At 71.7% G+C, this 115,343-nt stretch carries 92 protein-coding genes, 2 pseudogenes and 1 riboswitch (2 of these 95 running past the window's edge); of the genes and pseudogenes, 46 read left to right on the forward strand and 48 right to left on the reverse strand.

From position 1 onward, the window contains the following. Positions 1-330 carry the end of a DNRLRE domain-containing protein gene (locus tag WMF17_RS05435; RefSeq protein WP_437600872.1) on the forward strand. 903 nt of this gene lie to the left of the window's left edge, so only the last 330 of its 1,233 coding nucleotides appear in the window; its start codon lies off the left edge, out of view; its stop codon occupies positions 328-330. A gap of 173 nt (positions 331-503) precedes the next feature. Then, positions 504-1,397, forward strand: coding sequence for an N-acetylmuramoyl-L-alanine amidase family protein (locus WMF17_RS05440; RefSeq protein WP_437600873.1), 894 nt, complete (start codon positions 504-506; stop codon positions 1,395-1,397). A gap of 345 nt (positions 1,398-1,742) precedes the next feature. Here WMF17_RS05440 and WMF17_RS05445 read toward each other — a convergent pair whose 3' ends face one another. From WMF17_RS05445 to WMF17_RS05460, 4 genes are all read right to left on the reverse strand, one after another. Continuing rightward, entirely contained in the window at positions 1,743-2,306 is a 564-nt protein-coding gene (locus WMF17_RS05445) for a hypothetical protein (RefSeq protein ID WP_437648511.1), read from the reverse strand. Positions 2,307-2,406: 100 nt separating this feature from the next. Continuing rightward, positions 2,407-3,903 (reverse strand): DUF2169 domain-containing protein, encoded by a 1,497-nt coding sequence (locus WMF17_RS05450; protein WP_437648512.1) that lies wholly within the window; start codon positions 3,901-3,903, stop codon positions 2,407-2,409. Positions 3,904-3,990: 87 nt separating this feature from the next. Beyond that, positions 3,991-5,304: a TIGR02270 family protein gene (locus WMF17_RS05455; RefSeq protein ID WP_437648514.1), complete on the reverse strand. Its 1,314-nt coding sequence runs from the start codon at positions 5,302-5,304 to the stop codon at positions 3,991-3,993. A gap of 78 nt (positions 5,305-5,382) precedes the next feature. Continuing rightward, entirely contained in the window at positions 5,383-7,545 is a 2,163-nt protein-coding gene (locus WMF17_RS05460) for a type VI secretion system Vgr family protein (RefSeq protein WP_437648516.1), read from the reverse strand. Positions 7,546-7,684: 139 nt separating this feature from the next. Here WMF17_RS05460 and WMF17_RS05465 point away from each other — a divergent pair, with 139 nt between their 5' ends. The 4 genes from WMF17_RS05465 to WMF17_RS05480 are packed head-to-tail and all read left to right on the forward strand — an operon-like array spanning position 7,685 to position 11,882. Beyond that, the gene (locus WMF17_RS05465; RefSeq protein ID WP_437648518.1) at positions 7,685-8,707 is read left to right on the forward strand and encodes a DUF2169 family type VI secretion system accessory protein; all 1,023 of its coding nucleotides are present in this window, start codon (positions 7,685-7,687) and stop codon (positions 8,705-8,707) included. Next, the gene (locus WMF17_RS05470) at positions 8,704-9,795 is read left to right on the forward strand and encodes a 3-oxoacyl-ACP synthase (protein WP_437648520.1); all 1,092 of its coding nucleotides are present in this window, start codon (positions 8,704-8,706) and stop codon (positions 9,793-9,795) included. The genes WMF17_RS05465 and WMF17_RS05470 overlap by 4 nt, the downstream gene beginning before the upstream one ends. Beyond that, positions 9,792-11,117, forward strand: coding sequence for a PAAR-like domain-containing protein (locus WMF17_RS05475; RefSeq protein WP_437648522.1), 1,326 nt, complete (start codon positions 9,792-9,794; stop codon positions 11,115-11,117). Before WMF17_RS05470 ends, WMF17_RS05475 begins: the two co-directional genes overlap by 4 nt. A 3-nt stretch (positions 11,118-11,120) precedes the next feature. After that, the gene (locus tag WMF17_RS05480; protein ID WP_437600881.1) at positions 11,121-11,882 is read left to right on the forward strand and encodes a hypothetical protein; all 762 of its coding nucleotides are present in this window, start codon (positions 11,121-11,123) and stop codon (positions 11,880-11,882) included. Positions 11,883-11,976: 94 nt separating this feature from the next. Here the strand turns inward: WMF17_RS05480 and lon are convergent, their stop codons facing one another. After that, entirely contained in the window at positions 11,977-14,388 is a 2,412-nt protein-coding gene (lon, locus tag WMF17_RS05485) for an endopeptidase La (RefSeq protein WP_437648524.1), read from the reverse strand. Positions 14,389-14,507: 119 nt separating this feature from the next. Between lon and WMF17_RS05490 the strand changes: the two genes are divergently transcribed. The 4 genes from WMF17_RS05490 to WMF17_RS05505 all read left to right on the forward strand — a co-directional run bounded on the left by WMF17_RS05490 (position 14,508) and on the right by WMF17_RS05505 (position 18,915). Next, positions 14,508-15,491 carry a lysophospholipase gene (locus WMF17_RS05490; protein ID WP_437600883.1) on the forward strand — a complete coding sequence of 328 codons (984 nt, stop codon included), beginning with the start codon at positions 14,508-14,510 and terminating at the stop codon, positions 15,489-15,491. Between the two features lie 15 nt (positions 15,492-15,506). Continuing rightward, a complete protein-coding gene (locus WMF17_RS05495; protein ID WP_437648526.1) occupies positions 15,507-15,893 on the forward strand; it encodes an NFACT RNA binding domain-containing protein in 387 nt (128 codons plus the stop codon). Between the two features lie 207 nt (positions 15,894-16,100). Then, complete coding sequence (locus tag WMF17_RS05500) at positions 16,101-17,432, forward strand: DUF2403 domain-containing lipoprotein (protein ID WP_437648528.1); 1,332 nt, start codon at positions 16,101-16,103, stop codon at positions 17,430-17,432. A gap of 58 nt (positions 17,433-17,490) precedes the next feature. Continuing rightward, positions 17,491-18,915, forward strand: coding sequence for a right-handed parallel beta-helix repeat-containing protein (locus tag WMF17_RS05505; protein WP_437648530.1), 1,425 nt, complete (start codon positions 17,491-17,493; stop codon positions 18,913-18,915). 72 nt (positions 18,916-18,987) lie between these two features. Here WMF17_RS05505 and WMF17_RS05510 read toward each other — a convergent pair whose 3' ends face one another. The 5 genes from WMF17_RS05510 to WMF17_RS05530 all read right to left on the reverse strand — a co-directional run bounded on the left by WMF17_RS05510 (position 18,988) and on the right by WMF17_RS05530 (position 21,406). Further along, the gene (locus tag WMF17_RS05510; RefSeq protein WP_437648532.1) at positions 18,988-19,545 is read right to left on the reverse strand and encodes a nuclear transport factor 2 family protein; all 558 of its coding nucleotides are present in this window, start codon (positions 19,543-19,545) and stop codon (positions 18,988-18,990) included. Positions 19,546-19,602: 57 nt separating this feature from the next. Further along, complete coding sequence (locus WMF17_RS05515) at positions 19,603-20,055, reverse strand: hypothetical protein (protein ID WP_437648534.1); 453 nt, start codon at positions 20,053-20,055, stop codon at positions 19,603-19,605. A gap of 293 nt (positions 20,056-20,348) precedes the next feature. Next, positions 20,349-20,834: an SRPBCC family protein gene (locus WMF17_RS05520; RefSeq protein WP_437600889.1), complete on the reverse strand. Its 486-nt coding sequence runs from the start codon at positions 20,832-20,834 to the stop codon at positions 20,349-20,351. Continuing rightward, a complete protein-coding gene (locus tag WMF17_RS05525) occupies positions 20,831-21,181 on the reverse strand; it encodes an ArsR/SmtB family transcription factor (protein WP_437600890.1) in 351 nt (116 codons plus the stop codon). The genes WMF17_RS05520 and WMF17_RS05525 overlap by 4 nt, the downstream gene beginning before the upstream one ends. 66 nt (positions 21,182-21,247) lie before the next feature. After that, positions 21,248-21,406, reverse strand: a complete 159-nt coding sequence (locus WMF17_RS05530; protein WP_437600891.1) for a hypothetical protein — start codon at positions 21,404-21,406, stop codon at positions 21,248-21,250. A 237-nt stretch (positions 21,407-21,643) separates the two neighbouring features. On the opposite strand from WMF17_RS05530, the gene WMF17_RS05535 reads away from it, so the two are divergent. Then, positions 21,644-23,437 (forward strand): AMP-dependent synthetase/ligase, encoded by a 1,794-nt coding sequence (locus WMF17_RS05535; protein WP_437648536.1) that lies wholly within the window; start codon positions 21,644-21,646, stop codon positions 23,435-23,437. Positions 23,438-23,567: 130 nt separating this feature from the next. On the opposite strand, the gene WMF17_RS05540 is transcribed toward WMF17_RS05535, so the two are convergent. The 3 genes from WMF17_RS05540 to WMF17_RS05550 form a co-directional block, all read right to left on the reverse strand. Beyond that, a complete protein-coding gene (locus WMF17_RS05540; RefSeq protein ID WP_437648537.1) occupies positions 23,568-24,290 on the reverse strand; it encodes a glutathione peroxidase in 723 nt (240 codons plus the stop codon). A gap of 337 nt (positions 24,291-24,627) precedes the next feature. Next, on the reverse strand, positions 24,628-25,812 hold the full coding sequence (locus tag WMF17_RS05545; protein ID WP_437648539.1) for a methylated-DNA--[protein]-cysteine S-methyltransferase: 1,185 nt from the start codon (positions 25,810-25,812) through the stop codon (positions 24,628-24,630). Positions 25,813-25,852: 40 nt separating this feature from the next. After that, positions 25,853-26,698, reverse strand: coding sequence for a helix-turn-helix domain-containing protein (locus WMF17_RS05550; RefSeq protein WP_437648540.1), 846 nt, complete (start codon positions 26,696-26,698; stop codon positions 25,853-25,855). 137 nt (positions 26,699-26,835) lie between these two features. Between WMF17_RS05550 and WMF17_RS05555 the strand changes: the two genes are divergently transcribed. Further along, complete coding sequence (locus tag WMF17_RS05555) at positions 26,836-27,024, forward strand: hypothetical protein (protein WP_437648542.1); 189 nt, start codon at positions 26,836-26,838, stop codon at positions 27,022-27,024. Positions 27,025-27,114: 90 nt separating this feature from the next. Here the strand turns inward: WMF17_RS05555 and WMF17_RS05560 are convergent, their stop codons facing one another. The 3 genes from WMF17_RS05560 to WMF17_RS05570 are packed head-to-tail and all read right to left on the reverse strand — an operon-like array spanning position 27,115 to position 28,836. Further along, positions 27,115-27,951, reverse strand: coding sequence for a nucleotide-binding enzyme (locus tag WMF17_RS05560; protein ID WP_437648544.1), 837 nt, complete (start codon positions 27,949-27,951; stop codon positions 27,115-27,117). Further along, a complete protein-coding gene (locus tag WMF17_RS05565; RefSeq protein ID WP_437648546.1) occupies positions 27,948-28,367 on the reverse strand; it encodes an RNA polymerase sigma factor in 420 nt (139 codons plus the stop codon). Before WMF17_RS05565 ends, WMF17_RS05560 begins: the two co-directional genes overlap by 4 nt. Continuing rightward, positions 28,339-28,836: an HD domain-containing protein gene (locus WMF17_RS05570; RefSeq protein WP_437648548.1), complete on the reverse strand. Its 498-nt coding sequence runs from the start codon at positions 28,834-28,836 to the stop codon at positions 28,339-28,341. The genes WMF17_RS05565 and WMF17_RS05570 overlap by 29 nt, the downstream gene beginning before the upstream one ends. Before the next feature lie 1,043 nt (positions 28,837-29,879). Between WMF17_RS05570 and WMF17_RS05575 the strand changes: the two genes are divergently transcribed. The 4 genes from WMF17_RS05575 to WMF17_RS05590 all read left to right on the forward strand — a co-directional run bounded on the left by WMF17_RS05575 (position 29,880) and on the right by WMF17_RS05590 (position 35,062). Then, positions 29,880-31,424, forward strand: a complete 1,545-nt coding sequence (locus tag WMF17_RS05575) for a serine/threonine-protein kinase (RefSeq protein WP_437648550.1) — start codon at positions 29,880-29,882, stop codon at positions 31,422-31,424. Positions 31,425-31,455: 31 nt separating this feature from the next. Next, positions 31,456-32,595, forward strand: a complete 1,140-nt coding sequence (locus tag WMF17_RS05580; protein ID WP_437648552.1) for a tetratricopeptide repeat protein — start codon at positions 31,456-31,458, stop codon at positions 32,593-32,595. A 26-nt stretch (positions 32,596-32,621) separates the two neighbouring features. Beyond that, complete coding sequence (locus WMF17_RS05585) at positions 32,622-33,614, forward strand: LamG-like jellyroll fold domain-containing protein (RefSeq protein WP_437648554.1); 993 nt, start codon at positions 32,622-32,624, stop codon at positions 33,612-33,614. 227 nt (positions 33,615-33,841) lie between these two features. After that, positions 33,842-35,062 carry an IS4 family transposase gene (locus WMF17_RS05590; RefSeq protein WP_437648258.1) on the forward strand — a complete coding sequence of 407 codons (1,221 nt, stop codon included), beginning with the start codon at positions 33,842-33,844 and terminating at the stop codon, positions 35,060-35,062. 121 nt (positions 35,063-35,183) lie between these two features. On the opposite strand, the pseudogene WMF17_RS05595 reads toward WMF17_RS05590, so the two are convergent. Continuing rightward, positions 35,184-35,330: pseudogene (locus WMF17_RS05595) on the reverse strand (NAD(P)-dependent oxidoreductase); the annotation flags it as partial. A 3-nt stretch (positions 35,331-35,333) separates the two neighbouring features. Here WMF17_RS05595 and WMF17_RS05600 point away from each other — a divergent pair. Then, positions 35,334-36,410 (forward strand): ABC transporter substrate-binding protein, encoded by a 1,077-nt coding sequence (locus WMF17_RS05600; protein ID WP_437604215.1) that lies wholly within the window; start codon positions 35,334-35,336, stop codon positions 36,408-36,410. A gap of 111 nt (positions 36,411-36,521) precedes the next feature. Here WMF17_RS05600 and WMF17_RS05605 read toward each other — a convergent pair whose 3' ends face one another. Further along, a complete protein-coding gene (locus tag WMF17_RS05605) occupies positions 36,522-37,334 on the reverse strand; it encodes a haloacid dehalogenase type II (protein WP_437648556.1) in 813 nt (270 codons plus the stop codon). A gap of 227 nt (positions 37,335-37,561) precedes the next feature. On the opposite strand from WMF17_RS05605, the gene WMF17_RS05610 reads away from it, so the two are divergent. Continuing rightward, a complete protein-coding gene (locus WMF17_RS05610; protein WP_437648558.1) occupies positions 37,562-38,476 on the forward strand; it encodes a LysR family transcriptional regulator in 915 nt (304 codons plus the stop codon). A gap of 13 nt (positions 38,477-38,489) precedes the next feature. On the opposite strand, the gene WMF17_RS05615 is transcribed toward WMF17_RS05610, so the two are convergent. Next, a complete protein-coding gene (locus tag WMF17_RS05615) occupies positions 38,490-39,017 on the reverse strand; it encodes a hypothetical protein (RefSeq protein WP_437648560.1) in 528 nt (175 codons plus the stop codon). Positions 39,018-39,080: 63 nt separating this feature from the next. After that, positions 39,081-40,919 (reverse strand): translational GTPase TypA, encoded by a 1,839-nt coding sequence (typA, locus tag WMF17_RS05620; protein WP_437648562.1) that lies wholly within the window; start codon positions 40,917-40,919, stop codon positions 39,081-39,083. A gap of 199 nt (positions 40,920-41,118) precedes the next feature. Next, positions 41,119-41,326: riboswitch (cobalamin riboswitch) on the forward strand. A gap of 233 nt (positions 41,327-41,559) precedes the next feature. Between typA and WMF17_RS05625 the strand changes: the two genes are divergently transcribed. The 8 genes from WMF17_RS05625 to WMF17_RS05660 all read left to right on the forward strand — a co-directional run bounded on the left by WMF17_RS05625 (position 41,560) and on the right by WMF17_RS05660 (position 57,362). Beyond that, a complete protein-coding gene (locus tag WMF17_RS05625; protein WP_437648564.1) occupies positions 41,560-43,695 on the forward strand; it encodes a TonB-dependent receptor in 2,136 nt (711 codons plus the stop codon). A gap of 22 nt (positions 43,696-43,717) precedes the next feature. Further along, positions 43,718-46,405 (forward strand): ATP-binding protein, encoded by a 2,688-nt coding sequence (locus WMF17_RS05630; protein WP_437648566.1) that lies wholly within the window; start codon positions 43,718-43,720, stop codon positions 46,403-46,405. A 58-nt stretch (positions 46,406-46,463) separates the two neighbouring features. Beyond that, entirely contained in the window at positions 46,464-48,215 is a 1,752-nt protein-coding gene (locus WMF17_RS05635; RefSeq protein ID WP_437600909.1) for a protein kinase domain-containing protein, read from the forward strand. Between the two features lie 421 nt (positions 48,216-48,636). Further along, the gene (locus WMF17_RS05640) at positions 48,637-51,087 is read left to right on the forward strand and encodes a sodium-translocating pyrophosphatase (RefSeq protein WP_437600910.1); all 2,451 of its coding nucleotides are present in this window, start codon (positions 48,637-48,639) and stop codon (positions 51,085-51,087) included. Positions 51,088-51,215: 128 nt separating this feature from the next. Continuing rightward, on the forward strand, positions 51,216-51,422 hold the full coding sequence (locus WMF17_RS05645) for a hypothetical protein (protein WP_437600911.1): 207 nt from the start codon (positions 51,216-51,218) through the stop codon (positions 51,420-51,422). A gap of 219 nt (positions 51,423-51,641) precedes the next feature. Next, the gene (locus WMF17_RS05650; RefSeq protein WP_437600912.1) at positions 51,642-53,966 is read left to right on the forward strand and encodes an alkaline phosphatase PhoX; all 2,325 of its coding nucleotides are present in this window, start codon (positions 51,642-51,644) and stop codon (positions 53,964-53,966) included. A gap of 5 nt (positions 53,967-53,971) precedes the next feature. Continuing rightward, positions 53,972-55,624, forward strand: coding sequence for a hypothetical protein (locus WMF17_RS05655; protein WP_437648568.1), 1,653 nt, complete (start codon positions 53,972-53,974; stop codon positions 55,622-55,624). A gap of 343 nt (positions 55,625-55,967) precedes the next feature. Continuing rightward, positions 55,968-57,362: an MATE family efflux transporter gene (locus tag WMF17_RS05660; protein WP_437600915.1), complete on the forward strand. Its 1,395-nt coding sequence runs from the start codon at positions 55,968-55,970 to the stop codon at positions 57,360-57,362. 9 nt (positions 57,363-57,371) lie between these two features. On the opposite strand, the gene panD is transcribed toward WMF17_RS05660, so the two are convergent. From panD to WMF17_RS05720, 12 genes are all read right to left on the reverse strand, one after another. After that, positions 57,372-57,761 carry an aspartate 1-decarboxylase gene (gene panD / locus WMF17_RS05665; RefSeq protein ID WP_437578539.1) on the reverse strand — a complete coding sequence of 130 codons (390 nt, stop codon included), beginning with the start codon at positions 57,759-57,761 and terminating at the stop codon, positions 57,372-57,374. 116 nt (positions 57,762-57,877) lie between these two features. Then, entirely contained in the window at positions 57,878-59,017 is a 1,140-nt protein-coding gene (locus tag WMF17_RS05670; protein WP_437600918.1) for a hypothetical protein, read from the reverse strand. Then, positions 59,017-59,193: a hypothetical protein gene (locus tag WMF17_RS05675; RefSeq protein WP_437600919.1), complete on the reverse strand. Its 177-nt coding sequence runs from the start codon at positions 59,191-59,193 to the stop codon at positions 59,017-59,019. The genes WMF17_RS05670 and WMF17_RS05675 overlap by 1 nt, the downstream gene beginning before the upstream one ends. 245 nt (positions 59,194-59,438) lie before the next feature. After that, the gene (locus tag WMF17_RS05680; protein ID WP_437600920.1) at positions 59,439-60,479 is read right to left on the reverse strand and encodes a metallophosphoesterase; all 1,041 of its coding nucleotides are present in this window, start codon (positions 60,477-60,479) and stop codon (positions 59,439-59,441) included. Between the two features lie 97 nt (positions 60,480-60,576). Next, the gene (locus WMF17_RS05685; RefSeq protein ID WP_437600921.1) at positions 60,577-61,122 is read right to left on the reverse strand and encodes a DUF1232 domain-containing protein; all 546 of its coding nucleotides are present in this window, start codon (positions 61,120-61,122) and stop codon (positions 60,577-60,579) included. A gap of 229 nt (positions 61,123-61,351) precedes the next feature. Continuing rightward, on the reverse strand, positions 61,352-62,452 hold the full coding sequence (locus WMF17_RS05690) for a hypothetical protein (protein WP_437600922.1): 1,101 nt from the start codon (positions 62,450-62,452) through the stop codon (positions 61,352-61,354). Positions 62,453-62,521: 69 nt separating this feature from the next. Next, complete coding sequence (locus tag WMF17_RS05695) at positions 62,522-63,601, reverse strand: dipeptidase (protein ID WP_437600924.1); 1,080 nt, start codon at positions 63,599-63,601, stop codon at positions 62,522-62,524. After that, positions 63,598-64,965, reverse strand: coding sequence for a protein kinase domain-containing protein (locus tag WMF17_RS05700; RefSeq protein WP_437600926.1), 1,368 nt, complete (start codon positions 64,963-64,965; stop codon positions 63,598-63,600). Before WMF17_RS05700 ends, WMF17_RS05695 begins: the two co-directional genes overlap by 4 nt. A gap of 98 nt (positions 64,966-65,063) precedes the next feature. After that, positions 65,064-67,667 carry a transglycosylase SLT domain-containing protein gene (locus tag WMF17_RS05705; RefSeq protein ID WP_437600927.1) on the reverse strand — a complete coding sequence of 868 codons (2,604 nt, stop codon included), beginning with the start codon at positions 67,665-67,667 and terminating at the stop codon, positions 65,064-65,066. A gap of 330 nt (positions 67,668-67,997) precedes the next feature. Next, positions 67,998-68,396, reverse strand: a complete 399-nt coding sequence (locus WMF17_RS05710; RefSeq protein WP_437600928.1) for a c-type cytochrome — start codon at positions 68,394-68,396, stop codon at positions 67,998-68,000. 331 nt (positions 68,397-68,727) lie between these two features. Further along, positions 68,728-69,192, reverse strand: coding sequence for an SRPBCC family protein (locus tag WMF17_RS05715; protein ID WP_437600929.1), 465 nt, complete (start codon positions 69,190-69,192; stop codon positions 68,728-68,730). Positions 69,193-69,380: 188 nt separating this feature from the next. After that, positions 69,381-70,670, reverse strand: coding sequence for a SprT-like domain-containing protein (locus WMF17_RS05720; protein ID WP_437648570.1), 1,290 nt, complete (start codon positions 70,668-70,670; stop codon positions 69,381-69,383). Positions 70,671-70,840: 170 nt separating this feature from the next. On the opposite strand from WMF17_RS05720, the gene WMF17_RS05725 reads away from it, so the two are divergent. From WMF17_RS05725 to WMF17_RS05735, 3 genes are read left to right on the forward strand one after another with little or no spacing between them, the layout of a single operon-like run. Then, the gene (locus WMF17_RS05725; protein WP_437648572.1) at positions 70,841-72,904 is read left to right on the forward strand and encodes a sulfatase-like hydrolase/transferase; all 2,064 of its coding nucleotides are present in this window, start codon (positions 70,841-70,843) and stop codon (positions 72,902-72,904) included. 5 nt (positions 72,905-72,909) lie between these two features. After that, positions 72,910-74,883, forward strand: coding sequence for a sulfatase-like hydrolase/transferase (locus tag WMF17_RS05730; RefSeq protein ID WP_437600932.1), 1,974 nt, complete (start codon positions 72,910-72,912; stop codon positions 74,881-74,883). A 43-nt stretch (positions 74,884-74,926) separates the two neighbouring features. After that, entirely contained in the window at positions 74,927-75,724 is a 798-nt protein-coding gene (locus tag WMF17_RS05735; RefSeq protein ID WP_437600933.1) for a hypothetical protein, read from the forward strand. A gap of 133 nt (positions 75,725-75,857) precedes the next feature. On the opposite strand, the gene WMF17_RS05740 is transcribed toward WMF17_RS05735, so the two are convergent. Continuing rightward, entirely contained in the window at positions 75,858-76,370 is a 513-nt protein-coding gene (locus WMF17_RS05740) for a DUF1993 domain-containing protein (RefSeq protein WP_437600934.1), read from the reverse strand. Positions 76,371-76,563: 193 nt separating this feature from the next. Between WMF17_RS05740 and WMF17_RS05745 the strand changes: the two genes are divergently transcribed. After that, positions 76,564-77,160, forward strand: coding sequence for a Uma2 family endonuclease (locus WMF17_RS05745; RefSeq protein ID WP_437600936.1), 597 nt, complete (start codon positions 76,564-76,566; stop codon positions 77,158-77,160). 66 nt (positions 77,161-77,226) lie between these two features. On the opposite strand, the gene WMF17_RS05750 is transcribed toward WMF17_RS05745, so the two are convergent. Continuing rightward, on the reverse strand, positions 77,227-80,334 hold the full coding sequence (locus WMF17_RS05750; RefSeq protein WP_437600937.1) for a PEP/pyruvate-binding domain-containing protein: 3,108 nt from the start codon (positions 80,332-80,334) through the stop codon (positions 77,227-77,229). 245 nt (positions 80,335-80,579) lie between these two features. On the opposite strand from WMF17_RS05750, the gene WMF17_RS05755 reads away from it, so the two are divergent. Next, positions 80,580-81,560, forward strand: coding sequence for a YegS/Rv2252/BmrU family lipid kinase (locus WMF17_RS05755; protein WP_437600938.1), 981 nt, complete (start codon positions 80,580-80,582; stop codon positions 81,558-81,560). 125 nt (positions 81,561-81,685) lie between these two features. Further along, positions 81,686-82,819 carry a formimidoylglutamate deiminase gene (locus tag WMF17_RS05760; RefSeq protein WP_437600939.1) on the forward strand — a complete coding sequence of 378 codons (1,134 nt, stop codon included), beginning with the start codon at positions 81,686-81,688 and terminating at the stop codon, positions 82,817-82,819. Between the two features lie 160 nt (positions 82,820-82,979). Here the strand turns inward: WMF17_RS05760 and WMF17_RS05765 are convergent, their stop codons facing one another. From WMF17_RS05765 to WMF17_RS05780, 4 genes are all read right to left on the reverse strand, one after another. Next, complete coding sequence (locus tag WMF17_RS05765; protein ID WP_437600940.1) at positions 82,980-83,807, reverse strand: hypothetical protein; 828 nt, start codon at positions 83,805-83,807, stop codon at positions 82,980-82,982. Next, entirely contained in the window at positions 83,804-85,288 is a 1,485-nt protein-coding gene (locus tag WMF17_RS05770) for a DUF5924 family protein (protein WP_437600941.1), read from the reverse strand. The genes WMF17_RS05765 and WMF17_RS05770 overlap by 4 nt, the downstream gene beginning before the upstream one ends. Positions 85,289-85,507: 219 nt before the next feature. Beyond that, complete coding sequence (locus WMF17_RS05775; RefSeq protein ID WP_437600942.1) at positions 85,508-86,842, reverse strand: SMP-30/gluconolactonase/LRE family protein; 1,335 nt, start codon at positions 86,840-86,842, stop codon at positions 85,508-85,510. A gap of 188 nt (positions 86,843-87,030) precedes the next feature. Then, complete coding sequence (locus WMF17_RS05780; RefSeq protein ID WP_437648574.1) at positions 87,031-89,766, reverse strand: RCC1 domain-containing protein; 2,736 nt, start codon at positions 89,764-89,766, stop codon at positions 87,031-87,033. Between the two features lie 429 nt (positions 89,767-90,195). On the opposite strand from WMF17_RS05780, the gene WMF17_RS05785 reads away from it, so the two are divergent. Both WMF17_RS05785 and WMF17_RS05790 read left to right on the forward strand, forming a co-directional pair. After that, positions 90,196-90,732, forward strand: coding sequence for a hypothetical protein (locus tag WMF17_RS05785; protein WP_437648576.1), 537 nt, complete (start codon positions 90,196-90,198; stop codon positions 90,730-90,732). A gap of 173 nt (positions 90,733-90,905) precedes the next feature. Continuing rightward, a complete protein-coding gene (locus tag WMF17_RS05790; RefSeq protein WP_437600945.1) occupies positions 90,906-91,523 on the forward strand; it encodes a class I SAM-dependent methyltransferase in 618 nt (205 codons plus the stop codon). 269 nt (positions 91,524-91,792) lie between these two features. On the opposite strand, the gene WMF17_RS05795 is transcribed toward WMF17_RS05790, so the two are convergent. From WMF17_RS05795 to WMF17_RS05810, 4 genes are all read right to left on the reverse strand, one after another. Then, positions 91,793-94,837, reverse strand: coding sequence for an OTU domain-containing protein (locus tag WMF17_RS05795; protein ID WP_437648578.1), 3,045 nt, complete (start codon positions 94,835-94,837; stop codon positions 91,793-91,795). Positions 94,838-94,855: 18 nt separating this feature from the next. Then, entirely contained in the window at positions 94,856-95,494 is a 639-nt protein-coding gene (locus tag WMF17_RS05800; protein ID WP_437648580.1) for a peptidoglycan-binding domain-containing protein, read from the reverse strand. Between the two features lie 404 nt (positions 95,495-95,898). Beyond that, the gene (locus WMF17_RS05805; RefSeq protein ID WP_437648581.1) at positions 95,899-96,813 is read right to left on the reverse strand and encodes a hypothetical protein; all 915 of its coding nucleotides are present in this window, start codon (positions 96,811-96,813) and stop codon (positions 95,899-95,901) included. Further along, entirely contained in the window at positions 96,786-97,646 is an 861-nt protein-coding gene (locus tag WMF17_RS05810) for a ferritin-like domain-containing protein (protein ID WP_437648583.1), read from the reverse strand. The genes WMF17_RS05805 and WMF17_RS05810 overlap by 28 nt, the downstream gene beginning before the upstream one ends. A gap of 359 nt (positions 97,647-98,005) precedes the next feature. Between WMF17_RS05810 and WMF17_RS05815 the strand changes: the two genes are divergently transcribed. Then, positions 98,006-98,335 carry a DUF2325 domain-containing protein gene (locus WMF17_RS05815; protein WP_437600951.1) on the forward strand — a complete coding sequence of 110 codons (330 nt, stop codon included), beginning with the start codon at positions 98,006-98,008 and terminating at the stop codon, positions 98,333-98,335. Positions 98,336-98,375: 40 nt separating this feature from the next. Here WMF17_RS05815 and WMF17_RS05820 read toward each other — a convergent pair whose 3' ends face one another. Then, the gene (locus WMF17_RS05820) at positions 98,376-98,594 is read right to left on the reverse strand and encodes a hypothetical protein (protein WP_437600952.1); all 219 of its coding nucleotides are present in this window, start codon (positions 98,592-98,594) and stop codon (positions 98,376-98,378) included. A 105-nt stretch (positions 98,595-98,699) separates the two neighbouring features. After that, entirely contained in the window at positions 98,700-99,287 is a 588-nt protein-coding gene (locus WMF17_RS05825) for a PH domain-containing protein (RefSeq protein WP_437600953.1), read from the reverse strand. A gap of 171 nt (positions 99,288-99,458) precedes the next feature. On the opposite strand from WMF17_RS05825, the gene WMF17_RS05830 reads away from it, so the two are divergent. Further along, positions 99,459-100,031, forward strand: a complete 573-nt coding sequence (locus tag WMF17_RS05830) for a hypothetical protein (protein ID WP_437648585.1) — start codon at positions 99,459-99,461, stop codon at positions 100,029-100,031. 40 nt (positions 100,032-100,071) lie between these two features. Here the strand turns inward: WMF17_RS05830 and WMF17_RS05835 are convergent, their stop codons facing one another. Beyond that, the gene (locus WMF17_RS05835; RefSeq protein ID WP_437648587.1) at positions 100,072-101,577 is read right to left on the reverse strand and encodes a phytoene desaturase family protein; all 1,506 of its coding nucleotides are present in this window, start codon (positions 101,575-101,577) and stop codon (positions 100,072-100,074) included. A gap of 715 nt (positions 101,578-102,292) precedes the next feature. On the opposite strand from WMF17_RS05835, the gene WMF17_RS05840 reads away from it, so the two are divergent. The 10 genes and pseudogenes from WMF17_RS05840 to WMF17_RS05885 all read left to right on the forward strand — a co-directional run bounded on the left by WMF17_RS05840 (position 102,293) and on the right by WMF17_RS05885 (position 111,238). Further along, positions 102,293-102,463 carry a hypothetical protein gene (locus tag WMF17_RS05840; protein ID WP_437648589.1) on the forward strand — a complete coding sequence of 57 codons (171 nt, stop codon included), beginning with the start codon at positions 102,293-102,295 and terminating at the stop codon, positions 102,461-102,463. Beyond that, positions 102,450-102,638, forward strand: a pseudogene (locus WMF17_RS05845) (DUF1566 domain-containing protein); the annotation flags it as partial. The gene WMF17_RS05840 and the pseudogene WMF17_RS05845, both read left to right, overlap by 14 nt. A 105-nt stretch (positions 102,639-102,743) precedes the next feature. Next, positions 102,744-103,163: a DUF1566 domain-containing protein gene (locus WMF17_RS05850; protein ID WP_437648591.1), complete on the forward strand. Its 420-nt coding sequence runs from the start codon at positions 102,744-102,746 to the stop codon at positions 103,161-103,163. 196 nt (positions 103,164-103,359) lie between these two features. Then, positions 103,360-104,853: a serine/threonine-protein kinase gene (locus tag WMF17_RS05855; protein ID WP_437600959.1), complete on the forward strand. Its 1,494-nt coding sequence runs from the start codon at positions 103,360-103,362 to the stop codon at positions 104,851-104,853. Between the two features lie 102 nt (positions 104,854-104,955). After that, complete coding sequence (locus WMF17_RS05860) at positions 104,956-105,918, forward strand: hypothetical protein (protein ID WP_437600960.1); 963 nt, start codon at positions 104,956-104,958, stop codon at positions 105,916-105,918. A gap of 25 nt (positions 105,919-105,943) precedes the next feature. Further along, positions 105,944-106,156 (forward strand): DUF2169 domain-containing protein, encoded by a 213-nt coding sequence (locus WMF17_RS05865; RefSeq protein ID WP_437600961.1) that lies wholly within the window; start codon positions 105,944-105,946, stop codon positions 106,154-106,156. 335 nt (positions 106,157-106,491) lie between these two features. Further along, a complete protein-coding gene (locus WMF17_RS05870) occupies positions 106,492-106,977 on the forward strand; it encodes a hypothetical protein (protein WP_437600962.1) in 486 nt (161 codons plus the stop codon). A gap of 489 nt (positions 106,978-107,466) precedes the next feature. Then, positions 107,467-107,955: a hypothetical protein gene (locus WMF17_RS05875; RefSeq protein ID WP_437648593.1), complete on the forward strand. Its 489-nt coding sequence runs from the start codon at positions 107,467-107,469 to the stop codon at positions 107,953-107,955. 227 nt (positions 107,956-108,182) lie between these two features. Beyond that, positions 108,183-109,403: an IS4 family transposase gene (locus WMF17_RS05880; RefSeq protein WP_437648258.1), complete on the forward strand. Its 1,221-nt coding sequence runs from the start codon at positions 108,183-108,185 to the stop codon at positions 109,401-109,403. 20 nt (positions 109,404-109,423) lie between these two features. Next, complete coding sequence (locus WMF17_RS05885) at positions 109,424-111,238, forward strand: LamG-like jellyroll fold domain-containing protein (RefSeq protein WP_437648595.1); 1,815 nt, start codon at positions 109,424-109,426, stop codon at positions 111,236-111,238. Between the two features lie 42 nt (positions 111,239-111,280). On the opposite strand, the gene WMF17_RS05890 is transcribed toward WMF17_RS05885, so the two are convergent. From WMF17_RS05890 to WMF17_RS05900, 3 genes are all read right to left on the reverse strand, one after another. Continuing rightward, positions 111,281-113,131 (reverse strand): sigma 54-interacting transcriptional regulator, encoded by a 1,851-nt coding sequence (locus WMF17_RS05890; protein WP_437600965.1) that lies wholly within the window; start codon positions 113,129-113,131, stop codon positions 111,281-111,283. Between the two features lie 213 nt (positions 113,132-113,344). Then, positions 113,345-113,659, reverse strand: a complete 315-nt coding sequence (locus WMF17_RS05895; RefSeq protein WP_437600966.1) for a GIY-YIG nuclease family protein — start codon at positions 113,657-113,659, stop codon at positions 113,345-113,347. Then, positions 113,656-115,343, reverse strand: partial view of a tetratricopeptide repeat protein gene (locus tag WMF17_RS05900; RefSeq protein ID WP_437600967.1) — the 3' portion only. Its footprint extends 643 nt past the window's final position; only the last 1,688 of its 2,331 coding nucleotides appear in the window; its start codon lies beyond the right edge, outside the window; the stop codon is at positions 113,656-113,658. The genes WMF17_RS05895 and WMF17_RS05900 overlap by 4 nt, the downstream gene beginning before the upstream one ends.

Raw genomic sequence — 115,343 nt, forward strand, 5'->3', positions numbered from 1 at the left:
GCGATCCTCTCGCTCTCGCACACGTGGAAGGCGAGCGCCGGCGTCATCGAGGTGCACCGCGTGAACGGCCCCTGGCAGGAGTCGACCCTCCACGCCGGCAACTTCTCCGGGTACAACGCGGCCGTCGAGGCCACGATCACCACCGTCGCCGCGGACGCCGTCGCGACCGCCAACGTGGCGGCCCTCGTCCAGACCTGGGTCGATGGATCCCAGCCGAACTACGGCGTCGCGCTCCAGGATGTGAGCGGCCGGACCGACATCCGGTCGAGCGAGCAAGTGAACGTCGCCAACCGGCCGAAGCTCGAGGTCTGCTACACGTCGGGCCAGTAGCGGGGATTCCAGCCGAGGCGCGGAGGGGCGCGCCGGGGCACGATCGTGCGGGCGTCCGGGGCGATCTCGGGATGTCGATCGGCATTGCGCACGGCGATCCCGGCCACCTCCTCCAGGTGGGTTTGCCGAGAACCTGACGCCGCACCCCGCTTTTGATAGCAAGCGGAGCCGCGGTGATCTCGCGCAGGAAGCTCGTCCTCGGTCTCGCCGGCGCCGCCGGCGCCGCCGCCCTTTCACGGGCGCTCGCCCCCGGCGCTCCGCGCGACACCGCGGCGCGGCGCGCCCTCAAGCTGCCGATCGCGCCGAGCGGGTGGCCCTTCCCGGGAGCCCGCATCGTCGCCCCCTCCGCCGTGTTCCCGCCGGAGTTCGGGGTCCGCCGCATCTACCTCGACGCGGGCCACGGCGCCCCGGGCAACACAGGCAACGTCTCCTGCTTCTGCGTCGAGGAGCAGGACTTCACGCTCTCCGCGGCGCACGCGCTCGCCGAGCGGCTCAACGCCACGGGGCGCTTCGAGGCGCGCGTGGGCAGGACCGTCGACCGGCCGTTGCCCTACCCGGTGCGCGTCGAGGACGCCGCCCGGTGGGGCGCCGAGGCCTTCGTCAGCCTGCACTCGGACGTGCGCGGCAAGATCGACACGTGGTCGCCCGTGAAAGGCCGCACGTGCCCGCTGAGCCTCGCCGCGCCGGGGTTCGCGGTGCTCTGGTCCGACGAGGGGGACCCGGCCCTCGGCGCCCGCCGGCTCGCCCTCGCCCGCGCCTTCGCCCGGCGCATGGAGGAAGCGGGCCTCCTGCCCTACAGCGGCGCCGGCTACAGCGGCCTGTACTCCCCGGACGCCGCCCAGCCAGGCGTCTTCGTCGACCGGCGGCCCCAGGAACAGCGGATCTTCGTCCTGCGCCGCCCCTCGATGCCCTCCATCCTCGTCGAGACCCACCACGCGCTCGACGCCCGCGAGGCCACGCGCTGGAGCGAGCCCGCCACGCTCGACGCCTTCGCCGCCGCCGCCGCCGCCGCGCTGGCCGACGCGCTCGGCGGCGAAGGCGCGCAGGCCTCCCAGCCGCCCACCTGAGGCGCGCGCCGTGGCCAGCGCGCCCCCCGTCCCGGCTGCCGAGCGGGCCGGGCGCTTGACTTCCCGGGGGGACATTGGGGCTTTTGATCCGAATGGGCCGTCTCCGGAGCGACCCGTTCACGCGGGTCTCCGGCGTCGACAAGGTGGTCGTCCCGGATCCGCGGCTCGAGGAGGAGAGCTGCCAGACCGCGAAGCTGCACACCTGATGGGGCAGTTCCCCCAGCTGCTCGGCCTGCCCGGCGTCGCGCAGCGGCCTGTGCTCGGCGAGCCCGACGAGGGCGGATAAATGAGGACGTCACCGGCGGAGGAGATCGGCTTCGGTGGCCGCCGCGCGAGTCTGCGCGGTCATCCCACGCGCTCCCAGGCCTCCTGGTCGAGCGCCGGGAAGGTGACGAGGCACGCGCCCGCCTCGATGCCGTCGAGCCGGGCGCGGCCCTCGGCGTCGAGCGACCCTTCCCGGACCGAGCCGTCGGGCAGCTCCACCCGGTAGCGCTCGCGCGGGATGGGCTTGTCGTCCTCGCCGATGAGGCGGATCTCGATCCAGGTGAGCTCGGTCCTCGGCGCGCGCGGGGTGGCGCCTTCGGGCGCCTGGTCCTCGACGCTGGTCGCGTCGCCGCCGTAGGACGGCAGCCAGGGGAGGGGCGCCTCGCGGAGCCGCACCCGGCCGCTCAGCAGCAGCCGGCTCAGCGTGTCGAGCACGTCGGCGTCGGCCAGGCGGTGGACGGCGCCGGCCGGCGCGGCGTCGTCGAGCAGCCGCCGGAGCGCCGGGCGGTTCTGCGGCTCGGCGAAGAGCTGGCGCAGCGAGGCGGCCGCCCTCGCGCGATCGTCGAGCCGGTCAGCGCCGCCCTCGCGGCGGTCGGAGAGCTCGATCGCGAAGCGCCGCGGACCCAGCGATAGCAGCCGCTTCAAACCACCATGCTCCTTCCCGGGCTCGCGCGAGCGTATCAGCCTGCCCTCGCGCAAGGAAGGCCCCGACGTGAGGGGCGATCCGAGGCGGGACGCGCGATCGTCAGGGCAGGGCGCCCGCTTCGGCCATGGCGGAGAGGAACGCGTCGCCGAGGCCCGGGGGCTCGGCGGCGAGCTCCGGGGGCAGCATCGGCGGGGCTGCCGCCGTGGGCATCGAGGGCGCAGCGGGCGCGGGCGCCGGGAGCGGCGCGGGCGCCGGGAGCGGCGCGGGCGCAACCGGAGGGCGCTCGGGCGGGGCCTCGAACGGCGTCGCCGGCCCGCGCGCGGGCGGGCTCAGCGCCTCCACCGTCCCCTTGAGCGGATGGTCCTCGATCACGGGCGCCCGCGGCAGCGCCGGGCTGGCCTGCAGCGTGGCCGGAGGGCGCTCGGGCGGGGACTCGAACGGCGTCGCTGGCCTGCGCGCGGGCGGGTCCAGCGCCTCCACCGTCGCTCTGAGCGGATCGTCCTCGATCACGGGCGCCCGCGGCAGCGCCGGGCTGGCGGGCAGCGCGGCCGGAGGGCGCCTGGGCAGGGACTCGAAGGGCGTCGCCGGCCTGCGCGCGCGCGCGCTCAGCGGCTCCACCGTCCCCTCGAGCGGATGGTCCTCGACCTGCCCCACCACCGGCGCCGCCCCGGCGGGCAGCCGCAGCGTCGCGCGCAAGGACGCCGCCGAGAGCGGCGACGCCGTTCGCCCCGCCTCCTGCACGAAGGGGTCGACCCACCGCAGCGCCTCGCCTGGCAGCTCCACGCCGGCCACGACCCGGAGCGCCGCGAGATCCTCGTCACCCACGGCCGCGTGCCCTCGCCACACCACCGAGCAGCACCGCCGATCGGCGTCGATCTGCAGGGTATCGGCCCGCAGGGACAGCGCCGCTCCCTCGCGCGGCGCCCGCTCCTCGCGCCGGTACAGCCGCGCGACGCCCCGCGCGCCCGCGAGCTGCGTCCGCAGCCGCGGGCGCTGCGCGAACATGCCGCCCAGCACCACCCACTCGTCCCCTCGCAGCCTCTCCATCCGCTGCTCGGCCGGCGCCGCCTGGAAGTACCCCCAGTCGAGCCCCTCGGGCACCTCCAGCGCCACGCCCTCGAGCCGACCGGGATCCGCCGTCCCGAGCAGCGCCTCGCGCCGTGGCCAGCGGCGCGACAGCGGCCCCATCCCGTCCACCCGCACGCGCCTCGGCCCCTCGCCCCCCGGCGCGGGCCCGTCGAGCGTCACGCAACGGTCGAGCCGCAGCGCCCCCTCCTGCACCACGACCAGCCGGACCAGGATCTCGCCCGCGACCGTCGGAGGCACCCCGGCGTGTCCGGTCAGCAGCACGTCCACCTCGCGCAGGTACGGCGCCAGATCCCCCGCCGCGCGCAGCCCCACGCCCGAGGGATCCGGCACCTCGCCCGGCACGATCGGGTCCGGCTCGCCGAGCGTCACCGTGCCCTCGGCGACGAGCCCGAACGTCGCCTTGACGACCGCGGTCACGAACCGCTGCCCCCGCAGCCGCCAGACAAGCGTCGCCGCCGAGGCGCGGCCGAGCGACGTTATCGCGACAGGCCATCGAGCGGAGTGCACGGTCCACTGGAGTACCACGCCGCGTTCTCCCGGCGCGAGGACGATGCGCAGCCTGGAGAGGTGGTCGTGAGATAGGCGCGCCGCGCGCTATCCGCGTTGCCCGAGCGCCTCTTGCTGCGCGAAGCCCGGCCCCCGCACCTCGAACACCGCCCGCCCCCGCTCCCGCAAGCTCAGCTCCACCGCCGCGGCCCCGCGCGCGATCTGGTTGCCCTCCCGCAGCGCCTGCTCCAGCCCCTCTCGCGTCATCGCCCGGCCGAGCAGGTACCGTGTCCCCGGCCTGTACTCCGCCGCGCGACGGCGCCACCAGGCCGCCACGCCGGCGACGTCGGGAAAGGCCAGGTCCTCGTCCGGATCCATCGCCACGACCCCGTCTTCCGGATCGTCCGTCGGCCCGGCGCGGAGGCCGCTCGGCGCCCTCCTCGCGAGCTGCTCCGCCGCCAGATCGAGCCCGGTGATCAGCGCGATGGCGTGACCTGCCAGGCGCGAGAGGGCCGGATCTCCTGCGACCTCCAGGAGCCACGGCACGCCCGCCGGGTCGCCCAGCGCCCACGCCGCCGCCACAGGCGCCCGCGGATCCCGCGCGGACCTCGTCAGCGCGCGCAGCCAGGTGGACGCGACGGCCGGGTCCATCCGCCGCATCGCCATGCTCGCGGACTCGGCCGCGAACGGCCCGCCTCCGTTCGCGAGCTCCCAGAGCACCGGCGCGGACGCGCTCTCGCCGAGCAGCGCCGCCGCCCACGCCGCCCAGAAGCGGCACGCCTCGTCGCCTGCGCGGAGCGACGCGCGCACGTCGGGGAGCAGGTCGACCCGCCCGAGCTGCCCCGCGGCCCGCAGCGCCCGCGCGCGCAGCCGCTCGTCACGCGCGAGCAGCGCGTAGCCGAGCGGCGCGCCGGGGTCCTCCCCGTGCGCCGCGCACGCCGCGATCCCGAGCCATTGCAGCGCCGGCGGGCACCGGCCGGAGACGAGCCCGGGAAGGAGGCGCCGCACGCGCTCGAGCGACGTCCACCCGAGCGCCGACGCGATGCCCCGCGACACGTCCGGCGCTCCGCCGCCCACGTCGAGGACCCGCGCGAGCCCCCGCAGGTCCCAGCGATGCACCGCCACGACCGCCGCGCCGAACACCTCGCCCCCCTCGGCCCGCTCGAGCAGCGCGCGGCACGCCTCCCAGCCCGCGTCTCCCGCCAGCCTGAGCCCATCGAGGTGCGCCTCCAGCCGGTCGTCGAGCCCGGCCAGATCATCGAGATCGTAGGCCGCGCTCCGGGCGGCGCGATCGCGGAGGAGCCACAGGAACGCCGCCTGGTCCGCGTGCTCCTCGCACAGCGAGGCTTCGAGGGTCGAGCTCATCCGCTGACGCCCGCGCGGTCCGTCGATCTGCACCGAGCCGCCCAGGATCCGGCGCACGCCGCCGCTCCGCTCCCGCTCGCCCGCCTCGCCATGCGCTCTCCTCTGCTCGACCCGCGGCCTCGATCGGACACGCCGTCAGTTCATCCCGATCTTGCCGCCCTTGACGCTCACGTTGCCCGAGGCCTGCACGCTCACGTCGCCGCCGGACTTCACCGCGAGCTTCTGCCCCTCCACCTGGATCGGGCCGTCGGCCTTCACGACGAGCTGCTTTCCCTGCACCACGATGTCGCCGCTCTGCTTGATCACGATCTGCGCGTCGCCGACCTGGATGGTGAGCGCTTTGCCCACGATGACGGCCTTGTTCTCGCCGATCTCGTCCCGCGCGCTCTTGCTGACCGTGACGGTCATGTCCTTGCCGACCGTGATGGCGTAGGCCTCGTCCACGCTCACCGACTTGCTCTTGCCGACCGTCTCGTCGCTCGCCTCGCCGACGGATTCGCTCTTGCTCTTGCCGACCGAGATCGACGCCGACTTGCCGATCGAGACGCTCTGGCCGCCGCCCACGTCGATCGACTGGTCCTCGCCGATCGACTCGGCGTGGCTGCCCGACACCGAGACGCTCCGGTCGCCGCCGACGTCGAGGCGCTCGTCCTGTCCGATGCTCTCGGTGTGCGTCTTCGTGACGTCGATGGTCTTGTGGCCGCCGACGATCTCGCGCTGATCGTTGTCCACGCGCTTCGTCCTGTCGCGGGCGACGTGGAGCGCCTCGTCGCGGCCGATGTCCTGGGTCTTGTCGTTGCGAACGACGATGTTCCAGTCCTTCTGGCCGTGGAGGAAGATCTCCTCGGAGCCCTTCCGGTCCTCGAAGCGGAGCTCGTTGAAGCCGTCGCCGCCGGGCGAGCTGTTCGATTTGAGGGTGCTCTTCGTCTTCTCGGCGGGCAGCGGGTACGGCGGCACGTTGGCGCCATGGTAGACGCTGCCGACGACGAGCGGGCGATCCGGGTCGCCCTCGATGAAATCGACCACGACCTCGTGGCCGATGCGCGGCAGGACGACCGCGCCCCACGCGCCGCCGGCCCACGTCTGGCTCACCCGGATCCAGCACGAGCTGCGCTCGTCCCGCTTGCCCTGCCGGTCCCAGTGGAACTGCACCTTGATGCGCCCGTGCTCGTCCGTGTAGATCTCCTCGCCCGCGGGGCCGGTGACGATCGCGGTCTGGATGCCCTTGATCGCGGGCTTCTGGGTGACGAGCGGCGGGCGGAACGGGACGTCGGCGGGGATGGCCTGGAACCGGGTCTCACAGGGCGGCCTGTCCTCGCTCGCCACGGCTTCCATGGCGGGCTCGTGGCCGCTGTGCTCGACGCGGACGAGGAGGTAAGCCTGGTTCACGTCGTCGCGCGGGTGCTCGGCGAGCGTGAACGTGCGGCCGGCGAGCAGGCGGGGGCAAGCAGCCTCGCCCTCGGCGATGCGGCGCTTCGCCGCGAGCTCCTCCAGGCGGACGCGCGCGCGCTCCCGCCCCGCGCCCGGCGCGTCGTAATCGCCGGGGTGATCGTAGATCTCGAGGTCGTCGTCGCGCTCGCCCTGCTCGGAGCTCTCCAGCGAGAGCGCCGGCTTCTTGAAGTTGTAGTCGCGCAGCGTGATCTTGCCGGGCTGGACCTGCTCGGCGTAGCGGAAGCGGGAGACGTGCTCGCCGCTGACGAGCGCGCCGAGCGGGGGGCGGAACACGATCGTCGCCTCGCCGTCGATCGGGGGGTGGGCCGAGGGGGCGTCGCAGAGCACGAGCGCGTGTGCGCTCGCGTCGTGATCGAACCAGTAGGCGATGCCCTCTTCCTCCATCAGCCGGCAGGCAAACGCCCAGTCGGTCTCGCGGTACTGCACGCAATACTCGCGGGGCGCGTAGCTCTTCTGGAGCGAGAAGCGGCGTTCGCCCGGGGCGACGCCGGCGGCGTCGAAGACCTTCTTCAGGATGTCGGGGACCGAGAGCTCCTGGAAGATGCGGCTGTCGCGCCGGTGGAGCAGGCGAAAGACGTCGGGCACCAGCACGGCCCTGTAGGTGGTGAGCTTCTTCCCCTCTTCTCCCAGCTCGAAATGGGCGACGATCCCGTGGACGTGGCGGACGTCCTCGCTGACGCTGAAGGTGAGCGACGCGCGCTTGCCGACCGCGCTGTCGAGGGCGAGCTCGCCCGCGCGGCTCACGAGCGTGATATCGAACCGGAAGAGCTCGGAGACGGCCTCCTGCCCCTCGAAGCGGACGACCCGGAGATCTTCGTCGACCCCTTCGATCTGGAATGTGTGCACGGGTCCCGCTCCTCCCGAGAGGCGAGCGCACGGGAGCGCGCGCACGCGAGCGGCCCGATGATACATGGTTCGTGCGGGGCGGTGTCGAGCGGCTTGTCGTGGGCCGGCGAGTCTGAAATCATCCTCGGTCACTGGCTGGATGCCCGCCCTCGACAACCTCACCCCGTTCGCGGCCGCCGATTTCCCCTCGCTCACCCGGGATGGCGCGGAATGTCTCGTCGTCGTCGTCGCCGGCAGCTTCGTCCTGCCCGCGCCGGGGCGGCCCGCCGCCGGGCCGCTGCGCCTCTGCGACGAGCAGCCCGCGCCGCGCGCGGTCGACGCGTACTGGGGCGAGCCCGGGGCGTCGAGCCTTCGCTATGAATCGGAGGCCGCGTACACGCGCCCGATGACGGACGTGCTGCTCCATGGCCATGCATGGACCGCCGGGGGGAGGCGGGCGGCCACGGCGCAGGTCGCGGTCCGGGTGGGCCGGCTCGAGAAGCGGGCGCTGGTCTTCGGCGCGCGCGTCTGGCAGCGAGGCAGGGCGGGGCTCTCCCCCTCGAGCCCGGAGCCCTTCAGGTCGATGCCGCTCCGTTACGAGCAGAGCTTCGGCGGGGCGGCGGCCGGCGCGTACGACGCGCGCAACCCGGTGGGCATGGGCCTCCATGCGAGCGAGCGCGACGCGCAGGGCCGCCCGCTGCCGTTCATCGAGGACCCCGACGCGCTCATCGAGGGCTGGTCGGACCGGCCTGCGCCGTGCGGCTTCGGCCCGGTGGCCCGGAGCTGGCAGCCGCGCCTCGGGCTCGCGGGCACGTACGATGCGGCGTGGGTCGAGCGGCGCGCCCCGCTCTGGCCTGCCGATTTCGATGAGCGCTTCTTCCAGGCGGCGCCGCGCGGCCTCTCTGCCTCGCCGCGGCTCCGCGGCGGCGAGCCGGTCCTCCTCGACGGCGTCTCGCCGGACGGCCCGATCGCGTTCTCGCTGCCCGTGTGCCGGGTGGTCGCGAAGTGCGCCTTCGCGCGGCGCATGGAGCGGCGGCTGATGACGCTCGACGCTGTCTACCTGGAGCCGGACGAGCGGCGCGTCTCGCTCGTCTACCGCGCGACGTTCGCGGCCCACCGCGAGCTCGCCGGGCACGAGGGCACCACCGTCCGCCTGCTGGAGCCGTGGGAGCACGCGCCGTGAGCGGCGAGCGCGTCGTGGGCCTCGGGCTGTGCACGCCGGTCGGGACGACCGAGGCGATGACGCTCGCGTCGATGCGGGCGGGGCTCGCCCGCTTCGCCGAGACCGCGGAGCGGGGCGCCCACGGCGAGCCGGTGCGCGCGTCGCGGCTCTCGACGCTCGATCCGTCGTCCACCCGCACGGAGCGGATGATCGCGCTCGGCCGCGCTGCGCTGGACGGGGTGCGGGAGCGGCTCAAGGCCTCCCCGACGGGGCGGGTGCCGCTCTACCTCGGGTTGCCGGAGCCGGGGCTGGGCGCGCCGGTGGCGCGCGAGTCGCTCCTGGCCGCGCTCCAGGCCGCGCCGCCGGGGCAGGCGGGGGGCGCGCTCGTGCTGACCGGGGCGTTCGACGGCGGGCGCGCGGCTTTCTTCGAGGCGCTCTCCGCGGCGCTCGGGGACCTGCGCGCGGGTCGGGTCGGTTCCATGGCGGTGGTGGGCGCCGTCGACTCGCTCTGCGACGCGGATTCGCTCTCGGCGCTCTCGGCGGCGCGGCTGCACCTCTCCGCGCAGAACCGCGACGGGCGCATCCCGGGGGAGGCGGCGGGTTTTGTCGTCGTGGCGCGCCCCGGGGCCGCGGCGATGGGCCTCGAGGCGCTGGGCGTGGTGCTGGGCGTCGCGCTCGGGGCCGAGCCTGCGCCGTTCGCGTCGCGGGTGCCGAGCGCGGCCGACGGGCTCACGGGCGTGCTCCGCGCGCTCCGGGGGGACGAGGCGGCGGGGGCGCGGCGCGTGGACGAGGTGATGAGCTGCCAGCCGGGCGAGTCGTTCTGGGCGACGGAGCTCTCGCGCGCGTACCTGCGCAACGCCGCGCTGATGCCGGAGCCGCTCGCGCTGCGCGCGGCGGGCGAGTGGCTGGGCGACGCGGGCGCGGGCGCCGCGCCGGTGATGCTGGCCGCGGCGCTCCACCGGCGGCGGAGGCGGGCGCAGGCGGCGGGGCGGGCGCCGCGCACGCTCGTGTACGGCAGCGCGGACGGCGGGCGGGGCCGCGGGGGGCGCGTGGGGGCCTGCGTTGTGGAAGCGGTCTTCGGGGGCGCCGACGGAGGAGAGGGGCGATGAGCAACGTCTTTGCGAATGGCCGGCTGGTCCTGCATCAGGGCGACGGCCTCACGCACATCGCGGCGCCGCCGGACGTCTGCAAGGTGCCCACGCCGGCCGGCCCGGTGCCCACGCCGTTCGTGAACACGGCGCAGGACGCGATGCTCGCCAAGGGCAGCAAGCAGACGAGCATCGCGGGCAACCCCGTGGCCCTGGAGAGCTCGGAGCTCAGCACGAGCACGGGCGACGAGCCGGGGGCGGCCGGGGGCGTCATCTCGTCGAAGATCAAGGGCAAGCTGACCTGGAGCGGGTCGAGCATGGACGTGAAGGTGGAGGGCAAGGGCGTCGCGCGCTTCCTCGACCCGGCCCTGCACAACGGCAACACCTTCAACACGGCGTTCATCTCGAACGGAAGCACGGGGCTGGCCTATGGCGACGACGCGCCGTGCGCTGTGTGCGGGGAGTCGATCGACAACCACCGGGTTCACGAGACGAGCGCTGTCGTGGAGACGCTGCTCGCCCTCTTCAAGGAGCTCCGGGACAGGTTCCGCGCGCAAGAGGCGCTCCTGCGCAAGTACCTCGGCCTCCTGGAGGAACGGCGGGAGAAGCGGGCCGTGTTCGAGCTGAAGGCCGACAACGAGAGCGAGACGTTGAAGAAGCTGAAGGACACCGCCGCATCCGCGTTGGTGGCCCTCCAGAAGGCGCCCGCGGAGGACAAGGCCAAGCTCGGCAAGGCCTACAACGACGCCAACAAAGAGGTCCTGAAGAAGGAGGGCGAGATCAAGGCCATCAGGAAAGAGGCCGAGATCGCGACCGAGGCCTTCTCGAAGGAGCTCCGCGAGATCAACAAAAAACTCGCGGAGATGTCCCCTGTCCTCGGTGAGGACGAGAAATCCGGCACGTACACGAAATCCTATATGATCGGGGCGTGTATCTGCAAGTGCGACAAGAGCCCCAAGATGCTCGCGGCCGCCTCCGGCGAGGTCACACCCGGCTTCAAGGACGCCGTGAAGGCCACCAGGACGTTCGAGCTCGTCGACGGCTTCACGCAGAGCGAACGACAGAAGAGCGCCCTCGAGAAGATGGACCGCAATGTCTGGGACTGCGCCGCTCCCAAGCTCCTCCAGGCGGGAGGCGCGGGGGGACACAAGGTCAAGACCATGTCGGAGAAGTGGTATTCGCCCCTCGGCAAGCTCGTCAAGGTCACGTACACGAAGACGAAAGACGGAGAGAGCAAGCGGGGCCTGCAGGAGTTCCAGCACGAAGAGTCGGTGCCCTCGTGCGAGACCTGCCAGGCGCTCGTCCCGGAGATGCTCTGCAATAACCACGCGGAGTGTGCCTGAGCGATGGAAGAGCTCCTCTCGCTCCTCGACCGCTACGCGCCGGGGTACCGCGGCCGGGTCCAGGGCGTCTACGACTGGCGGCTCGACGAGCTCGAGGACCGCTTCGGCCGCCCTTGCCCGGGCTTCTACCGATCCTTTGCGGTGGCGATGGGCGCCGAGGGCGGTCCGATGCTCGAGGGCCTTCACGAGTACCATCCTTCCAGGATCGCGGAGCTCTATGACCTGGCCCCATGGATGCCGCCGCGCCGCTTTCTCTATGTCTTCGGCGACGCTTCCCCGGATGGGCAGCACTATTTCCTCGATCTCGACGCCCCGTCCGGGGCCGAGGACTGCCAGGTGGTCCGCTTTCCCTTCGGCGAGCAGACGTGGAAGACGCGCCTCACCCGGCGGTTCGTGAGCCTCCGGGAGATGCTCTTCGTGCTGGCCATGAGGAACGTCCACCTCCCGACCTTCCCTCACCGCGCCGAGCATCTCTCCGCGAACGGGCCGGCGGGCGCGCCTCCGAGCGCCGAGGACGCGGCCGTGATCTTCGAGCGGCTGGGGTTCACGCGGCTGCCGTATGCGCGGCGCTGCCTCCTGTTCGAGCGGGAAGACGCGGCCATCCTGCTCTACCGGCGCCCCGACGATCCGGGCTTCTCCATCCGTGTCGGGATGCGTGACGCCGGGAAGCTGCGGAGCTTCCAGGCCATCGTCGAGGATTCCGCCGGGCTGACCGAGTGGCGAGGGGCCGCTGCAGCCAGCGCCGGCGGCGCCGACCGCCGCTGAGCCGGTTCCAGAACGCGCGCCTCGAGAGAGGGCTCTTCATCGGCCGGAGGCCGGCGCGCCATCGCCTCGCCCGCGCGCCGCCCGCGCCCCGGCCTCAGGACGCCCGCGCGTGCGGCATTTCGTCGGGCGGCTCCAGGCGGATCGTGCGGAGCCGCAAGCAGAGCGCGATCGCCTCGTCGAGCGTGCTCACCAGGTAGAACTCCAGCGAGCTCCGCACCTCGGCGGGCAGATCGTCGAGATCCGCCTCGTTGTCCGCCGGGATCAGGATCTCGAAGATCCCCGCCCGGTGGGCTCCCAGCACCTTCTCCTTGATCCCCCCGATCGGCAGCACCGTCCCGCGCAGCGTGATCTCCCCGGTCATCGCGATGTCGCTCCGCACCGGCCTGCCCGACAGGGCGCTCACGAGCGCCACCGCCATCGTCACGCCCGCGCTCGGACCGTCCTTGGGCACCGCCCCCGCCGGAACGTGGATGTGAACGTCGCGCCGCAGCAGCCGATCGAGCGGCACGCCGAGCTCCGCCGCGTGCGCGCGCGCGTAGCTCAGCGCCGCGCGGCCGCTCTCCTTCATGACGTCGCCGAGCTGCCCCGTCAGGACGAAATCGCCCTTGCCAGGCATCACGCTCGCCTCGACGTGCATGATGTCACCACCCATCTGCGTGTAATACATGCCGGTCGCGACACCCGGCTGATCGTGCTGCAATCTCCGCTCTAGGCGCATCTTCGCGCGACCGAGCAATTCCTTCACGTCAGCTTCGGCGCCGACCACAGCCCGCTCGCTCTCGCCGTCCGCGATCCGGCGCGCGGCCTTTCTCGCCAGGGCGCCGAGCGTCCGTTCGAGCTGCCGTACGCCCGCCTCGCGCGTGTATCCGCTGATGATCTCGCCGAGCGCGGCGCTCGTCACGCGCAGCTGATCCTCGCGCAGCCCGCACTCCTTTCGCTGGCGGGGGAGCAGGTACTTCCGGGCGATCTCGTGCTTCTCCTGCTCCGTGTATCCGGCGAACAGCGCGGTCTCCATCCGGTCGAACAGCGGGGCCGGGATCGTCTCGCGGAAGTTCGCCGTGCAGATGAACAGCACCTCGGACAGGTCGAACGGCAGGCCGAGGTAGTGATCGACGAAGCCGTCGTTCTGCGCCGGATCGAGCACCTCGAGCAGCGCGGCGCCGGGATCGCCCTGGAAAGAGGCGCCGAGCTTGTCGACCTCGTCGAGGACGATCACCGGGTTCTTCGAGCCCACGCGCTTGATCCCCTGGAGGATGCGGCCCGGCATCGCGCCCACGTAGGTGCGACGGTGGCCTCGGATGTCCGCCTCGTCGCGCGCCCCGCCCAGCGAGACGCGGACGTACTTGCGCCCGAGCGCACGCGCGATCGACTCCGCGATGGACGTCTTGCCGGTCCCGGGCGGACCGAGGAAGAGCAGGATCGGGCCGCGGGACACCGCGCGGCTCCGCTCGCCCTCGCCCCGCGCCTGCTCGACGCGCAGCTTGCGGACGGCCAGGAACTCGAGCACCCGGTCCTTCACGTCGCCCAGGCCGTGATGATCCTCGTCGAGGATCGCCCGCGCCCGATCGAGATCGACGTGGTCGTCGGTCCGCTGGTTCCAGGGCAGATCCGCCACCCACTCGAGCCAGGTCATCAGCACCTGCGCCTCGGGCGATGTCTCCCGTCCCATGCGCCGCAGCCGCGCCAGATCGCGCCGGGCCTCCTGCAGGATCTCCGCCGGGAGATTCGCCCGCTGCAGCTTGTGCTCCAGACGTGCCGCGGCGTTCTCGTCGTCCTCCTCGCCGAGCTCCTTCTGGATCGCGCGCAGCTGCTCGCGCAGGTAGATCTCCCGCTGCCGCTCGCCGAGCTCCTCCTCGACGGTCGTCCGGATCTTCTCCTGGGTCTCCACGATCCCGATCTGTCGGTAGAGGTGCAGCGCGAGGCTGCGCATCCGCTCTTCCGTCGAGAGGATCTCGAGCAGCGCCTGCTTCTCGGGGGTCGAGAGGTCCAGATAGAAGGCGATGTGGTTCACGAGCTCGGCCGGGCCGTACATGCTGCCGGCGAACTGCTTGAGCACGTCCTCCGGCGCGCCGCGGTGGCGGCCGTACTCGACGGCGCGCTCGCGCACCTCGCGGGAGAGCGCCTCCAGGGCGCTTTCCTCCTCTGGACGGAGGGGGAGATCGGCGAGCTCGATGACCGGGGCGCGGATCACGCCGTCGGCCTCGGTGTAGCGGGGCGCGGCCGCTCGCCGCTCGCAGTAGAGCACGAGCTGGAGGCCCGAGCCGAAGCGCTGCACCTGGGTGATGCGGGCGATCACGCCGATCGAGAAGAGGCCGCCCGCGGTGGGCTCCTCGGCGGCGTCGCGCTGGGCGACTGCGAAGATGCGCTTGTCTTCTCCCTCCATCCGGAGGGCGGCCTCCACCGCGCGGAGCGTCTTGAGCCGTCCGACCGTGATGGGCGTCGCTATCCCAGGGAAGAGCACGGTGTCGCGCAACGAGAGCACGGGCAACGATCGGCGCTCGGACATGGTCCCGAGCGTCGTGCGAACCTCATGCCACGGAGGACCGTACCGAAAACTCCTTTCGGCGCGGAAGCATCGAGAATCGTGGTCAGTCGCGCGCGGAGCGGTGGTAGGGTCCGCTCCCGATGCCCGCGGACACCTTCACGTTTCAGGCGGACGACGGTCGAGAGCTCTTCGTGTACCGCTGGCTCCCGGACGAGGGCGCGCGCGGCATCTTCCACATCGCCCACGGCATGTCCGAGCACGCGGGCCGCTACGCGCGCCTCGCGCAGGCGCTCTGCGCCGCCGGGTGGGCCGTCTACGCGAACGACCACCGCGGCCACGGCAGGACGGCGCGCGGGAGCGGCGAGCTCGGCTTCTTCGCGAGCGAGGGCGGGTTCCAGCGGGTCGTCCGCGATCTCGCGCAGCTCATCGCCCGGGAGCAGGAGGCGCACCCGGGCCGGCCGGTCGTGCTCTTCGGCCACAGCATGGGCTCCTCGCTCGCGCAGGAGTACCTGATCGAGCACGGGGGCGCGATCCAGGGCGCGGTGCTCTCGGGCGCCTCGGGCAAGCCGAGCGCGCTCGTGGACGCGGGCCGGCTCCTCGCGCGGGCGGAGCGGCGGCGCCTGGGCGAGCGCGGCAAGAGCCGGGTCCTCCAGTCGATGAGCTTCGACGGCTTCAACAAGCTGTTCGCGCCGACGCGCACGTCCTTCGACTGGCTCTCTCGCGATCGCGCCGAGGTCGACGGGTACATGGCCGATCCCCACTGCGGCTTCCCCGCGACGACGTCGCTGTGGGTCGACCTGCTCGACGCGATGGTGGAGATCGCGCGGCCCGAGCGGCAGGCGCGGATCCCGAAGGATCTGCCCCTCTACGTCTTCTCCGGCTCCCGCGATCCGGTCGGCGGTCCGCTCAGGGGCGTCAGCCAGATGATCGAGGCGTACCGCGCCGCCGGCCTCCGCCGGGTGACGCCGCGGTTCTACGCCGGCGGGCGCCACGAGATGCTGAACGAGATCAACCGCGAGGAGGTCGTGCGGGACCTGCTCGCGTGGCTCGCCGCCGAGGTGAAGACCGAGGCGGCCGCCCCTGCGCGGCCCGCGCGGCCGGGCGCCGGCGCCGCGACCAACTGACGGCGGAGGGCCGGGATGGGCAGCAAGGGGCGGCCGTACCGCACGCTCACGATCGATGGCTTCGAGGTGCTCATCGGCCGCGGCGACGAGGACAACGACGCGCTCACCTTCGAGGTGGCCGAGCCGCACGACCTCTGGCTGCACGTGGCCGGCGGCACGCCGGGCAGCCACGTGATCGTGCGCAATCCGGAGCGCGTGGAGGTCCCGCGCGAGGTGGTCGAGCGCGCCGCCGCGGCCGCCGCGTGGTACTCGAAGGCGCGGGGCGCCGCCAAGGTCGAGGTCCACGTTTGCCGCGTCGCCGACGTGAGCAAGCCGCGCGGCGCCCCTGCCGGGCTCGTGCAACTCGCGCGGTGGAAGAGCGTGCGCGTGCGGCCGGAGATCCCGGGGCGCGAGCCGGGGTGAGCTGAGCGACGGCGGCTCGACCTGCTTTGCACGACCGGGCCAGGTAACTCTTACCTGATGCCGGCAACTCCTGCTCCCGGCGGGCGCCCTCTCGGCGCGCGCGGCGGCGAGCCTCTCGGAGCCAATGTGGGCTTTGCGATGACCTACCGGCGCTGACCCCGCCGTTTTTCATCACGGAACCAGCGCGCTCCAGGAACACTCATGGACATGAAGCGCTCCTCGTTTTTCGCGCAGGCTGCTCTCGTCCTCCTCGCGTGCGCCTGCGGTGACGGAGGCGACCTCGGAGGAGAGGGCGGCGGCGGAGGCAAGGCGAGCGGAGGGCCCTCCACGAGCGCGACGGGCGCCGGCGGAGGCCCGTCGTCCAGCAGCGCGACGGGCGCCGGCGGAGGCCCGTCCAGCAGCGCGACGGGCGCCGGCGGAGGTCTCGGCCCCCACGTCCCCGAGCCGAGCACGCCGACGCGCGGCGGGACGATGACGTTCACGAACATCGGCGCGCCCGGCGGGTGGCCTCGCCGCATCGACCGCGATCCCGGGGATCCGGCGTGCGACTACAAGGACGGCGACGACACCTGGGGCGGGCACTGCTGCATGACGGAGCATCACACGACGAGCGACAAGCTCGCTCCGTTCGACGAGGAGATGACCCTCATCATGAAGGCCATCCGCGTGAAGCAGCTCGCCGTCTACCAGCCCGGCGGCGACCCGGCCGCCTGGCAGATGGTCTCGTCGTGGGACGCGAGGCGCGGCGTGGGCTCGAACCTGCTCGTCACGGAGGGGCAGAACACGTCCGCCGACTTCACGGGCGACCTCACGAAGACGGACTGCGTCACGTATTTCGCGCAGGACAAGCCTTTCCAGTGCGGAGACGGCGAGGACTACTACTGCCCCGATGACCCGGGCATCATGCACCTCGGCTGGGCGGGCTCGAAGCTCGTCGTCTTCCTCGCTTCGATGACGTTCGACGACGCGGACGTCGAGAAATGCGATGGCGGCGGGCAGGGCCACCCCGGCCCGTGGGTCGCGTTCGTCGCGTCCGAGCTGATCCGCGACGGCGGCCGCAAGTGGAACGGGCTCTGCAACTGCTACTCGAAGACGGGCACGGTCGGCGACGGCTGCGGCGAGATCAACGTCTTCGAGGTCGTGATGGACAACAACGAGTACAGCAATCGCGAGTTCATGAGCACCGGCGTCCGCTCGTACCAGGAAGGGCACGTCGGCGGCAGCGTCTGCGGGGCCGGCTGTGATCGCGACGCGCTCGCCGAGGACGTGGAGGTCGTGGACGCGTGCGCGCAGGAGGCCTACGACAAGGGGCCTGTCATCGAGGCCGGCGGGCGCTCGGACGGCTGTCCGACGTGGCGACGGCCCATCGGCGATCGCTACTTCATGATCCTGCTCGACGAGGCGCGGCGCGCGATCCAGGTCGCGGTCATCCACCCCGAGCGGATCCCCTCGGCCGCCGCCGAGATGCTCCCGGATCTGCCGGGCGGGCTCTCGCGCGACGCGATCGACGCCATGCTGTCGATGCGCCTGCCGGAGTGAGCCCATGAAACCGAGCAACGCCAGCGACATGAAGTGAACGTTCGGCAAGGAGCTCTCGATGGGTACGCGTCTGATTCGTGGTTCCCTGGGTTCGGGTGCGGCGCTTCTGTTCATCGTCGCGGCGAGCCCGGCGGCCTCGGCGGCGACGCTCCCGGTCGGGCCCGGCGAGACGTACGCGACGCCCTGCCAGGCCGTGTCGGCGGCGGCGGACAACGACGTCATCGAGATCGACGCGGCCGGCAGCTACGACGGCGACGTCTGCGCGATCCCCGGGAACGGCCTCACCCTGCGCGGCGTGGGGGGACGCGCGAAGATCGACGCGGCCGGGAAGAGCTCCGGCGGCAAGGCGATCTGGGTCATCCAGGGCGATGACACCGTAATCGAGAACATCGAGTTCAGCGGCGCCACGGTGCCCGATCAGAACGGCGCCGGGATCCGCCAGGAGGGCGTGAACCTCACGGTGCGCGGGTGCTACTTCCACGACAACGACGACGGCATCCTCGCGGGCGACAAGCAGGGGAGCACCATCCTCATCGAAACCACCGAGTTCGCGAACAATGGCTTCGGGGACGGGCAGTCGCACAACGTGTACATCAACCACGTCGACAAGCTCGTCTTCCGGTACAACTACTCGCACCACGCGAAGATCGGCCATCTGCTCAAGACGCGCGCGCTCGAGAACCACATCCTCTACAACCGGATCACGGGCGAGGATGGGAACAACAGCTACGAGATCGACGTGCCCAACGGCGGCAAGACGATCCTCCTCGGCAACCTCATCCAGCAGGGCCCGAGCACCGACAACGGCGGGATCATCACCTACGCCGTCGAGGGCGCCTCCAACCCGAGCCAGTCGCTCTTCGTCGTGAACAATACGTTCGTGAACGATCGCCAGAGCGGCGGCACGTTCATGAACATCGCCACCGGTGTCGCGCCGGCGATCGTGCGCAACAACCTCTTCGTCGGGCCCGGGACGATCGTCACGCAGGCGGATGCGGTGCAGGAGGGCAACGTTCAGGGGGACGCGATGTTCGTCGACCCGGCGGGCTTCGACTACCGCCTGCGGGCGGGCTCGCCGGCCGTGGACAAGGGCGTCGCGCCGGGGCAGGCCGAGGGGTTCGAGCTGACCCCCAGGCACCACTACGTGCACCCCGCGGGCGCCATCGGCCGCAGGACGGTGGGCACCATCGACGTCGGCGCTTACGAGCTCAACGGTGATGTCGAGGGCGGCGGCGTGGGCGGCGGCGGCGTGGGCGGCGGTGGCGGTGGCGTGGGCGGCGGTGGGCCGGGCGGGGGCACGCCGGGCAGCGGTGGCGCAGGGGGCGAGACCTCGAGCGGCGGCAACGACGCCGATGCGGGCGAGGACGGTGGCTGCGGTTGTCGCGCGGCCGGGTCTGAGCGCGGTGCGGGGGCAGGCTGGCTCGCGTCGGCTGCGCTCACGTCGATCGCCGCTCTCCGCTCGGCGCGCAGGCGCCGCCGCTGATCCGATCCCTTTCCCCTTTCCAGAAATCATGCCGCCGGAGGCGGTCTTCGCCTCGAGCGCGAAGCGTCGAGTCTATTTTCTGACCGTTGAATGTGCAAAGTGCAGCTTCCACTCATTCCCAACTTTTTTGAAGATCGCGCTCTCCAGCCAGTCGCGCGTAAGTTGGCTTGAGTCATTCGTTACAAATTCACCGTGATTGAAATAGACTGCGGTCCCTGAGTTGTTGTCGACGTTGATCTTGAAATTGTCGAATGAGTAGTCGGCTTTGACTATCGGGGACTTCTTGATGATATCGATCAGGCCATCGTGGTCTATGACTTTTCCGTTCTCGAATAGGATAAAGTCAGGCGTTGTCAGCGCTCTCATTCGTGCAAAGTCCTTTCGGCTGATGCAGTCGAAATATGCTTCGATCACCGCTTTCAGCTCTTCGGGACTATCAGGTCTATTTGGCTGACAAGCGGATAGCGTTCCGGCAAGAGCCAGGAAAATGCATGCTTTTTTCATGGAGAGCGTCGACCTCTTTGCTGTCACTGACCTGAGGAATCCCCTCAAATTTTCGGTAAATTCACGTGAAGACAGGGAGACGGGAAGCGAAATCTCTGGAAAACATTCTTGCTTTCCCGCCTTCATGTTCGGTTTCTCGCTGGAAACGAACACAGAATGAGGGGATTTGTCAGCCAAGGCCCCTCAGGGGATCTGCACCTCGGTGGAGCCGACTTTCTCCGGATCGTTCGGCTCGTTGAGGTTGTCCCAGCGGCGATACAGCGCGACGTTGACGGTCCCCTCGCTCAGGCCCTCGATCGCCATGCCGACGTCATAGCGGCAGTCGCACCCGGCCACGGCGCCCGGATCCATGTCCGCCGGCTGCACGAGCACGTCCACCCTGCCGCCGGCCCTCCGGACGAACCCCTCCACCTCCTGCTCGCAGCGAAAGTGCGCAGCGCGGTACTCGAGGCGAACGGCGCCGCGCTCCGCCGTCGCCAGGAGCGCCTCCTTCACCGTCTCGTCGTACGCGCTCGCCGTGCACTCGCTCTGGGTGAGGCCCTCGATGGCCTCCGCGTCCTCCCAGCCCTCGGGCAGGTCGGCCCCGCCGCAGCCGACCAGCAGGAGCGCTGCGACCATCCATCTCGTGTTTGGCATCTCGTTCCTCCGGCCAGCGCTTGTTGCAATGCATGTACCCGTCGCGTTCCTGCAAGGGCGCAGGCCGCGGCGGCTGACGTGGCGTGACATCGGCGTCCCGGGTGTGCCAAGGCCGCGTGCGCGCGCTGGCGCGGAGGACGACCTCCTCCGCTCCTGCCGACCCGACGGCACCCAGCGTGGAGCAGTCCTTCTGCGGATCGTCGCCACCCCCGCCCGGCCCCGCCGCCGGCGCGACCCGCTGGACGCGCGAGCGAGGCGCCGCCGGAGCCGGGGAGCGTCCCGCGAGGGGACCCTCACTTCGTGTAGCGCTTGTCGAGCTTCCTGAGCTGGCTGGTGAAGCCGGCTTTCTGCATCTCCGTGAAGTGCGGATCGTGCATCGCGTGGAGCGTCACGGCCATGTGGGCGCCGTGCGCCAGCGGGGTGAAGAGGACGTCGATATGGCTCTCGTAAGCCTCGACGCCCGGGAGAAAGTCGATGACGCTCGTGATGGTGAGGGTCTCCTGCGGCGAGAAGGCGCTGAAGCGGGCGCGCACCTCGTGGGACGTCGGCTGCCCGCCGCGCTTCATGGCCTCGATCATCTCCGGAGCGTCGGCGATCATCGAGTAATGGAGGAGCCCGTTTTCCTTCGGTTCGAGCGCGTGGACCTCGACCCGAAATCCCTCCGGGCCCCACCAGGATTCGAAGCCGTCCTTGGTCGCCCAGAGCTCCCAGAGCTCGGAGACCGAGGCCGGGTAGGTGCGTTCTACGAGGATGCTGGCTCTTTCGACTGTCGCGTTCATTCACTTCGTCCTTTCTTGAGGCTGGTATTGCGCGCCGTTCGTCTCGCTTCGAGCGCCTCGCCGAACCGATCCAGGCGCTTCTCCCAGAGCGACCGATAGCGCCCCACCCAGTCGTCGAGCTGTCGGAAAGGCTCCGGGCGCAGCGAATAGAGCCGCTTTGTGCCCTCCGCCCGCACCGCCACGAAGCCGGCCTCCCCGAGGATGCGCAGGTGGCGCGAGACGCCGGACTGCTGAATCGAGACGCGCTCGACGAGCTCACCGACCGCGCGTTCGCCGTCGAGCAGCGCCTCCACGAGGAGACGCCGCGTCGGGTCGGCCAGCACTTCGAACAGCTCCGAGCTGGGCATGCGTTTAATATGCACGTTGGTGTATATATGCGCAAGTAAATATTTTCCGCGCGGTGGGGGGCCTCGTCACCTCGGCGAGGGTCGCGCCGCGGATCGTCGCGCCGGGGTCCAGGTGAGGTCGAGCTCGGCGGCGCGCACCGCGGCCCTCGCCGGGGAGGCCCGGAGCGTCGAGGGCGTCTTCAGGGCGAGGTGCTCGCCGCGCTCGCGGTCGAGCGCCTCGTACACGATCCCGAAGCCGCCTGCCCCGAGCCGCCGGACGATCCGACGGCGCTCGGGGACGTGCGGCAGGGAGGGCTACGCGAGGTGAGGCCCCGTATCGGCGCCGTATCAGGTCGTGGCGCACGGCGGCCACCGTGAAGCGTGGCCTCCCCGGGCTCTTGACGCGGATTGACAATGCCCCGGCGGGTCCCGCATCCTGGGCTCCGATCACCCCCGAGAGGCCCTGGGCCGCAGGAAGATGCCATGAGCACCGTTCTCCATCGTCTGGATCAGTGGGCCAACGAATCTCCTGACGCGCCGGCCCAGCGCTACAAATCCCAGGGCGAATGGAAGGCGCTGACCGCGCGTGACTTCCGTGACCGGGTTCACCATCTGGCGCTGTTCCTCGAGTCGAAGGGCTTCGACGCGAGCCAGATCGGCGCGATTCTCTCGTACAACTGCCCCCAGTGGGTGCACGCCGACCTGGCGGCGCTGCTCGTCGGGGGCAAGTCGGCGGGGCTCTATCCGAACTCCACGGCGAAAGACATCCAGTACATCCTGACGCACACCGAGGCGACGCTGCTCTCGGTGCAAAACAAGGAGTATTTTCAGAAGATCTCCGGCGAGAAGGGCGAGAGCGCCGTCCCTGACAGCGTGCGGTGGATCCTCGTCTTCGACGGCGACACGTCGATCTCTCCGAAGGCGATCTCGTACGACCAGGCGCTGGCCGAGGGCCGCGCGCTCGCGCAGCAGCCGGGCGCGAAGACCTACGCCGACTACCTGGCGAAGATCGAGCCCGGGGCCGGCGCGTTCCTGATCTACACGTCGGGCACGACGGGCAACCCCAAGGGGGCGATGCTCTCGCACGACAACCTGGCCTACACGTCCGACGTCGCGGCGAAGTACTGGGGCCTGCCGTTCGCGCGTGGCTCGATGTTCTCGTTCCTCCCGCTCTGCCATATCGCCGAGAAGCTGCAGAACGTCGGGGTCGGCATCACCCAGCGCTCGACCGTCAATTTCTGCTCGAAGTTCGAGAACGTCTCGGTCGAGCTCCCCGAGGTGCAGCCGACGCTCTTGCTCTGCGTGCCGCGGCTCTGGGAGAAGATGATGGAAGGCGTGATGGCGAAGGTGCGCGGCGGCAAGGGCGCCAAGAAGAAGCTCGCGGAGTGGGCGCTCGCCGTCGGCGCCCGCGTGGCCGAGGCGAAGTACGCGAAGCGGGCGCCGAGCCCGCTCGATGCCCTGCAGCTCAAGCTCGCCGACAAGCTGGTGCTGAGCAAGGTGCGCGCCGCGCTCGGCCTGGGCAAGGCCGAGATCCTGGCCTCGGGCGCGGCGGCGCTCGCGCCGCACATCTCGACGTGGTTCCGCGCGCTGGGCCTCGAGATCCTCGAGGATTTCGGCCAGACCGAGTCGACGGGCGTCATCTGCATGACCGAGCCGGGCGTCGAGAGCGCGGGCACGGTGGGCAAGCCCGTGCCTGGCATGGAGTTCAAGCTGGCCGAGGATGGCGAGATCCTGACGCGCGGCCGGCACGTGTTCGTCGGCTATCACAAGGACGAGGCGGCGACCGCGACGGCGCTCGAGGACGGCTGGCTGCGCACGGGCGATCTCGGCGAGTGGAACGAGCGCGGGCAGCTCAAGATCCGGGGTCGCAAGAAGGAGATCCTCAAGACCTCCGGCGGCAAGATGATCGCGCCGCTGCCGATCGAGGAGAAGCTCAAGGCGGCGGAGATCATCAGTCAGGTGTGCATGGTGGGTGACGGCCGCAAGTACCTCTCGGCGCTGATCACCCTGACCGAGGTGAAGCTCGCCGAGCTGAAGGGCGGCGGCGCCCTGAGCGGCGACGCCGCGATCACGAGCCCCGAGGTGGTCGGCCAGGTGAAGGCGCACATCGACGCGCTGAACGCCGAGCTCGCCAGCTTCGAGCAGATCAAGAAGTTCACGGTCCTCATCCGCGAGTTCTCGGTGCAGGACGGCGAGATGACGCCGACGCTCAAGATGAAGCGCAACGTGATCGAGCAGCGCTTCCGCGCTCTGATCGACCAGATGTACTCTGACTGAAGCGGGTGAGCCCCGCGGGAGCCGTTCAGATCGGAAGTGGAGGAAGGAGAGGGGGCCGCCAAGATGGCTGGAGGAGAAGGGGGCTTGGCGGCCTCTTTGTGCGAGCGGGCCTCAGGGGCGATGTCGAGAATCAGCCCTTCGCGAGGTACGCCTCGAGATCGTCGGCCCCGCCGATGTACTTCCCGTCGACGAAGACCTGCGGCGTCGACGACTTGCCGCTCACCGCACGCAGCCGGCGCGGCGAGGCCGCCACCTCCTCGTAGGGCACGTTCCGCTCGTCCAGGAGCCGCTTCGCCTTGGCGCAGTAGCTACACCCGGGCTTCGTGAACAGCAGCACGTCGTGCGGCGCCTTCGACGACGGATCCAGGTACTTCAGCATCGTGTCGGCGTCCGACACGTCGAAGGGATCGCCCTCCACCTCGGGCTCGATGAACATCTTCTTGATCACGCCGTCGTCGACGAGCATCGAGTAGCGCCACGAGCGCTTGCCGAACCCGAGGTTCGCCTTGTCGACGAGCATGCCCATCTTCTCGGTGAACTCCCCGTTCCCGTCGGGCAGGAACTGGACCTTGTCCGCGTGCTGGTTCTTGCACCACTCATCCATCACGAACGCATCGTTCACGGACACGCACGCGACCGTGTCCACCCCGCGCCGCTTGAACTCGTCCGCGAGCTCGTTGTAGCGCGGCACATGGCTGCTCGAGCAGGTCGGCGTGAAGGCGCCCGGCAGCGCGAACACCACCACCTTCTTGCCCGCGAACACGTCCTTGGTGGTCACGTCCTTCCACTGACTGTCGATCCGTGTGCGAAACGTGACATCCGGAACGCGCTGCCCTTCGAGATTCTTCAACATGACTGTCCTGCTCCTCCAGTGAGCTCCTCGTTGCTATCGGAACGGCAACCGCTTGTTCAACGTCGTGCGGCGCTCCACGTGGCGCTCTGCGGCCGGCGAGAACTTAATCCCGACCTTCGACGCCGGCCAGCCGTCGCGCGTCATCTCGGGCGCCCGCGCGCCATGCTGCACAGCCCGCTGTGGCGTTTCTGCAGCCGCCCGGCGCCGGAGCGCGCCCGACAGACGACCGCGACGCAGGGCCGCTCTCCCGGGACAGGGCGAGCCGCCCGGCCGCGCCGCGCCGGCTCGGGACGCCGCCCAGGGAGGCCCCGCAGCGGCGCGCGAGCAGGCTCGCCGGTCAATCGCCCCGCGCCAGATCCACCGCGCGCCAGAGATACCAGCTCGCCGCCGTGCGGTACGGCTTCCAGCGCTCGCCGCGCCGCTCGAGGTCCTTGCGCGCCGGCAGGTCGGGCAGCTTGAACGCGATCGCGAAACCTTTGCGGATGCCGTAGTCGTCCACGGGCAGCACGTCGGGGCGGCCCAGGCGGAACATGAGGAGCATCTCCACCGTCCAGCGGCCGATGCCGCGCACCTGGGTGAGGCGCTCGATGATCGCCTCGTCCTCCATGCCGTGGACCTCGGCGAGCGTGGGGAGCTCGCCGTCCTGCGCCCTCCGCGCGAGGTCGCGCAGCGAGAGGAGCTTCGCGCGCGAGAGGCCGGCGGCGCGGAGCTTCTCGTCCGAGGCGCGCAGGATCTGCTCGGGCGTGGGGCCCTCGTGCGCGCGGGCGAAGAGCGCGCGCACGCGCGCGAAGATGGTCGCCGCGGCCTTGCCGGTGAGCTGCTGGTAGACGATCGACTCCGCGAGCGCGACGAAGAGGCTCGACGTCCTGTCGAGCCGCATCCCGAAGGGCCCGACCGCATCGATGAGGCGTGCGAGGGCGGCGTCGGACGCGCGCAGGCGCTCGACGGCGACGGCCGGATCGAAGCCGAGGGCGCCGCCGTCGTCGGCCTGGAGCGCGCCGGCCGCCCGGGCGCTCTCGATCGAGAGGAGGCGGAGCTTCGTCGTGACGCCGCCGTTCGCGGAGAAGCCGCCGACCTTGCCGCCGGCGGCGAGCACGCGGTGGCACGGCACGAGGATCGCGAACGGGTTGCGCCCGAGCGCTTGCCCCACGGCGCGCGCCGCGCCGAGCGACCCGAGCCGCGCCGCGATGTCGCCGTAGGTCAGCGTGGCGCCCGGCGGGATGGTGCGCGCGACCTCGTAGACGCGGCGGTGGAACGGGGGCACGCGCTCCATGTCGAGCGCGACGCCGGACAGGTCGCTCGCCTCGCCGCGGAGGAGCGCGACGATCGCGTCGACCGCGCGCTGCACGTCGGGCGGGGGCGGCGCCTCGCGCGCGGCGTCGGGGACGCGCTCCAGCAGGCGTGCGCGCGTGTTCTGCTCGCGCCCCTCCGGGAGCTGCAGGAGGGTGATGCCGCGCGTGCCCCACGCGATGCCGCACCGGCCGATCGCCGTGTCGAAGAGGAGGAAGCCGTGTGCCGTCATGGGGGTCGGCGCGGCGGAGCGCCCGCGTCCGGCGGCCATCCTAGGAGCGCGCGGCGAGCCGGTCTTGGAAGATCTTGCGATCCCCCCGCGCCGCCCGGCGGAAGCCGCGGGGCGAGACGCCGGCGGCGCGGTGGAAGGTGCGGACGAAGTTGGAGAGGTCGCCGAACCCGACGTCGAGCGCGATGTCGGTGATGGACCGGGCGCCGTCGGCCAGGAGGCGCGCCGCGCGGCGCAGCCGGGCGCGGACCAGGTACTGGTGCGGGGTCACGCCGAGCACCCTCGCGAACAGCCGCAGGAAGTGGAACGGGCTGAGCCCGACCTCCCGCGCGGCGCCCTCGAGATCGATCGGCTCGTGCGCGTGCTCGTCCATCCAGACCGCCGCCTCCACCGCGCGGCGGCGGTCGCGCGAGAGGGCCTCCTGCGGCCTCCGCACCCGCCCGGAGGCGACCTCGACGAAGCGGGCGGCGAAGAGCATCCCCGCCTCGTCGAGGCCGATGTCGCTCTTGCCCTCGGCGGCCGCCTGCGCGAGCTCGCCGAGCACCATCAGCTCGGGCAGCGGCGGCACGCCGCCGGTCCGAAAGGTCCCGGCCGGGGCGCCGAGCGCCTCGACAAGCGCCGGCGCGAGGTGGATGGACAGGCACTCGTCGCCGCCGCGGACGTGGTCGTGCGTGCACATGTACTCGTCGCCGGGGTGGCCGATCAGGAGCGAGCCGGCCACGAGCTCGAACGACCCCCCTCGCACGCGGTAACCGAAGCTGCCCTTGCGCACGTAGGAGACCGAGAAGCCGCGGTGCAGCTCGGCGAACGGCGCGTCGGCAGGTCCGGCGCTGCACCGGTAGTCGAGCACCGAGAGGGCCTCGCGCTCAAGCACCGTCGTGACCCTCATGGGTCACCGACTGTACCCGCGGCGGAGAGGCCGAGCAACGGCGCCGCCGCGGCCGCCTGGCGCGCCCGCGGCGGCCGCGGCGTCCCGGAGCTCCGGGAGCAGCGCGGCGGCCCCTGGCTCCACGTGCGCCGCTCCTCGTGACGGGGGCGCCCGGCGATCTCCGCGTCGAGTTCGGGCCCCTCTCGTCTCCGGGCGGCGAAGGCGGCGAGCCGTTCCCGGACACCGTCTGCGGCGGCTCCCAGGTCCCGAACGCCGTTCAGACCGTGATCGCGACCGCCGTCAGCGCCTTCGGCCTGGGTTGCGCGACGGTCTCGCTCACGTACTGAGCCGCCCATCTCGCCCGGGGAGCGCTCGTCTGCGGACGCGTGCTGAGCCGCCTCTCTCGCCCGGGGAGCGCTCGTCTGCGGGCGGGGGCTTCAGGCGACGTCCTCGAAGCCCGGCAGCGGATCGTAGTCCTGATCGGGATCGTCCTCCTCGCCGGGCTCGGCGCAGTCCGACTCGTCGCCGTCTCCTCCGGTGTCGCGGAGCAGCCCGTCGAACGGCCCGGGGAGCGGCTCGTCCTCATCCGCCTCGAGCAGCGCGTCGATCCCCTCCACCTCGCCGGTCTCCAGGTACCGCTCCCACGCAACGGGGTGATCCCGGGCGCAGAGCGACGAGAGCGCGGCGATGCCCAGGCGCACGATCGGCTTCCCGTCGGTGCTGCTGCGGGGCCGCATCCTCAGCTCGCGCGGGGCGTATACCGTGAGCTCGAGGGGCGCCACGTCCGCCACGTGGTAGTGGACGTATTCTCGGAGCTCTCCGCCCTTCTGGAGGGTCACGCGCTCCCGGTCGAAGGTCCAGCCGAGCGTCCGCACGTGCCGTTCCAGCGCCTCCTCGTCGACCGGGAACACGTGCAGATCGATGTCGCTGCCGCGGCGGATATGGCCGGTGGAGACCGAGCCGATCAGCCGCGGCGAGAACGGCGCGAGCGCGCGCATGGCCTCCAGCGCCACGACGCGCAGCGCGAACAGGCGGCGCGTCCGCTGGCTCCCTTCGGCGCGCTCGGCAAAGAGCAGCAGCGCCTCGCGGATCTCCCCGTTGGAGGGCAGATCCGCGGGCCGGTAGCGCGCTCGCCGTCCTTCCACCAGGCCGAGGATCCGCTTCGCGGCCATCCGCTTGGCGGTGAAGTACTGGTCCACGCCCTCCTCGTACATGAGGCGCGCGGCCTCGGCGGCGATGCGGGCCCGCAGCCCACCGAAGCGCTCGGCGCTCATCGTGCCACCCGCGCCGCGCGCGGCGGCGGCGCCGCCGCCGCGCCGCGCGTTGCCGGCGCCGCGGCGACCGCCGGCTCGAGGGCCTGCCGCAGCCGGAGCATGGCGCCCCCGACCACCCGGCCGCCCCGCGGCGCCCCGAACAGGCGCTTCTGCACCACCTGCTGCGCCACCCCGAGGCGGCGGGCGATCTCGCCCTGCGACATCCCGTCGAAGAAATAGGCCTCGACGACCTCGCGCTGCTTCGCCGTCAGCGCGGTCTCGACCGCGTCCCGCACCGCGGCGCAGAGCCGCTCTCGCCCCGGCGGCTCGGCCTCGCCACCCCAGAGCCGGCGATCGTCGCTCCAGCGGTCGACGTCGTCGCAGAGGACCTCCCGGCGGGCCTTGCGCTCAGGCGAGCGACTCCTTTCGCAGATCATGGGAGGGGGCGGGCTCGCCGCCGATCGAGAGCAGGGGGATGTCCGCGCCATCGAGCAGGATCTCCACGGCGGCCTCGGGGCTCAGCACGGTCGCCGCCGGCGAGCGGCCGCCGAGATCCCACCGGCGGAGCCGCGCGAGGTCCGCGAGGGTCTTCGTGCGCCGGAGGCGCCGCCTCGTCGCGCCGGGCGCGCGCAGCAGGTGCAGGTGGTGCCGCACGAGCCAGACCACCCGCGGGCAGACGAGCTCCGCGAGCGCGTCGGCCCCTTCCTCGGCGTGGTCGGCGGACGCGAACGCCTTGCCGACATCGTGGAGCAGGGCCGCGGCCCAGAGCGAGCGATCCGCGGTCTCGCGGCGGGCCAGGTCGAAGACCTGCAAGGAATGGAAGAGCGCGTCGCCCTCGGGGTGCCAGCGCGGATCCTGTGGCACGCGGTCGAGGGCGAGGAGGAGATCGAGGAAGTCCTGGTGCATCGAGGGGAGGGCGGTTGGGCCGCCCGCGGGGTGCGGGCGAGCGGTGCCTCTTCACCCTGGGGCGCGGTCACACCCACCGGAAGGCCGCGCGCGCCGGGGGAGCGGAAGGATAGCGCGGTCGCGGGGGCGAGGGGACGCGTCGGGCTGATCCCATGACCAGCTCGCCCTGTTCTGTCCGCTCCAGGCCGCGATCCCCTCGGCGCGGCCGCTTGCGCCCTCACGGGCTGTTAGCGCCGCGTCGCCCAGGTTCGTTCCTGATTCCGTGATGGGAAGAATTTGAACCACAGATACAAGGTGCAGAGGGCACAGAGGAGAGAGAAGATAGAAAAATTGCTCTCTCTCTCTCTCTCTCTCTCTCTCTTCGCCGTCCTCTGTGCCTCGGTGACTCCTTCTCTCGTGAAACCAGGGAAGTCCTTGGCCCCCTCCCCCGGTGCCGGGGAGCGGGCGATGGTCAACAATGACGGGAGCTTCTCTCCCATAGGGGGCGACCGTGTATGTTCCCGTCGACATGTGCAACTCGCAGAAAGGACACCTGTCGTTCCACCCGAGCGGCGAGGTTCACGTCGTGGCGCCCGCGCGAGACAGGTCGGCGGAGCAGTGCTTCATCATCGCTCGATGGAGCATGGCTCGGCCTGTGATCTGAACGAGCTCGTCAGGGCGGGCGCGCCGCCGAGAGGTCCGGGAGGCCGCTCCGGCACGGCCTGGGTGAACCTGCTCTCCTCACATTCTCGCACCACTGCGCCGCTGCGGCGGCTGTGGCGTCGCGGCGCGTCAGCGTCAGTACCCCTGGCTGCTCCCTGAACGTCCTGCGCGTCGCCCCGCCTTCCCAGGGTACGGACCGGCGCAGGCACGCCCGCGGGCGCAGCGCGCGTCGTCCTGGCCCCGTTGCCCCGCCCTGGCGCGGTGTCGCCCGTTTGCATACCGCCCCCTTCTGACGGTCCTGTGGAGGACCGCTCCCCGCGCCGGATCGACCACACGAAGCTTCGCGTCCTGCCCGGGATCCGGTATCCTCTCGGTTCCCCCCTCGGGAGGTGCGCTGGCGTATGAAGTTCGAGAAAGACGTCATTCTGGCCGGCAAATTCCGCCTGGAGAGAGAGCTGTCGCACGGCGGGATGGGCTCGATCTGGGTAGCGCAGCACGTCCAGCTCGACACGCTCGTCGCGGTCAAGTTCATGCGCGACGTGTATTCGGAGCTGCCGGTGCTTCGCGCGCGCTTCGAGCGGGAGGCGCGCGCCGCCGCGCAGCTCAAGAGTCCTCATATCGTGCAGGTCCACGACTTCGGCTTCGAGGATGAGGTGCCCTACCTCGTCATGGAGCTCCTGCAAGGCGAGGATCTCAACAAGCGCCTCCAGCGGTGCGGCCGCCTCTCGCTCCCGGAGACGCTGCACATCATCGTCCAGGCCGGGAAGGCGCTCCGCAGCGTCCATGAAGCGGGGTTCGTCCACCGCGACCTCAAGCCCGCCAACTTCTTCCTGGCACGCATCGACGGCGAGGATGGCGAGATCGTCAAGCTGCTCGACTTCGGGATCGCGAAGGACGTCTCGGCGGCGCTCGCGTCCGACATCTCGGCCACCGGCGAGGTGATGGGCTCGCCCAACTACATGAGCCCGGAGCAGTTCTATGGCGAACGGGACGTGGACGCGCGCAGCGATCTCTGGTCGCTCGGGGTCATCCTGTTCAAGATGCTCACGGGGCAGCTGCCGTTCCCGGGCGACGCGATCGGCCGCGTGGTCACGAAGGTCATCCTCGGCGCGGTGCCGTCGGCGAGGAAGATCGCCCCCGATCTGCCCAGCGGCATCGACGCGTTCTTCCTGCGGGCGCTGGCGCGCGATCGGGACAAGCGGTTCCAGAACGTGCGCGAGATGGTCAACGAGCTCGCGCGCGTCGCGGGCGCGCCGCCGTTCTTTTCGCTCGCGGGCGACACCTCGCTGAGCGCCGGGTGGTCAGGGCGCGGCTCCGGCGGGGCGCCGGGGTTCGCCGACCCCGGCTCCCCGCCGGTGGGGCAGCTGACGACGATGCCCATCCAGCGGCGCTCGGACCCGAACGATGTCCGCGCGTCGATGCCGGGCACCTTGACCGGCGCGATCAACCTGTCGGCGCCGCACACGGCGCGCGCTGCCATCGCGCGGGCCGCGGGGCGCGTCGCCATCGGGGCGACGGTCGCCGTCGTGGGCGTCGGCCTGGGCGTCGCCGCGCTCAGCGGATCGTCGGCCGACGGCGACGGGACCGCGACCCGAGCGTCCGCGGCCGACTCGGCGCCCGCGCTCGCCGCGCCGTCGAGCGGCGCGCCGGCCGGGCTCGCCACGGTCCCCGCCAGCGCGAGCGCTCCCGAGGCGCGCACCGCGGCCGCCCCTGCGGTGGTGCCGGCCCCGTTGCCGCTCGACCCGGACGCGGGCGCGCCGAGCGCCGCTTCCCTTTCGCCGGCGCAGGCATCGCCCGTCCCCTCCGGGGCGGCGGCGCAAAGCGCCGCGCCCGCGCGCCCCTCGTCCCTGGCCACCGCTCGGGCCGCGCCGAAACAGGCGCCGCGCAAGACACTACCGGGTGCTCGCAAGAAGTCCGGCGGGCGCGAGCCGGATTGGGGACTCTAGCCGGGTGGCTCGGCGTCCCCAGAGAGCAGGAATGCGTTTTCGAGCGGCGGTGATGGGTACGCTCCTCCTGGTCACGCTCGCCGGCGCGGAGGCGTCAGCGCAGGCGCCGCCCCCGTCGCCGAGGACGCGACAGGCGGCCGTCGCGTACGCCAACCAGGGGTGGACGGCCTACCGAGCCCGCCGGTACCGGGAGGCGCTCCAGGCCTTCCGGCGAGCCGAGGCCACGGTGCATGCGCCGACCTTCCTGATCATGGTCGCGCGCTCCTGCCACAAGCTTGGCCGCCTGACCGAGGCGCGCTCGGTCTACCAGCTCATCGTCGACGAGCAGCTCTCGGCCGACGCTTCGCAGGCGTTCCGGCAGGCCCAGGCCGAGGCGAGGACGGAGCTCGAGGCCGTGGCGTCGCGCATCCCCACCGTGGAGATCACCGTGACGGGCGCGGGCTCGGGGGGCGCGCAGGTGGCGCTCGACGGGCTGGACGTGCCGGCGTCGACGCCCGTCGCGCGCGATCCGGGCAGCCACACGCTGGCCGTCGGGGCGCCTGGACGACGCGGGCTGACGAAGCAGATCGTCCTCAAGGAGGGGACGAGGACCAGGGTCGAGGTCGATCTGGCGGCCGGAAAGGTGCGGATCGGGAGCGACGAGACCGAGCAGGGCGCGGGCGGCGCGCCGCAGCCAGCCGGCCCTGGGCGGGTCGCGGCCGACGGCGGCGCCCAGGAGGACGGCGAGCCGCAGCCAGTCGGCCCTGGGCAGATCGCGGCCGACGGCAGCGCCCAGGAGGGCGGCGACGCGGCGGATGGACGCCCGAGCTCGCGCAGCACCGCGGTCGTGATCACGGGGCTCGCCGCGACCGCCGTGGGGGCGGGGCTCGGCGCCGCGTTCGTGCTCCTGTCGAACGAGAAGGCGAGCTCGCAGCAGCTCCTCCTGGGGCCGGCCTGCACGGACCCAGCGCGCTGCCCTGGGCTCGATCTGCGCCGGTACAACGACCTGGGACACGCCAAGGCAGACCTCGCGAACGCGGCGGTCTGGAGCTTCCTGGCCGCGGGCGCGGCGGGGCTCGGCACGGCGGCGTACGTCGTCCTGACAGGACAGCCCGACGCGCGGGACGCGACGGCGACCAGTCTGTCGGTGATCCCCATGCCGGGCGGGCTCGTCCTCAGCAAGCGCTGGTGAGGCTTCCGAAGAGAGGGATCTTCCCGATGGTGCGCATCGTATCTTGGAGGTGGATGGGCTGGGCGCTCTCGGCGATCGTCCCGCTGGTCGCGCTCACCGGAGGTAGCTGCGTCTTTTTCAGCTACGAGGATGTCGTCCCCGGCACGGGCGGAACGAGCGGCAGCGCCGGTGGCAGCGTGGAGCCTTGCGGGCAGGGGGGAGGCGGCTGCGGCGAGGCGCCCCCGGAGGGCTGCGCCGGGCCGGGGAGCCATAGCTCGACTTGCCTCATCGATGATGGCTTGATCGCGCGGTACTTCCTCGACGCGTACACCTCGGATGGCCAGCTCGTCGACTCGGGACCGGAGCCGGGGCTCTCGCTCGACGTGGTGCGGGACGGAGAAACGCTCACGCTGGAGGGCGAGGCGGGGCGCGTGGGCATCCGCTGGTCGACCCTCGGCGGCAACGCGCGCGTGGAGGCCGCGTTTTCGTCCACCGCCACGCCCCCGGGCAAGCTCCTCGTCTCGAAGGCGGAGCTCACGCTCGAGGCCGTGGTGAGCGTGACGGCCGCGGCGGTCGACGGCGTGCCGTCTCGCATTCTGTACGTCGGGACCGGTACCGGAGAGCTCGGGAAGTACTCTCTGAGCGCGGGCGACTCCGACGCGATGGGCAACCGAGAGCTGCAGTTCCACGTCTTCGTCGGCTCGCAGGCGCAGTTCGTGGGGCAGTGGTTCATTCCCTCCGGGGAGATAGAGCGGTCATGCGTCCTGCACCTCGTGCTGAACGCCGCCGAGGGCGTCGTCGATCTCTACGTGAACGGCGACGTGCGGACGAACGTGATGCAGGCGCGGCCGCCCGCCGACTACGTCTTCACGTGGGCGGAGCCGACGTGGTATCTCGTGCTCGGAAACAGGCGGAGCGGCGGGCGCGCTTTCCGCGGCTCGATCCAGTATGCCGCGGTCTACGGCAAGCCGTTGACTCCCGAGCAGGTGAAGGCCAACGCCGCGACGCTGGCGAAGAGCGACGACGGCCCCGGGATCTGAGGGATCCCCTCATTTTCGTGGCGGAAATTAGTGGTCGCAGAGAACTGCTCCACGGTCGGCATGCGTAGGTCCATTGGTGACATGAGCCATCGAAATCTTGAGCTTCATGGACCTCGAAACGAATAATTGTGCCGTGCGAGTGAGAAATCGTCGTCGCTGACCGGAATATATATTGGTAGGAGGCGACCAGCGAGCCTAGCGCATGCGCCGTTGGTCCGAGCGACATCATGACGACTTTCGCGAAGAACGCGCATCAGCCTGCCACACATGACTCCGCACCTGCGCCATCTACGCAGACCAGTCGCCCGAAAGTCGACCCGAAGTACATCCAGACCTTCGTCGAGAATTTGTTCGGCGATGACCTGCACGCGATGCGCGTCCTGTCGCTCGCGAACGGCGTCGTTGGCGTCCTGCACGCGGCGGTGCTGGCCATCCATGCCATCGGCCAAGCGTATGCGAAGGTCGCAAACGTCAAGCCGAAGAGTGGGGTCAAGCAGGTCGACCGGCTGCTGAGCAATACCGGCATCGACGTGTTCCATTCCCTGAAGTCGTGGGTAGAGTTCGTGATCGGGGTCCGCAAAGAGATCGTTATCGCGTTGGACTGGACGGACTTCGAGAAGGACGATCACACGACGCTCTGCGCCTACCTTGTGACGCGGCATGGTCGTGCCACGCCGCTGGCATGGAAGACGGTGAAGAAGTCCGCGTTGAAAGGCACTCAGAAGGACCACGAATACGAGCTCATCGAGTGGCTCCACGGGGCCATCGACGAGACGGTCGAGGTCATTCTGCTCGCCGACCGGGGCTTCGGCGATCGCAAGCTCTACGACTTTTTGGAGTTCATGGGCTGGGACTTCGTAATCCGCTTCCGCGGGGGTATCGTCGTCGAGAACGCGGCCGGGGAAGCGAGGTCCGCCAGCGCGTGGGTGCCGACGAGCCGCCGCGCCACGATGCTGCGCGAGGTGCGCGTCACCGCCGACCGCGCGAAGGTCCCGGCCGTCGTCCTTGTCCACGCGCCGAAGATGAAGGAGCCGTGGTGTTTGGCCACAACGCTTTCGGGCCGCAAGGCGGGCGATATCGTCAAGCTCTACGGCAAGAGGTTCACGATCGAGGAGACGTTTCGAGACATCAAGGACAACCACTTCGGGATGGGCCTCTCCGCCACGCACATCCACAACGCCGACCGGCGCGATCGCCTGCTGCTGCTCGCGGCCATCGCCCATGCACTCTTGACGCTGCTCGGCGCTGCGAGCGAGGAGGCCGGCCTCGATCGGTATCTGAAGGTCAACACCGTCAAGCGCCGCACACATTCGCTCTACCGCCAGGGGCTCTACTGGTACGACTGCATTCCCACCCTGCGCGAGGACTGGCTTCGGCCTCTCATGACGGCCTTCGATCGCATCGTCCGGGAGCACGCCGTCTTCCGCGAGATTTTCGGCATTATTTGAGGGGATTCCCCAGCCCCGGGATGTGACGAGGACGCCGCCCGGCGCGCGCCGTCGGCATGCCGACGAGGTGACCCTCCTGCGATAGCGTCCGCCGCTCGCCGCCGAGGCGCGGAGCCAGGGGCGCCCCGCCGGCGAGCCGGCCGCTCGTGAGCGCCTCGATCTGCGCGCGCTCGTCGACGATCGGGCCGCGTGAGGTGTTCACGAGCAGACTGGAGGGCATGCGTGCCTGGTAAGCTTGCATTTTAGCGGATACGAGTCCACTATAACGGACATGCCTTCTCCGCGTCCCGTCCGGCCTGGCCCTCTGCGCGTCGCATCGCCTGCGGTCTTCCTGCTCGCCCTGCTGGCGTTGTGCGGCGTGGCGGGCTGCTCGCGCGCCGACGCTTCGCGCGCCTCCACCGCCGGACCGGAGAGCGAGTTCGAGACGCTCGAGCTCCGTTATCAGGGCAACAACGGCACGGTGTCGCCGATCGAGCTTGCGGAAGATCTCGGCTATCTCGCGCCGATCCGCCTGCATTTCGTCGGCAGCACGGTGAGCGGCCCGCAGAGCGTGCAGGCCGTGGTCACCGGGGACACGGACTTCGGCGGCGCCTTCAACGGCGCCATCATCAAGCTGATCGCGGCCAAGGCGCCCATCATCGCCGTCGCGGGCTACTACGGTGTCGACGAGCAACGCCAGAGCGCCTTCTACGTGCTGAACGACAGCCCGCTGCGCACCGCGCGCGATCTGCTGGACAAGACGATCTCCATGAACACGCTCGGCGCTCACAGCGAGTTCATGGTCAAGGAGTTTCTGTCGCGAGGCCAGATCACGCCCGAGGAAGCCCGGCGCGTCACGCTGCTCGTCATTCCTCCGGTGAACGGCGAGCAGCTGCTCCGCCAGAAGCAGGTCGACGCGGCGACGCTCGGCGACATCTACCGCGATCGCGCGCTCGAGCGCGGCGGCATTCGTCCGCTGACCTCGGACTACGAGCTCTATGGCAAGTTCACCGCGGGCAGCTACGTGATGAAGACCAGCTTCATCAAGGAGAACCCCAAGACCGCGCGGCGCTTCGTCGAGGCCGCCGCCAGGGCCGTCGAGTGGGCCCGGAGCACCCCGCGCGACACGGTGGTGGAGCGCTGCATCGCGCTGATGAAGAAGCGCGGTCGGACCGAGGAGGACTCGGTCATCAGGTTCTGGCGCAGCTACGGCGTCGCCGGCAAGGGCGGCTTGATCGCGGAGCGCGAGTTTCAGATCTGGATCGATTGGATGGTCAAGAGCGGCGAGCTCAAGCCGGGCGAGATCGCCCTGAACCGCCTCTACACGAACGAGCTCAACCCCTACGCGAACGAGCAAGGCGCGAGATAGTCGACGAAGGCGTCGATCGAGCGGCGCGCGACGCTGACCCTGGGGAGGAGATCGGGCAGACAGCCGAGCGAGAGGCGAGAAGCCATTCCTCCGCCATCGCCCTCATGCCGTTCACGCCCCCGCCGTCACGAAGTCCACCAGATCGGTCAGGGTCGCTCCCGTGGCGTCAGCGCTCACGCCCAGCTCCTCGGCCGGCAGGCCGAGACGGTTGACCCAGAACGTGGGATAGCCGAACCATCGGGCGCCCGCGGCGTCCCAGCCGGCGAACGGGACGAAGAGGATCTCCTCGCGATCGAGGCCGAACGCGTCGAGCGCCATCCGGTACGCGCGAGGATCCGGCTTGTACGTCCGCGCCCGGTCGGTGCTGAGCACGTGATCGAACAGGCCCCCCAGGCCGGAGCGCTCGATCGCGGCGCCGAGCATCCCCGGCGTGAAGTTGGACAGGAACGAGAGCCGGACGCCCGCGCGCCGCAGCGACTCGAGCGCCGGCGGCACGTCCGGCCACGCGTCGAGATCGAGATACGCCCCGAGGAGCCGCGCCCGCCTGTCCTCGCCGAGATCGAGCCGCAGCGCCCGCTCGGCGAACGCCAGCGCGTCCGCCGTCACCTGCCAGAAATCGACGTACTCGCGGGCCGCGACCCGGAGCCACGTGTACTCGAATTGCCGGGTGTGCCAGGCCTCGCTCAGCAGGGCTCCCTTGCCCGGACAGAGCTCCTCGGCGAGCGCGGCGATCGGCCGCGGGTCGAGGATAGGAAAGGCGTCGAAGGCGATGGCCCTGATCTTCGGGCCCGCCGCCGGCCGCGGCGGCGCCGGCCCGCGCTCGGCGACGCACGAGGCGGTCATGGCCGGCGGGGCCGAGCCCAGGATGCCTGTCGCGGCGGTCCCGGCCATGCGGTTGAGGAATTCACGACGACTCGAATGCATGCTGTCCTCGATCGGATCATCCGATGTGAAGCGCGCGGAATCACGCGGAGAGGAGGCGACGACGCGCCAGGGCACGCGGAGACGCGCCGGAGACGAGCGCGCGAATGCGTGGAGGAGAGCATGCGTGCTCCGCCGTTGCCCGGCGATCCGCCATCGCCGTATACTCGCCATGCATCTTTGCATGGCGCGGCGCGCTCCCGGGCAGCCGCGCCCCGCGCGCGAGAGCCATGCTCGACTGGGACGATCTGCGCTACTTCCTCGCCGTCGCGCGGCACGGCAACCTCTCGGCCGCCGCGCGCGCGCTCAAGGTCACCCAGCCGACCGTGGGGCGGCGCATCGACGCGTTCGAGCGGCGCCTCGGGGCGAAGCTCTTTCAGCGCTCGCCGTCGGGGTTCGCGCTCTCGGCCGCGGGCGAGAGCGTGCTCGGCCACGCCGAGCGCATGGAGCAGGGCGCGCTCGCCGCCGAGCGCGCCGCCTCCGGCCGCGACGCCGGCCTGAGAGGCCACCTCCGCATCACCGCGTCCGAGTGGCTCGCCGTCCGCGTCCTCGGGCCGCTGCTCGTCCCCTTCCTCGCGCGCCACCCCGCCATCTCCGTCGACCTCATCGCGGATGCGCGCTGGCTCAGCCTCCCGCGGCGGGAGGCGGACATCGCCCTTCGCCCCGCCGCGTTCGAGCACCACGAGGTCTTCCAGCGCGAGGTCGCGCGGATCGGGTTCGGCCTCTACGCCTCGGAGGCCTACCTCGCCGAGCGCGGCCTGCCCGACTGGGACCGGCAGTGCGAGGGCCACGCCCTCGTCACGATGAACGACGAGCCGCCGGCGATCGCCGATCTGTCGTGGCTGCGCGCCGTCGCCGCGAAGGCCCGCGTCGCCGCCCGCACCAACGGCCGCGAGACCCAGGCGACCATGGGGGCCGCCGGCGTCGGGCTCGTCTGCCTGCCGCGCCCCCTGGGCGACGCGACGGCGGGGCTGCGCCTGCTCTCGCCGCCGTCGCCGCCGCCCGAGCGCGCGCTGTGGCTCGGGGTGCACCGCGACACGCGCGGGGTGCCGCGCGTCAAGGCGCTCGTCGCGTTCGTCATCGACGCCCTCGGGCCGCTGCGCGGCGCCCTGCGGCCCGGCGCGCGGCCGCGCGAGACCCGGTGACGCGCGCCCCCGGCTACCGGTCCTGGCCGAGCTGACACTCCCTGTGCGCCTTGAAGGCAGGCGCGCAGTCCACGTACACGAATTCGGCGTCGCACGCCGACTCGCGGGAGCCCAGGCACTCGAAGAGCGGATCGAGCCACGCCGAGATCTGCTCGCAGGTCGTGAACGACCCGATGTGGACGATCCCGCCCATGCAGTCGAAGTACGGCGCGGCCAGGGCGTTGCAGGGGCGCGGCTCCGAGAGCAGATCGGCGCAGGCCTCGCGACAGCCGGGCTCCCGGCACGCCGTGTCCTCGAAGAGGTCGCAGAAGAAATTGCACGAGGCCCTCACGGACTCGGCCGATCCCGCCCCGCTGGAGCTCGCCGTCTGCGGGCCCGCGCTCGCGCTCGACGTCGCGTTCGAGGTCGCGCTCGCGCCGGCGCCCCCGGAGCCGTCGTCGCCGCCCGCGGAGCCGTCGAGCACCACGTTTCCGCCGCAGGCGCTCGCCCCCGCGAGCGCGACGAGCGAAGCCAACCGCGCTGAAAGCAGCGTCGTTCTCATCCCCGGAAGCCTACACCCGGGCGGGCAGGGGAGGGGCGCTCGCCGCCGGGCGCCCCCGGCCGATCACTCCACCGCCTGCGACTGCTCGATCGCGTCCTCGCGGCGCTCCCGGCGGTTGCACGCGAGCACCTTCTTGCGGACGCGCACCGCGTCGGGCGTGACCTCGACGAGCTCGTCGCCGTCGATCCACTCCATCGCCGTCTCGATCGTGAGCAGCCGCGGGCTGGCCAGGAGGACGTTCTCGTCCTTGCCGTGGTTGCGCACGTTCGACAGCTTCTTCTCCTTGATCACGTTGACGTCGGTGTCGTTCGGCCGGTTGTGCTCGCCGATGATCATCCCCTCGTAGACCTCGACGCCGGGGACGATGAAGAACATCCCGCGCGGCTGGAGGTGGTGCAGCGCGTACGGGGTCGCCACGCCGACGCGATCGGCGACGATGGCGCCTGTCGGGCGGCGCATCATCGGGCCGCCCCAGGGCGCCCAGCCGTCGAACATCGTGTTGAGCAGGCCCGTCCCGCGCGTCGCCGTCAGGAACTCGCCACGGAAGCCGATGAGCCCGCGCGACGGCACCCGGAACTCGAGGCGCGCGCGCCCGAAGCCGGGGTTCGTCATCTTCACCATCCGGCCGCGTCGGCCGCTGAGGCGCTCGGTCACGATGCCGACGTAGGTGTCCGGCGCGTCCACGACCACGAGCTCGACCGGCTCCATCACCTCGCCGTTGATCTCGCGCGTCACGACCTCGGGGTTCGAGAGCTGCATCTCGTACCCCTCGCGCCGCATCGTCTCCACCAGGATCGCGAGCTGGAGCTCGCCGCGGCCGAGCACCACGAACGTGTCGGGCACCTCGGTCGGCTCCACCCGGATCGCGAGGTTCTTCATCGCCTCGCGCTCGAGCCGCTCCTTCAGGTGACGGCTCGTCAGGTACTTCGACTGCTTGCTCTTGCCGGCGAACGTCGACGTGTTCACGCCGATCTTCATCTTGATCGTCGGCTCCTCGACCACGATCCGCGGCAGCGCCTCGGGGCGCGCCAGATCCGCGATCGTGTCGCCGATCGTGACCGCATCGATCCCCGCGATGGCGATCACCTCGCCCGCGACGGCGCTCTCGACAGCGACCCGCTTCAGCCCCTCGTAGGCGTAGAGCATCTTCACGTAGCCGCGCGACTGCCCGTCCTCGCCGAGGAGCGCGACGTCGACGCCGGACCGGGCGGTGCCCCGGACCACGCGGCCGACCGCGAGCCGGCCCACGTAGTCGTCGTGGGTCGTGTTGCTGACGATGACCTGGAGCGGCCCGTCGGGGTCGCCGGAGGGGCCGGGGACCCGCTCGAGGATGGTCTCGAAGAGCGGCACGAGGTCCGTGGCCTCGTCCTCGAGCTCGCGCTTGGCCTGGCCGAACTTCGCGACCGCGTAGAGCGTCGCGAAGTCCATCTGCCCGTCGCTCGCCTCGAGATCGCAGAAGAGGTCGAACACCTCGGAGAGCACCTCGTGGGCGCGCGCGTCGCTCCGGTCGATCTTGTTGATGACGACGATGATCGGGAAGCCGCGCTGGAGGCACTTCGAGAGCACGAACCGCGTCTGCGGCAGCGGGCCCTCGGCGGCGTCGACGAGGAGCAGCGCCCCGTCGGCCATCATCAGCGTGCGCTCGACCTCGCCGCCGAAGTCGGAGTGGCCGGGCGTGTCGACGATGTTGATCTTGACCCCGCGGTACCGGATGCTCGTGTTCTTCGCGAGGATCGTGATGCCGCGCTCCCGCTCGAGGTCGTTCGAGTCCATGACCCGCTCGGCCACGACCTCGTTTTCCCGGAAGGCGCCCGACTGGCGGAGCATGTGATCGACGAGGGTCGTCTTCCCGTGGTCGACGTGGGCGACGATGGCGATGTTGCGGAGGTCGTTACGCGGCATATATGTACAGCGGCGGCCGTGTAGCACGCGCTCCACGAAGGAGCGAGCCCATCCTCGCTAGAGCTCGAACGTTCGGCCCGCACGCCGGACGTCGCGCAGGGGTCGAGCAGGCCTCACGCGAGCGGCGCGAGCGGCGCGAGCGCTGCGAGCGGAGCGGGCGAGGTGAGCGGGAACGATTGACAGCCGGAGGGGCGCCACCTTAGGGTGCGACCGCGCTGGTGCCTGGGCGCCTGTCCAGGCTGAATAGGGAACCCGGTGAAATTCCGGGGCTGCCCCGCAGCGGTAAGCGAGAACGACCTCCCACGACAAGCACTGGCCCGCGAGGGCTGGGAAGCGGTGGACAGTAGGAAGCCGGCCCGGCCGGAGCGCTCGCGAGCCCGAAGACCTGCCAGCGCCCGGCGACGGGGAGACATCCGATGCCGGTTCGACCTGGGAGCCTCGAGGGAGGCGGTTAGGTCCGAGCCGGTGCATCTCTGCGCACGTCCCGGATCCCGAACCGCCCCCCGCGATGCCTTTCGGTCGCCCGTGGGGGCGAGAGGTCGGTCCAGCGCATCGCGCCGGATTCGCCTTTTCCTCCCCGCGGAGCTCGACACGAGCGGCCCGCCGCCGCTCCGCGCGATTGCAGCGAAGGAGGACATGAATGCTCCGCGAGACGGTCACGATCGGCCACGCACACCGCCATCCGCTCGGTCGGATGGCCGCACTGGCCCTCTTGCTGGCCGCCGCGCGGCCGGCGCGCGCCGAGGCGCCCGCGGACGGGGGCGCGCTCGAGGTCACGGTGCAGGCGGAGAAGCCGGGAAGCGAGGCCGCATCGCGCGTCTCGGTCGGGTACCGCGAGCTCGAGCTCAGGCCGAGGCTCCGGCCGGGCGACATCCTCGAGGCGGTCCCCGGGCTCTTCGCCGTGCAGCACGCCGGCGGCGGCAAGGCGAACCAGTACTTCCTGCGCGGCTTCGACGCGGACCACGGGACCGACGTCGCCTTCTTCGTCGACGGGGTGCCCGTCAACCTGGTCAGCCACGGCCACGGGCACGGCTTCACCGACCTCTATTTCATGATCCCGGAGCTCGTGACAGGGCTCGACGGCTACAAGGGGCCTTATTACGCGAGCATCGGCGATTTCGGCACGGCGGGCGCCGTCAACCTCCGCTTCGCCGAGAAGCTCGACGAGAGCACCGCGCAGCTCAGCGTGGGGCAGTACGGCATCCTGCGCGGCCTCGTGATCGCCTCGCCGGATCTCGGCGACGGCTGGCGCGCGGTGACCGCGGCGGAGGTCTACCGGAACGACGGGCCGTTCCTCAATCCGGAGCAGCTCGAGCGCTTCAACGTGTTCCTGAGGGCGACGCACGACCTCGGCGGCACCGGGAAGGTCCAGATGACCTGGATGTCCTACGGGTCGACCTGGTCCGGCTCCGGCCAGATCCCGGCGCGCGCCGTGTGCGGCGAGGGCGAGCAGGGCGGCCTGAACCCGCCGCCCTCCGCCTTCGGACAGCCGTGCATCGATCATTTCGGCGCGGTCGATCCGACCGAGGGCGGGTCGACCGCGCGGCACATGGGGTCCGTCTCCCTCTCGACCGCGTGGCGGGACGCCGACCTGAGCGCGATGGCCTACCTCCTCAGCTATCGCTTCACGCTGTACTCGAACTTCACGTTCTTCAGCGAGGACCCCGACCACGGCGACCAGATCGAGCAGAACGACGACCGCACCGTCGCAGGCGCCGATCTCCGGTTCCGCAAGCAGTTCGAGCTCGGGGGGGCGAGGTTCACGACCTCGCTCGGCGCGCAGCTCCGCGCGGACGGGATCGACAAGTCGCTCCACCACGACCAGGCGCGCGAGCGGCTCGAGGAGAGGGACCGGACCCACATCGACGAGGGCCAGATCGGCGTCTACGTCGAGCAGGACGCCCGGCTCCGGCGCTGGCTCCGCCTCGTGCTCGGCGCGCGCGGGCAGTGGATCGACGTCAACGTGGACGATCTGCGCGAGGACCTCCAGGCGACCGGGAACAGGTCGAGCGGCGTCCAGGGGCAGATGCAGCTCCTCCCGAAGCTCACGGCGATCGTCTCGCCGATCGACGGGGTCGATCTCTTCGCCCACTACGGGCGCGGCTTCCACTCGAACGACGCCCGGGGCGTGGTGCTGGCCCAGGGGGCGGCGACGCTGATCACCCCCGCGATGGGCTACGAGGTCGGCGCGCGGGTCGCGCCCGTGCGCGGCCTCTCGCTGAGCGCGGCCGGGTTCCTGCTCGATCTCGACTCCGAGCTGGTCTGGAGCGGCGACGCCGGCGTGACCGAGGCGTCGGGGCAGACGCGGCGCTACGGGGTCGAGATCGGCGCGCGTTACCGGCTCGGGAGCTGGCTCTTCGCCGACGTGGACGCGACCTTCACCCGCGCGCGCTTCCGCGTGAACGCCGGCAACGCGAGCGCGGTCGCCCTCGCGCCGACCCGGACGCTGACCGCGGGGGTCGGCGTCCGCCCGACGTTCGGCGCGTTCACGCCGTTCGCCGCGCTGCGGGTCAAGGCGATCGGCGCGCGGCCCGCGACCGAGGACGAGTCGCTCACCGCCGAGGGGTTCACGGTCGTCGACGCGAACGCGGGGCTCCGGTGGAGGAACGTCGAGGCGGCCGTGGACATCCAGAACCTCCTCGACACGACGTGGCGCGAGGTCCAGTTCGCGAGCGACTCGCGGCTGCCGTACGAGCCGGCTGCGGTCACCGGGATCCACTACTCGCCGGGGTGGCCCTTCACGGCGATCGGGCGGGCGACGCTTCATTGGCAGTAGCCCCAAGGCGCGCGCCGTTGCGATGGCGCGCGCCCTGCGCTTCCATGCCGCCCTCCCCGTGAGCCCCCCGCCGCCCTCCCAGCTCCGCGCCCCGCGCGCGCCGCGCGCCCGCGCGGAGCTCGTCGCGACCGGCTGGGAGCTGTTCTCGGCCCTGCTGTTCCTCTCCGCCGTCGTCCCCGCGGCCCTCACCACGCCGTGGCCGGCGATCCTCCTGCTCGCCTCGATGGCCCTCTCGGCCGCGCTCTCGGGCGTGCTCGTCCGCCGCGGCGACCGCGGCTTCGCCATCGCCGCGGCGATCCGCACCCTCTCGTGGCCGCTCGCGGTCTCGCCGCTCGCCTTCCGGGGCGCCCCCACCGCGCCCTCCTCCTGGCCGGGTCCGCTCGGGATCGGCCACGCGACGCCCCCCTCGTGGCTCGGCCTCCTGGTCACGGCCGTCGCCTTCGGCGTCATGGCCGGCGGCATGCGCCGCGCCATCTACCGCAGCCTGCTCCGCGCCGACGCGGCCGACGGCGGCGCCTCCGAGGCCGACTCGGCGCGCGCCCTCGCCGCGGCGCTCCGGCCGAGGCTCGCCGAGTCGGCGACGGCCGCCGGCATCGTCGGCGGGCATGTCATGCTGCTCTTCTGCGTCGCGTTCCTCCGCACCCAGAGCCAGGTCGTGTTCCAGGCGTGGTTCGAGGTCGTCCCCCTCCTCGCGCTCTCCGGCACCCTCGGCTTCACCCTCGCCGTCCGCCCGGCCACGCGCCCGATCGTCGCCGCCCTCCGGGCCGGCCCGTCCGGCGACCGCGCCCTGCTCGGCCGCGGCCTCACCCGCGCCGAGCGGCTCCCCGACGTCCTCGCTTCCCTGAACTTCGCGCTGTGGCTCGGGTGCACCGCGATCGGCATCGCCTACGTGCGCCCCGGCGCCACCTTCAGCCCCGGCGCCACCTTCAGCGTCGCCGACGCGCTCATGCAGCTCGGCTTCGGCGCGCTCTTCGCCTTCGGCGTCTCGTTCTACCAGCGCGCGTGGCACAAGGACTCGGTCGCGCGGGCGGTCGACCTCCTGCGCGCGTGGACGGGCGCGCCCGAGCGCGGCGGCGCGGCCCCGATGCCCCTCCGGCGGCGCATGCTCCGCGACTTCGGGCTGCCGCTCCTGTTCACGGGGCTCCTCTCGCTCTTCTCCTCGATCGGCCTCTACCGCGCGCTGGCGACCGGCTCGTCCTTCGACGAGGACTTCAACGCCATCACCGCGCTCTTCGCCTCGTTCTCCCTCCTCGTGCTCGCCGCCCTCGGCGTCGTCGCGCGGGCGGCGCGCGAGCTGTCGCGGCCGATGGCGCAGCTCGCCCGCGCCGCCGACGAGGTCGCGCGCGGCGAGCTCGACGCCGCGGTGCCGCGCCTGTCCGGGCCGAAGGAGGTCGTGGGCCTCGGCGAGAGCGTCGAGCGCATGCGGCAGGCGCTGTCGCGGACGATCGCCGAGCTCGAGGGCGAGCGCGCCGGCCTCGAGGAGAACGTCGCCGCGCGCACCGCGGAGCTCACGCGCGCCCTGTCCGAGCTGAAGCGGGCGCAGGCCGCGCTCATCCATGGCGAGCGGCTCGCCTCCATCGGCGAGCTCGTCGCCGGCGTCGCGCACGAGATCTACAACCCCCTGAACGCCATCGCCGGCGCCGCTCAGCCGATCGAGGAGCTCGCCGCCGAGCTCCGCGCCGTCCTCGACGCCTACCGCGCCGCCGAGCGCGAGCTCCCGGACGACCGCCGCCGCGCGCTCGAGGCGCTCCGCGCGCAGCTCCAGACCGAGGCGGCGCTCGACGATCTCGTCGGCATCTCCACGCTCGTCCACCGCGCGGTCGAGCGCAGCGTCCGCATCGTGACGAACCTGAAGAGCTTCTCGCGCGCCTCCGGCGAGCCGCTGCCCGTCGATCTGCACGCCGGGCTCGAGGAGACGCTGCTCCTGCTCGGCCCGCGCCTCCGACAGGCGCGCATCGAGGTGATCAAGCGCTACGGCGAGCTGCCGCTCGTCACCTGCCAGAGCGGAGAGATCAACCAGGTGTTCATGAACCTCCTCGTCAACGCCATCCAGGCGCTGGAGGAGGCGAGCGCCGCGCCGCCTGCGCGGGCCTCCGCCCCGCCGGCCGGGGCGGAGGGGGCGGGCGAAGGCGAAGCGGCGCCGGGCCCGCCCGGCGCGCATGCGATCTGCATCGAGACCTGGCTCGACGAGGACGAGGACATGGCGGCCGTCGCGATCTCCGACAGCGGCCCGGGCGTACCGCCCGACCTCGCGCAGCGCATCTTCGATCCGTTCTTCACCACGAAGCCGCGAGGGCAGGGGACGGGCCTCGGGCTCTCGATCTCGACGGACATCGTCCGGCGGCACGGCGGCACGCTCGCCCTCGTCGCCGCGGATGGCCGCGCTGGAGATCTGCGCCATGGCGAGCGCGCCGGGGCGCGCTTCGTCTGTCGCTTGCCCCTCGATCCTCGCCCGGGGAGCGCGCGTCTGCAAGGCGATGCGCCCCCGCCTGCGCGGCCGTCTGCAGCCGGCTGCCCGCCTGCGGAGGCTTGCCCGCCTCCACCGTTATCCGTGGACGCTCGAATGCGCGCAATCGGCGCCGGTCTCCCACCCCACCTCCACGCGGAGCGCGCTCCAGATTCCTCCCCAACCGGACCGCGGGCCCATAGACCGGCTGTTTCAAACCGGATACCTTCAGCGAGCGATCCGACTCACCGCACAGCGCAATAAGCCCCCTGAGAGACGCGAACCGCCCTTCTGGGGAGCGCTGAGGAGAAACGAAGGCACCATGGAGCGCGCGATTCAGCGACCGGCAGGTCCCAAGGCTTCGAGCACCGATCCGTTGATCGGCAAGGTCGTGGCCGGCAGGTACCGGCTCGAGGCACGGCTTGGCGAAGGCGGCATGGGCGTCGTTTACCGCGCCCGTCACGTGCTGATCGACCGGGTCGTCGCCCTGAAGCTCATCCGGCCCGATCTCCGCGGAGAGACCCATCTCCGCGCGTGGATGCTGCGCGAGGCGCGCGCCGCAAACCGCGTTGACCACGCCCACATCATCGATATCCACGACATCGGCGAGACCGAGGAGGGCGAGCTCTACCTCGTCATGGAGTACCTCGTCGGCACGCCGCTCTCGGCGGAGCTCGCGCGCGGCCCGATGCCGATCGCGCGATCGGTGGACATCCTCGAGCAGATGTGCGCCGCGCTCGCTCGCGCCCACGACCTCGGCGTCGTGCACCGCGATCTGAAGAGCGACAATATCCTGCTCACCCACCGCGGCGGCCGGAAGGACTTCGTCAAGATTCTCGACTTCGGCCTCGCCGCCATCGCGCGCGACCCGCGCCTCGCCCCGAAGGGCGCGGTCTTCGGGACGCCCGAGTACATGTCGCCCGAGCAGGCCCGCGGCGAGGAGGCGACGGCGCAGTCGGACCTCTACGCGCTCGGCGTGCTCTTCTTCGAGATGCTCACCGGGCAGCTCCCCTTCCGCGCGAACGACCGCGACACCCTCCTCGAGATGCAGCGGACCCACGCGCCGCCGCGCCCCCGCTCGATCCGCCCCGACGCGCACTCGCAGGGCGAGGCGATCGTCCTGCGCCTGCTCGAGAAGGACATCCGCAAGCGCTACCGCGACGCCCATCACCTCCAGGAGGAGCTGAAGGCGCTCCAGCGCGGGCTGCCGGCCCACGCGTGGGAGGTCGAGGGCGGCGACGGCGTGCCGCTGCCGCCGCCGCCGCCGCCGCCGCAGACCGCCGGCGTCATCGAGTGGGCGAGCCGCGCGGCCCTCTTCTCACGCATGGTCTCCCGCGCCTATCCGTCCGGGCAGGTGCCGCAGGAGGTCCAGAACGGCCTCGCGCAGGCCTGGGACCTGGCCGCGCGCGCCAACAAGCTCGAGGGCGAGGTCGCGAGCCTCACCCGCAAGCTCGAGGCGCTCGAGCGCCGCGGCCGCGCGCTGCGCGCCGAGATCGGCCGCAAGGTCGAGGAGCTCGCGCACGAGGAGTCGCGCGTGATGCGCGAGGCGATGGCCGACGGCGAGGACGTCGAGAAGGTCCGCGTGGAGCTCGCCGCCGCCGAGAAGCTCGCGCTGTCCGGGCGCCAGCTCGCGGACGTGGCGGTCCGCCAGGGCAACCACGATCCGCTCGTCTACGAGCGCGCGGGCGCGGCCGGCGCGACGGCGCAGGCGAAGCGCGAGCAGCTCGGGCGCTACGAGCACAAGAAGAACACGCGCGAGGCGAACGCGCGCGACCTGCGCCGCCAGATCGACGAGCTCCGCGCCCAGCTCGCCCGCTACGCCGAGGCCCTCGAGGAGGATCTCGCGCAGGGGCGCGAGCGCGTCGCCGCGCGCACGCGCGAGGGGCTCGCCTACGAGAAATCGTTCAGCGAGGCCTCGAACCTGCTCCTGAGCCACCTCCGCAACAAACCGGAATGCCGGGATCTCGTGGCGGAGCTCCTCACGTCGCACGCCAGCCCCAACGCGGACTCGGGCTCGGATCAACGGCTCTCCGGCTCGGACCGGCGCCTGAACACCGCGACCGAGCGCAACTGAACGCGCGCTGAACGCCGCCTGAACACGACAATCCGCGGAGGAGCGCGACCCCGCGCGCTCCGTTTCATTTTCCTGCGCGATCTCCCTACGCGATCGCCCGACGCCGCGGCGGTGACAAGGGCTCTTGTCCTGCGCATGCATCGCACCCTCTCGACGGCGTCTGCGACGCATGGTAGCTAGCGCGCGCCTCGGCGGTCCTGGTCACGGTGGAGGCTTGCCCGGCAGCACTGGGTACCCCGACACCACCGGTCGCTGAGGGGCGAGGCTGTGCTGAAGCGTCGGCGTTAGAGCAAGAACCCCTCCGGCAGCGCGCCGGTTCCCTTCCCCTTTACGCAGGCGGCCAACCCCTCGGAACCACGAAGCTGCGGGTGGCGATGGCGCTGCCCCCGGCCTCGGATTTTGCGATGGAGGCACACCGTCCATGAACGTCATCCGGTCTCGAAAGGCCTGGCTTGCACCGCTGCTGGCCGGGCTCGCCGCGCTCGCCCTGCTGCTCAGCGGCGGGCTGGCCAGCGCCAGTGAATCCGATCTCATCCTCCCCGACCTGAGCTCCCAGTCGTTCGGCGGCATCGACGGCCGCACGCTCCTCCTGGGCGGCATCGGCGTCTGCGTACTCGGGTTCGTGTTCGGGCTCGTCACGTTCTCGCAGCTGAACAAGCTCCCGGTCCACCGCGCGATGCGGGAGATCTCGGAGCTCATCTACGAGACCTGCAAGACGTACCTCGTCACGCAGTTCAAGTTCATCCTGCTCCTCGAGGTCCTGATCGGCGGGGTCATGGTCCTCTACTTCGGCGTGCTGCGCCACATGGAGGCCACGAAGGTCGTGGTCATCCTGCTGAGCAGCATGGTCGGCATCGCCGGCAGCTGCGGCGTCGCGTGGTTCGGCATGCGCATCAACACGTTCGCGAACTCGCGCGCCGCGTTCGCGAGCCTCAAGGGCAAGCCGTTCCCGACGTACGCCATCCCGCTCAAGGCGGGCATGAGCATCGGCGCGGTCCTCATCAGCACCGAGCTCATGCTCATGCTGATGATCCTGCTCTTCATCCCGGCCGACTACGCCGGCCCGTGCTTCATCGGCTTCGCGATCGGCGAGTCGCTCGGCGCCTCCGCGCTCCGCATCGCGGGCGGCATCTTCACGAAGATCGCCGACATCGGCTCCGATCTCATGAAGATCGTCTTCAACATCAAGGAAGATGACGCGCGCAACCCGGGCGTCATCGCCGACTGCACCGGCGACAACGCCGGCGACTCGGTCGGCCCGAGCGCCGACGGCTTCGAGACGTACGGCGTCACCGGCGTCGCGCTCATCTCGTTCATCCTCCTCGCCGTCCCCGACACGGGCGTCCAGGTCCAGCTCCTCGTCTGGATCTTCGTGATGCGCATCGTGATGGTCCTCGCGAGCATCGGCTCGTACCTGCTCAACGAGGCGATCGCCAAGGCGTCCTACGGCGACGCCGACAAGATGAACTTCGAGGCCCCGCTGACGCGCCTCGTCTGGCTGACCTCGATCGTGTCGGTCGTGCTCACGTACGCCGTCTCGGCGTTCATGATCCCGAACCTCGGCGGCGACCCGACGCTCTGGTGGAAGCTCTCGTCGATCATCACCTGCGGCACCCTGGCGGGCGCCATCATCCCGGAGATGATCAAGATCTTCACCTCGACCGAGTCGCGCCACGTCCGCGAGGTCGTGACGGCGTCGCGCGAGGGCGGCGCCTCGCTGAACGTGCTGGCGGGCCTGACCGCCGGCAACTTCAGCGCGTACTGGATGGGCATCGTCCTCGTCGTGCTGATGGGCATCTCGTACTTCTTCGCCATGATGGGCCTCGGGGCGCTCATGATCGCCGAGAGCGTCTTCGCCTTCGGCCTCGTGGCGTTCGGCTTCCTCGGCATGGGCCCGGTGACGATCGCCGTCGACTCCTACGGCCCGGTGACCGACAACGCGCAGTCGGTGTACGAGCTCTCGCTCATCGAGAGCGTCCCGAACATCGAGGCCGAGCTGAAGAAGGACTTCGGCTTCACCCCGAACTTCGAGAAGGCCAAGCACTTCCTCGAGGAGAACGACGGCGCGGGCAACACGTTCAAGGCGACGGCGAAGCCGGTGCTCATCGGGACGGCGGTCGTCGGCGCGACGACGCTGATCTTCTCGATCATCGTCGTGCTCACGAGCAAGCTGACGATCAACGTGGACAAGCTCTCGCTGCTCCACCCGCCGTTCCTGCTCGGCCTCGTGACGGGCGGCGCGGTCATCTACTGGTTCACCGGCGCGTCGACCCAGGCGGTCTCGACCGGCGCTTACCGCGCGGTCGAGTTCATCAAGGCGAACATCCGCCTCGAGGGCGTGGAGAAGGCCTCGATCGCCGACAGCAAGAAGGTGGTCGAGATCTGCACGCAGTACGCGCAGCGGGGGATGTTCAACATCTTCCTCGGCGTCTTCTTCTCGACGCTCGCCTTCGCCTGCCTCGAGCCGTTCTTCTTCATCGGCTACCTCATCAGCATCGCGCTCTTCGGGCTCTACCAGGCGATCTTCATGGCGAACGCCGGCGGCGCCTGGGACAACGCGAAGAAGCTCGTCGAGGTGGAGCTGAAGGAGAAGGGCACGCCGCTCCACGCGGCGACGGTCGTCGGCGACACCGTGGGCGACCCCTTCAAGGACACCTCGTCCGTCGCGATGAACCCCGTCATCAAGTTCACGACCCTGTTCGGCCTCCTCGCGGTCGAGCTGGCGATCGAGATCGACCGCACGACGAGCCTCGTGCTCGCGGCCATCTTCTTCGTGCTCTCGACGGTGTTCGTGTACCGCTCCTTCTACGGGATGCGCATCCACTCGGGCGACGAGAAGGCCGCCGCCGTCGGCGCCAAAGCCGCGGCCTGAGCCGGGCGACCCCCTCCTTCCGCGCTTCCCCTCCCTCGCGCGCTGACCTCCCCCGCCGCCGCTCGTCCACGGGCGCGCCGCCGGGGGAGGGCCTTGCACCCAGCGCGCCTGCACTCTAGTGACCCTTCATGCGAGCGCTCTGCCCCTCCTGCGGCTTCCATCATGAGGTGGTCCGGGTCCTCGAGGACGGACACGGTGAGGAGCGCAAGGACGTCTATCAGGTCGCGCCGCTCGTCAGCTGCGAGCGCACCTGGATCTCGGACAAGGAGTTGCTCGAGGCGCGCGCGCGCTTCGGTCAAGACGTCGTCGTGCCCGACGACGACGACGATGCGTAGCGCCGCGCCGGCGAGCTCCGCGGCGTCGGCGTGCCATGCGGCGCCTCCGCTGGTGATCTCGCGCGCTCTCCCGCCCTGATCTCGCGCTTCAGCGACGAGCGGCGGATCGCGCGCCGCGCGATCCGCGTGGCGTCTGACAAGAATTTGTCGCACTCGTCGCACCGGGGCGTCACCGTCGGCGGGCATCGTCTCCGGCCAATCCCCAGCGAAGAGGATGCGATGATGACGAGGCGGACCCTGAGGACGGCGTTGCTCCTGGTGCTCGCGAGTGGCCTTGCCGCGATCGGGAGCGGTTGTGGCGAGGATGGCGCTCCCGGCGAGGACGGGGCGCCGGGCCGGGACGGGGCGCCGGGCCGGGACGGGGCGCCGGGCCGGGACGGGGCGGACGGCGCCGACGGCGGGCCGGTCCAGGACGGGCAGCCGGGGCCGAAGGGCGATCCCGGCGAGGACGCGCCGCCGCGGACCCACGCCGCGAGCCTCGCGGACTACGTGAAGGAGCGCGTGGAGATGTTCGCCGCCGGCGCCTTGCCCGCGGGCGAGCAGTTCCCGCTCGACGCGGCCGCGACCGACACCCTCCGGACGCTCGCCGGGGTGCGCTCGGACGTCGTGGTGACCTGGCTCGATCCGCTGACCTTCAGCACCGCGCCGGACGCGCCCCGGTTCGGCGCCAACAACGACTACACCGCCTTCTTCGGCCAGGGGTGGTCCGTCACCGCGGACAACGCGCCGCAGTGGAACGGCTCCGGCACCGCGGGCTGGCTCTGGGTCAACCACGAGTACGTCTCCGGAAGGAGCCCGACGGCCACCTCCGCGCCGACCGGGCAGCACCTCACGCTGGCGCGGCACTTGAAGAAGCTCGGCGTCCTCGCGAACGACGTCGAGGCGAGCGTCTGGTCGCAGGAGGACGTCGACACGTACATTCGCTGGGAGAAGAGGGAAGTCGGAGGCTCCTGGCTCCGGACCGTGCAGGATCCGGCGACCGGCGCGTGGTCGGTCGACCGGAGCGCGAAGGCCGTTCGCTACGACGCGACGAGCAAGACGCTGAGCCGGATCGCGGGGCACGAGCTCTCGAGCCCGGGCAAGGACGACACGACGGGCGAGCCGCTCCACGAAGGGATCGTGGCCGGCATCATGGGCGACTGCGCCGGCGGGCAGACGCCCTGGGGCACGGTGATCACCGCCGAGGAGAACGTGCAGGACTACTACGGCGATCTCGAGGCGAGCTGGTCGAGCGATCAGAGGTTCCTCACCGGTCGGGGCTTCGACCCGGGCGCGCGGGTGAGCCCGATCTTCGAGGCGAGCACCAGCGCGGAGTTCGGGCGCATCTCGGATCCGAACGGCCGGCAACCCCGCGACCACTACGGCTATCTCACCGAGATCGACCCCGGAAAGCCCGGTGGCGAGTACGACGGCAAGACGGAGGCAGGCACGGGCCACAAGAAATACGGCTTCATGGGCCGCGCCCGCTGGGAGGCAGCGACGTTCGCCGTCGACGGCGACTGGAAGCTCGTGCCGGGGCAGCCGATCGTGATCTACGGGACCGACGATCGCCGCGGCGGCCGCATCTACAAGTACGTGACGGCCGGCAACTACACGGCCGGGATGGCGCGGGCGGAGATCCGCGGGCTGCTCGACGAGGGCAAGCTCTATGCGGCGCACCTCGCGGGGCTCGACAACAGGACTGGCAACACCCTGCTCGCGACCGGCGCGGCCCCGACCGAGGCGGCCCCCGGCACGGGGCAGTGGATCGAGCTCTCGGTGGACAGCGCCGCCGTCGCGCCGAACGCGGCCGCGCTCGGCGAGGCGACCAGGACCGTCGGCGCCGCGCTGCGCGACGTCAACTGGAACGGGATCGGCGGCTTCGAGACGGACCGCGACGTCGCGCGCGCGCTGTTCACGGCGAGCAACAAGGTCGGGATCATGGAGCTGAACCGGCCCGAGGACATCGAGTGGAACCCGCGCGACCCGAGCGGCACGCCGCGGATCTACGTGGCGTTCACCAACCACACGGGGCAGACGGCGCTCGATCAGGAGGGCAAGCTCCACGATCCGGCGACGCACGCGACAACGTCCCCGAAGCGCGCGGACGCCGTGGGCTGGCTCCTCGCCTTGGAGGAGGCCGATCCGGCGAACCCGGGCGCGTCGATCGCGTTCCGGTACTTCGAGGTGTGGCACGGCTCGAAGGCGCAGGGCGACTTCGACGCCTCCTGCCCGGACAACCTGCTCCTCGACCGCGAGGGCGGCGTGTGGTTCGGCACCGATGGCAACGTCGGAGTCGCCGCGCACGCGGACGCGCTCTACTACCTCGATCTCGATCCCACCCACCGCGAGGGCCAGCCCGGCGTGGTCCAGCCGAGCTTCGGCAAGGCGTTCCGCGTGGTGGCCATGCCGAGCGACGCGGAGGCGACCGGCCCGTCCTTCACGCCCGACATGGGCTCGATCTTCATGTCCGTGCAGCACCCCGGCGAGAACGCCTACAGCACCTGGCCGAAGGGCGACGGCGCCCTTTCGAGCGTGATCGCGCTCACCTTCCTGCCCGAGTGAGCTCCATGCGTAGTCGCCACGAACGCCTGCTGTCCGCGTCCCTGACCTTCGCGGCGATGTCCGCCGTCCTCGTCGCGGCCGCGCGCTGCGGCGGTGGCGACTACGATCCGCTCGCCACCGCGGTCGCGCGCGCGGGGCACGCGGGCAACCCCGAGGCGTCGATCCCGCCGATGTGTTACGCGGTGACGGCGGGCGGCGCGAACGGCTGCTGGACGTGCCACACGATCGGGATCGGCCCGAACACGCTCGCGGATCACGACCTCCAGCGCGCGTACAGCTTCTCGGACGCGGCGCGGAGGAACCCCTGGACCCACCTGCTCGAGGACCTCTCGGCCGCCGCCGCCCGGACGAGCGACGCCGAGATCCTCGATTACATCCGGGAGGACAACTACGCGCCGCTGCGCAAGGCGCTCGCCGCGCGCCCGGATTACCCGGGCTATGTGCCCGATCTCGACCTCGAGGCCGGCTTCGATGAAGAGGGCTTCGCGCGTGACGGGAGCGGCTTCCGGGCGGTGCGGTACAAACCGTTCCCGGGGAGCTTCTGGCCCACGAACGGCAGCGCCGGCGACGTGTTCATCCGGCTGCCGGCCGTGTTCCGCGAGGACGCCTCCGGCGCGCCTTCGCGCGAGGTTTACAAGCTGAACCTCGCGCTGCTCGAGGCGGCGATCGCGTCCCCATCGCCCTTGCCCAGGGAGGGCGACGCGCCGCCCGCCGAGGCGGCTGCAGGGCGGGAGGTCGAGCCGGTGAGCGAGCTCCTCGCCGGCTTCGATCTCGACGGCGACGGCGCGATCGAGCCCGCGGTGACGCGCGTCCTTCGCCTGCCCGCGCGGTACGTCGGCGGGGCGGCCGGCGTCCCGGTTCGCGCGTGGATCTACCCGCGCGGGGCGGAGCTCCTTCACTCGGTGAGGTACCTCGATCCGGACCGCGCGACGCTGCTCTCTGCGCGGATGAAGGAGCTGCGTTACGCGCGGAAGGTCGACGAGCCGGACGACTGGGCGATCGCGCGCGCGTACGAGCGCGAGGCCGAGGAGAAGGAGGAGGGGCAGCCGCCGTTCCACCCTGGCGCGCCCGAGGTCGGCCTGCGGAACGCGTTCGGCTGGCAGATCCAGGCGTTCATCGAGGACGAGGAGGGCCGGCTGCGGCTGCAGACCGCGGAGGAGCACCGCGCGTGCATGGGCTGCCACGGCGCCGTGGGCGTCACGGTGGATCACACCTTCTCGCTGGCGCGCAAGGTGCCCGGCGCCGCCGGCTGGCGGCACCAGGACCTGCGCGGCATGCCCGACGTGCCGCAGGCCGGCCACGCGGAGCCGGAGGTCCTGACCTACCTGCGCCGCGCCCGCGCGGCCGACGACTACCGAGGGAACGAGGAGATGCTCGCGCGCTTCTTCCCTGGCGGCGCGCTCGACGAGGCGGAGGTGCGGCGCGGGGCGCGAGGAGGAGATCGCGATCTCGCGTACCTCGTGGCGCCGTCGCGCGAGCGGGCGCTCCTGCTCGACAAGGCTTATCGCGTCCTGGTCCGGGCGCAGCGCTTCGAGGCGGGGAGGGACGTCGCGCTCGGGCCCGTGAAGGGGATCCTGCGCGTGGTGGAGGTCGAGTCGACGGGGCTTGAGGAGGCGAAGCGGGTGTACGTCGACGGGCGGGCCCACCTCGCCTGGTGAGGTCTGGCGGGACGAAGAGACGAGGGCCGCCAAGGCGCCAAGAGAGAAAAACCGCCAAGGCGCCAAGGCGCCAAGGCGCAAGAGAGAGAGAGAAAATCTCTCGGCCTCCGAGCGTCGTCTTTTTCTTCTGCGACTGACCCTTCTTCTTCCTTTTTACGCCTTTGCGCCTTTGCGCCTTTGCGCTGTCTTCTCCTCTCGATCTGACCCGTCGAGCTCACAGGAACCCCGGAAGATCGTTGATCTTTCCCCCATGCGCCTCACCTCCGGCGCCACCCCGGCGAGCGCGCTGCCCCCGGTGCGCTAGGGTGGCGCCCTTTCTCGGTTCTGCGATTCCGGTGCCCCTGTGAACCTCGCTTCTTCCCCTCTCGCCGCCGACGGCGCGCGGTCCGAGCTGCGCGCCCTCGCGCGCCTCGCGCTGCCGATCGCGGTGGCGCAGGCGGGGCTCGTCGCGATGGCGCTCGTCGACGTGGCGATCGTGGGGCGCGTCTCGGTCAACGAGCTCGCCTCCTGCGCGATGGGGAGGACGATCGTCCACACGTGCAACGCGCTCGGGATCGGCATCTCGGCCGCGCTCGATCCGCTCGCGTCGCAGGCGATCGGCGCCGGCCGCCCCGGCCAGGCGTGGGCGGCGCTGCGCGCGACCCTGCGCGCGAGCCTGCTCGTCAGCGTCGTTGCGCTCGGCGCCGCCCTCGCGGCGACCTCCGCGCTCGCGCCCATGGGCGTCGACCCGGCGCTCGTCCCCGGCGTCCGCCGGTACATCCTCGGCCACGCGCTGTGGATCTTCCTCTGGCCGGTCTTCCTCGCCGGAAAGAGCTTCCTCCAGGCCCACGGCGCGACGCGGCCCGCGCTCGTCGCCGTGATCGCCGCGAACGCCGTCAACCTCGTCGCCTGCAACCTGATGGTCCGCGGCGACGAGGCGCTGCGCTGGGTGGGCCTGCCGCCGCTCGGCCTGCCGCAGCTCGGCGCGCTCGGCGCAGGGCTCGCCGCGAGCCTCGCCAGCGTGGTACTCTCATCGATCGTGCTCCTCTCGGCGCAGCGCCGGCGCGCGGCGTCGCCCGGGAAGAAGGAGGACGACAGCGCGGTGCCGGTCGCGGTGATCTACCGGCTCGGCGTCCCGATCGGGCTGCAGCTCCTCGCCGAGGTCGGCGTGTTCGGGATGACGGCGCTGCTCGCCGGGCGGCTCGGCGCGACCGTGATCTCGGCGCACCAGATCGCGATCGGGCTCGCCGCCTTCGCGTTCATGGGCGCCATCGGCGTCGGCGGCGCCACCGCCGTCCGCGTGGGGCACGCGATCGGCGCGGGCCGGTCGCCGCTGCGCCCCGGCCTGCTCGGAGTCCTGCTCGGCGCCGGCATCATGTGCGTGAGCGCCTCGACGTACGCCGCGTTCCCCCGCGCCCTGATCGGCGCGTTCACCCCGGACGCCGACGTGCTCGCCATCGGCGTCCCGCTGCTCCGCATCGCCGCGCTCTTCCAGCTGTTCGACGGCGTCCAGGCGGTCGCCGCCGGCGCCCTGCGCGGGGCGGGCGACGTGCGGTTCCCCTTCTGGGCCAGCCTCGGAGCCCACTGGGGCCTCGGCCTGCCGCTGTCGATCGGGCTCGCCTTCGGGCTCGATCTCGGCGTCCGCGGCCTCTGGTTCGGGCTCACCGCCGGGCTCGTCGCCGCCGCGGGGGTCCTCTCGGCGCGCTTCGTCCGGCTCGCCCGCGCGCCGGTGGCGCGGGCGCTGCCGCACGCCGGGTGACGCGCGCGATCAGCTCGGCGCGAGCGGCCCCGGCGCCTCGGGCGGCTGAGCGGCCAGCGGCCGGTTCTGCCCGTCGACGCGGAGCACCCGCGGCTCGTGCCGCCGCGCCTCGGCCTCGTCCATGTCCGCGAACGTCGCGATGATCACGAGGTCGCCGGGCTGATTGAGGTGCGCCGCGGCGCCGTTGATGCAGACGACGCCCGACCCGCGCGCCCCCGCGAGCGCGTAGGTCGTCAGCCGGGAGCCGCGCGTCACGTTCCAGATGTCGACCGCCTCGTAGGGCAGGATGTCGGCGCCCTCCAGGAGGTCGGCGTCGATCGTGACGCTGCCCTCGTAGTGCAGATCCGCGTGGGTCACGGTCGCGCGGTGGATCTTGCTCTTGAACATCCGTCGGTTCATGCGTGCTGACCTCTGCCCCTCCCTGCGCGGGCCGGCGCCGCGCGCCGCCGGCCCGCGAGCGAGGCGCGCGCCGCCCACCGTTGAAGGACAGCCTTTCTCCTTAGTCCAGGTGGCGATCAGTCAAGGAACAATCGCTGCCGGAGGAGCCGGCCGCCCGCGAGCTGGACGGCGCCCTCGGCGGGCAGCGCCTCGGCGTCGATGGACGGCGAGCCGGGCTGGCCGAGCACGAAGACGACCTCGCACGGGCCCGCCGCGACGTCCCTGAAGAGCGCCTCGCGCGTGCCCGAGACGCGCGCGCCGCCGCCGCCGTCGAGCTCGATCTCCACGGGCCACGGGCGCGTGTTCCCGCCCTGCAAAAGGAACGCCCTCACGGCGACCGGCGCGTGCACGCGCGCGCCCGGCGACAGCGCGATCGTGAGCCGGGCGCCCCTGCCGACGTGGGGCGGGGCGCCCGGCTCACGATCGCGCTGCTGCGGGCCGCCGCCGAGGGTCGTCGCGATCGTGTAGTCGGGGAGCGGGGCAGCGCCCGGCGCGAACGGCGCAGGCCGCAGCGCGAGCAGCGACACGAGCGCCGCCGACACGACCCACCCGGCCACGCCCACGGCCGTGCGCACCCGCGCGCGCGCCCGCGGAGCGCTCCGCCGCTCGACGACCAGCTCGGGGCCCACCGGGCCCGGGCGCGGCGCCAGGGCGCCGGCGTCCATCCCGCCCGGCGCGCGCTGGGTCGGCTGCCCCGGGGCCCCGCTCGGGCGCGCCTCGCGGGGCGGCTCCGAGGCCCCGGGCGGCACCGATTCGCCGCCGAGCGCGCGACAGACGGGCGCATCCGTGGTCGACGGCGAGCTCGTCCCGCTGAGCGAGTCGGCGTCGGCGCCCAGCAGCGGCGCGTCGGCGACGTCGCCCGCCTCCTCCGCCTCGCAGTCCCACTCATGGGGGCTCCGGAAGCGGACCCCGGACTTCCGGTCGACCAGCGGCCGCGCCAGCGACGGCGGCGCGGGCGCTTCGCCGGGCGCATCCCGGAGCTGGGCGACCAGCTGGTCGGCGAGCCGCGCGCGGGTCTCGTCGTCGAGGGGCAGCCGCGCCTCGCGCTCCTCCCGTCCTGCGCTCGCGGAGGACGCCGCGGCGTCGCCGGCCTCCCGCGGAGCGCTCCGCGCGTCCTCCGGGCGGGCCTCCTCGGCGAGCCTCCGCCGGCTCGGATCGCCCGGCGGACCCTGCTGCGCGATGCGCGTCAAGGCGCGCAGCAGCTCGTCGTCGTCCATCAGCCGCTCCCCGCGTCGGGCCGCGCTGCAGAGCGCTCGGGCTGCCCGCACCGGCGCAGCAGCGCGGGTGCGACACGAGGAACCAGAAGGGAGAGGCGCTGCTCGCCGGGCGCCAGGGGGGCCTCCCCGTTGCTCCGATCCGCCTCGTGGATCAGCGCGAGCGGAAGCTCAGGCATCTGATTCCCTTCCCCTGGGGCTCGAAGAGCCCCAGTTTGCCATCGACGTTATCCGGTCCGCGCGGGGCCCGTCAATGGAGCAGACGGGCGCCGCTGTGTTGTTAGCGCTGTCCGCGCTGTTTGCGTCTCATCCGTCTCTCACGTCTCTCACGCCTCTCGCGCCTGCCTCGTTTCCGGCTGCGCTCGCTGCAGCTGCAGTGCGAGATCGTTTTGCAAACGGCTCTGATATTTTCTCACGAGGGCGCTTACTTTTTCTCGCGGCTCGCGCTGGTCGCATCGCCCGTCAAGGGCCGCACGGTGTCGCCGACGATCTCCAGCGCCGCCGGCTTTCCGCCGTAGTGCGTGGCCATGCCGACGTCGATCCGCCAGACCTTGTCGCCGCAGGCCGAGGTGATGCCGTTCCTCTGGACCGTGTGGCCCACGACCATGCGCTTCGCGGACATCGCCGCCAGGACCTTGTCGAGCGCCGCGCAGGGGCTCGACCCCGGCGTCGGCGGCGGATCGGTCGAGTAGAGGCGCGCCCACACCGGGCTGTCCTCGGCCGCGATCACGCCCGGCGTGGACGGGCCCTTGCCCTCCATCCACGCGCGCACCTCGCGGTTGATCCGCGCCACGCCGTAGCGCGTGTGCGACGGGAGCACACCGCCGTGCGCGAAGACGGTGTCGCCGACCGTGATGATCACGTCGCGCGCCGCGAGCTTCTTGGCGTAGACACCGCCGGGGACGAACGCGGCGGCGCGGGCGCGCGCGGGGGGCGGCACCGGCGTGAGGCGCGGGGACGAGGCGTCGAGCCCGGGCACGTCCTCGAAGTCCTTGAAGCCGCCCTCGGTGACGTAGCGGAAGTCCAGCTGGACGTTCATGACCTCGTGGTTGCCGTTGAGCGCGTACACGGCGCCGCCGGCCGCGCGCGCCTCGGCGGCGAGGCGATCGAAGAGGTCGACGATCTCCTGCTCGCCGTCGCCGCGGTCGAGCTCGTCGCCCGTCTGGACGAGCACGAGCTTGCCGCCGCTCCAGCGATCCGAGCCGTCGATCGCGCCCGCGAGCCGCAGGGCCGCGCGCGTGGCCGCGAGGTCGCCGTGGACGTCGCCGATGGCCACCACGCGGTCGGCGGCGGGGTAGGCGTAGGAGCGGTCCGCGTCGGGCGGCGGCGCGGGCGCGGCGCCGGCGGGAGCGGCCGAGGTGGCGGCGGGCGCGGGCCTCGGCGCCGTCGAGGCCGGGCGATCGGCGTCGCAGCCCGCGGCGAGCAGCGCGGCGAGCAGCGCGGAGAAGCAGGGAGCGGCTGACATCGGACGCGTTCCTCCGGGGGGGATGGGCCTTATGTACTACGCGGCGGGTGGGCGCGCTGCGGCGAGCGGCGCGCGGGCGGCGCGCCGCAGCGCGCGGTCAGGCCGGGAGCTTGGCGGAGAGGAAGGATTTCAGCTTGATCAAGTTCTTCGCGTCGCGGCTGAACGTCGGTGCGGTGTAGCTCGACGCCCAGCCGGTGATCTCGTGCATGAACGAGGCGCGGACCTGCTCGTCGCCGAGGATGTCGTCGACCGTGCGGCCGCGCGCGGCGCCCCTCTCCAGCGAGCGCACGTAGCCCTTGAGCCGCGCGTGGTCGCCGCCGAGCAGCTCCGCGATGAGCTCCGCGTCGCGCGCGAGCCGCGCGAGGGCCGGCACCTGGTCGCGCAGCTCCGGGCTCTCCGCCGCGGCGAAGGACGCGGCGACGCGCAGGACGAAGGCGTCGTCGAGGAAGCCGAGATCCTCGATGCCGTCCGGGATGAGATCGAGCGACTTGAAGAGGTAGTTGAGGCCGGCCGCGAGCGAGCGGCGCGCGGGCTCCGGGCTGTCCGGCGAGGCGAGCAGGCCGGCCAGGTCGGTCGCGTCCGAGGCGAGGCTGCGCAGCCACTCGGGGAACGTGTCGAGACAGCGGTCGTCGAGATCGGTCATGGGATCCTCCCGGCGGGGAGCGGGAGGGTAGTCCGACCGGCGCGGCGCCGTCCATGTCCATGCAGGCCGGGGTCGGGGGCCGGGATGCCTGGCCAGGTACCGGAAGGTACCGGGCGGTACCAGGCGAGGTACCGGGCGGTACCAGGCGAGGCATCGGCCGATACCAGGCGAGGCATCGGCCGATACCAGGCGAGGCATCGGAGGACACCACGCCTGCCACCGCGCGCCGCTACCCGCCCGTCGCGCCGACGCGCCCGGTGACGCTCGCGCTGGCGCGGACGCTCACCTGGATCCGCACCGACGCGCTCGTCGACGCCTCGGCCGCCCCGGCGACGCACGCGAGCGCGCGTGTGCCCGCGCCGCCCACGATCCGCGGCAGCGCGGCGCCGACCTGGACCACCGTCTGGGCGTCGCCGAGGAGCCGGCGCCCGAGGGCCACCTCGGCGTGCAGCAGCGCCGGCAGGTTGACCTGCAGCGTCGCCGCGAGCCGCGCGGCCATCTCGGCGCCGTGCGACGCGCGCACCTGGACGAGCGCCGGCGTGCAGGCGGCGTGGACGTCGGCGTGCGCGCGGCAGCTCGCCTCGCACTCCGCGTCGGCGCTCGGGGGGCGCACCATCCCGGCGCACTGCGGCGCCTGCCAGGTGCCCTCGCAGCGCGCGTGGCACGTGGCGTCGCAGCCGCCGTCGCACTCGCCATGGCACTGGCCCACGCAGCGCCCCTGCGCGTCGTAGGCGGAGCACTGCCCCCGGCACTGCCCGGTGCAGCGCCCGTCGCACTGCCCCGTGCAGCGGCCCTGGCAATAGCCGGAGAGCCGCGCGGGCTCGCACTGCGCCACGATTTGCCCCGGATCGAGCTGCACGTCGCACGCGCCGCTGCAGCGCGCCCCGGCCTGGGCGTTCGCCTGGCACATCGGCGGCGTCACCGCGACCTGCACCGCGGCGCCCTGGCGCAGGATGGCGTCGATCGCCGCCGAGACCGGGCCGCAGGCGCCGCTCGCCTGGCCCCCCGCCTCGTCGCGCGGCGCCATCTGCGCGGGCGGGATCCCGAGGTCCGCGCCGATCCGGCGGCAGGCGTCGGCCACCTGCGCCTCGATCGCCGCGGACACGGCGGCCATGTCCTTGGCCGCTTGCACGAACGTCCGCACCTTGGCGTTGGCCCGCGCGTCGGCGGAGAACTGGGCGCCGAGGACGTCGCCCGGCCCGCGCAGCTCGGGGCAGACGGCTTCGCCCACGCCCTCCAGGTGACCGAGCTCCGCGCAGCTCAGGCCGGCGGACGACGCGACGACCGCGAGGGCAAGCAGCCCCCGGACTGACGACTGGGCAACGGCCATCGGCGTGCTCTTACCACAGCTGCCGAAGGTCGGAGACGAGGCAGGCGTCGCGCTCGTCCCGCGCGCCGGCTACCCGTGCGGCTGACCCCCGCTCCAGCCGCCCGCCGGCCGCCAGCCGAGGACGCGCAGCGCGTTCTGCGAGAAGATCTTCACCGCGTCCTCGCGCGACATCCCGCGCTGCCGGAGCCGCGCGGCGAGCGCCGGCAGCGCCGACGCGTCGCCGAGCCCCCTCGGCGTGACGATGCCGCCGTCGAAATCCGACCCGATCGCGACGTGATCGACGCCGGCCACGCGGACCATGTGGTCGAGCTGCGCGAGCACGTCGTCGAGGTCCGCCTCGTTCGCGCCGCTCACGAACGTCGCGTGGAAGTTGAGCCCCGCGACCCCGCCGCTCCGCCCGATGAGCCGCAGCTGCTCGTCGGTCAGGTTGCGCGGCTGGTTCGCCACCGCGCGCGCGTTCGAGTGGGTCGCGACGATCGGCGCGCCGTGCGCGGCCGCGATCGGGACGAGATCCGCGAACGCGGCGTCCGAGATGTGCGAGACGTCGATGAGCGCGCCCTGCGCGTAGACGCGCTCGCAGAACCGCTTGCCGAGCTCCGTCAGCCCGAACGCCACGCGCTCGCCGGTCGCCGACGACGAGAGCCGCGTGTTCTTCGCGTGGTTCGGGCTGATGAGCCGCACGCCGCGCGCGATGAAGCGGTCGATCTGCGCGATGTCCTCGGCGAACGCGCCGGCCCCCTCGATCGAGAGGAAGGTGCTGATCTTCCCCGGCTCGGCCCGCGCCGAGCCGAGCGGGAGGAGCACCGGGCTCGCGGCGATGATCGCCTCGATCGTCGCGAGGACCGCGCTGGCGTCCTCGATGCGCGGGCCCTCGGGCCGCACCCGGTCGGGCAGGTAGATCGGCAGCACGATGCCGAGATAGCTGCCGGCGACGAGCGCCTCGCTGCGGGCGTGGCCCTCGTCGAGGCGGGGGTCGCGCCCCTTGAAGTGGACCTGCCAGGGCACGTCGACGTGCAGGTCGACGACCTGCACGGGCGGCTCGCGCGCGCCGCCTCCGGGCGGGTCGCCGCGCGTGGGCCGCGGCGCGCCGAGGACGAAGGCGGCGCACGCGACGGCGAGCAGGGCGCGGAGGCGGCCTCCGGCGCTCATCCGCTCACCAGCACGCCCAGCGCGAAGCCGACGCCGAGGCACACGAGGCCGATGACCCCCACGAGCCACCACGCCGCGCCCCCCGGGGCCGCGCTCGCGGTGGCGAGGGGGACCTCGACGACCCGCACGTCGTAGTGGCCGCCCGTGAGCGTCGGCGTGCCCGTCGGCCGCTGCGCGCTGATGTGGGTCGGCCCGGGGGCCGCCGGGAAGCTCGCCGTGGGCGCCACCGACGGGTTCTTCTGGGGCGGCGGCGTGGTCAGGTGCCGGGGCGGTATCGTCTCTGGCCTCGGCCCGACCGGCGGTAGGCTCGGCGCCGGCTGCGGCGCGTACAGCTGCGACGTCGGCTGCGCCTGCGGCGCGTACGGCTGCGGCTGCGGCGCGTACAGCTGCGACTGCGGCGTGTGCAGCTGCGGGGGCGGCGGCAGCGACGGCAGGTGGTGCGGCGGCGGGAGCGACGCCTGCGGCTCGGACCAGGGCGTCGCGATGCCCGTGCGGTGCGCGACGGCGCTCAGCGTCTGCGCCATCTCCTCGGCGGTCTGGAAGCGCCCGGTCAGGTCCTTGGAGAGGGCGCGCTGGAAGAAGAGGCCCCAGGCGAAGAGGTGCGGCGCGACCTGCTCGAGCGGGCGCACCTCCTTGGCGAGCACGGCGGTGAGCCGCGCGAACTCGTTCTCGGCGGGGAACGGCTGCGTCGCCGTGAGCATCTCGTAGAAGATCACGCCGACGCTCCAGAGGTCGGTGCGCGCGTCGACGCCCTGCGCGTTCCTGATCTGCTCGGGGCTCATGTAGCCGGGGGTCCCGAGGAGCGTGCCGGCGCGCGTCTTGAGGCCCATGCCGCCGGCCGCGTCCATCACCTTCGCGATGCCGAAGTCGAGCACCTTCACGCGGAAGCCGCCGCGCGGGTCCCGCACGAGGAACAGGTTCTCCGGCTTCAGATCGCGGTGGACGACCTTGTGGCTGTGCGCCGCCATGAGCGCCTGGAGCACCTCGTGGATGATCGGCACGGCCTGCTGCGGCGGGATCGGGTTGCCCGTGTCGATGTACGCGGCGAGCGGGACGCCCTGCAGGAGCTCCATGACGAGGTAGGGCGTGCCGTCCTCGGAGCGGGCCGCCTCGTAGACCGAGGCGATGTTCTGGTGGACGAACCCCTTCGTCGCCTCCGCCTCGGCGAAGAAGCGGTGGAGGACCTGCTCGTCCTCCGTGAACTCGGGGTGCAGCACCTTGATCGCGCGCTTGCCCTCGCCGCGCAGCCCATCGGCCTCGTAGACGGCGCCCATGCCCCCCTCGCCGAGGAGACGCACGAGCCGGAAGCGCCCGTTCAACACGGCGCCCACGAGCTGATGGGAAGGGCTCGAGGGGTCGACCACGCGCGGACTCTACCAAAGCTTCCGCGCTGCCCGCTCGCCGAAACCTCGGCGCGGAGCGGCTGAGCAGGCCGCCGACGCGCGATCGACGCCGGCGCGCGTCAGGGCGCGGCGTTCGCCACGGCCGAGCGCGCCGCCGGGCTCGCGGGCAGCGGCGTCCGCAGGGCCTCGCTCGGCTGATCGCCGGTGTAGAGGTGCTCGTAGACGGCGAAGCTCGCGAGCACGCGCTTCGTGTAGAGCCGCGTCTCCTCGTAGGGGATGCGCTCGACCCACAGGTCGAAGCTCTGCGAGGGGCGCTCGGCGATCCACCGCTTCGGCGCGCCGCCGCCCGCGTTGTAGGCGGGGATCGCGAGCAGGGGGTTGTCCGAGAACTGGCCGCGCAGCACCGACAGGTAACGGCAGCCGAGCGCGACGTTGACCTCGGGCCGCTTCAGCGCCTCGACGCTCGACGGCAGCCCGAGCGGCTTGGCCATGCGCTTCGCGGTCGGCACGATGAGCTGCATCAGCCCGTACGCCTGTGCGTGCGAGGCCACCCTCGGGTCGAAGGCCGACTCCTCGCGCATGATGGCATAGGCGAGGGCCTCGGGGATCGCGCTTCGCTTCGTCTCCGCGGCGACGACGGCGGCGAACGGGCGCGGGTAAGCGAGCTCCCAGGCGCCGCGCCAGCGCCCGACCGGGTAGTGATCGACCCACTCGCCCGCGAGCTCGACGCGGCTGTCGCCCGCCGCCGGCGCCGCCATCGCCGTGCGCAGGATGCTGTACGACTGCGGCAGCGCGCCCGCGCGCGCGAGCAGGAACGCCGAGGCCCACATCACCTCGCGCGGCGCCGTGCGGCTCCCGACGCCGAGCGCGTCGAGCTCGAGGCGCGCGAGCTTCGCCTCACCCTGGCGCGCGAGCTCGACCGCGCGGGTGAACGCGGGGTGCGCGAACTGGACGCTCCTGAGCTCGGTGTACGGCGCGCTCGCGTCGCGCTCGAGGGCCGCGGACAGGGCGCGCTGGGCGGCCGCGGCATCGACGTCGGCGAGCCGGGCGTGGGAGAGCGCCATGTAGAACGAGAGCGGGTAGTCGCGGATCACCTGCTCGAGCAGCGCCTTTCCCTTGTCGGGCGAGCCCGTCTCGATGTGGGCGCGCGCGAGGTAGTAGGGGAACCTGCCGGCGGCGTGGTACGCGCGCTCGTGGGGGAACCGCGCGAGCCCGAGCTCGAGCGGCCTGACCGCGCCCGCCCAGCTGTCGCGCTCCATCTCGAAGAGCGCGAGCTCGAACAGGCCGTCGGCGACCATGTCGCCCGACGGGTAGTCGTCGGGCATGGCGGTGAGCATCTGGACGAACTGCGCCTGGTCGCCGAGCGCGAGCAGCGCGCGCGCCCCGAGGTAGCGCGCGTCGTCCGCGAGCCGGTGATCCGGGTACTCCTTCTCGAGCAGCGCGAAGCGCGCCGCCGACTCGGCGTGCCGATCGACGCGGAACGACGCGCGCGCGGCGTTGTAGAGCGTCTCGGGCCGCCTGGGGGCGGGCGCGCCTGCCCCTGCGGCCACGGCGGGGGCGCCTGCCCCTGCGGCCACCGCGGGGGCGCCTGCCCCTGCGGCCACGGCGGGGACGCTCGCCCCTGCGGCGGGCGCGGCCGGCCCGCAGCGCTCGATCGCCGTGCCGTAGATGTCGGCGGCCTCGGCTCGCCGCCGGAGGCGCCCGAGCGCCTCGCCGCGCGCGGCGAACGCGTCGCAGGCGAAGGCCGAGGGGGCCTGCGCCTCGGGCAGGGCGATCAGCGCGTCGGTGACGGCGAGCGCTTCCTTGTCCTGGCGCGAGGTGAGCAGGGCGCGCGCGCGGGCCAGCAGGTCGGCGGGGCCCGGGTCGAGGAGCGGCTTGCGCCGCGCGAACGGCAGCGTCGACAGGGCCTGGTCGAGGATCTCCTTCGCCTCCCCCGCGCCCGCGCCGCCCGGCGCCTGGTCGAGGATGCGCCGGGCGAGCCGGATCGCCTCCTCGGCGCGGTCCTGTCCAGGATGGCGGAGCAGCGCGCGGGCGAAGCGGAGCGCCTCGGGCACCCACGTCGACGCTGGCCAGCTCCGGGCGAGGTACGCTTGCCAGCGCGCGGACGCGCCCCCGATGTCGCCCTTCTCGGCGAGCGCGCCGGCGACGATGCGATCGATCTCGTCGGCGATCGCGACGTCCGAGGCGACGGCGCGCGCGCGCTCGATCGCCGCGTCGGGCTGTCCCGCCCTGGCGAGGAGATCGGCCGCCGCGAACCGCGCGTAGTCGGCGAGCGGTCCGCCGGCTGCCGCCGCCGCGTCGTACTCCTTCGCGGCGCCCAGGGGGTCGCCCGCGAGCGCGCGCAGCCGCCCGAGCTGGTAGCGAAACGCCGCTGCGTCCCCGGGCGACAGGGGCGCGGAGAGCGCCTGGACCAACGCGGCGACCGCGCTTCCGTACGCCTCCTGCCCGACGAGCTTCTGCACCGGCGCGAGCCGCGGGTCGTCCAGCACGAGGGTGAGGCGTTCGGGGTCGAACACCGGGGCCTCGCCCGGCGTGCCCGGGACGACGGGCCCCGGCGGCGCCGCGGGCGGCGGGGGCGCCTGCTGCGGGCAGAGCGGCGGGCAGGCCGTCGTCCCCCGCTGCGCGGGGGGCGCCCCGGCGCAGGAGGCGCCGAGCGCGGCGGTCAGCGCGAGCGCGGAGGCCAGCGCGAGCGCGGCCCCGGAGCGGGCATCCAGCCTGAACATGCCCGCACCATACCCCGGATCGCGCGGTCGCACAGCGATCGAGGGGAGCGGGCGCCGGAGGCGGCGTCGGGCGGGAGCGTGAGCGGCGTGTACAGGAGCCCGTCGGGAGGTGCGTTGACGAGATCTCGATCGGCCCGTCGAAGCCGTTGAATCGACGGATCGAGATCTCGACGGACGTCAGCCCCTCCTACGGGATGTCGACGGTGGTGGGGGCGATGAAGAGCGCGAAGTCCGGCGCCGCGTCCGTGCCCCCGCCGCCGGCGCGCCATCTTGTGAGATGGCGCACTGGCGTTTGGACGTGGTGTGAACGGTGTCGGGCAGGAATGCGGCTTACTGTGCCGCGTCGCAGGCGAGGTAGACCCGGATGGACTCGATCGTATCGTCGGGGAGCCTCACGCCGACCGGCATTCCCTCCGCCGTCCCGCCCGCCTCGATCGCATCGAGGATCTTCTCCGCCCCGGCGCTGACGCTGGCGGGGTCGTCGACGTTGATCTCAGGGGGAGCGCCGCCGCGGCTCGGGCCCGACACCGTCGTCCCATGACAGGCCACGCAGTTGACCTGGAGCGCCTCGAGGCCCGCTGCCTGCTGCGCGGCGGAGTCGGGCGGACATTCGCCGAGCGCTCCCGTGGACGGCTGGTCCTCGGGGCCGCCGTCATCACCGCCGCAACCTGGGAGAACGCCAATGGCGAAGGGCGCAAGGCAGAAGAAGAGAATCGTACGAACGCGCATCAAAGCACCTCAGCAGCTTGTTAGGGGAAGGCGGGCGAGCCGGGGTCGAGCTTCCAGCCATGCAGGCCGGCCTGGCGCCGCGCGGGAATGGTGCCTGGCGCCGCGCACCGGGTCAACTAAGACGGGCGGGTTTGATGCGAGAAAGAGGTGATTCCAGTCGGTGCGCGGCGCGATGCGGCGCTCGCCGCGTCGTCCGGGTGGCGACGCCCACCCTCCCCGGGGCGGGGGCGCTCGGCACTCTCCCCGAAGCACACCCGCCGCGCCCGCGCGGAGCCGCCGCGACGCAGCGCAGAAATCCGGCCCTCTCTGGCCGGACTTCCGGCGGGCGGCGCTAGCTCGCCGGCCGCCGCTCCAGGTGCGTCTTCATCGCCTTGAGATCCCCGTGCACGGCCTTCTTGAAGCTGCCGATGAACAGCCGCCCGAGCGTCTCCATGAACCACCCCATCCCGGCGATCTCGCCATCCATCCGGAGCAGCGTGCCGGCGCCCTGGGGCTCGAAGACGTAGCGAAAGCGGTATTCCCCGCGTCCCGTCGTCCCCTTCTGCCCGTCGACGAAGAGATCCAGGCTCTTGCCGGGATCAGCCGCCGTGACCTCGAACAGCTCGGTGGACTCCTTGCCGAACATCTTGCGTGTCTCACGCCACATCGCGCCCTCGCCGACGATGCCGACCGTGAGCTTCTCCACCCGCACGAAGTTGGGCATCCAGTCGCCGAAGGAGTCGATGTCGGTCGCGAGCCGGAAGACGTCCTCGGGCGACGCATCGAATCGCTCTTCAATGGTGAACCGGAGCGGCATCTCGTTCTTCTCCTACGTTACCCCGCACACCGGGCCATCGTGCCGGAACCGCTCCATTCCCGTCAACGAGCCCGTCGAGCGCGCACCGCGGCCCGGACGCCGGCAGCGCGCCGTCGTCCGCCGTCCGTCCGGGCGTCCTCTGGCGGCCAGGACGACGGCGCGCTGCCGGCGTCCGGGCCGCGGCGGCTTCAGCCCTTCTTGCCCGGCGGCAGCAGCCTGCCCCGCTCGCCGGTCGCCGCCTGCATCGGGCGGTGCAGCACGATCTTCCGTCCCGCCTCGCGCCCGTGCGCGTGCGCCGCCGTCCGCTGGTTGCCCGCGTGACGCAGGTGCTGCACGTGCGGATGGCGCGTCCGGTAGTAGCCGTCCAGGTCGGCGTCCCTCACCCAGACGAGCCCCTGCTCGGCGGACACCTTCCGCTCCGTGTTCAGCTTCTCGAGGAACCCGAGCATCACGCCGGCCTGGTAGGTCCGCCGGTCCTTGTTGCCCTTCACGCCCTGGGTCCGCTTGTGCTCTTTCCACAGCTGCTCGGCCGTGTGGTGCAGGAACGCGTGCACGTAGGCCGCCATCTCCAGGTTCGCCGGCGTCCCGCAGATCTCGAGGATGCTGCCCCGCTTGCCGTCGAGCGGCGCGTAGACAGGCACCCAGATCGCCTCGACGAAGAAGTGCTTTCCAAGGATGCCCCCGACGATGCGCTCGCTCTCGCCCACGCGCCCGCTCGGCGCGCCCAGGTGGCGGAAGCCGTAGAGCCGCGCGGCGCGCGCCTTCGCGACGTCGAGGTTGTACTTCAGCATCAGCCGCTGCGCGGCGCTCATCGCCGCCTGCGCCTCGTTCGCGTTCGGGCTGTCGGCGAGCGCGAGCAGCCGCGCGATGCGGTCGAGGATCCGGGCGTCCGCGCTCGCGCCCTCCGCGCTCGCGTCGCCGCGCGGCGCCCCGCCGGGCTCCGCCGGCGACGGCCCGACCGACGGCATCCCGGCCGCCATCGCGTCGATGCCGAGGCGCTCGCACACCTCGCGGAACGCCGGCCCGTGCGCCGCCTCGTCCGTGACGCCCAGCACCTCGTGCACGTACTGGTGCGCCATCTCGTGCTTGAGCACCTCGATCACGACGCCCCACGGCTGCGTCAGGACGAGCGGCCGCGAGATCTCGATCGCGCGCGCCTCCGAGATCCAGCGCCCGAGCCGGCTCGCGGCGTCGGAGAGCTCGATGGACGCCGAGCGCAGCTTCCGCCGGAAATGCGTGTAGTTGAGGCTCTGGTAGGCCGCCATCAGCTCGCGCACGAGCGCCGCCTCCAGCTCGGCGCTGAGCCTCGCCGCCGTCTCGCGCGGCGGCTCGGGCGCCGGCGCGCCGGGGGACGGCAGCGGCTCGGGCTGCGCGGCGGCTGCGGCGGAGGATTCGTCCGGCGGCGCGCCGGCCCCTGGGGCCTGTTGAGCGCCGCGCAACCCGTTCAGGAAGAGCTGCTCCGCCATGTCGGACGCCACTCATGGCACGCCTCGGGCGGCTGTCGAAGGGTTTTCTCCGCCCGGGCGCCCCTCCGTTCGGGCGGCCCCTCCGGCCGGCCGGACCGGCCATCGCGTCGTTGGCGAGTTACCGACCCGCCTCAGAAACGTTCCAGATACGTCACGTCCTCGCTACACTCGCGCCCCTTCCCGTGCTCCGTTTCAAGGCGTTGAACGATCCCCGGGCGGCCGACGCCGACGCCGGCAGCCGCTCGTCCCGCGGTCTCGCCCGCGATCTCGGCCCGGACCGCGCTGCGGCGCGCGCGCGGCTGCGCGTGCTCGCCCGCGTCCGGCGCCGCTACGGTCGCCTGTTCCTCGCGCTCCCGTTGCTCCTCGTGGTGCTCGCGGACCTCCACATCCGCGGAGATCGCCTGCTCGATCTGAGCGGCAAGCACGTCGCGAGCTACCTCGGCGCGATGGTCGAGAGCGCCGCGCTCTGGGGGCTCCTGCTCTTCGCGGCCTCGTCGCGGCGGGGCGCGTCGCGGTGGATCGCGGCGCTGCTCTTCGTGACGCTCGCGACGCTCTCGCTCGGCGGCCAGCTCTACTTCCACCGCCAGTACGCCACGTACCTCAACCTCGACGCCACGCTCTTCGGGACCTCGCTCTCGTCGAGCCTCTTCGGCCAGCTCCGGGCCGACGGGGAGAACTTCCTCCACTCGGTCCTCCCGCCGCTCGTGCTCGCCATCGCGCTCGTCTGGCTCGGCCGGCGGATCGTGCGCCCCGGCCGCACGGCGGGGGCCCGCGCCGCCCGCCTCGCCGCGCCGGCGGCCGTGGTGGCGGCGTTCGTGCTGCCGTGCTCCTACCGCACGGTGCAGGCGTCCACGCCCGACGTCATCTACTTCCACGCGATCGGCGGCCTCCTCAAGGAGCTCGCCGGCGTCCAGACCACGGCGCAGGTGCGCCCCGGGCTCCGCACGCCGCCCGCGCTGCCGCGGCTGACCCCGGAGCCCGGCCCGCGGCGCAACGTGCTCTTCATCCTGACCGAGAGCGTGCGCGCCGACGCCACCTGCTCGGCGCCCGCCGGCGACGGCGCGGCGCCTGCCGACGACGGCGGAGGGGCCGCCGCGTGCCCCGGCACGCCGCGCATCGACGCGGCGGCGCCCGGCCGGCTGCCGCTCCTGCAGATGCGCTCGAACGCCTCGACGACGGCGATCGGGCTCGCGGTGCTCTGGTCCGGCCTCCAGCCGATCGCGACGCGCGAGGAGCTCCACACGGCGCCGCTCGTCTTCGACTACGCGGACGCCGCCGGCTTCGACAGCGCCTACTGGACGAGCCACCACATGATGTTCGCCAACTCGCGCCTCTACGTGCAGGACCTGCCGGTCTCGCACCAGTGCGGCGCGACCGAGCTCGATCCGCTGGCCGACATCGATCTCGGGGCCGACGATCGGCTGCTCTCGGCGCACGTCCGGTCCGAGGTGCTCTCGCTGCGCGAGCCGTTCCTCGCGGTCGCCCACTTCGGGAACACCCACGTCCCCTACCTGGTCGACCCGGAGGACGCGCCGTTCCAGCCTGCCCTCGAGAGCAAGGCGCCGGACGACAACGAGGCGTACCGCAACTTCTACAGGAACGCGGTCTACCGGCAGGACGCGGCGATCGCCGATCTCATCCGCTTCGTCCGGAGCTCTCCGGTCGGCGAGCGCACGGTGATCGTCTTCACCTCGGACCACGGCGAGGCGTTCCGCGAGCACGGCCAGCTCGGCCACACGGGCTCCATCCTCGAGGAGGAGATCCGGGTGCCCGGCTGGATCGACGCGCCGCCGGGCACCCTGACGGCCGCGGAGGAGGCCGGGCTGCGCGCGGCCCGGGACGAGCCCGTCTTCCACACGGACGTGGCGCCGACGCTGCTCGACCTGATGGGCCTGTGGGAGGAGCCTGCGCTCGCGGCGTACCGGGCGGCGATGGTCGGGCACAGCCTGCTCCGGCCGTCGCCGGGGCCGGCTGCGCTGGCGCTCACGAACTGCACAGGGATCTGGGGCTGCGCGTTCAAGAACTGGGGGATGATGCGCGGCAACATGAAGCTCGAATCCCGCGCCTGGGACACCGCCTGGCATTGCTACGACGTGCTCGCCGACCCCCGCGAGCAGCACGACCTCGGGCCCGCCGCCTGCGGCGACCTGCCCCGGCTCGCCGACGCGATCTACGGCGGTCCTGCCGGCAGCGTCGACGTCCCGGTCCACCTCCGCGACCTCGCGGCGGGGCCTCGCCGCGACTGATCCGGATGGCGCCGGACCTCGATCGAGAGGGCGCCGCGCCCGGCGCGCCGCCCGCGTCCCCCGCCGGCCGCCCGCGCGCCGCGCGCCGGGCAGCGCGCCGCCGGCGCCGCTGGATCGGCCTCGCCCTCCTCGCGTCGCCGGCGCTCTGGTTCCTCGTCGCGGACGTGCTGCGGCGGGGTCGTCACATGACCACGTTCGACCGGCTGCACGCGGCGGGATACGCCGCGACCGTGGTCGTGTCGCTGGGGTTCTGGGGCGTCCTGCTCTACGTCGCCTCGGGCCGCCGCGGCGCGATGCGCGGCGCGACGGGCGCCCTGTTCGTGGCGCTCTTCACGCTTGCCTGCGGCGTGCAGGGCGGCTTTCACGCCCTCTACAATATCTACTGCTCGATCGACTCGCAGATCCACTCGCAGTCGATCCCCTGGTCGATCGTGGGCACGCTCCCGCTCGGGCACCCTCGCGTGCTCGCCCACGTCGCCGTCGCGTTCGGGCTCGCCCTTGGGGCGCTCTGGCTTGCCCGCCGGTTCGTGCGCCCGCGGCGGCTCCGGCGGCGCGTCGCCGCGGTGCTCGTGCCGCTCGCGCTGGCCGGCGTGACGAGGATCCCGGTGAGCTACCGGGTGATCCAGTCGTCGTCGGCCGACATGATCTACTTCCACGGCGTCACCGCCGTGGTCAAAGAGCACCTCGGCATCACCGACGACTCGTCGGATCTGCGGGTGCAGCGCCGCGACCCGGAGCGCGTGCCGCGGCTCGCCGCGCGGCCCGCGCGGCCGCGGAACGTCGTGCTCATTCTACAGGAGAGCCAGCGGGCGGACGTGACGTGCGTCGAGCACGACCCGGACTGCGCGCTCGCGACGCCGTTCTCCAACGCCGCCGCGCCGGGCCGCATGCCGCTCTTGCAGATGCGGGCCCACGACTCGACGACGGCCATCTCCATCTCGAACCTCTGGTCCGGCGTCTCGCCGACGGAGAGCCACGCGGTGCTCAGCTCCGCCCCGCTGCTCTGGGACTACGCCCACGCGGCCGGGTGGGACACGGCGTACTGGACGAGCCAGAACCTCATGTTCGGGAACGCCCGGCTCTACGTGCAGGACATCCCGGTCTCGCGCCGGGTTGTCGCGACCCAGCTCGATCCGGGCGCCGACCTCGATTACGGCGCTTACGACCGGCAGCTCACGGATCGCGTGATCGCGGAGTGGGGCGAGCTCGTCGAGCCGTTCTTCGCGGTCGTGCATTACTCGAACATCCATTTCCCGTACGTGAGCGATCCGCTCCATTCGCCGTTCCAGCCCAGCGAGCTGAGCAAGGCGCCGGACAAGAACGAGCATTTCAAGAACTTCTATCGCAACGTCGTTTACCTGTCGGACATGGCGGTCGGCCGGCTCATCGAGCACATCCGCGGGACGCCGAGCGGCGAGCGCACGGTCCTCGTGTACACGTCGGATCATGGCGAGTCGTTCCGGGAGCACTGGCAGCTTGGCCACACGAGCTCGCTGTGGGACGAGGAGATCCTCGTCCCCACGTGGATCGACGCCCCGGAGGGGACCCTCTCCCCGGAGGAGCGGGCGAGCATCGCGGGCGCGAGGGACGAGTTCGTGTGGCACCTCGATCTGGCGCCGACGTTCCTCGATCTGATGGGCCTCTGGGACGAGCCGCGGCTCGCGCCGTTCCGCGGCCGGATGATGGGGCACCCGCTGACGCGGCCGGAGCGCACGGTGGCGCCGGTGCCGCTCACGAACTGCACGTGGGTGTGGGGGTGTTCCTTCCGCAACTGGGGGATGATGCAGGGGCCGCTGAAGATCGAGGCGCGCGAGTGGGACGGCGAGTTCCACTGCTTCAACGTGCTGGAGGATCCGCTGGAGCTGACCAACCTGGGAGAGCAGGCGTGCGCGCCGCTGCCCGACCTCGCGCGCGCGCTCTTTCACGAGATGCCGAACGTGACGCCGCCGGGGAGGCCGAAGGTCGACTGGGGCGGGTGAGTTGTCCGGGTCGACCCTGGATCGAGTAGCCTTCCGTTTCACCGTGATGCTCCGCTCCCTCGGTCTCTCCGCGCAGCTCTCCGTGCTCGTTCTCGCTGGATGCAACGCGATCTCGGGCGTCGACAGCCTCACCTTCGACGGCGGAGGCGCGGGGGGGCGAGGCGGCGGCGCATCCGGCGGTGGTGGCGGCGGCGCCTCCGGCGGCGGCGGCGCGGCCGGCGGCGGCGACGCGTCCGGCGGCGGTGGGGGCGCGGCGTGCGAGGGGGAGGCCTGCCCGGCGCCGACGGGGGTCGTCCTCGCGGATCAGACCTTCACCGAGGTGCGCGGCGATGTGACGATGGGCAACGTGTTCATGGACGCGTGCCCGGAGGGACAGGTGATCGTCGGCGCTCAGGGGCAGATCGACGATGATGGTGATGCGTCCATCCATGGCCAGATCCAGGCGCAGTGTGGTTATTTGAACCTCGCCGGGACCGGCCCAACCACCCTCACCACGACACCCGGCGACCTCACCCCGAACCGGGGGGACTATGGCTCGGTCCCCTGGACGAGGATGTGCCCGGAGAACCAGGTGGTGGTGGGCTTCAGCGGCCGGGTGGGCGATTTCGTGGACCGCCTCGTCCTCGATTGCGCGCCGCTCCTCGTGGAGGGGGAGCCTTCCGCTCTCCGCGTCGAGGTGGGACCCGTCTCCTCGTCCGAGGGGGTCGGCGGCCTCGGCGGCGACGCCTTCCCGGACACCCGCTGCGGTGAGCGCGAGGTCGCGAACCTGGTTCATGTCATGGAGGACGGAGCCATCAACGCCTTCGGCCTCGGCTGCAAGACGGTCTCGCTCGCGTACTGACCCGCTCCCCGGAGGCGAAGCGGCGGCTCGCGCCGGGCGCCTTCTGGCTCTCGTGGGCGCTCGAGTCGCTCCACCGCCGGTCCGAGGGGAGGGCGGTGGCCCCGCTCCGGCGGGGCGGGGGAGGCCGCCGCGGTCACATGTCGCGGAGATCGAGCGATCCGATGTAGTCGGCCTTGCCGACGTCGAGCCCGTTGTGCCGCAGGATCGAGTACGCGGTGGTGGCGTGGAAGTAGAAGTTGGGGAGCGCGAACTGGAACACGAAGTCCGCGGCCTTCATGCCCTTGCCCGGCAGGAAGAAGAGGGGGATGGTGCGGTCCTCCGCGCCCTGGAGCTGCTCCGGCTTCAGCGCCTTCACCTGCTCGATCGCCTTGCCGATGCGCGCGCGCAGCGCGGCGATCGTCTCGTCGCCCGTCTCGGGCTTCGGCGGCTCCCCGCCGGTGAGGAGCGCGCTCAGCCTCGGGGGCCAGGCGATGACGTTCTGGATCTGACGCCTGAAGTCCCACTGATCGGGCGCGAGGCGCGCGGTGAGGAGCACCTCCGGATCGAACTTCTTCTGCTGCGCGCAGGCCTCTACCTTGTCGAGCCAGACCAGCACCTGGCCGAGCATGCGAGCCATCTGGGGGAACGAGCTGTCGTAAAGGCTCATGATCTTCTCCTCGTCGGCGGTAACAGCCGGCGCTGCTCGTCCACCCGCAGCCTCAGCGCGTCAACCCCGCGCGCCGGCCCCCGTCCACGGCGCGATGACCTGGATCGGCTGTCGACGTTGGGTATAAGATATTGAAATTATTTATAAAATTACATCGACGCGACCTCCTGCCCGGAGGCGCTATGCTCGATGCGTGCCCACCGCTGCGCAGAAGCCACACCCCGCCACCGTGCCGGATCTCCTGGCGATCCCCGAGGAGCAGCGCTTCCACGAGATCGTCGACGGCGAGCTCATGCAGAAGGCCGTGCCCTCGTTCGAGCACGGCGATGCGCAGTCCGCCATCGTCGCGCACGTGAAGATCCCCTTCCAGCGGCGCCCCGGCGGCCGCTGGCCCGGAGGATGGTGGTTCGCCACCGAGGTGGAGGTCGAGCTCGCACCGGACCAGGTATACCGGCCTGACGTCGTCGGCTGGCGTCGCGAGCGCGCGCCGGAGCGCCCCAGCGGGAGCCCCGTCCGGATCCGGCCCGACTGGGTCTGCGAGGTGCTCTCCCCGGACAACGCGCGAAACGACACGGTCAAGAAGATGCGTGTCTACCAGCGCTGTCAGCTGCCTCATTACTGGATCGTCGATCCCAGGGAGGAGACGATGACCGTGTACCGGTGGACCCCCGAGGGATACCTCGTGGCGCTCCGCGCGGAGCGGGGCGAGCGCGTCCGGGCCGAGCCGTTCGATGCGATCGAGCTCCAGGTCGGGGTGCTGTTCGGGGACGAGCGCGAGGAGGACGAGTGACGACCCCGGCGGAGCCCCGGGCGGCCGCGCGGCACGCCGGGGCTCCGCGGAGCGCCCGGGAGGGGCTCAGTCGATCCGCTTGAACTCGCCCGCCGCGCCGGCGGTCCACATCTGCGGAAGCATCTCCGGGATATCGGAGGTGCGGATGTAGATCAGCCGGATGTCCTTCCCCTCCAGCTCGGCGAGGAGCGCCGGGTCCAGGCCGGGCTCGAGGCGGGGCTCGAAGACGAAATCCTCCGAGAAGTTGTGGTGCGCCGGGTGGTACGTCTGCGCGTGATAGCCCTTCAGCACGATCGGGCTGCTCGTCAGCCCCTCGATGCGCGTCTCCACCCACTTGTGGAGCGGCGCTGTGTATCCCGCCGTCGGGCCCGTGGGGGAAGGCGGCCAGTAGAACGACGTCTCCACCACGAGTCCGGACTCCGACGACAGCGAGCGCTCCTGGAGCAGCGCGCCCTCGACGGGGGGACCTTCCGGGGGGCAGGCGTCGAGGTGCACCGTCTCCGACGAGACGCTGAGCGGCGTGCCGTCCCAGTCGAGCGACGGCAAGGGCGTGGCGTAGTCGGCGCGGAACATGAGCTGGAAATCGCGCAACGCGACGAGCGGCCCCACCGACGGCGGCAGCAGCTCGGACACGGGCGAGGCGGCGAGCGCGTAGGTGACCGCCGAGGCCCCGGCGCCGTCCACGAACGCGTCCGTGACCGTCTGGTCGGCGTACGCGTGCGACGCGGCCGGCCACGCCGCGGGGCTCCCGGACAGCGTCGCCACCGATCCGCCGGAGAGGTAGTCGAGGGTCGCGTCCTCGAAGAGGGTGCCGGCGAGGGCCTCCGGCGTGAGGAACGCGCCCTTCGCCGAGAGGCGCGCGCGCACCTTGAGCCGGTGGTTCGCGAACACGTTGCCGACCTCGCCCTGGAAGGTGCAGAGCTCCCGCGGCTCGGCGAGCAGGAACGGCGTGAGGCTCGGCGTCGTGTTCGGGAGCGAGACCTCGCGCACCTGCTTCACGACGAGCTCCCCGGGCTTCATCTTCTTGAACTCGTAATCGAGCAGGAACGTCGTCTTGCTCGGGTGCACCTCCCGGAACCTCTCCTCGACGCGGCCGAGCAGCGCGGTGAGCGCGCGGTAGTCGTCCTCCCACTGCATCACGTGGCCGCCGAGCGGGACGAGCGTCGAGCCGGAGCGGAGCTGGACGTAGGTGTCGCCATCGAGGCCGCTCACGGTGACGACCTCCGGCAGCGCTCCCCCTTCCGGGTTGGTGACGGACGTCGCCCCGAGCTGGGTCACGATCTTGATCTCGTCCGAGGGCGGGACGCCCCGCGACAGCGTGGCCACGCCGTTCGCCATCTCGTTCTCGTCAGGATAGGAGTAATGGACGAGGACGCCCATTCCGACCTGGTCCTCGTTCACGCCATAGAGGAGCCGGGCGAGGAAGGCGTTGTCGTTGTAGAAGCTCGCGTACACCTTGCGGATCGCGCGGAACACGCCCCGCTCCGCGTCCTCGCCGGCGTCGCAGAGGCTCGGCCCCGCGTCGTCGGCGTCCTGGTCGTCGGCCAGGCAGCCGCTGTAGCTGTCGTAGAGGCCCGCGCCCGTGAAGACGGCGCTGTCCTCCACGTTGGTCGAGCTGCGGAACCGGATCTTCCTCGTGGGCGTGAAGTCCGCGATCGCCGCCTCGACCGCCTGCCGCTGCCCCGCGGAGAAGGCGGTCTCCTTGGTGATCCGCTCGCGGATCGCCGCGAGATCGGCCTTGAGCGCCCGCATGTCGGGCGGGTAGCTGTAGCCTCCGAGGCGCTCCGCGATCTCGGCGCGCAGCGTGCTGCCGCCGGGCATGACCTGGTCGAGGAAATCGTCCCAGAGATCGAACGACAGCGCGACCGCGACATCGGAGCTCTCCGGGATGGCGTCCCGCAGCAGGCCGTAGTTCGCGGCCTTGCCCCCGAAGTGGACGACCTCCGCGGGGCCGAGATCCTCGGTGGAGCCGGAATAGGCGCCGAGCGGCTCCTTGGGCTGGATCCCGAGATCGCCGGGCCGCTTCAGCGAGAGGAGCTGCTCTCTGTCGGCCGGCGCCATCCCTTCGGCGTCGAAGAGCGCGGCGCGGCACACGACCCCCCACTCCAGCGAGGCCCGCAGCGCGACCTCCTTGCCGTCGAGCGCCTTCGCCTGCTCCGCGGTGGCCGGGTCGCCGACGTACACGAACGGGATGCCGAAGGACGTCGCCAGGAGGGCGGTGTGCGCGTTCGGGGTCGAGGGCGACAGCGAGATGATGCCCGCCACATAAGGCACCTCCGCCGGGATGGAGTCGGTGAGGAGGATGTCCTCGGGCCGGAGATCGCCGCTCGCGTAGGCGGCGTCGATCCTGTCCGGGGGGACATAGCGGAGCCGGCCCACGGCCCAGCCCGTCGAGTAGCACGCGTCGCCGCTCAGCCACCGTTCGACCGAGCTCACGGGGAACCCGCGCTCGGCGAAGAACGCGCTGTTCGCCGCGGCCGCCCCGGCCTGCTCGTGGGTCGGGAAATAGAAGGAGACGGGCGGCGCTCCGTCGGGGGCGACGATGCTGTCCTTCACGAGCTGGAGGACGATGCGCGCCATCTCGGGATCGTAGGCGTCCTGCCGGACCAGCTGGATGCCGTACTCCGGCTCGGTGACCGCATTCGGGGAGATGAGCACCGCGCCGAGGATCGCCTGCTGTCCCTCCTCGTGGAGCGAGACCTTGTCGTACTCGTCCTGCGACATGCCGAAGAACGGGTCGAGCCGCGCGGTGGCGAACTCGCCGTGGAACGGGAACTCGTTGCTGTTCTGGTAATAGACCTTGGTGGGGTCGTGCATCAGCACGGTGAACTTCACCCACGACGGCCCGTCGTACGTCGAGTACGCCGCGAAGAGATCGAAGGGGAATTCGAGCTGATTCTTCCAGTCCGCGGACGGGGTGATCTCGATCGGGTAGGTGTCGACGGGCCATTCGTAGCCGCCGCCACCTCCGCCTCCTCCTCCGCCTCCTCCTTCGCCGCCGTCCCCCCCACCCTCGCCGCCCGTACCCCCGGCTCCGCCGGTGGCGCCCTCGCCGCCCGCGGCGCCGCTGCCCCCGGAGCCACCCGCCGAGCCGTCGCCGCACGCGGTGAGCATCCCTGCGCCCAGGAGCGCGAGCGCAAGGCAAGCCAGTCGACCGATTCGTTGAAACCTCATGGGTACTACGGATCTACAATTGCCGTGCCATCGCCTCTCCAAAAGCGCTCGAGCGCCGCGAGGCGGGGCATTCGTGTCACGACAATGGCGCACGCAGGCACAACCCCCCGGGAAGCGCCGGGCGAGCGAGCGGCAGGGCGCGACGAGGGTCGAGCTCGGTCACGCCGGCTCCGGCGCGGCGACCCGCGGCCTACCTGTCGAACTTTCTTGGGGTTTCGACCGGTGCGGCGGTCTAGGATACGGCGATGACAGAGCGGAGAGCGGCGCTGATCTTCAACCCTGCTGCTGGCCATGCAGGCGATGCGGTCGAGTCGCTTCCTGCGCGGCTCGAGCGCGAGTTCGCGCTGAGCGTCTACGAGACGAGCGCGGACCGCAGCGCCGCCGCGTGCGCCGAGGCGGCGCGCCGCGAGGGCGCCTCCCTGGTCATCGCGGCGGGCGGCGACGGGACGATCTCGAGCGTGGCGTCCGCGCTCCTCGGGACCGACACCTGCCTGGGCATCCTGCCGCTCGGAACGGCGAACTCGATCGCGGTTACGCTGGGCATTCCGGACGACCTGGAGGGGGCGATCGAGGTCCTCGTCCACGGCGCGCCGACGCGCATCGACGCCGCCCGCGCGAACGGGAGGACCATGATCCTGCTGTCGGCGGTCGGGCTCCACGCCGATACCGTCGGCGAGACCCCGCAGGACGCCAAGCAGCGCTGGGGGGTGCTCGCGTACATCAGCACCGGTCTGAAGAAGCTGATGAGCCTGGAGCCGTTCGGGGTCGAGATCGAGACCGACGAGCAGCGGATCCACTGCCGCGCGGTGGCGGTGACGGTCGCGAACATGGCGCCTGCGCGCACGGTGCTGGCGCAGGGGCCGCCGGTGGTGTCCCCCGACGACGGGCTGCTCGACATCACCATCGTGTCGGCCACGACGCTTGTCGAGGCGGTCGCGACCGGCCTGCACCTCCTGAGGACCGCGATCGACGGCGAGGCGGCCGAGCGCGACAACATCGGGTTCCTCGCCGCCCGGAGGGTCCGCATCACCACCGATCCCCCCCAGGACGTGCTCATCGACGGCGAGGAGGTCGGGACAACGCCCCTCGTTGTCGAGTGCCTCCCGGGCGCGCTGACGGTCATGGCGGCCCGCCGCGAGGAGGTCGACGCCCCCCCGCCGCCCGCCCCGGAGGCCGAGGTGAAGCTGGAAGGGCTGCCCGAGCTCGAGGTCGAGCTGAAGGCGTGACGCCAGCTGCCTGCCGCTCGCCCTCCGCGTGGCTGCCGGCGCCCTCGCCGAGCCGCCTCGATGCGCCCTCGTGAGGGCGGCCGGCGCCTTTCTCCTGCCTCCCCGGCGTGGTAGGGCGAGCGGCCATGAGGCTGACCGCGCGGGCCATCGAGCTCCCGGCGCTCGTGAGCGCCCATTCCCACGCGTTCCAGCGCGGGATGCGCGGAGAGGCGCAGCGGCCGGGGCCGACGGGGGCGGACGACTTCTGGTCGTGGCGCAGCGCGATGTATGCGCTCGCCGGGTCGCTCACGCCGGAGTCCATTCATGCCATCTCGAAGGTGGCCTATCGCGAGCTCCGCGCCGCGGGCGTCCGCACCGTGGGCGAGTTCCACTATGTGCACCACCAGCCCGACGGCGCGCCTTACGCGGATCGCACGGTCCTCGCGGACGCGGTGATCGAGGCGGCGCGCGCGGCGGGCCTCCGGATCGCGCTCCTCCGGGTCGTCTACGCGCGCGCGGGCGCGGGCCGGGCGCCCGAGGGGGCGCAGCGGCGGTTCTCGGACGGCTCGCTCGACGCGGCGCTCGCGGACATCGAGGCGCTCCGGGCGCGCTACGCGGGCTGCGAGGACGTGCGCGTCGGGGTGGCGCCGCACAGCGTCCGCGCGGTGCCCCCGGCGTGGCTCGGGGAGATCGCGCGGTACGCCGAGGAGCGCGGGCTCATGGTGCACATGCACGTGGCCGAGCAGCCGGCCGAGATCGAGGCGTGCCTCGCCGAGACGGGCCGGCGCCCGGTGGAGCTCCTGGCCGAGCGCGGGGTCCTGAGCGAGCGCTTCGTGGCGGTGCACGCGACGCACCTCGCGCCGCACGAGCCGGCGCTCCTCGGCGCGGCGCGGGCGTTCGCGTGCCTGTGCCCGACGACCGAGCGCGACCTCGGCGACGGGCTGCCCGACGTGGGGGCGCTGCGCGGGGCGGGCGTGCGGCTGTGCGTGGGGATCGACAGCCACGTGATCACCGATCCGTTCGAGGACCTGCGGGGCGTCGAGCTGGGCGAGCGGCTGCGGACGGGCAAGCGCGTGACGCTGCGGCCGGAGGACGGGGGGACGCCGGCCGAGGCGCTCTGGGAGATCGGCTCGCTGCGGGGGGCGGAGGCGTGCGGGTTCGCGGATCCGGGCGGCAGCATCTCGCTACGCCGGGAGGCGCCGGCGCTCGCGCTGGTGCGGGAGGAGCGGCTGCTCGACGCGGTGGTGTACAGCGGGAGCCCGGCGCTCGTGGAGGGGTGAGCCGAGGAAATCAGGGTAGAGGTGTGGGAGCGGTGGTCGTGGTCCTATTTGAACATGAAGGTGGGAAGAAAAGCTCAGTAATCATCCCGCCTTCCCGCCTTCATGTGAGCTCTCTTCGGGCAAGTGCGACCCCTACCACGTGGCACGGTGAGCTCGCCGCTCACCCCATCGCGCCCGCCACGAGCTGGGCCGCCCTCAGCACCACCGCCACCACCACCCCCACGTCCCACGCGCGCGAAAGCCACCACTGCGTCTCGCCGCCGTTGATCCACGGCGCCACCCACGCCGGCGGCTCCACGAGATCCGCGACGGTGAGGACCCGCTCGCGCTGCTGCGCCTCGCGGTAGCCGCCCTCGCCGCCGCGGACGTGCTCCTCCGCCCGCACGTACGCGAACAGCCGCGCTCCCCGGCCCTCCGGGAGCAGCGCCCCGCTCGCGCCGAGCGCCTCCGGCGTCGCCGGCAGCTCGATCCGCGCGCCGCCCTGCGTGAGCCGGAGCGCGCCGCCGCCCGCGCGCTCGACGCGCGCGCGGACCCAGCCCTCGGGGCGGTCGCCGCGGAGCAGCGCGCGGAGCGGCGTCAGCTCGGGGCTCGGGCCCAGGCGGGGCGCGCGCCGCCCCGGGAAGAGGCGCGCGGCGAGGAACCAGAGGCAGATCGGGAACACCGACAGGACCAGGTGCAGATCGAGCGCGCTGGCCACGCCCGCCGTCCCGTCGAGCACCGGGAAGGAGAGCACGCCCGCGGCGGCGAAGGCGCCGACCGCGATCGTCGCGCCGAACCCGCCGACGACGCCGAACGCGACGTTGCCGATCGCGATGACGCCGACGGCGACATTGCCGATCGCGATGAACCCGCGCGCGACGTTGCCGATCGCGATGAAGCCCGTGACGACGTTGCCGAACACGAGGAATCCGTTCGCCATGTTGCCGACGTCGACCCAGCGCGCCCGCTGCGCGGCGCCGGCCCCGTCGCCCTGGAGCGGCGCCTTCACTCGGTCACCTCGAACGCGGTGCGGCCGACGAGCTGGCCGTCCTGGGTCTCGACATCCACGGTCCAGTGCCCGGCCAGGCGGCGCGGCAGGCTCCCGCCCACGAGCTGCGACTTGAGCCGCACCGCGCCCTCCGGCCCGGGGACCCGCAGCGTCTCCTCCGGCGCGCGGAGGATCTCGCGCCCCTCGTGCCGCCAGACATGGAGCAGGCGATCGCCGTCGCCGCCCGGCACCACCACGTCGGTCACGGCGCGGAGCTCCCGGATCACAGAAAAATGCAATGATTTCACGTACATGTCAAGGCGGCCGTCCGGGAGCACCGCGGGGCCCACGGCCGCGGAGGACAGGTGCATCGGCACCGGAGGGATGATCGCCCGCGTGCCGTAGGCGAGCCCGACCCCGGCGGCCGCCGCGATGACGAGGAACACCGCGCCCATCCGGCTCCAGAGCGCGCCGAACGGCAGGTGCAGCGTGCAGAAGCCGAGCACGGACACGAGGGCGGCGGAGAGCAGCGTGTAGAGCGTCCGGGTGTCCGGGAGGAGCGCGGGGATGACGAGGTTCAGGCAGGCGAACAGCGTCACCCCGTAGAAGACCGAGGCGAGCGTCTTCCAGCGCATGAGCACGCGGTCGAAGACGAGATCGAGCGTCGAGAGCACGGCGCAGGCGCCGAGGAGGAGGACGAACCACCGGTTCGGCGCGTCGAGGCTGGCGCTCTTCCAGTAGAACGGGAGGAGGAAGAAGAGCATGCCCTGATAGAGGTTCTTCAGGACATAGGTCATCACGAGGAAGCGCAGCCGGGCGCCGCGCCACGCCGTCGCGAAGTCCTGGCGAGCGCCGGTGCCGAAGAGCCGGAAGAACAGGATCACGAGCAGCCAGGCGACGCTGACCGAGACCGCGAGGAAGCGGGCGTGCTGGAACCCCTTCTGCGCGAAGGTCACAACGAAGGCGCCGAGGCTGAGCGCGTAGGCGGTGTGCAGCCACCAGAGCTTCTTGTGGTGGCGCTTGAAGAAGGCGCGGGCGGCCGACTTGAAGTCCTGAGGCTGGCCCTCCTGCGCCTCGGCGTCCAGCTCGGCGTAGGACGCCTTGGGCTCGGCCTTGACGGTCGGAGAGTCGTCCTCTTCGGCGGCCCGCGAAGGCCGCGCGGGCATCTTGAGCGTGCGGTCGTCGTGCTCCCCGCCCGCGGCGCCGGCCCGGGGCGGCATGCGCAGGGTGACATCGTCGATGACGCTGCGCTCCCGGTCGCCGGGCGCTGCGGCGCCTCCGCGCGGCGCGCCGGGGGCGCGGGGCGAGGCAGCGCCCGGGGTGGGGCCGGGCTCGCCGCTCGGCACGTACAGGATGGTCGGCGCCTCCCCGAAGGCGTCGGGCAAGCGCGGCTTCTGGACCTGGGTCGGGGCGCTGGAGGACGGCGGCGACGGCCGCGAGGGCGCGTTCGCGTGGGCCTCGGGGGCGGAGGCTTCAGGGGAGCGCGGCGCGGGCTGTTTCATGTCGTTTCATGTCCGGCGCGCAGCGTACCCGACCGGCGGCCCGCCTTCGAGCGCCGGGCGAGGGGGCGCCGGCGCCGGGCGGCGCGCGGCGTCCCGCAGCGCCGGGGCGGCGAGCGCCCGGGCCGGGGCGCGGAGGGGCGCTGGGCCGCGGAGGCGCGCCCGGCTGGACCGGCTCAGGGGCCGGGCGGGGCCGGCCCTGCGTCGCCGGGCCGGGCAGGCCTACTCCACGGTGATGAACGCGACGCTGGTGCTCAGATCGGGGACGCAGAGGATGCGGCGCTCCGGATCGAAGCCGATGTCCGCGGCCGAGGTGATGGCGTGATCCGCGGCCAGGTCGTACGCGATCGTCCAGGTGCCGTCGGCCGAGACCCGGAAGACCTTGCCCGAGGTCCACTCCGACGCCCACAAGGCGTCTCCGTCCCTCTCGACCCCGTCGAGCTTGCCGGCGAGATCGCCGATGCGCGTGATGGTCCTGTCGGTGAGATCGATGGAGAGGAGCTCCCCGGGCTCATCGTCCGTGCTGCCCCCCGAGCCCGCCACGAGGAGCGACCCGCCGTCGACGAGCACGCCGTTCGGGCCGACAACGTCGTCGAACGCCAGGAAGAGCTCGGCGCTCGTGGGGGCACCGACGTCGAGTCGATAGATGACGTTTCCGGCCGTGTCGGAGGCGTAGAGCTGACCTGTGCCCTCGTCGACGGCGACGTCGTTGACGAACAGGCCCTCCGGGATGGGGTACACGGTGACGCTGCTGTCCGCGACCGAGATGCCGAGGACGCGGTTGACGTCGGTGACGTAGAGGACGCCTTCGAAGACCCGGATCCCCTTGGGATCGTCGAGCCCCTCGATCCACCTCGCGTCGAGCACCGTGCCGTTCTCGTCGAGGCGGCTGATCCAGCCCGCCTCGCCCTCTCCACCGATGTTCGATACGTACCAGAGCCGGTCTTCCGGATCCCAGTAGCAGCTCTCCGGCGTGGAGAATCCGTCCACCTGCTGGAATGCGTAGGCCGGTCCGCCGCCAGCGCCGCCGGCGCCGTCGCTGCCGCCAGTGCCGCCAGTGCCGCCAGCACCGCCGGCGCCGCCGGTTCCGACGGCGCCGCCAGCACCGCCGGCGCCGCCAGCACCGCCGGTTCCGACGGCGCCGCCGGAACCGCCGGCGCCGCCAGCACCGCCGGCGCCGCCGGTTCCGACGGCGGAGGTAGCGCCCTCACCGCCGGTGCCACCGCCTGTGCCGCCGGTCTCACCGCCTGTGCCGCCGGTCCCACCGGTGCCGCCGGTGCCGCCTGTGCCACCGGTCCCACCGCCTGTGCCGCCGGTGCCACCGCCTGTGCCGCCGGTGCCGCCGGTCCCATCGGTCCCGCCGTCACCGCCCTCGCCCCCCGTGCCCGAGGAGGTGGACGACGTGGCCCCGCCCTCACCCCCCGTGCCCGATGACGTGCTCGTACCGCTGGAGGTGGTGCCGGGACCGGAATCGCCGACATCGTCATCCCCGCACGCTCCGAGCATCGACGTGAGGCAGATGGAGGCCAGCGCAACATAGCGTCGATTCAGGATCATGATTTTTCGTCGTCCTCCGTTCAGATGTGACCGTATCTACAAGCGCTCGCGCGCCAGCGTCAACCGCCCAGCACCATTCGGTCCGCGAAAGCCGCAGCATCCCTTGCTCGTCCGGACGCGGGCCGCGCCGCCGGAGGAGGGGTCAGCGGCTCGAGCCGCTCAGCGCTTCGTCGTAAATGCGCTATAAGCTAGTACAAATAGGAGCGGCCCAGGTTGATGATCGGGAGCGCGTCGCCCATCTCACCGGCCGCGTCGCCGCAATGCTGGGTACCGCCGGTGCAGCCCGGGCCGCCGAGGTTGCCGCCCACGCTCTCCCCCCAGCATTTGATGTGGCTCGTGTCGAGCAGGGCGCACGTCGAGTGGCCGTTGGTCGAGGTGACGACCGCCTTGGCCCGGCGGCCGAAGCCCAGGTCGACCGTGGGAAGGCTGTCCCCCATCTCGCCGGCGCTGTCCCCGCTCGTCGCGCTGTTGCCGAGGCCGAGCTGGCCTCTGTGGTTTCTTCCCCAGCACTTGATCGTGTTGTCGTCAAGCAGGGCGCAGGTGTGATTCCTGCCCGCAGAGACGGCCTTGGCGGTGCGACCGGAGCCCAGACTGACCGCCGGGAGGACGGCCATCTCACCGGCCGCGTCGCCCCGGTTCGAGCTGCTCTCGAGGCCGAGCTGGCCGTAGCCGTTGTGGCCCCAGCACTTGACCGTGTCGTCGTCGAGCAGCGCGCAGCTGTGCTCAGCGCCCGCCGAGATCGCCTTGGCCGTACGGTTAGCCCCGAGGTAGACCGCCTGGAGATTCTGCATCTCGTTCGCCTGGTCGCCCTGGTCGATCGTATCATCGCGGCCGAGCTGCCCGCTGCCGTTCTCTCCCCAGCACTTGACCGTGTTGTTGTCGAGCAGCACACAGGTGTGATTGGCCCCGGTCGCCACGGCTCTGGCCGTGCGGCTGGCACCCAGGTAGACCGTGGAGAGCAAATTTCCCATGTCGCTGGAGGAGACGCCTCGGTTGGTGGTGTCGTCGAGCCCGAGCTGGCCGCTGCTGTTGGACCCCCAGCACTTGAGCGTGTCGTCGTCGAGCACGGCGCAGACATGACTGTTGCCAGCGGACGCAGACTTGACCGTACGGTTGGTACCGAGGTTGATGAAGTCGAGGCTCGACATCTCGGCAACGCTGTCACCCTGGTTGCTCGTCGCGCCGTTGCCGAGCTTCCCGCCAAAGGAGCTGCCCCAGCACTTGATGCCCGTGAGGGACGAGGAGGGGAGCTCCTGCAATGCGCAGGTGAACGACTCGCCCGCGATGATCGACTCCACGACACCGATCAGGCTCTCGTCGAGACTCACCCCCATCTCGCCGTTCACGTCGCCCCGGGCATCCGCGTCGCCGAGCCCGAGCTGGCCGGCGCCGTTGTAACCCCAGCATTTGACGCCGCCCCCGTTCAGGTGGGCGCAGACATGATTGTAGCCGACGGCGACCTGGTGCACTGTCTGGCTGCCCGTGGAGGCGAAGGGGAGCGAGCTGCCCATCTCCCCAGGTTCATCGCCGCGGGCGGGCGGGGGCCCGGGGGCCATCATGCCGACGCCGAGCTGGCCGTAAACGTCGGAGCCCCAGCACTTGATCTGCGAATGGGTGGACTCGATGATGCACGTATGGTCCCCGCCGGCGACGATCGTTGTCGGCACGAGAGGAGTCGCGCCTACGATCTCCGTGCCGATGTCGACGAACGGCAGCGCGTCGCCCATGCTCCCGGTCGGATCATTACCTCGCGCGGTCGTGTCTCCGAGTCCGAGCGCGCCGTACCAGTTGAGCCCCCAGCACTTGATCCCATCGTTGGTGAGCAGGACGCAGGTGCGGCTACCGTTCGCGGTGATGGCCTTGGCGGCGAGGTTGGTGCCGAGGTCGACCGGCGGGAGATTGTCGCCCATCTCGTTCGGGTCATCGCCGCGCCTGATGGTGTTGTCGTCGTCGTAGCCGAGCTCGCCGATCTCATTGGCGCCCCAGCACTTGACCTGACCGTTGTCGAGGACGGCGCAGACGTGGTTCTCCCCGGCGGCAATGGCCTGGACCGTGCGACCGGTGCCGAAATCGATGGGCTGGATGCCGCTCATCTCCCCCGCTTGGTCGCCCAGGTCCGTGGATCGATCGGGCCCCGTGCCTCCCGGGAGACCGAGGCCTCCAAAGCTGTTGTTGCCCCAGCACTTGACCGTGTCGTTGTCGAGCAGCGCGCAAGTGAAATGCTCGAGCGCCAAAGCGAGGCTCTTGACGGTGCGCCCGGCGCCGAGCTCGATGGGCGGGAGATTGTCGCCCATGTCGGCCGCGTTGTCCCCCACGTAGGTGTCTGCGGTCGTGTCCTGGCCGAGCGAGCCGTAGATGTTCGCGCCCCAGCACTTGGCCCGATCGTTGTCGAGGATGACGCACGTGCGGTAACTATTGGCATAGATCGCCTTGGCCGTGCGGCCAGTGCCGAGATTGACGGTCGGGAGGCTGTTGCCCATCTCGCTCGGGCTATCGCCGATCGTATCGAATATGGTCACCCCGATGCCGAGCACACTGTTGCTGCCTGTGCCCCAGCACTTGACGGTGTCGTCGTCGAGGATGGCGCAGGTATGGCCGCCGCCGGCCGCGATCGCCTTCGCCGTGTGGGGCTGTCCGGAGCTGTTCGTCCCGAGATTGACGAACGGGATGCTATCGTTTGTCGTGCTCATGCCACGATTGGCCGTATCGCCGAGGCCGAGCTGCGCGCTGTCGTTCTTCCCCCAGCACTTGACGAAGCCGCCTTCGAAGATCGCGCATGTGTGGTTTGACCCGGCGGCGATGGCGCTGGGCCCCAGGACGCGGAGCTCGCCTGATGCAGCGAGCACGGGCTCCTCCAGATCGCCCGTCTCCGCGCCGCCGCCGGCGCACGCCGACGCGAGGAGGCTCGCCGCGAGCGCGGCCAAGGGAACCCGATGAGCTGACAGGCGGCCTGCGCGGGTCGTGACGTCCGTCGTCCGCCGGCGCGCAGCGCGGGCCGTCGGATCGGGGAGAGCGTCTCGCTGAGAGTCGCGTGGGGCGTTCGTCGATAGGGAATATGCATGGAGAGGCATTATTGAACAGTCCTCTTGTCGAACAGATGAAAGGCGCATGAGCTGCCACGCGCCCGGCCAGGAACGAGGAAGGCAAGCCCGCGAGCGGCTGAAACAGCGGGCCTCCCTGGAGCCAGCCTGAACGTCGGCCCGCGGGCCTGAGCAAGATGGGTGCCAGGCGACGCCGCTCCCAACCTGGCCGTGCATCGCTTCCATGTCCGGCGCCTCGGGCACACCCGCCGAACATCCCGCGGAGGCGCGCTCTCGGCCGGTTGCGCACCGCGCCCGCGCGCCCGCGGCACGATGGGTTGCGCATACGACATGTCACGGCTTCAGAGCGTGACATGTCACGGCTGGGGCGTGACATGTCACGGCTGGGGCGTGACATGTCACGCTCCAGCCGGCCCGGCGGACGGGCTCATCCTGGACATGCGGGGCTTTCCGGGCATCAACCTCGCCGAGGTGGCGCAGCGGGTGATCCCGGGGCCGTGGTCGGGCGCGATCTTCCGCGTTGCCATGCACACCGGGCCGGATGACGTGTCCATCGACGAGCTCGTCGATACGTTCGGCCCGCTGGATTCGCCCGCGTACGGGGGGCCCCTCGTGCTGCTCGTCGGCAACGGGACGCTGTCGGCGGCCGAGCATTTCAGCCTCGCCCGCCGTCGTGCCCCGTCCACCGGATTCGAATGCACGAGCCGCGCGCGCAGCCTGTGCGGCGCCCGCCGCTGCACAGCCGAGGTCGAGCGGATGCAACCGGAAGCCCGCCGGCGTCGGTGCGGGCGGCGGCGTCATCGATACGCGCAGATGCGCCCCGCGCGTGAGCCTGAGCCTGCGCGGTGACGGATCGACCCCCCGCTGTCACGAGGCAGATCCGAAGAAGTTGGCTGCGCTCCCGGAGACCGCGGCGCGCGCCGACGCTCCGCGGGAGGATCCGAAACCACGCCGATCGGAGCGAAAGCCACGCCCTCGCGCGGGGCGGCGCGCTGCGCTACGCATGGGAAGAGGTGCCGAGGATGACCGAGCTCTGGGAGACCGTGTTCGCGGACAAGCAGATGATGTGGGGGCCCGAGCCGAGCCGATCGGCGGTCTTCGCGCGGGACTGCTTCGCGCGTACGGGCGCGAAGGAGATCCTCGTTCCGGGCATCGGCTACGGCCGGAACGCCAAGCCATTCCTCGAACACGGGATGTCCGTGACGGGGATCGAGATCTCCGGGACGGCGATCGGTCTCGCGCGAACGCAGATGGGTCTCGAACTCCAGATTCACCACGGGTCCGTGGCCGACATGCCGTTCGACGCTCGCCTGTACGACGGCGTCTTCTCGTACGGGCTCCTCTATCTCCTCGCCCCTCCCGCGCGGGCGAAGTTCCTCCAGGACTGTCATCGCCAGCTGCGGAAGGGCGGAGCGATGATCTTCACCGTCATATCGAAGCAGGCTCCGATGTTCGGTCGGGGGCCAAAGCTCGGAGACGACTGGTACGAGGTCCACCCGGGCGTGCAGATGTTCTTCTACGACGCCGAGTCGATCCGGCGGGAGCTCGGTCCGCACGGCGAGATCGAGCTCTCCGAGATCGACGAAGCGGCGGGGGGTGGCACGCTCCCGTTCATCAACGTGGTGTGCAGGACGGCGTGAGCACCTCGCGGTCGCTCGCGGCGGGCTACCACGGCCGAGCTCGTTCATCCGTGCTCGGTGCTCGCCTCGAGCGCGTCGAACCGCGCCCTCGCCGGTCTACCCGTGGAAGCGCTGGCAAATGACCACGCGCGCAAGGGCATGACCGTCGCGGAGGTCGAGCGCTGGCTCGGCCCGCATCTCAACTACGACGCTTCAAACGAGTACCTCGTCGCCCAGGTTCGTCCCTGGTTTCGTGGGGGGTATCGAAGGGGCCGCCTTCACGCCACAACCTACCGGGACCCCGGCGCCCAACGGCTCTTCAGGATCTCCTCCACCTGGTCGAGCGCCAGCTCCTGATCCCCCTTCTCCGCGGCGAGCTGCCGCCGCAGCTCCAGCAGCGGGAGCGCATGCTTCGCGACCGCGTCAATGACCCCCGCGCTCACCTGCGGCACGCGGCAGCTCTTGTTGCTGTTCACCCGCTTGTGGCGCTTGATCGCGGCCTGATCGAGCACGACCTCCGTCGACACCCGACCGATGTACTGGGCCATCTCCGCCGGCGTCTTCGGATCGGCGTCCTCGTAGCGGTACGTGCCGAGGAGGTTGTCCCGGAAGTATGTGAGCACCACGGGAGCGTCCTCGCTGGCCTCGACGACGTGGCGCCACATGCCCAGCGCCTCGGTCCGTTTGTCGATGTCGTACGTGAACACCAGGTCGAGCTGACCCTTCGTCCGGAGGTCGAGGCCAAAGAGATCACAGCCCGCCACGACCGGCTGCTTACCATACCAATGGGGACCGCGACCGAGGAACACGGTCCCGGAATCGCCGACGACCTTCGCCGGATACAGGTTGTCGGGCCGGTATTTGTTCAGCTCCCAGAGCGACGGGGTGACGAGCGCGAGCGTGCGCATCGCGGGCGCCTTGTCCCCCTTGGGCCAGAGGCGCTCCATCTCGGCGAGCAGCGGGATCGATAACGAAGCGTCCAGGTGCCACATGAAGACGTGGGCCGGCGCGCCCTTCTCGGACGACACCGTCACGCCTCCGGCGCAGCTGCTGATCCCGGCGGTCACCGCGCAAGTGAGCTTGAGCGGCGGGTCGAATACGTGCCGCTTCCAGTCGGCGCCCTTCGCCAGGCGCTTGCCGCCCTCGAGCTCAAAATCTTTGATGCCCTCGACCTCCTCGAAATCGAGCACGAGCCCCTTCTGGAGCAGGTCCGCCTTGCGTCTGAAAATCGCGGCGTACATCGCGTCGCATTGCCTGACGCAGGCCTGGACGTCGAGCATCTGCACGATCGGCTGCACGGCGTCGTCGAAGGCGGGGAGCGCCAGGTCTGCCGTGTCATGGCCTAGCTTGAGGAGTATCTGCCGCGCTTCCACGTCCGCCTTGAGCGCGCCGACCCTCTGGAGCGCGACCGCGTGCCGATCCCGGAACGTGCTCAGGAGCGCGAACTCCGCCCGCTCCTGGCCGTTGAACACCCATATGGCGGTATAGAAGCTGCGTGCCCGCAGCGTCGGGAACATCCGCGAAGCCTCCAGGCCCGCCGTCACGCTCGCCGCCGCCGAGAGGGCGCTCCGAGCAGCCGAGACGAGCCCGAGCACCCGCTCCACCGCGACCACCTCGACGCCCTGCGCCCGCTGGTCGCGGGCGGCGAGGTCCGCGGCGCTCGCCTGGTATGCGGCCCGCGCGTCACCCGACCAGTAGAGCGCGTGCAGGTAATACCGGCCCTCTTTCTCGTTGAGCTGGAGCGACGCCATGCTCGCCCACGAGGTCGACGCGTACCACTCGCCCTCCGCGACCTCGACCAGGTAATTGTGCGCGTTCGCGTCGAGCCGGCCCAGCCCCGCGACCCCGGCCAGCTGTTCGAGGGCCTGCTGTTTGTCGAGCGGCATCGCGAACGTCTCGCGGCCCTTCGGCTGTTCGCCCTCGATGGCGGGGTTCGCGAGGTCGTTCATCGACGCGTCCACGCCCAGAGCGCCGAGCGCCGCGGGGCTGTCGTCGAGCATGAGCACCAGGACACGGGCCAGGTACTCGGCGTGGAGGATATCGATCTCGCTCGGGACGTGCGCGTGCGTCCACGCGCTCGCGGCAGGATCGAACCCCCTGTCGCTGCTCGCCACGACCTGGAACGGCGAAGCCTGCCATTCCATCATCCGCACGAGGTGGTCGGACAGCGCCGACGCGTCGAGCGTGAAGCGCGTTCTGTCAGGCTTGTCGAGGTCCTCGGATTTGGCCTTCAGCTTGGCGAGGTTCAGCTCGATCTCGTCGAGCAGACCCCCGTTGGGCACCCCCCTGCCCAGGCGGCCGAACGCGCGGCGGCAAAGGCGGAGATAGACGACGGCCGGCGCCGCCGCCTTGCCGCGCTCGACGTCGATCAAGAGGTCCGTCGAGGAGAGATCGAGCAGATTGACGCAGGCCTTCTCCACCCGGACGAGCGGCAACACCAGGGGCTCCTGGACCGCCTTCACGAGCTCGCCCGGGTCCGTCGCCGCCGAGAACGATTGCGATGCGAGCTGAGCCTTGTCCTTGCGATTACGAAATGACACCGCCACGACCGGCGCAGGGCGCTCCACCACGTTGAGCTCCCTGCCCAGCGCCACCGCCACGGGCTTCACCACCAGCCTGGATTTGCCCAGCGCATCCAGCACCGCCCGGCTGTACGTCATCTGGCGCGGGCCGATCGCCGGGCAGAAGAGCTTCAGCCCGTCGGGGTTCATGTGGTAGGCCCACGGCTCCTTGGCCGATTGCGACACCTCGTCGCCCTTCTTGACCACCTCCACGACGGCGTTGCCCCCGTCGCGCTCCGCGTCGTAATCGGTCAAAAAAACGTCGTAATGGACCGGGATGTGGCCCACGAGGCGAATGCACAGGCGAAGCTTGGCGTCCTTCGCGTGCGACGCGGTATAATAGGGAACGCCCAGCGCCTGGTCGCCGCCCTGGTCGTCGAACACCAGGACCTCCACGTCATAGAGCCGCTCGATCGCGGTGATGCACGCCTCGTCCCCCCAGCTCCTGGCCCCGCGCAGGTACTCCACCCGCCGATCGATCGCGGCCCTCTGCGCGTCGCTCACCGCGTCTTGCTGGTTGCCGGTGATGCCCATCCCGTCCCGCAGCTTGAAGCCGAGGGCGTTCGTCTCCTTGGCATGATCGGCCACGTACTGGACCACGTGCGCCCGGAAGCGCATGTGATCGGCGAACTCCGCCCCATGGCGTCCGGCGGTCACGAGCCCGTGGCCGGCCGCGTGGAACAGGCAGTTTCCGTCCTTGCGGGCCCGGATGAGCTCGTAATCGGCGTCACGGATGCGGACCGTATTCTCTCGCCCTCGGACGTCGAAAGGCACGGTCGTCCTCCAGCCCGATCAGCAGCCGTGCGCCGAGAGCAGCGCGGCGCGCGTGGCGTCGTCCGGCGCGTCCGTCCTGGGCAGGCCGCTCCGCGCCTGGAAATCGTGCATCGCCCCGATCGTCGCCGGATCGAGATCGTCGCCCGTGGACCCGCCGAGATACCCGAGGTTGCGCAGCCGGTGCTTGAGCCCGCGCACGGTGTCAATGGGGTCCAGCTCGCGCAAGCCAACGGCGTAATGCTCCTCGGGCGCGCCTTCCGGCCGGAGCACGAGCTCGGCGTCGCGCGCGTTCGGTCGGAGGAAACACACGAGCTCTCCGTTCGCGTCGGTCTTGCCCGGCAGCGGGTCCCCGTCGATGGTCAGCACGTACGGGACCCCTGCCCGCGGAAACTCCGGGGTACCGAACCGGATCCGGAGCTGCTCCGGCACACCTTTACGGCGGAAGGTGTGGCGCTTCCCGGTGGCGGCCTCCTCCTCTTTGGGCCGCCGCTCGGGCACGACCACCCGATCCCCCTGGCGGAGCACGTGCGCGCTCGTGCGCGCCGCGCGCAAGGCCGCGTTGTCCGGGTGGTCCCACAAAGTGCGCCAGGAATGCCCGTGCTCGAAGGCGATGCTCGACAGGCAATCCCGAGCCCCGACTACGACGGTGATGGGCATGCCAAGCCACGATATCGAATTGCGTCGATCCTGTCAAGCACCCTCATCCAGGGCGATGGCGACGGTGTCCCGCATGACCAACCCGCGAGTGTGGCGCCCCGCGAACGACCGCGGATACAATGAATGAATGTGCGTTGTCGCTCATTGAGTGAGCCGCAGTGAGTCGCAGCGAGCCGCAGCGAGCCGCGCCGACCGATGGCCATGGCGGGGCGCTGGCCATGTTTGCGGGCCTGCTCCTCGCCGCGCGCAGGCGTCGAATCCATACATGGCTTGTTCGTCGGCGGCTGCTCGGATAACAATTCTGGCCATGAAGCACCACCGCGTCGCTGCAGGGGAGTGCATATCGAGCATCGCGTTCAGCTACGGCTTTGCGCCCGACACGCTGCGTGTCCGTCGCGCGCCGGTCACTCGAGGTCGGGCCGCGCGCTGTCCATGCCGATCGCCCACGCCATCGTGTACCGCGCGTTGATCTCGCACCGGGGATTCCAGCGCAGGCTCCCGCGCTCGTCCTCCCAGCGGAAGGCGTCGATCCCGAAGGGCCCGAAATAGCCCGCGCCGGCGAGCGCAGCTCCCGTCTCGAGCGCGGCCTCGACGAGCCGCCGGCGCTCGCCGCCGTCGAGGTCGCCCTCACCGGCGAGCGCGGCGCCGAGGTAGGCCCCGTTCGCGTCACAACGCTGGACGCAGGGGGCGCCGAGGCGCACCGCGCCGCCGCGGGCGACGTGCCCGTGCAGCGAGAAGTCGCCGCGGCGCTCGACCCAGGGCTCGACCTGCAGGCCGCTGTCCGGGGAGGCGGGGTCGAGCGACGCGACGGCCCAGGGCCGCGCGTCGGGCGGCAGGGCGCCGCGGGCGACCCGGCGCCGGCCGCGCCCCGCGAAGCCGAACGGCCGCTTGAGCAGCCAGTGACCGGTCGGCGTGGGCCCGGCGATCGCGGCCTCGAGCTCGGCCAGGGTGACAACGTGGCGCGCGCCGGGGAGCGTCTGGCCGAGGTCCGCGCAGAACCGCCGGTGGTTGACGCGACGCAGCACGTCGAGCGGCGGCGCCTCCGCGGGGGTGACGCCGGCGCGGGCAAGGAGGCGCCGGGCGCGGGGCGTGGGGCACCACGCGCGCCCGACCAGCGCGGCGCCGGGGGGCGCCGGCGGCACGAGCGGCGAGGGGAGGTCGGGGCTGAGCACGACGTCGCCGGGGCGCAGCAGGGCCGCGACCCGGCCGGCGAGCTCCGGGGCCCGGCCGGCGACCGCGGCGCGAGGGGTGTACCCCGCGGGGCGGGCCAGCTCCTCGTCGGCGTCGAAGTTCAGGACCCAGGCGCTCGCTCGGTCCATGAGGCCAGCGCGTCGAGGAACGGCTCGGAGAGGCCGGAGCGGCTGCGGTCGCGGCGGTTCATCGGATCGCCCCGCATGAGCAGCGGCGAGAGGGGCGGCGGGATGTGGCGGACCCACGTCTCGAAGTCGCCCGCCGCCTGCGGCGAGGCGCCGCCCGGCGCCTGCGTGAAGCGGCGGAACCAGCGGACCCCGAAGCGCACGTGCGGGATCTCCTCGGCGCGGACCCGCTCGGTGAGCGCGGCGCCCTCCACGTCGCCGATGGCGCGGAAGCGCTCGGCGAAGCGCGCCGTATGGTCGAGGTTGCCCCCCTCGAGGCCCATCCCCATCACCGCCACGAACTGCGCGGGCGACGCGGCGGCGGGCACCCGCGACCAGAACCAGTCGCGCACCGGGAAATCGCCGAAGCGGTGGCCGATCGCGGCGAGGTAGGCGGCGTAGAGCCGCATGTGGCGCGCCTCGTCGAGGGCGATCCGGACGAGGCCGCCGCGGAACGCGCGCGGCGTCTCCGGGAAGGCGAGCAGCGCCCAGGCCATGAGCTCCGCGGCCTGGAGCTCGTGGTGCAGGAAGGCGTGGAAGAGCTGCGCGCGGCGCGCCGGGTTGCGCAGCGCCTCGGGCCCCGGGCTCTTCAACGCGCGCTCGGAGATGCGCAGCTCGGCGGGCCGGCCCGGCCGCGCGAGGCGGCGCGGGGGCGCGGGGGCGGGCTCCCAGACCGACGGCACGGGCGGCGGCTCGAGCTTGTGCGCCAGGTCGGTCGAGAGGACGTAATCCCAGGCCCAGCGCTCGACGGTGCCCGGCGGAGGCGGGTCGCTGGGCGGCGAGGCGAGAGACATCATGGCACGGCAGGGCAGGGCAGGGGGGACGCTGCTCCCTACCACAGCTCCAGGTCGCCGGCGGGTCGCCGTCGCGCCGGCGCGGCGCGAGCTCGCAGGATGGCGGTAACTGTGGAAGATGATTGATTTTTTATTCTTGCATTCCCGCCTTTCTCGTCGAGCCCGACCACCTCCCGCGCGCACCCCCCCCGGCGGCGGGCGGCGACTGCCGGGCAGCGCCGGGCCCTCGCGCTTGCCATGTCACGATGACAGAGGCCTCCGCATCTCGACGACAATTTGCCGGGGAATAGACCAGGATCGCGAGATTTGCGCGGGAATGGCCGGTCGAGGAGCGTGGCTTACGCCTTGCTCTGAGACTCGGCATGAAGGCGGAGCGGCGTTCCCAGGCGGTCGACAGGAAGCGCGAGGACCAGACGGTGCTTGTCATCGGGGGCAGCGGCGGCATGTCCAGCCGCTACCGCGATGTGGTCGAGGAGCACGGCTTGTCGCTGCGCCATTACGAGAACCGCGTGCCGCCGGGGGCGCGCCGCGGCGTGGGGAGGATCGCGCTCATCGTGATCATGGTGACGATGGTCTCGCACGCGCTGCGCGATCAGATGCAGAGCCTCGCGGCGGACGGCGCGCCCGTCGTGTACCTGCGCAGCGCCTCGGTCTCCGCGCTGCGGGCCGCCATCGAGCAGCGCGCCGCTTGACGAGGGGCGCCGCGCCGGAGCGCGCCGCGCCGGGGCGCCGTCAGCGCACGCCGACGAGGCGCTGCATGAGGCGCTGGAACTCGGGGACCGAGAGGTCGATGTGCTCGACGACGCGCCCGTAGAGCGTGGCCGTGGGTACGTTGCGGCCGCCGAACTCCCGCTCGAGCTCGGAGAGCTTCCAGAGGATGATGCGCTCGGCGCGCGTCAGGCCGTCGCGCACATCCGGAAGATCATCGAAGGGGGATCGCCTCGTGGACATGGTCGGGCTCCGATCAGGCCTGCGCCGCCGCGCGCCGGGCGTTGCGCCCGCCCCGGCGGCCCGGGGGATCCGCTGCCTGGGCGATACCCACGCGCGTGGCCGCGCTCACTGCACGACCCCGAGCACCCGCTGCTGGCGCGCGAGCTCCGCCGCGTTCTTGATCGCCTCGAACAGCTCGCGCGACGCCGGCAGGCCCCGGATCACGAGCTCGGGGTCGCTCGCGTCCCGCGTGAACACGCGGATCTCGGCGATGTCGAGCAGCCGCTCCATGAACGTCTGGCGGAGGTCGATGTCGTGCACGCGCCAGAGCTGGAGGGTCTCGACCCGCCGCGTGAGCAGGCCGGCCTCGTAGTCGATCGTGCGGTCGGTGATCTTGTAGCGGAGGCTCCTGCGCTTCCAGTGCAGGATGCCGAGCCACACGAGGCCCACCAGCACGAGCGAGAGCACGCTCGCCGCGACGTAGGACCAGAACCACGCCTTCCAGCTCGGCGTCCCCTCGAAGAGGACGCGCGCCGCGCCCGGCGAGGCGGCGAGCGCGCCGGGAGCGGGGGCGAGCGCGCCGGGAGCGGGGGCGAGCGGCGCGGCCAGGGCCGCGGCGGCCACGGGCGCCCCCTCATCGAGCATGCTGCCGCAGAAGCGGCACTTGATCGCGGCGTCCTGGATCTGCTCCGCGCAGAAGGGGCACGGTTTCACGCCGGCGAGTGTAGTACGGCGCGCGCCGGCGGGAAGCGCGCTCGCCACGACGCCCGCCGATCCTCCGGAGCATCCGGTCGGCGCGATTGCATCTGCGCGGGACCCTCGTCAGGATCCCCCCCGCCCGGCACCCGACGGGCCTGGCGACGGCCGCCCGGTGGAGCGATCTCGATGAGCAACGTCAAGGGCAACGCGCTGGGGGGGCTCAAGAACTTCGTGGCCGCGCAGCACGGCGCCGCCGGCGTGGCGCGGTGGCTGGAGGGCCTCGGCCCGCAGGACGCCGCGCAGGTCGGCGGCATCGTCCTGCCGCACGGCTGGTACCCGGTGAGCCTGTGGAACCGCCTCGTCGACCGCTACGTGGTGCTGTTCGGAGAGGGCCACCCGCAGTGCTTCCGGCCCGTGGCCAGCGCCATCGCCGAGGCGGACCTGCAACGCTTCTTCACGGTGCTGCTCAAGGCCGCGTCCCCCGCCACGGTGCTGCGCCGGTCCGCCTCGCTGTGGGAGCGCTACTTCGACGACGGCACGATGGAGGCGAACGAGGTCGCCGAGAAGCGCTTCACGGTCCGCCTCACCGCCTCGCGGCTCCCCGACCGCGGCCCCGGGCCGGTCACCTGCGCGGTGGGCATCCCGGTATGGCAGGAGCGAATCATGTCCCACCTGGGCGCCCGGGAGGGCCGCTGCCTGCACACCCGTTGCCGCTTCCGCGGCGCCAAGGCCTGCGAGTTCGAGGTGTCGTGGTCGTGACCGGGCCACGAGGGCACGTTCCACAGGACCGGCGGAGGCCTCAGCTGCCGTGCGGCGGCAGCTGGGCGCGGGGCGCCGGCATGGCGAGGGCGGGCGCCGGCCGCTGGAACACGCGCCGGAGGGCGGCCGCGGCGGCGTGGTAGCCGCACATGCCGTGGACGCCGCCGCCGGGCGGCGTCGAGCTGGAGCAGAGATAGATCGCGGGGTTGGGCGTCGCGTAGGGGCTGAGGCTCGCGACGGGGCGCGCGAAGATCTGGATCCAGTCGTTGGCGCCGCCGGCGATGTCGCCGCCGACGTAGTTCTCGTTGTACCGCTGAAAGGCGGCGGGGGTGTGGACGGCGCGCGCGCGCACGAGATCGCGGAAGCCGGGGGCGAAGCGCTCCATCTGGGCCTCGATGCGCGCCGTCATGTCGACGGTGCAGCCGGGCGGCACGTGGCAGTAGACCCAGGCGGTGTGCTTGCCGGCGGGGGCGCGCGTGCCGTCGAACAGGCTCTGCTGCGCCACGAGGCAGAAGGGGCGCTCCGCGGGCGCGTCGCCGGCGAGCGCCCGCTCGGAGGCCGCCACCTCGTCGAGCGTGCCGCCCACGTGCACCGTCGCCGCGCGCGCGGCCGCGGGCGCCTTCCACGGGATGGGGCCGTCGAGGGCGTAGTCGACCTTGAACGCGCCGGGGCCGTGGCGGAAGCGCTCGAGGCGGCGCCGGTAGCCCGGCGGGAGCCTGTCGCCCGCGATGCGCGCCATGGCCGCCGGCGTCGTGTCGAAGAGGTAGGCGCGCGCCTCGGGGAGCTCGTCGAGCGACGAGACCGCGCGGCCGGTCTCGATCTCGCCGCCGCGCGCGCGCAGGATGGCCGCGAGCGCGTCCATGAGCGCCTGCGAGCCGGTGCGCACCATCGGCCAGCCCGCCGCGTGCGCCGCGAGCGCGAGCACGAGGCCGAAGGACGCCGAGAACAGCGTCTCGAGCGGCAGGAACGCGTGCGCCGCGCAGCCGCCGAAGAGCCCGCGCGCGGCGTCGCCGCGGAAGGTGTCGCGCGCGAGCCCCTGCGCCGAGCGGATGCCGGAGAGGCCGAACCGCGCGAGCAGGAGCGGGTGGCGCGGCGGGAGGCGCAGCGGGCCGAGCAGCTCGGTGAACAGCGCGCCGTCGTGCGCGAGGAGCGGCGCGAACAGGTCGCGCCAGGAGGCCGCGTCCTCCTCGTCCAGCGTCTCCGCCATGCGGCCGAGATCGGGGTAGAGCAGGGCGGCCCTGCCGTCGGGCAGCGGGTGGGCGAGCGCCGCGTCGGCGTGGATCCAGGCGACGCCGTGCTCCGTGAGCGGCAGCGTCCGGAGGAACGGCGAGAGCACCGCGGTGGGGTGGATGGCGGAGCAGACGTCGTGGCGGAAGCCGGGGCCGGTGAGCTCGGCCGTGCGCGCGCCGCCGCCGACGGTGTCGCGCGCCTCGATGACGCGCACCGAGAGGCCGGCCCCGGCCAGCGCGATGGCTGCTGCGAGCCCGTTCGGGCCCGCGCCGATCACCACGACATCCATGGCGAGAGGCCCACGGGCAGCCGGCATGAGAGGAGGGGGTACCCGATCGCCGGTTGGACGGGAATGGAATAGCGCGGCTGGGCTCGGCGGCCGAGCGCGTGGACGGCCCCGAGGATCGCCGCGACCGACAGCACGTACAGGGGGGACCGGAGGAGCGCTCCAGCGGAGCGATCTCGGCGGATCGCCCTCGCACCCATGGTGGCCTTTGGCGGCGCGCCTGAGCGCCCATGCACAGGTCCTGGTTCGCTGGTAGGATGAAACGGACTGCGCAGGCGCCGTCAGGTCGTCAGAGCGTGCTCAGAAGGACATGGGAATGGTCTCAGAGGGAAACCCCGCTCGTGCGGATACGGGGAAAGCAATAGATATATCCATCAGTATGGGTGGAGCGGCCTTCTTGATGGGCATGTGCCTCGGGTGCAATGGGATGCTCGACATCGATCCGGGCGTGCCTCGAGAGGTCGGAGCGACGGGCGGAGGGGGATCCACGAGTGCGGCAAGCTCGGCGGGCGGCATGGGCGGAGGGGGATCCACGAGTGCGGCAAGCTCGGCGGGCGGCATGGGCGGAGGGGGATCCACGAGTGCGGCAAGCTCGGCGGGCGGCATGGGCGGTACGGGCGGTACGGGCGGCGGTTACGAGGCGGGAACAGCAGGGGCCGGAGGCGCACAGGTCTGCGGTGACGCCACCTGGGCGCACTGGAGTCCCGGAGACCTCCTCCTCCCCGGTCGGTACAAGGACCGGCCGATGGGCACGGTGTTCGATCCGACGACGGCGTCGGATACGGTGTTCGATTCGGTGACGGAGCTTCAGTGGCAGCGCGGCGTGGCACCGGATCCGGAAACCGGGAAACCGGGGGAGTTCACCTGGGAGGAAGCGAAAAAAGGCATGCGAGCGTCTCGGTCTGGAAGGATATGAAGGATATGATGATTGGCGGATGCCGTCACGCATCGAGCTGGTCTCGATCGTGGATTATGAAAGCGCTTATCCGGCCATACCGGACTCACCGTTCAATGGACCGGCTGGTGACTATTATCTCTGGTCGTTGCGCTTCGCGAACCCCTCACCTCCAGAAGCGTGGTGCGTCCACGTTGAGGATGGCAACGTTGGGAGCTGCGGGATCGACGAACCCCATCGCGTCCGTTGCGTTCGAACGGGGAGACCCGCGAGCGGAGAGCGCTGCGAGTACGCCTTCGACATGGATCGGCTGACCGTGATAGACGAAAAAACGCGCCTGGTCTGGCAGCGTGACGGGAAAGGCGATTGCTCTGACGATGATATTGAGGGCAATTGCTCCCAAAGCATGGCGGATACTCACTGCAAAAATCTTGATTTCGCCGGGTCCACATCATGGCGGCTCCCGACCGTTCAAGAGCTGCAAACGATCGTGGACCATTCCAGGCACCATCCAGCGATTGACCGAATGTGGTTCCCCGAGCCAGAACCGTCCCGCGATGTGGATGTACCAGGATACTGGTCGTCGACCGTCTACTTCCCGAGGCGAAACTCCGCGCCAGCTGACCGCGCAGCGTGGTCGGTGAGCTTCCGGGTCGGTTACGCCACCAACAAGTCGATCGAGAGCGACGGCCGTGTTCGCTGTGTTCACGATTGGCCTTGAACCTGCCCCGTGACTCGGCCCCCTCCGCCGGACGCGGGTCCTCGGACGGGCGACCAGATGGAACGCCAGGGGCCGCCTCGCCCGACCCTGGCTCTTTTGTCAACCTGGCCCCTTGCTGTCAGGGCGAGGATGCTGTCCCCTGGCAGGGACTCTCTTCTGGGTCTCGCGTTTGCCCTCCCCGACCCGCGCCTGCTCGATGGACACTCTCGTCAAGACCGGTGACGTCCTCCTCGGCAAGTACAGGGTCGAGCGCGTGCTCGGAAAAGGCGGCATGGGCCTAGTCGTCGCGGCCCGCCACCTCCAGCTCGGCGAGCTGTTCGCCATCAAGTTCCTCCTGCCTTCCACGCCCGAGCAGCCCGAGCTGTTCGAGCGTTTCGTGCGCGAGGCGCGCGCCGCGGCTCGTCTCCGGAGCGACCACGTGGCCCGGGTCCACGACGTCGGCCGCACGGAGGCGGGCGCGCCGTACATGGTCCTGGAGTACCTCCAGGGCAGCGACCTGCGGGACCTCGTCCGCAAGCAGGGCCCGCTGCCGGTCGACGACGCCGTGCTGTTCGTCCTGCAAGCCTGCGATGGGATCGCCGAGGCGCACGCGGCCGGGATCGTGCATCGCGACCTCAAGCCGGCCAATCTCTTCCTGATCCGCCGCCCGAACGGCAGCCCGAGCGTCAAGGTCCTCGATTTCGGCGTCTCCAAGCAAACAGGCATCGACGAGGTGGAACTGACCACCACGGGCGCCATGCTGGGGTCACCGATGTACATGGCGCCCGAGCAGGTCGCATGCTCGAAGTCGGTCGACGCGCGGGCCGACATCTGGGCGATGGGGGCTGTGCTGTATGAGCTCGTGACGGGCCGAAGGCCGTTCGACGCCGAGACCGTTCTCAAGCTGGTCGCGCTGGTGGTGCAGGCGGAGCCGGCGCTGCCGTCCGAGCTGCGGCCGGACCTGCCGCGGGCCGTCGAGGCGGTGATCCTGCGCTGTATGCGCAAGCGGCCCGAGGAGCGATTCCAGAGCATCGGCGAGCTCGCGGCCACGCTGCGCGAGGCCCTGGCTCCGGCCGCCCTGGCGGCGTTTGACGGCGCGACGATCGCACATCCTGTGCGGTCGAGCGTGGCCTCGGCGCCGGCCCTGCGGCCGCCGAGCGTGCCTTCGCCGGCGCTGGAGCGAGCGTCCGCAGCGCCCCTGGGCCCTTCGCTGATATCGACCATCCAGGTGGAGGCGCCTGCCGCGCCCCTCGCGGCCACGCCGGAGGGGGCGAGTACGACCGTCGATCCGAGGACGACCGCCAGCGAGCCCGCGCCGGCGCTCCACGAGCTCGGCGCGCGGAGAGCGACCGGCGGCGCGCCGGCCCCGCGCCGGAAGACGGCGGGCATGGCCGTCGGCGCAGCGGTGGGGCTCGCAATCCTGGGCGGCGGGGCATGGTTCGTCCTCGGTCGCTCCTCCGGGACTGCTGCGGCGCCTGCGTCGGGGGCGCCGGTTGCCGCGGCGCCCGTCGAAGCTGCGGCGCCTGCCGGTGCCGCGGCGCCTGCGCCGCCGCCGAGCAGCACGGCGGCGATCGTCGCGGGCGAGGCATCGCAGCAAGGCCCCGCTCCTTCGAGCACGCCCTCCGCGCCAGCTGCCCCCGCCGCTCCGAGCCCGCCGCCCGCGCGGCCGTGGGCGCCGGGCCCGACGACCCAGCGTCCCACCCTCTGGTAACCTGGCGCCATGCCAGGTCTCCCGTTACGCCCCTGCACGCTCGCCTTGACGCTGCTGCTCGTCCCCGCAGCTGCGCGTGCGCAGGCAGCCGATTCAAGGGCCATGGCGGCGGCCCAATCCCTCTTCGAGCAGGCCGTCGAGGAGATGGACAAGAAACAGTACGCGAGCGCCTGCCCCAAGCTCGAGCAGACGACGCAGATGCTCCCCGAGGCGCTCGGGGCGAAGGAGACGCTGGCGAGGTGCTACGAGGCCCAGGGCCGGCTCGCGAGCGCGTGGGCGCAGCACGGGCTCGTGGAGGCGCTGGCGAGCCGCGCCGGTCAGACCCAGCGCGCCGCCGCGGCGGGCAGGAAGGCGGCGGCCTTGAAGCCGAAGCTCGCGACCTTGACGGTGGAGCTGCCGGACGCCGTTCGTGGCCTGTCAGGGCTCTCGATTGCAAGCGACGGGCTCGCGCTCGGCGCCGCCGTCTGGGGGACGGCGCTGGCGGTCGACAAGGGCGAGCACGTGATCGAGGCCAAGGCGCCCGGGTATCGCCCCTGGTCGAACAAGGTCGTGATCGGCGAGGATGGCGCACACGCGCGCGTGGAGGTGCCCATGCTCGAGACGCTCGAGGAGGAGGAGGAAGCAGCTCCGCCGCCCGCGCCTGCGCCCGTGACCTCCGTCTCCGTGCCCCCGCCGGCGCTGGCGCCTGCGCCTGCGCCCGCACCGGCGGCGCGCCCCTGGCAGCGACCTGTAGGCATCGCGGCGATCGTCGCCGGAGGCGCGGGGCTCGGGGCGACCGGGGTGCTCGCGGCGCTCGCCGTCGGAAAGAAGAACGCGAGCAACCAGGACGGTCATTGCGACGCGCTGAACACGTGCGACGAGACCGGGCTCGACCTGCGCGCTCAGGCGAGGCGGTTCGGAAACGGGGCGACGGCAGCGCTCGTGGTCGGCAGCGTGCTGGCGGCGGGCGGCGTGGTGCTGCTCGTCACCGCACCTTCGGGGAAGGACAGGCCAGAAACGACGGGCGCCATCCGCTGGGGAATCGACGTCTCGCCGGCGCGCGTCGGGGTGCAAGGAGCGTGGTGAAGGCTGGATCGACGAGCTTGCCCAGGTGCACGGGCAAACGTCGGTCCTCGCCTCGCAGCAGGAGCCGCTCCACGCAGGCGTCCCCCGGGGCGACGCCCCCGGATCGAGCCTGCACACGCCCGGCGATCACGCGCCGACCAGGCCCCGGTTCGACATCCTGCTGAGCGGGCATGTCTCCGCGCCTGCCCGCCGGCCGACCTGCGGCCTCCTGATCGGTCGTAGGGGTCCACCGGGATAGAGGACGTCCGGGCGTCCAGTGCAGCCGGAGTGCCACGTCGCCTCTTCGCGGCGTCAAGCCCTCCCGGCGACGAAGTAGGCAAATTTTGCGTACTTGGGCCGCGAGCACGAAAGCAAGCTTTGCCGAGTCGGCAAGAGCTGCTCGGCCACGGGCGCATTCACGCTCGCGGCCCGGTCGAGGACAAGCGCTTTCGGTCGGAAGCGCGCCTGTTGAACAGCATGGCACGAGCCCTGCAAGGCGGCCGTCGACCCACCGAGTCTCGACATGAGCGGGAACGACTCGGGAACGACGTTGAGTGGAGAACCATGAAAAGAATTTCGATGTTCACAAGGATCATGACGCTCGGCGGGCTCGGACTCGTCGTCGCCGCATGCGCCGTGGATCGCGCCGGGGAAGGCCCCGCCGACTCCAGCGCTGCGGAGGAGAGCTCCGCGATGGTCGCACCTCAAAAGGCCGGCGCAAAGGAGCAGCTCGATATCGCCCTGGAGGAGAGCGGTCTGACAGAAGCAGAGTTGATTGATTACGCGATTCAGGCCGAGGCAGAGCGTTCGTGCGACGACGCGCGCTTGATCGTCGAGGAGATCCACAGCGACGGAACGCAGCGCGTCCGAAAGGCGCTTCCTCTCGAAGAGGCGGCCATCGGGGCGAGCGCCTCGGCCGGCCCCTGTCCGGCGACATGCACCATCTGCGGTGGAGATTGCTTGTTCGGGGGAGTCGTGAAGAAAGCGGGGAAAGTGGCCTGGGACGGAGCGTCGTGCTGGTGCCAGGGCACCATCTATCCCTGGGATTACTGGAACTCGTGCGCGCCGTCGTGCCCCTAGTCTGACCGCCCCCCCCGGCTCACACGTAGTCCGGGCGGTGAACGCTCACGGACCGTGCATCAGGCTCACCAGCGAGAACGCGGAGCTGCTGCCGATTTCCGCGAGGCCGGCCTCTTCCGACTGTGCCAGGCCGGATAGGTGAGCAGCACACCGCTCATCGTGCTGCGCAGCGCCGAGCGCAAGCCTTGTGTCATGCTGCGCGCCGGGCAACGAGCGGAGCGCGCCGGCGCCGAGCAACGCTGGCCGAGGTGAGCAAGACTTGCGTTCGCGCTGCGGCGCGGTGAGCAACGATTGCGTGATCGGCGCTGCGCCCGCGCGCTGCCCCGGCGCCGCGACCTGGCCCGCGAGTTGCCAAATGGATGGCGAGGGTGGCGAGGGCGGCGACGAGGGCGAGGGTGGCGAGGGGTGGCGAGGATGGCGAGGGGTGGCGGCTTGCAGCTCAACATTTCACAGCGAGACAGCGCAATGCAACTTCAACGTGGCTCTTCGATGACAAGGAATATCGGGGACGCGCCGCGCGCGGCCCAGCCGGACGCCGCGGGCGTCCTCTCGGCCCCCGCACAGCGGACGGGGCGATCGCGCCTGCGCCGGGCCACGGTGGCCCTCGCGGCGACGTTCGCGGTGGGCTGCGCGGACACGGCCGAGCCGCTCCAGGCCGAGCCGGTCGCCGCTGAATCGGCGCGTCTCATGGCCTCTCCGCCGTCGCCGGTCGCGCTGTGGCACCTGGATGAGGATTGCTCGAGCACGACCGTGATCGACGATTCGGGCAACGGCGCCCACGGCGTGAGGCACAACGGGGTGGGGTGCGGTGCAGGCCGCGTCGATCGGGCCGCCGCCTTCGACGGCGCCGACGATCGCATCGAGATCCCGGACCGCCCAGCCTTCCACTTCACGACGCAGATGACCGCTGCAGCGTGGGTGAAACCGTCGAGCTCCTCGGGACTCCGGACCATCGTGAACAAGTGGTATTCGATCTGAGGGATCCCCTCATTTTCGTGGCGGAAATTAGTGGTCGCAGAGAACTGCTCCACGGTCGGCATGCGTAGGTCCATTGGTGACATGAGCCATCGAAATCTTGAGCTTCATGGACCTCGAAACGAATAATTGTGCCGTGCGAGTGAGAAATCGTCGTCGCTGACCGGAATATATATTGGTAGGAGGCGACCAGCGAGCCTAGCGCATGCGCCGTTGGTCCGAGCGACATCATGACGACTTTCGCGAAGAACGCGCATCAGCCTGCCACACATGACTCCGCACCTGCGCCATCTACGCAGACCAGTCGCCCGAAAGTCGACCCGAAGTACATCCAGACCTTCGTCGAGAATTTGTTCGGCGATGACCTGCACGCGATGCGCGTCCTGTCGCTCGCGAACGGCGTCGTTGGCGTCCTGCACGCGGCGGTGCTGGCCATCCATGCCATCGGCCAAGCGTATGCGAAGGTCGCAAACGTCAAGCCGAAGAGTGGGGTCAAGCAGGTCGACCGGCTGCTGAGCAATACCGGCATCGACGTGTTCCATTCCCTGAAGTCGTGGGTAGAGTTCGTGATCGGGGTCCGCAAAGAGATCGTTATCGCGTTGGACTGGACGGACTTCGAGAAGGACGATCACACGACGCTCTGCGCCTACCTTGTGACGCGGCATGGTCGTGCCACGCCGCTGGCATGGAAGACGGTGAAGAAGTCCGCGTTGAAAGGCACTCAGAAGGACCACGAATACGAGCTCATCGAGTGGCTCCACGGGGCCATCGACGAGACGGTCGAGGTCATTCTGCTCGCCGACCGGGGCTTCGGCGATCGCAAGCTCTACGACTTTTTGGAGTTCATGGGCTGGGACTTCGTAATCCGCTTCCGCGGGGGTATCGTCGTCGAGAACGCGGCCGGGGAAGCGAGGTCCGCCAGCGCGTGGGTGCCGACGAGCCGCCGCGCCACGATGCTGCGCGAGGTGCGCGTCACCGCCGACCGCGCGAAGGTCCCGGCCGTCGTCCTTGTCCACGCGCCGAAGATGAAGGAGCCGTGGTGTTTGGCCACAACGCTTTCGGGCCGCAAGGCGGGCGATATCGTCAAGCTCTACGGCAAGAGGTTCACGATCGAGGAGACGTTTCGAGACATCAAGGACAACCACTTCGGGATGGGCCTCTCCGCCACGCACATCCACAACGCCGACCGGCGCGATCGCCTGCTGCTGCTCGCGGCCATCGCCCATGCACTCTTGACGCTGCTCGGCGCTGCGAGCGAGGAGGCCGGCCTCGATCGGTATCTGAAGGTCAACACCGTCAAGCGCCGCACACATTCGCTCTACCGCCAGGGGCTCTACTGGTACGACTGCATTCCCACCCTGCGCGAGGACTGGCTTCGGCCTCTCATGACGGCCTTCGATCGCATCGTCCGGGAGCACGCCGTCTTCCGCGAGATTTTCGGCATTATTTGAGGGGATTCCCCAGGTATTCGATGGATTCGTACGCGCTGTTCCTGCAGGACGGTCAGTTCGGGTTCAGCATCGCTCTCCCCGGCAATGGCTGGGGGACCACGGTCACCGTCGCCGCCCCGGCGAGCCCGGGCGTGTGGTCGCATGTCGCGGGGGTCTACGACGGGACGCGCGTCTCGCTCTACGTGAACGGCGCCCTCGTCGCGTCGACCGCCGTCTCGGCAGAGCCCCGCGCGCTGCAGGACTCCACGCGGCCCATCGTCATCGGCAATCACCCCTCCTGGAACGCGTACGCAGGGACGATCGACGAGGTGCGCCTCTACGATGTCGCGCTGACCGCCGCGCAGGTCAAGGCGCTCACCAGGGACATCTACCATGTCGCGACCACCGGGCTCGACACGAACCCAGGCACGCTGGCCAGGCCCTTCAAGACGCTCGTGAAAGCGGGGCAGATGGCGCAGGCCGGCGACACGGTCTATGTCCGCGGCGGCACCTATACCACGGACAGCACGAGCCCGGTGAAGCTCGACCACCTCGGCACCGAGGAAGAGCACATCGTCTTCCAGCCCTATCCCGGCGAATCGGTCGTGCTCGACGGCAGCCTGGGAGGAGGCAGCAACGAGAACATCCTGCAGATCCGAGGAGCGTATTACGACATCCTCGGGTTCGAGATGCGCGACGCGAAAGGCGTCGCGATCAGCCTCTGGAAGTGGGACGGGTCGAGCAGCGGCCGGCATATCCGTATCGCAGGGAACACGATCCACGGCTCGTTCAAGGGCGCCGTCTATCCCGGTCACGAGTCGACCCATATGCGGTTCGAGAACAACGTCGTCTACGACAACGTGAAGATTAACGCAGACAAGCGCCTGTTCTGTCACGAGGGCGGGTGGCCGTCGGCGGTGAACCTGACGCGGGGCGACGACGTGGTCGTGGGCAACACCATCTACGAGAACTTCGGGGAGGGGATCGGCGCCTACGGGACGAACCACCACGTCGCCGACAACGTGCTCCACGACAACTACAGCGTCGATCTCTACCTGAACAACCTCGCCGACTCCACGATCGAGCGCAACTTCATCTACTCGCTGAGCAAGCCGGCGTTCCACCGGCCCTACTGCCCGGACGGCGTGAGCTGCCCCGATCGACCCGCCGGCGACACGGCTTGCTCGTGGGCCGGGGACCTGCGGATCCCTGCCGCGGCGGTGGGGATCGCGCTCGCGAACGAGGACCCGGGCGACGTCCTGCTGGACAACAACCGCGTCCGGAACAACATCGTCGTCGGTCCCGGCCCCTCATCCATCCCCCGCCGCACAGTCCTCCAGCTGAGCGCGTGGGGCGGCACGGGGCCGAGCGATATGGGTCGAACCAGGATCGAGAACAACACGGTGGTTGGCTCGGGAGACGCGGAGCTGTTCGGCATCCGGGGCCCCGCGCCCTCCGCCGAGGGCGGGCGAGCCCAGGTCGTCAACAACATCTTCTACCAGCTGAGCAGCGACAGGCCGCTGACGAGGTTCAGTCACACCGTCAGGATCGACTTCGCCAGCAACAACTGGTTCGGCGGCAACGGGAGCTCCTCGCCGGGAGGTTCTGGGCAGAGCGCGAGCGACGTGGTCGGAGATCCGCTGCTCGTCAACGAGAACGGCATCGATCCCGCCGGCTTCCGGCTGCTGGGCGATTCACCCGACAGGAACCGGGGGACGCTGCTCGTCGATGTCCAGGGGGACTTCTTCGGCACCCCACGCCCTCAGGAGAGCGCCCACGACATCGGCGCCCACGAGGTCGTCGCCGGCTCCCTGGACGAGGAAGAAGCCCTGTCCGGCCGGCCGAGCGCTCGATGAGTGGACCGGATGCCGGCGAGGCGCGCTGGGTGACCGGCGCTCTCAGGACGGACGCTTCGCCGGCCGCGCCGCGAGGCCGTACTGCTTCAGCTTGAACACGAACGTGCGCGTCGGCATCCCGATGAGCTCCGCTGCGCGCGTCTGCACCCCGCCCGTCGCCTCGAGCGCCTCCTGCATCCGCCGGCGCTCCAGCTCCTTCAGCTCCTCGGCGATCGGCCGGAATCGCGGCGGCGCCCCCGGCGGCGAGGAGGGCGTGCCCCCACCGGCCGCCGCGCCCCCGTCCGCCGCCGCGCCCCCGCCCGCCGCCGCGCCCCCACCGGCCGGCGCCGCGGCCCCTCGCCCCACGATGCGGTCCGGCAGATTCCACAGCTCGACGACCTCGCTCTCCGCCGTCGCCGCCGCGAACTCCATCGCATTCTTCAGCTCGCGCACGTTGCCAGGGAACGCATAAGCGGCGAGGGTCGACTGCGCGGCCTCCGAGAGCTCGACCGGCGCCTTGCCGCCCCGGGCGCGCGCCTCGGCCAGGAAGAGGCGCGCCAGGATCGGCACCTCGCGCGGCCGGTGCCGGAGCGGCGGCAGCTCGACCACCGCCGTGCTCAGCCGGAAGAGCAGGTCCTCCCGGAAGCGGCCCGCGCGGCTCTCGGCCTCGAGGTTGCGGTTCGTCGCCGCCACGATGCGGAAGTCGACCTCGCGCTCGCGCACGTCGCCGAGGCGCGTGATCCGCTTCGCCTCGAGCGCGCGCAGCAGCTTGGCCTGCGCGCCGAGCGGCAGCTCGCCGATCTCGTCGAGGAACACCGTGCCGCCGTGCGCGCGCTCGAGCAGGCCCGGCTTCGGCGCCCGCGCGTCCGAGAACGCGCCCCGCTCGTACCCGAACAGCTCGCTCTCGACGAGCGTCTCCGGGAGGGCCGCACAGTTGAGGGGGATCAGCGGCTTGCTCGCCCGCGCCGACCACTGGTGCAGCGCCGCCGCGGCGTTCTCCTTGCCGGTCCCGGTCTCGCCCAGGACGAGCACCGAGAGCTCGCTCGCGGCGAGCCGGCGGACGAGCTCGAATACGCGGATCATCGCCGGATCCGCGAGCACGACCTCGAGCTCGCCGACGCGGTGCCGGACGGCGGTGTCCGCGGCGACGGCCACCGTACCCGGCCCCGCGATCGAGGCCGCGGCGGCGGCGCCGGAGACGAGCGTCTCGGCATCGCCGCCGTCGGCCGGGTACGCAGCGACCCCGCCCCGGGTCCCGGGCGCGAGCGGCGCGAGCACCTCCAGCAGCTCGAGCGTCGCCGCGCGCGCCGCCTCGGCCCCGAGCTCGGGCATCAGGACGACGAGCTGCGCGCCGCCGTCCCAGGCGAGGACGTCGATGAGCCGCAGCGCCGCCGCCGCCGCGGCCCCCGCGACCGCCTTGTCCCGGACGCCGCCGGTCGACACGACGGCCACCGCGAGCGGCCTGCCGTAATCGCCCGCGCGCTCGATCTCTTCCTCGAGGCGCCGGCGCCAGCGGCCCGCATCGACGAGGGCGCGGTCCGGCGCCCGGGGCTCGCGCCGGAGGATCAGCACGGCGTCGCCGATCGTGACGACGTCGCCGGACGAGAGGAGGCGCGATCCCTCCAGGCGCTCGCCGTTGACGAGCGTTCCATTGTGGCTCTTCAGGTCGATGACCTGCACCTCGCCGCCCGTGACGAGGAACTTCGCGTGCCGCCGGGACGCCGCCGCGGCGGTGACGCAGATCGCCGCGTCGGAGGAGCGCCCGACGAACAGCACCCCCTCCCTCGGCAGCGGGCACCGCCGCGACGAGGATCCGTCGATCACCAGGAGATAGGCGTCGGCGTCCAGGTCACCGCCGGAGAGCTCGCTCTGTTGGAGGCTCTCGGTCTTCGCGCTCGAGGTCGACTTCCTCACCGTATCTCCTCATTCACGATGATACCTCGGCCCGGAGAACAGCGCTTCGACGCGGCTCGGCCACGAAGATGCGCGGAGCGAGAGAACGACGCCTACGTCATCGGCCGCAGCCTGCTCGGCATCGGCAGTGGCCGCCGGGTCCTGGGCGTCGTGGGAAAGGCTCGGGTAAAGACGAGCTCCCTCCCCGGGGGCCGGGCGGCTCGGCGACCCCTCTCACGACGTCGACGCGCTACCCTGCGCGGCGCGGCCCGCCGCGAGCGCCATCCCCGGCGCCCCTGTCCTCCCCGCCGCGAGCGCCTCCTTCCCCGCGCGCCCCATCCGCCGGATCGCCGCTTCCCGCCGCAGCGCCTCGCCCTTGCCGGCCGCCGTCTCCACGTGGACCACCGCGAGCGGCCCCCGGCCGCGCGTGTACCGCGCCCCGCGCCCCGCCGCGTGCTGCGCGAAGCGCGCCTCCACGTCGCGGGCGATGCCCGTGTAGAGCGACCCGTCGCCGCAGCGCAGGATGTACACGTGCCAGGCCTCGGTCACTCCTTCGGCCCCTCGTTGTAGCCGCGCGGCCGGTACTTCGGGTCGACGCCGCCGTGCTTCGCGCCGTTGTCGAGCGTGTCGATCGCGAGGTACGCGAGCCACGTCCCGGGGTGCTCCTCGGCGAGCTGCCGGAGCTCCGCCTCGTACGCCGTGAGCCGCTGCTCGTCGTGCAGGCACTGCAGCGCGAGCGCGATCAGGCTCAGCTCGTTCGGGCCGAGCTCCATGCCGCGCCGGTAGTGCGGGAAGGCCTCGTCGGGGCGGTGCATGCGGCAGAGCGTGTCGCCCGTGTACACGTGGGCCATCGGCCAGCTCGGGGCGAGCTCCACCGCGATCTTGCTCTCGGCGAGCCGGGCCGGCAGGTCGCTGCGGGCGCCCTTCATGACCGAGTAGTTGAGGTGCGCCTTGGCGCTGTTCGGGACGGCCTCCTTCGTCGCCGCCCAGAAGTCGAGGTCGTTGCGGTAGTCCATCGCGTGCCGGTAGGCCTGCGCGCACTGGAAGCCGAAGAAGAGCACGAACAGCGCCGGCGTCACCCACGCCCGCCACGACCAGCGGGCGCGCGGCGCGAGCGTCGAGCCCGCGAGGGCCTCGTGGAGCCACGAGAACGCGACGGCGAGGACCAGCGACGAGCCGATGGCCGGGAAGTACCAGAAGCGCTCCGCGCGCACCGTCGGCAGGACGACCGGGATGTTCGAGTGCGGGAAGTAGCTGACCACGATCCAGGTCAGCCCGATCGCCACGAGGCACAGCCCCGCGTAGCCGCGGCGCAGCGGCACCCAGACGCTCCGGTCCGCGGTCGCGGGGCAGGGCAGGGGGCGCGTGCCCTCGACGAGCAGCCCGAGCCCGAGGAGCAGCGCGGGAAGGAACGGCAGCGGCCAGAGCACGAGCGGCAGCGCCCGGAGCAGCGGGACGCGCCCCGCCGGGCGGAGCACCTGCCAGTCGTACACGGCGAGCGCCGCCGCCCCGATCGCGAGCAGCGCCCCCGCGAGGAGCAGCGACCACCGCCGCGACGTCGCCTGGCCGCCGTCGACGAGGAAGGCGGCGCGCACCGAGCGCCGCTCGCGCCGCTCGAGGTGCTCGCGGCGGAGGGCCGCGATCCAGAGCGCGAGCGAGCCGAGCGGGGGCAGCGCCATCATCGCGGCGCCGGCGACGCTGCCGAAGAAGACCAGCCGGTCGGGCGTCGGCTCCTGCGGGTACGAGTAGTCGCCGCTGAGCGTCCACGGGAACACGAGCTGGGTGAGGCCGCGCCAGTAGACGCGCAGGGCGCCGGCGATCCGGTGCGGGGCGTCCGCGGTGCTGAGCGGGTTGTTGAGCGGATCGCGCGGCAGGGGCGCCTGGTGGAACCAGACGAGCAGCTCGTGCAGCGCGCGCTCCACGAGCGGCGTGCCTTCCGCGAGCGGCGTCGTGAGCTCGGCCGGCAGGGGCGACGGGAACCAGCGCCGCCGGAGCTCGACGTACAGCACGAACGCCGCGCCCGCGGCGAGCAGCGCGAGCAGCGACCGGACGAGCCGCGCCGGCCGCGTGGGGTGCGTGAGGGGCGCCGCGATCAGCGCGGCGAACGGGATCAGCGGCACGCAGACGAGCGCGCTCTCCTTGGAGAAGAGGCCGAGGAGCACCGCCGCGAACACGCCGAACGGCATCGCCCACGCGGGCAGCGTCAGGGCGGCGAGGGCGGCGATCGCGCCCA

This window comes from Sorangium sp. So ce362 (assembly GCF_051519845.1).
Lineage (GTDB): Bacteria > Myxococcota_A > Polyangia > Polyangiales > Polyangiaceae > Sorangium.

Excerpts from the sequence above, each read along its gene's own strand:
- WMF17_RS05465 (WP_437648518.1), top strand. The coding sequence starts at position 7,685 with ATGCCCGCCCTCGACAACCTCACCCCGTTCGCGGCCGCCGATTTCCCC.
- WMF17_RS05475 (WP_437648522.1), top strand. The coding sequence starts at position 9,792 with ATGAGCAACGTCTTTGCGAATGGCCGGCTGGTCCTGCATCAGGGCGAC.
- WMF17_RS05480 (WP_437600881.1), top strand. The coding sequence starts at position 11,121 with ATGGAAGAGCTCCTCTCGCTCCTCGACCGCTACGCGCCGGGGTACCGC.
- lon (WP_437648524.1), bottom strand. The coding sequence starts at position 14,388 with ATGTCCGAGCGCCGATCGTTGCCCGTGCTCTCGTTGCGCGACACCGTG.
- WMF17_RS05490 (WP_437600883.1), top strand. The coding sequence starts at position 14,508 with ATGCCCGCGGACACCTTCACGTTTCAGGCGGACGACGGTCGAGAGCTC.
- WMF17_RS05495 (WP_437648526.1), top strand. The coding sequence starts at position 15,507 with ATGGGCAGCAAGGGGCGGCCGTACCGCACGCTCACGATCGATGGCTTC.
- WMF17_RS05500 (WP_437648528.1), top strand. The coding sequence starts at position 16,101 with ATGAAGCGCTCCTCGTTTTTCGCGCAGGCTGCTCTCGTCCTCCTCGCG.
- WMF17_RS05505 (WP_437648530.1), top strand. The coding sequence starts at position 17,491 with ATGGGTACGCGTCTGATTCGTGGTTCCCTGGGTTCGGGTGCGGCGCTT.
- WMF17_RS05510 (WP_437648532.1), bottom strand. The coding sequence starts at position 19,545 with ATGAAGGCGGGAAAGCAAGAATGTTTTCCAGAGATTTCGCTTCCCGTC.
- WMF17_RS05515 (WP_437648534.1), bottom strand. The coding sequence starts at position 20,055 with ATGCCAAACACGAGATGGATGGTCGCAGCGCTCCTGCTGGTCGGCTGC.
- WMF17_RS05520 (WP_437600889.1), bottom strand. The coding sequence starts at position 20,834 with ATGAACGCGACAGTCGAAAGAGCCAGCATCCTCGTAGAACGCACCTAC.
- WMF17_RS05525 (WP_437600890.1), bottom strand. The coding sequence starts at position 21,181 with ATGCCCAGCTCGGAGCTGTTCGAAGTGCTGGCCGACCCGACGCGGCGT.
- WMF17_RS05535 (WP_437648536.1), top strand. The coding sequence starts at position 21,644 with ATGAGCACCGTTCTCCATCGTCTGGATCAGTGGGCCAACGAATCTCCT.
- WMF17_RS05540 (WP_437648537.1), bottom strand. The coding sequence starts at position 24,290 with ATGTTGAAGAATCTCGAAGGGCAGCGCGTTCCGGATGTCACGTTTCGC.
- WMF17_RS05545 (WP_437648539.1), bottom strand. The coding sequence starts at position 25,812 with ATGACGGCACACGGCTTCCTCCTCTTCGACACGGCGATCGGCCGGTGC.
- WMF17_RS05550 (WP_437648540.1), bottom strand. The coding sequence starts at position 26,698 with ATGAGGGTCACGACGGTGCTTGAGCGCGAGGCCCTCTCGGTGCTCGAC.
- WMF17_RS05560 (WP_437648544.1), bottom strand. The coding sequence starts at position 27,951 with ATGAGCGCCGAGCGCTTCGGTGGGCTGCGGGCCCGCATCGCCGCCGAG.
- WMF17_RS05565 (WP_437648546.1), bottom strand. The coding sequence starts at position 28,367 with ATGATCTGCGAAAGGAGTCGCTCGCCTGAGCGCAAGGCCCGCCGGGAG.
- WMF17_RS05570 (WP_437648548.1), bottom strand. The coding sequence starts at position 28,836 with ATGCACCAGGACTTCCTCGATCTCCTCCTCGCCCTCGACCGCGTGCCA.
- WMF17_RS05575 (WP_437648550.1), top strand. The coding sequence starts at position 29,880 with ATGAAGTTCGAGAAAGACGTCATTCTGGCCGGCAAATTCCGCCTGGAG.
- WMF17_RS05580 (WP_437648552.1), top strand. The coding sequence starts at position 31,456 with ATGCGTTTTCGAGCGGCGGTGATGGGTACGCTCCTCCTGGTCACGCTC.
- WMF17_RS05585 (WP_437648554.1), top strand. The coding sequence starts at position 32,622 with ATGGTGCGCATCGTATCTTGGAGGTGGATGGGCTGGGCGCTCTCGGCG.
- WMF17_RS05590 (WP_437648258.1), top strand. The coding sequence starts at position 33,842 with ATGACGACTTTCGCGAAGAACGCGCATCAGCCTGCCACACATGACTCC.
- WMF17_RS05600 (WP_437604215.1), top strand. The coding sequence starts at position 35,334 with ATGCCTTCTCCGCGTCCCGTCCGGCCTGGCCCTCTGCGCGTCGCATCG.
- WMF17_RS05605 (WP_437648556.1), bottom strand. The coding sequence starts at position 37,334 with ATGCATTCGAGTCGTCGTGAATTCCTCAACCGCATGGCCGGGACCGCC.
- WMF17_RS05610 (WP_437648558.1), top strand. The coding sequence starts at position 37,562 with ATGCTCGACTGGGACGATCTGCGCTACTTCCTCGCCGTCGCGCGGCAC.
- WMF17_RS05615 (WP_437648560.1), bottom strand. The coding sequence starts at position 39,017 with ATGAGAACGACGCTGCTTTCAGCGCGGTTGGCTTCGCTCGTCGCGCTC.
- typA (WP_437648562.1), bottom strand. The coding sequence starts at position 40,919 with ATGCCGCGTAACGACCTCCGCAACATCGCCATCGTCGCCCACGTCGAC.
- WMF17_RS05625 (WP_437648564.1), top strand. The coding sequence starts at position 41,560 with ATGCTCCGCGAGACGGTCACGATCGGCCACGCACACCGCCATCCGCTC.
- WMF17_RS05630 (WP_437648566.1), top strand. The coding sequence starts at position 43,718 with ATGGCGCGCGCCCTGCGCTTCCATGCCGCCCTCCCCGTGAGCCCCCCG.
- WMF17_RS05635 (WP_437600909.1), top strand. The coding sequence starts at position 46,464 with ATGGAGCGCGCGATTCAGCGACCGGCAGGTCCCAAGGCTTCGAGCACC.
- WMF17_RS05640 (WP_437600910.1), top strand. The coding sequence starts at position 48,637 with ATGAACGTCATCCGGTCTCGAAAGGCCTGGCTTGCACCGCTGCTGGCC.
- WMF17_RS05645 (WP_437600911.1), top strand. The coding sequence starts at position 51,216 with ATGCGAGCGCTCTGCCCCTCCTGCGGCTTCCATCATGAGGTGGTCCGG.
- WMF17_RS05650 (WP_437600912.1), top strand. The coding sequence starts at position 51,642 with ATGATGACGAGGCGGACCCTGAGGACGGCGTTGCTCCTGGTGCTCGCG.
- WMF17_RS05655 (WP_437648568.1), top strand. The coding sequence starts at position 53,972 with ATGCGTAGTCGCCACGAACGCCTGCTGTCCGCGTCCCTGACCTTCGCG.
- panD (WP_437578539.1), bottom strand. The coding sequence starts at position 57,761 with ATGAACCGACGGATGTTCAAGAGCAAGATCCACCGCGCGACCGTGACC.
- WMF17_RS05670 (WP_437600918.1), bottom strand. The coding sequence starts at position 59,017 with ATGGACGACGACGAGCTGCTGCGCGCCTTGACGCGCATCGCGCAGCAG.
- WMF17_RS05675 (WP_437600919.1), bottom strand. The coding sequence starts at position 59,193 with ATGCCTGAGCTTCCGCTCGCGCTGATCCACGAGGCGGATCGGAGCAAC.
- WMF17_RS05680 (WP_437600920.1), bottom strand. The coding sequence starts at position 60,479 with ATGTCAGCCGCTCCCTGCTTCTCCGCGCTGCTCGCCGCGCTGCTCGCC.
- WMF17_RS05685 (WP_437600921.1), bottom strand. The coding sequence starts at position 61,122 with ATGACCGATCTCGACGACCGCTGTCTCGACACGTTCCCCGAGTGGCTG.
- WMF17_RS05690 (WP_437600922.1), bottom strand. The coding sequence starts at position 62,452 with ATGGCCGTTGCCCAGTCGTCAGTCCGGGGGCTGCTTGCCCTCGCGGTC.
- WMF17_RS05695 (WP_437600924.1), bottom strand. The coding sequence starts at position 63,601 with ATGAGCGCCGGAGGCCGCCTCCGCGCCCTGCTCGCCGTCGCGTGCGCC.
- WMF17_RS05705 (WP_437600927.1), bottom strand. The coding sequence starts at position 67,667 with ATGTTCAGGCTGGATGCCCGCTCCGGGGCCGCGCTCGCGCTGGCCTCC.
- WMF17_RS05710 (WP_437600928.1), bottom strand. The coding sequence starts at position 68,396 with ATGCGCGTTCGTACGATTCTCTTCTTCTGCCTTGCGCCCTTCGCCATT.
- WMF17_RS05715 (WP_437600929.1), bottom strand. The coding sequence starts at position 69,192 with ATGCCGCTCCGGTTCACCATTGAAGAGCGATTCGATGCGTCGCCCGAG.
- WMF17_RS05730 (WP_437600932.1), top strand. The coding sequence starts at position 72,910 with ATGGCGCCGGACCTCGATCGAGAGGGCGCCGCGCCCGGCGCGCCGCCC.
- WMF17_RS05740 (WP_437600934.1), bottom strand. The coding sequence starts at position 76,370 with ATGAGCCTTTACGACAGCTCGTTCCCCCAGATGGCTCGCATGCTCGGC.
- WMF17_RS05750 (WP_437600937.1), bottom strand. The coding sequence starts at position 80,334 with ATGAGGTTTCAACGAATCGGTCGACTGGCTTGCCTTGCGCTCGCGCTC.
- WMF17_RS05755 (WP_437600938.1), top strand. The coding sequence starts at position 80,580 with ATGACAGAGCGGAGAGCGGCGCTGATCTTCAACCCTGCTGCTGGCCAT.
- WMF17_RS05760 (WP_437600939.1), top strand. The coding sequence starts at position 81,686 with ATGAGGCTGACCGCGCGGGCCATCGAGCTCCCGGCGCTCGTGAGCGCC.
- WMF17_RS05770 (WP_437600941.1), bottom strand. The coding sequence starts at position 85,288 with ATGAAACAGCCCGCGCCGCGCTCCCCTGAAGCCTCCGCCCCCGAGGCC.
- WMF17_RS05775 (WP_437600942.1), bottom strand. The coding sequence starts at position 86,842 with ATGATCCTGAATCGACGCTATGTTGCGCTGGCCTCCATCTGCCTCACG.
- WMF17_RS05785 (WP_437648576.1), top strand. The coding sequence starts at position 90,196 with ATGGGTTGCGCATACGACATGTCACGGCTTCAGAGCGTGACATGTCAC.
- WMF17_RS05790 (WP_437600945.1), top strand. The coding sequence starts at position 90,906 with ATGACCGAGCTCTGGGAGACCGTGTTCGCGGACAAGCAGATGATGTGG.
- WMF17_RS05800 (WP_437648580.1), bottom strand. The coding sequence starts at position 95,494 with ATGCCCATCACCGTCGTAGTCGGGGCTCGGGATTGCCTGTCGAGCATC.
- WMF17_RS05805 (WP_437648581.1), bottom strand. The coding sequence starts at position 96,813 with ATGGACCGAGCGAGCGCCTGGGTCCTGAACTTCGACGCCGACGAGGAG.
- WMF17_RS05810 (WP_437648583.1), bottom strand. The coding sequence starts at position 97,646 with ATGATGTCTCTCGCCTCGCCGCCCAGCGACCCGCCTCCGCCGGGCACC.
- WMF17_RS05815 (WP_437600951.1), top strand. The coding sequence starts at position 98,006 with ATGAAGGCGGAGCGGCGTTCCCAGGCGGTCGACAGGAAGCGCGAGGAC.
- WMF17_RS05820 (WP_437600952.1), bottom strand. The coding sequence starts at position 98,594 with ATGTCCACGAGGCGATCCCCCTTCGATGATCTTCCGGATGTGCGCGAC.
- WMF17_RS05830 (WP_437648585.1), top strand. The coding sequence starts at position 99,459 with ATGAGCAACGTCAAGGGCAACGCGCTGGGGGGGCTCAAGAACTTCGTG.
- WMF17_RS05835 (WP_437648587.1), bottom strand. The coding sequence starts at position 101,577 with ATGCCGGCTGCCCGTGGGCCTCTCGCCATGGATGTCGTGGTGATCGGC.
- WMF17_RS05840 (WP_437648589.1), top strand. The coding sequence starts at position 102,293 with ATGGGCACGGTGTTCGATCCGACGACGGCGTCGGATACGGTGTTCGAT.
- WMF17_RS05850 (WP_437648591.1), top strand. The coding sequence starts at position 102,744 with ATGGATCGGCTGACCGTGATAGACGAAAAAACGCGCCTGGTCTGGCAG.
- WMF17_RS05855 (WP_437600959.1), top strand. The coding sequence starts at position 103,360 with ATGGACACTCTCGTCAAGACCGGTGACGTCCTCCTCGGCAAGTACAGG.
- WMF17_RS05860 (WP_437600960.1), top strand. The coding sequence starts at position 104,956 with ATGGCGGCGGCCCAATCCCTCTTCGAGCAGGCCGTCGAGGAGATGGAC.
- WMF17_RS05870 (WP_437600962.1), top strand. The coding sequence starts at position 106,492 with ATGACGCTCGGCGGGCTCGGACTCGTCGTCGCCGCATGCGCCGTGGAT.
- WMF17_RS05875 (WP_437648593.1), top strand. The coding sequence starts at position 107,467 with ATGACAAGGAATATCGGGGACGCGCCGCGCGCGGCCCAGCCGGACGCC.
- WMF17_RS05880 (WP_437648258.1), top strand. The coding sequence starts at position 108,183 with ATGACGACTTTCGCGAAGAACGCGCATCAGCCTGCCACACATGACTCC.
- WMF17_RS05885 (WP_437648595.1), top strand. The coding sequence starts at position 109,424 with ATGGATTCGTACGCGCTGTTCCTGCAGGACGGTCAGTTCGGGTTCAGC.